The organism is Cumulibacter soli (assembly GCF_004382795.1).
Taxonomy (GTDB): Bacteria; Actinomycetota; Actinomycetes; order Mycobacteriales; family Antricoccaceae; genus Cumulibacter; species Cumulibacter soli.
The window spans coordinates 173,015-287,486 of sequence record NZ_SMSG01000003.1 but is presented as its reverse complement, the minus strand read 5'-3'; the positions used below and the strand labels follow the sequence as shown (position 1 = coordinate 287,486).

General features: G+C 64.4%; 113 protein-coding genes and 1 riboswitch (2 of these 114 cut by a window edge). Of the genes, 29 read left to right on the top strand and 84 right to left on the bottom strand.

The features are described from left to right. The 3 genes from E1H16_RS08130 to E1H16_RS08120 all read right to left on the bottom strand — a co-directional run. Positions 1-1,126, bottom strand: the 5' portion of a protein-coding gene (locus tag E1H16_RS08130) for a DEAD/DEAH box helicase (RefSeq protein ID WP_134323197.1). It extends 608 nt beyond the left edge of the window; only the first 1,126 of its 1,734 coding nucleotides appear in the window; its start codon is at positions 1,124-1,126; its stop codon lies beyond the left edge, outside the window. A 123-nt stretch (positions 1,127-1,249) separates the two neighbouring features. Continuing rightward, complete coding sequence (locus tag E1H16_RS08125; RefSeq protein WP_134323196.1) at positions 1,250-1,486, bottom strand: DUF3039 domain-containing protein; 237 nt, start codon at positions 1,484-1,486, stop codon at positions 1,250-1,252. Beyond that, complete coding sequence (locus E1H16_RS08120) at positions 1,473-1,889, bottom strand: DUF3099 domain-containing protein (RefSeq protein WP_134323195.1); 417 nt, start codon at positions 1,887-1,889, stop codon at positions 1,473-1,475. Before E1H16_RS08120 ends, E1H16_RS08125 begins: the two co-directional genes overlap by 14 nt. Positions 1,890-1,915: 26 nt before the next feature. Between E1H16_RS08120 and E1H16_RS08115 the strand changes: the two genes are divergently transcribed. Both E1H16_RS08115 and sigB read left to right on the top strand, forming a co-directional pair. Further along, entirely contained in the window at positions 1,916-3,001 is a 1,086-nt protein-coding gene (locus tag E1H16_RS08115) for a methyltransferase (RefSeq protein ID WP_134323194.1), read from the top strand. Between the two features lie 139 nt (positions 3,002-3,140). After that, positions 3,141-4,124 (top strand): RNA polymerase sigma factor SigB, encoded by a 984-nt coding sequence (gene sigB / locus E1H16_RS08110; RefSeq protein WP_134323193.1) that lies wholly within the window; start codon positions 3,141-3,143, stop codon positions 4,122-4,124. Positions 4,125-4,336: 212 nt separating this feature from the next. On the opposite strand, the gene E1H16_RS08105 is transcribed toward sigB, so the two are convergent. The 3 genes from E1H16_RS08105 to E1H16_RS08095 are packed head-to-tail and all read right to left on the bottom strand — an operon-like array spanning position 4,337 to position 8,993. Next, positions 4,337-6,850 carry a bifunctional acetate--CoA ligase family protein/GNAT family N-acetyltransferase gene (locus E1H16_RS08105; protein ID WP_243837787.1) on the bottom strand — a complete coding sequence of 838 codons (2,514 nt, stop codon included), beginning with the start codon at positions 6,848-6,850 and terminating at the stop codon, positions 4,337-4,339. Positions 6,851-6,889: 39 nt separating this feature from the next. Next, positions 6,890-8,101 carry an acetoin utilization protein AcuC gene (locus tag E1H16_RS08100; protein ID WP_134323192.1) on the bottom strand — a complete coding sequence of 404 codons (1,212 nt, stop codon included), beginning with the start codon at positions 8,099-8,101 and terminating at the stop codon, positions 6,890-6,892. A gap of 13 nt (positions 8,102-8,114) precedes the next feature. Further along, entirely contained in the window at positions 8,115-8,993 is an 879-nt protein-coding gene (locus E1H16_RS08095; RefSeq protein WP_134323191.1) for a sulfurtransferase, read from the bottom strand. 70 nt (positions 8,994-9,063) lie between these two features. Here E1H16_RS08095 and E1H16_RS18910 point away from each other — a divergent pair, with 70 nt between their 5' ends. Next, on the top strand, positions 9,064-9,738 hold the full coding sequence (locus E1H16_RS18910; RefSeq protein ID WP_134323190.1) for an iron-dependent transcriptional repressor DtxR: 675 nt from the start codon (positions 9,064-9,066) through the stop codon (positions 9,736-9,738). Here the strand turns inward: E1H16_RS18910 and E1H16_RS08085 are convergent. Then, positions 9,735-10,826 carry a DUF4192 domain-containing protein gene (locus tag E1H16_RS08085; protein ID WP_134323189.1) on the bottom strand — a complete coding sequence of 364 codons (1,092 nt, stop codon included), beginning with the start codon at positions 10,824-10,826 and terminating at the stop codon, positions 9,735-9,737. The genes E1H16_RS18910 and E1H16_RS08085 overlap by 4 nt on opposite strands. A 235-nt stretch (positions 10,827-11,061) precedes the next feature. Here E1H16_RS08085 and E1H16_RS08080 point away from each other — a divergent pair, with 235 nt between their 5' ends. Next, positions 11,062-11,811, top strand: a complete 750-nt coding sequence (locus E1H16_RS08080; protein ID WP_134323188.1) for a spermidine synthase — start codon at positions 11,062-11,064, stop codon at positions 11,809-11,811. Between the two features lie 44 nt (positions 11,812-11,855). Continuing rightward, complete coding sequence (locus E1H16_RS08075) at positions 11,856-12,308, top strand: SRPBCC family protein (protein ID WP_134323187.1); 453 nt, start codon at positions 11,856-11,858, stop codon at positions 12,306-12,308. 68 nt (positions 12,309-12,376) lie between these two features. On the opposite strand, the gene E1H16_RS08070 is transcribed toward E1H16_RS08075, so the two are convergent. From E1H16_RS08070 to E1H16_RS08060, 3 genes are all read right to left on the bottom strand, one after another. Then, on the bottom strand, positions 12,377-15,229 hold the full coding sequence (locus tag E1H16_RS08070) for a vitamin B12-dependent ribonucleotide reductase (protein WP_134323186.1): 2,853 nt from the start codon (positions 15,227-15,229) through the stop codon (positions 12,377-12,379). An 89-nt stretch (positions 15,230-15,318) separates the two neighbouring features. Further along, entirely contained in the window at positions 15,319-15,804 is a 486-nt protein-coding gene (gene nrdR / locus E1H16_RS08065; RefSeq protein ID WP_134323529.1) for a transcriptional regulator NrdR, read from the bottom strand. Positions 15,805-16,023: 219 nt separating this feature from the next. Then, positions 16,024-16,626 carry a hypothetical protein gene (locus tag E1H16_RS08060; protein WP_134323185.1) on the bottom strand — a complete coding sequence of 201 codons (603 nt, stop codon included), beginning with the start codon at positions 16,624-16,626 and terminating at the stop codon, positions 16,024-16,026. A 306-nt stretch (positions 16,627-16,932) separates the two neighbouring features. Between E1H16_RS08060 and lexA the strand changes: the two genes are divergently transcribed. After that, positions 16,933-17,634, top strand: a complete 702-nt coding sequence (gene lexA, locus E1H16_RS08055) for a transcriptional repressor LexA (protein ID WP_134323184.1) — start codon at positions 16,933-16,935, stop codon at positions 17,632-17,634. 3 nt (positions 17,635-17,637) lie between these two features. On the opposite strand, the gene E1H16_RS08050 is transcribed toward lexA, so the two are convergent. Genes E1H16_RS08050 through E1H16_RS08030 form a run of 5 tightly spaced genes read right to left on the bottom strand, consistent with a single transcriptional unit; the run spans position 17,638 to position 22,201 of the window. Next, entirely contained in the window at positions 17,638-18,405 is a 768-nt protein-coding gene (locus E1H16_RS08050) for a phosphatase PAP2 family protein (protein ID WP_134323183.1), read from the bottom strand. A 9-nt stretch (positions 18,406-18,414) separates the two neighbouring features. Next, on the bottom strand, positions 18,415-19,806 hold the full coding sequence (gene hflX / locus E1H16_RS08045) for a GTPase HflX (RefSeq protein ID WP_134323182.1): 1,392 nt from the start codon (positions 19,804-19,806) through the stop codon (positions 18,415-18,417). Between the two features lie 58 nt (positions 19,807-19,864). Continuing rightward, on the bottom strand, positions 19,865-20,686 hold the full coding sequence (gene dapF, locus E1H16_RS08040) for a diaminopimelate epimerase (RefSeq protein WP_134323527.1): 822 nt from the start codon (positions 20,684-20,686) through the stop codon (positions 19,865-19,867). A gap of 5 nt (positions 20,687-20,691) precedes the next feature. After that, a complete protein-coding gene (gene miaA / locus E1H16_RS08035; protein WP_166741670.1) occupies positions 20,692-21,603 on the bottom strand; it encodes a tRNA (adenosine(37)-N6)-dimethylallyltransferase MiaA in 912 nt (303 codons plus the stop codon). Further along, positions 21,596-22,201, bottom strand: coding sequence for a class III extradiol ring-cleavage dioxygenase family protein (locus E1H16_RS08030; RefSeq protein WP_134323180.1), 606 nt, complete (start codon positions 22,199-22,201; stop codon positions 21,596-21,598). The genes miaA and E1H16_RS08030 overlap by 8 nt, the downstream gene beginning before the upstream one ends. A gap of 207 nt (positions 22,202-22,408) precedes the next feature. Between E1H16_RS08030 and E1H16_RS08025 the strand changes: the two genes are divergently transcribed. After that, positions 22,409-23,623, top strand: coding sequence for a DUF349 domain-containing protein (locus E1H16_RS08025; RefSeq protein ID WP_166741669.1), 1,215 nt, complete (start codon positions 22,409-22,411; stop codon positions 23,621-23,623). 120 nt (positions 23,624-23,743) lie between these two features. On the opposite strand, the gene miaB is transcribed toward E1H16_RS08025, so the two are convergent. Beyond that, positions 23,744-25,204: a tRNA (N6-isopentenyl adenosine(37)-C2)-methylthiotransferase MiaB gene (gene miaB / locus E1H16_RS08020; RefSeq protein ID WP_134323178.1), complete on the bottom strand. Its 1,461-nt coding sequence runs from the start codon at positions 25,202-25,204 to the stop codon at positions 23,744-23,746. A gap of 259 nt (positions 25,205-25,463) precedes the next feature. Between miaB and E1H16_RS08015 the strand changes: the two genes are divergently transcribed. Beyond that, positions 25,464-26,207, top strand: a complete 744-nt coding sequence (locus E1H16_RS08015) for a transporter substrate-binding domain-containing protein (RefSeq protein ID WP_134323177.1) — start codon at positions 25,464-25,466, stop codon at positions 26,205-26,207. A 10-nt stretch (positions 26,208-26,217) separates the two neighbouring features. Here the strand turns inward: E1H16_RS08015 and rny are convergent, their stop codons facing one another. From rny to E1H16_RS07985, 6 genes are all read right to left on the bottom strand, one after another. Next, complete coding sequence (gene rny / locus E1H16_RS08010; RefSeq protein ID WP_134323176.1) at positions 26,218-28,236, bottom strand: ribonuclease Y; 2,019 nt, start codon at positions 28,234-28,236, stop codon at positions 26,218-26,220. A gap of 229 nt (positions 28,237-28,465) precedes the next feature. Then, the gene (locus E1H16_RS08005; RefSeq protein WP_134323175.1) at positions 28,466-28,972 is read right to left on the bottom strand and encodes a regulatory protein RecX; all 507 of its coding nucleotides are present in this window, start codon (positions 28,970-28,972) and stop codon (positions 28,466-28,468) included. Positions 28,973-28,975: 3 nt separating this feature from the next. After that, positions 28,976-30,025: a recombinase RecA gene (gene recA, locus E1H16_RS08000; protein ID WP_134323174.1), complete on the bottom strand. Its 1,050-nt coding sequence runs from the start codon at positions 30,023-30,025 to the stop codon at positions 28,976-28,978. Between the two features lie 216 nt (positions 30,026-30,241). Further along, positions 30,242-30,436 (bottom strand): DUF3046 domain-containing protein, encoded by a 195-nt coding sequence (locus tag E1H16_RS07995; RefSeq protein WP_134323173.1) that lies wholly within the window; start codon positions 30,434-30,436, stop codon positions 30,242-30,244. Between the two features lie 142 nt (positions 30,437-30,578). Further along, positions 30,579-31,724 carry an acyl-CoA dehydrogenase family protein gene (locus E1H16_RS07990; protein ID WP_134323172.1) on the bottom strand — a complete coding sequence of 382 codons (1,146 nt, stop codon included), beginning with the start codon at positions 31,722-31,724 and terminating at the stop codon, positions 30,579-30,581. After that, on the bottom strand, positions 31,721-32,590 hold the full coding sequence (locus E1H16_RS07985) for an LppM family (lipo)protein (protein WP_166741668.1): 870 nt from the start codon (positions 32,588-32,590) through the stop codon (positions 31,721-31,723). Before E1H16_RS07985 ends, E1H16_RS07990 begins: the two co-directional genes overlap by 4 nt. Positions 32,591-32,652: 62 nt before the next feature. Between E1H16_RS07985 and E1H16_RS07980 the strand changes: the two genes are divergently transcribed. Continuing rightward, positions 32,653-37,131, top strand: a complete 4,479-nt coding sequence (locus tag E1H16_RS07980; protein WP_134323170.1) for an ATP-dependent helicase — start codon at positions 32,653-32,655, stop codon at positions 37,129-37,131. 10 nt (positions 37,132-37,141) lie between these two features. Here the strand turns inward: E1H16_RS07980 and E1H16_RS07975 are convergent, their stop codons facing one another. The 15 genes from E1H16_RS07975 to thyX form a co-directional block, all read right to left on the bottom strand. Then, positions 37,142-38,590: a glycine hydroxymethyltransferase gene (locus E1H16_RS07975; protein WP_134323169.1), complete on the bottom strand. Its 1,449-nt coding sequence runs from the start codon at positions 38,588-38,590 to the stop codon at positions 37,142-37,144. 17 nt (positions 38,591-38,607) lie between these two features. After that, on the bottom strand, positions 38,608-39,813 hold the full coding sequence (gene pspM, locus E1H16_RS07970) for a phage shock envelope stress response protein PspM (RefSeq protein ID WP_134323168.1): 1,206 nt from the start codon (positions 39,811-39,813) through the stop codon (positions 38,608-38,610). 119 nt (positions 39,814-39,932) lie between these two features. Then, positions 39,933-40,757, bottom strand: a complete 825-nt coding sequence (locus tag E1H16_RS07965) for a PspA/IM30 family protein (protein ID WP_134323167.1) — start codon at positions 40,755-40,757, stop codon at positions 39,933-39,935. A 93-nt stretch (positions 40,758-40,850) separates the two neighbouring features. Next, on the bottom strand, positions 40,851-41,657 hold the full coding sequence (locus tag E1H16_RS07960; protein WP_134323166.1) for a hypothetical protein: 807 nt from the start codon (positions 41,655-41,657) through the stop codon (positions 40,851-40,853). Positions 41,658-41,669: 12 nt separating this feature from the next. Beyond that, positions 41,670-41,990 carry a helix-turn-helix domain-containing protein gene (locus E1H16_RS18755; protein WP_279586363.1) on the bottom strand — a complete coding sequence of 107 codons (321 nt, stop codon included), beginning with the start codon at positions 41,988-41,990 and terminating at the stop codon, positions 41,670-41,672. Between the two features lie 104 nt (positions 41,991-42,094). After that, positions 42,095-42,610 carry a CinA family protein gene (locus tag E1H16_RS07950; protein ID WP_134323164.1) on the bottom strand — a complete coding sequence of 172 codons (516 nt, stop codon included), beginning with the start codon at positions 42,608-42,610 and terminating at the stop codon, positions 42,095-42,097. Then, positions 42,603-43,214, bottom strand: a complete 612-nt coding sequence (gene pgsA, locus E1H16_RS07945; protein WP_134323163.1) for a CDP-diacylglycerol--glycerol-3-phosphate 3-phosphatidyltransferase — start codon at positions 43,212-43,214, stop codon at positions 42,603-42,605. The genes E1H16_RS07950 and pgsA overlap by 8 nt, the downstream gene beginning before the upstream one ends. Then, positions 43,214-44,656, bottom strand: coding sequence for a 30S ribosomal protein S12 methylthiotransferase RimO (rimO, locus tag E1H16_RS07940; RefSeq protein ID WP_243837786.1), 1,443 nt, complete (start codon positions 44,654-44,656; stop codon positions 43,214-43,216). The genes pgsA and rimO overlap by 1 nt, the downstream gene beginning before the upstream one ends. Positions 44,657-44,684: 28 nt before the next feature. Then, positions 44,685-47,462, bottom strand: coding sequence for a DNA translocase FtsK (locus E1H16_RS07935; protein WP_166741667.1), 2,778 nt, complete (start codon positions 47,460-47,462; stop codon positions 44,685-44,687). Between the two features lie 73 nt (positions 47,463-47,535). Beyond that, positions 47,536-48,393 carry an ABC transporter permease gene (locus E1H16_RS07930; protein ID WP_134323162.1) on the bottom strand — a complete coding sequence of 286 codons (858 nt, stop codon included), beginning with the start codon at positions 48,391-48,393 and terminating at the stop codon, positions 47,536-47,538. Continuing rightward, positions 48,390-49,382 (bottom strand): ATP-binding cassette domain-containing protein, encoded by a 993-nt coding sequence (locus tag E1H16_RS07925; protein ID WP_134323161.1) that lies wholly within the window; start codon positions 49,380-49,382, stop codon positions 48,390-48,392. The genes E1H16_RS07930 and E1H16_RS07925 overlap by 4 nt, the downstream gene beginning before the upstream one ends. Before the next feature lie 84 nt (positions 49,383-49,466). Next, complete coding sequence (locus tag E1H16_RS07920) at positions 49,467-51,158, bottom strand: ribonuclease J (RefSeq protein ID WP_208378925.1); 1,692 nt, start codon at positions 51,156-51,158, stop codon at positions 49,467-49,469. Next, positions 51,155-52,069: a 4-hydroxy-tetrahydrodipicolinate synthase gene (gene dapA, locus E1H16_RS07915; protein WP_134323160.1), complete on the bottom strand. Its 915-nt coding sequence runs from the start codon at positions 52,067-52,069 to the stop codon at positions 51,155-51,157. The genes E1H16_RS07920 and dapA overlap by 4 nt, the downstream gene beginning before the upstream one ends. A 48-nt stretch (positions 52,070-52,117) precedes the next feature. Continuing rightward, the gene (locus E1H16_RS07910; protein WP_243837785.1) at positions 52,118-52,759 is read right to left on the bottom strand and encodes a TIGR03085 family metal-binding protein; all 642 of its coding nucleotides are present in this window, start codon (positions 52,757-52,759) and stop codon (positions 52,118-52,120) included. A gap of 3 nt (positions 52,760-52,762) precedes the next feature. Then, a complete protein-coding gene (gene thyX, locus E1H16_RS07905) occupies positions 52,763-53,509 on the bottom strand; it encodes an FAD-dependent thymidylate synthase (RefSeq protein ID WP_134323159.1) in 747 nt (248 codons plus the stop codon). A 115-nt stretch (positions 53,510-53,624) separates the two neighbouring features. Between thyX and E1H16_RS07900 the strand changes: the two genes are divergently transcribed. Next, positions 53,625-55,325 (top strand): fumarate hydratase, encoded by a 1,701-nt coding sequence (locus E1H16_RS07900; RefSeq protein ID WP_134323158.1) that lies wholly within the window; start codon positions 53,625-53,627, stop codon positions 55,323-55,325. A 20-nt stretch (positions 55,326-55,345) separates the two neighbouring features. On the opposite strand, the gene E1H16_RS07895 is transcribed toward E1H16_RS07900, so the two are convergent. After that, entirely contained in the window at positions 55,346-56,542 is a 1,197-nt protein-coding gene (locus E1H16_RS07895) for a winged helix-turn-helix domain-containing protein (protein WP_243837784.1), read from the bottom strand. Positions 56,543-56,610: 68 nt separating this feature from the next. On the opposite strand from E1H16_RS07895, the gene E1H16_RS07890 reads away from it, so the two are divergent. Further along, complete coding sequence (locus tag E1H16_RS07890) at positions 56,611-57,177, top strand: GNAT family N-acetyltransferase (protein ID WP_134323156.1); 567 nt, start codon at positions 56,611-56,613, stop codon at positions 57,175-57,177. Continuing rightward, the gene (locus tag E1H16_RS07885; RefSeq protein ID WP_134323155.1) at positions 57,170-57,865 is read left to right on the top strand and encodes a lysophospholipid acyltransferase family protein; all 696 of its coding nucleotides are present in this window, start codon (positions 57,170-57,172) and stop codon (positions 57,863-57,865) included. Before E1H16_RS07890 ends, E1H16_RS07885 begins: the two co-directional genes overlap by 8 nt. A 33-nt stretch (positions 57,866-57,898) precedes the next feature. Here E1H16_RS07885 and dapB read toward each other — a convergent pair whose 3' ends face one another. The 5 genes from dapB to E1H16_RS18590 form a co-directional block, all read right to left on the bottom strand. Beyond that, a complete protein-coding gene (gene dapB, locus E1H16_RS07880; protein ID WP_134323154.1) occupies positions 57,899-58,639 on the bottom strand; it encodes a 4-hydroxy-tetrahydrodipicolinate reductase in 741 nt (246 codons plus the stop codon). A 28-nt stretch (positions 58,640-58,667) separates the two neighbouring features. Beyond that, on the bottom strand, positions 58,668-59,987 hold the full coding sequence (locus E1H16_RS07875) for a M16 family metallopeptidase (protein WP_134323153.1): 1,320 nt from the start codon (positions 59,985-59,987) through the stop codon (positions 58,668-58,670). A gap of 9 nt (positions 59,988-59,996) precedes the next feature. Continuing rightward, a complete protein-coding gene (locus E1H16_RS07870; protein WP_243837783.1) occupies positions 59,997-62,231 on the bottom strand; it encodes a polyribonucleotide nucleotidyltransferase in 2,235 nt (744 codons plus the stop codon). Positions 62,232-62,520: 289 nt separating this feature from the next. Then, complete coding sequence (gene rpsO, locus E1H16_RS07865) at positions 62,521-62,790, bottom strand: 30S ribosomal protein S15 (RefSeq protein ID WP_134323151.1); 270 nt, start codon at positions 62,788-62,790, stop codon at positions 62,521-62,523. A 42-nt stretch (positions 62,791-62,832) separates the two neighbouring features. Beyond that, the gene (locus tag E1H16_RS18590) at positions 62,833-62,982 is read right to left on the bottom strand and encodes a hypothetical protein (protein ID WP_208378924.1); all 150 of its coding nucleotides are present in this window, start codon (positions 62,980-62,982) and stop codon (positions 62,833-62,835) included. A 232-nt stretch (positions 62,983-63,214) separates the two neighbouring features. Between E1H16_RS18590 and E1H16_RS07860 the strand changes: the two genes are divergently transcribed. Then, positions 63,215-63,595, top strand: a complete 381-nt coding sequence (locus tag E1H16_RS07860) for a hypothetical protein (protein ID WP_134323150.1) — start codon at positions 63,215-63,217, stop codon at positions 63,593-63,595. A gap of 44 nt (positions 63,596-63,639) precedes the next feature. On the opposite strand, the gene E1H16_RS07855 is transcribed toward E1H16_RS07860, so the two are convergent. From E1H16_RS07855 to E1H16_RS07840, 4 genes are read right to left on the bottom strand one after another with little or no spacing between them, the layout of a single operon-like run. Then, positions 63,640-64,743 carry a hypothetical protein gene (locus E1H16_RS07855; protein ID WP_134323149.1) on the bottom strand — a complete coding sequence of 368 codons (1,104 nt, stop codon included), beginning with the start codon at positions 64,741-64,743 and terminating at the stop codon, positions 63,640-63,642. Positions 64,744-64,775: 32 nt separating this feature from the next. Beyond that, entirely contained in the window at positions 64,776-65,519 is a 744-nt protein-coding gene (locus E1H16_RS07850) for an alpha/beta hydrolase family protein (protein ID WP_134323148.1), read from the bottom strand. After that, entirely contained in the window at positions 65,516-66,457 is a 942-nt protein-coding gene (locus E1H16_RS07845) for a bifunctional riboflavin kinase/FAD synthetase (RefSeq protein WP_243837781.1), read from the bottom strand. The genes E1H16_RS07850 and E1H16_RS07845 overlap by 4 nt, the downstream gene beginning before the upstream one ends. After that, positions 66,457-67,590 carry a branched-chain amino acid aminotransferase gene (locus E1H16_RS07840; RefSeq protein WP_134323147.1) on the bottom strand — a complete coding sequence of 378 codons (1,134 nt, stop codon included), beginning with the start codon at positions 67,588-67,590 and terminating at the stop codon, positions 66,457-66,459. Before E1H16_RS07840 ends, E1H16_RS07845 begins: the two co-directional genes overlap by 1 nt. A 103-nt stretch (positions 67,591-67,693) precedes the next feature. Here E1H16_RS07840 and E1H16_RS07835 point away from each other — a divergent pair, with 103 nt between their 5' ends. Then, on the top strand, positions 67,694-68,683 hold the full coding sequence (locus E1H16_RS07835; protein ID WP_134323146.1) for a class I adenylate-forming enzyme family protein: 990 nt from the start codon (positions 67,694-67,696) through the stop codon (positions 68,681-68,683). Next, positions 68,680-69,798, top strand: a complete 1,119-nt coding sequence (locus tag E1H16_RS07830) for a thiolase family protein (RefSeq protein WP_134323145.1) — start codon at positions 68,680-68,682, stop codon at positions 69,796-69,798. The genes E1H16_RS07835 and E1H16_RS07830 overlap by 4 nt, the downstream gene beginning before the upstream one ends. A 1-nt stretch (position 69,799) precedes the next feature. On the opposite strand, the gene truB is transcribed toward E1H16_RS07830, so the two are convergent. Together truB and E1H16_RS07820 are read right to left on the bottom strand one after the other, a co-directional pair. Continuing rightward, positions 69,800-70,693: a tRNA pseudouridine(55) synthase TruB gene (gene truB, locus E1H16_RS07825; protein ID WP_208378923.1), complete on the bottom strand. Its 894-nt coding sequence runs from the start codon at positions 70,691-70,693 to the stop codon at positions 69,800-69,802. Then, the gene (locus tag E1H16_RS07820) at positions 70,693-71,661 is read right to left on the bottom strand and encodes a patatin-like phospholipase family protein (protein WP_134323144.1); all 969 of its coding nucleotides are present in this window, start codon (positions 71,659-71,661) and stop codon (positions 70,693-70,695) included. Before E1H16_RS07820 ends, truB begins: the two co-directional genes overlap by 1 nt. Positions 71,662-71,761: 100 nt before the next feature. Between E1H16_RS07820 and E1H16_RS07815 the strand changes: the two genes are divergently transcribed. Further along, positions 71,762-72,061, top strand: a complete 300-nt coding sequence (locus E1H16_RS07815) for a helix-turn-helix domain-containing protein (RefSeq protein WP_134323143.1) — start codon at positions 71,762-71,764, stop codon at positions 72,059-72,061. Positions 72,062-72,069: 8 nt separating this feature from the next. Here E1H16_RS07815 and E1H16_RS07810 read toward each other — a convergent pair whose 3' ends face one another. Beyond that, positions 72,070-72,666 carry a ClpP family protease gene (locus E1H16_RS07810; RefSeq protein WP_134323142.1) on the bottom strand — a complete coding sequence of 199 codons (597 nt, stop codon included), beginning with the start codon at positions 72,664-72,666 and terminating at the stop codon, positions 72,070-72,072. Next, entirely contained in the window at positions 72,663-73,277 is a 615-nt protein-coding gene (locus tag E1H16_RS07805; RefSeq protein WP_134323141.1) for a ClpP family protease, read from the bottom strand. Before E1H16_RS07805 ends, E1H16_RS07810 begins: the two co-directional genes overlap by 4 nt. A 133-nt stretch (positions 73,278-73,410) precedes the next feature. Between E1H16_RS07805 and E1H16_RS07800 the strand changes: the two genes are divergently transcribed. The 3 genes from E1H16_RS07800 to E1H16_RS07790 all read left to right on the top strand — a co-directional run bounded on the left by E1H16_RS07800 (position 73,411) and on the right by E1H16_RS07790 (position 76,381). Further along, positions 73,411-74,217, top strand: a complete 807-nt coding sequence (locus E1H16_RS07800; RefSeq protein ID WP_134323140.1) for a thymidylate synthase — start codon at positions 73,411-73,413, stop codon at positions 74,215-74,217. After that, entirely contained in the window at positions 74,214-74,708 is a 495-nt protein-coding gene (locus tag E1H16_RS07795) for a dihydrofolate reductase (RefSeq protein WP_134323139.1), read from the top strand. Before E1H16_RS07800 ends, E1H16_RS07795 begins: the two co-directional genes overlap by 4 nt. Positions 74,709-74,890: 182 nt before the next feature. After that, the gene (locus E1H16_RS07790) at positions 74,891-76,381 is read left to right on the top strand and encodes a catalase (RefSeq protein ID WP_134323138.1); all 1,491 of its coding nucleotides are present in this window, start codon (positions 74,891-74,893) and stop codon (positions 76,379-76,381) included. A gap of 67 nt (positions 76,382-76,448) precedes the next feature. Here E1H16_RS07790 and E1H16_RS07785 read toward each other — a convergent pair whose 3' ends face one another. The 3 genes from E1H16_RS07785 to E1H16_RS07775 form a co-directional block, all read right to left on the bottom strand. Continuing rightward, positions 76,449-76,835 carry an ankyrin repeat domain-containing protein gene (locus tag E1H16_RS07785; protein WP_243837779.1) on the bottom strand — a complete coding sequence of 129 codons (387 nt, stop codon included), beginning with the start codon at positions 76,833-76,835 and terminating at the stop codon, positions 76,449-76,451. Beyond that, a complete protein-coding gene (locus E1H16_RS07780) occupies positions 76,828-77,190 on the bottom strand; it encodes a 5-carboxymethyl-2-hydroxymuconate Delta-isomerase (protein ID WP_134323136.1) in 363 nt (120 codons plus the stop codon). Before E1H16_RS07780 ends, E1H16_RS07785 begins: the two co-directional genes overlap by 8 nt. Before the next feature lie 63 nt (positions 77,191-77,253). Beyond that, a complete protein-coding gene (locus tag E1H16_RS07775) occupies positions 77,254-78,564 on the bottom strand; it encodes an MATE family efflux transporter (protein WP_134323135.1) in 1,311 nt (436 codons plus the stop codon). Between the two features lie 87 nt (positions 78,565-78,651). Here E1H16_RS07775 and E1H16_RS07770 point away from each other — a divergent pair, with 87 nt between their 5' ends. Continuing rightward, a complete protein-coding gene (locus E1H16_RS07770; protein ID WP_134323134.1) occupies positions 78,652-80,373 on the top strand; it encodes a serine/threonine-protein kinase in 1,722 nt (573 codons plus the stop codon). A gap of 21 nt (positions 80,374-80,394) precedes the next feature. Here the strand turns inward: E1H16_RS07770 and E1H16_RS07765 are convergent, their stop codons facing one another. The 6 genes from E1H16_RS07765 to rimP all read right to left on the bottom strand — a co-directional run bounded on the left by E1H16_RS07765 (position 80,395) and on the right by rimP (position 86,852). Next, entirely contained in the window at positions 80,395-81,420 is a 1,026-nt protein-coding gene (locus E1H16_RS07765; protein ID WP_134323133.1) for a TRM11 family SAM-dependent methyltransferase, read from the bottom strand. Further along, positions 81,417-81,863: a 30S ribosome-binding factor RbfA gene (rbfA, locus tag E1H16_RS07760; RefSeq protein ID WP_134323132.1), complete on the bottom strand. Its 447-nt coding sequence runs from the start codon at positions 81,861-81,863 to the stop codon at positions 81,417-81,419. Before rbfA ends, E1H16_RS07765 begins: the two co-directional genes overlap by 4 nt. Positions 81,864-81,981: 118 nt before the next feature. Next, complete coding sequence (gene infB, locus E1H16_RS07755) at positions 81,982-84,744, bottom strand: translation initiation factor IF-2 (RefSeq protein ID WP_134323131.1); 2,763 nt, start codon at positions 84,742-84,744, stop codon at positions 81,982-81,984. A 141-nt stretch (positions 84,745-84,885) separates the two neighbouring features. Then, positions 84,886-85,164 (bottom strand): YlxR family protein, encoded by a 279-nt coding sequence (locus tag E1H16_RS07750; RefSeq protein WP_134323130.1) that lies wholly within the window; start codon positions 85,162-85,164, stop codon positions 84,886-84,888. Between the two features lie 135 nt (positions 85,165-85,299). Further along, positions 85,300-86,340, bottom strand: coding sequence for a transcription termination factor NusA (nusA, locus tag E1H16_RS07745; RefSeq protein ID WP_134323129.1), 1,041 nt, complete (start codon positions 86,338-86,340; stop codon positions 85,300-85,302). Next, the gene (gene rimP / locus E1H16_RS07740; protein ID WP_134323128.1) at positions 86,340-86,852 is read right to left on the bottom strand and encodes a ribosome maturation factor RimP; all 513 of its coding nucleotides are present in this window, start codon (positions 86,850-86,852) and stop codon (positions 86,340-86,342) included. The genes nusA and rimP overlap by 1 nt, the downstream gene beginning before the upstream one ends. 115 nt (positions 86,853-86,967) lie before the next feature. Here rimP and E1H16_RS07735 point away from each other — a divergent pair, with 115 nt between their 5' ends. Genes E1H16_RS07735 through E1H16_RS07720 form a run of 4 tightly spaced genes read left to right on the top strand, consistent with a single transcriptional unit; the run spans position 86,968 to position 89,423 of the window. Next, positions 86,968-87,438: a hypothetical protein gene (locus tag E1H16_RS07735; RefSeq protein WP_134323127.1), complete on the top strand. Its 471-nt coding sequence runs from the start codon at positions 86,968-86,970 to the stop codon at positions 87,436-87,438. Continuing rightward, positions 87,431-87,871 (top strand): ferritin-like domain-containing protein, encoded by a 441-nt coding sequence (locus tag E1H16_RS07730; protein ID WP_134323126.1) that lies wholly within the window; start codon positions 87,431-87,433, stop codon positions 87,869-87,871. Before E1H16_RS07735 ends, E1H16_RS07730 begins: the two co-directional genes overlap by 8 nt. Then, on the top strand, positions 87,868-88,512 hold the full coding sequence (locus tag E1H16_RS07725) for an acVLRF1 family peptidyl-tRNA hydrolase (protein WP_134323125.1): 645 nt from the start codon (positions 87,868-87,870) through the stop codon (positions 88,510-88,512). The genes E1H16_RS07730 and E1H16_RS07725 overlap by 4 nt, the downstream gene beginning before the upstream one ends. Further along, a complete protein-coding gene (locus tag E1H16_RS07720; RefSeq protein ID WP_134323124.1) occupies positions 88,509-89,423 on the top strand; it encodes a sucrase ferredoxin in 915 nt (304 codons plus the stop codon). Before E1H16_RS07725 ends, E1H16_RS07720 begins: the two co-directional genes overlap by 4 nt. Positions 89,424-89,433: 10 nt before the next feature. Here E1H16_RS07720 and E1H16_RS07715 read toward each other — a convergent pair whose 3' ends face one another. Genes E1H16_RS07715 through dxr form a run of 4 tightly spaced genes read right to left on the bottom strand, consistent with a single transcriptional unit; the run spans position 89,434 to position 94,007 of the window. Next, the gene (locus E1H16_RS07715; protein WP_208378922.1) at positions 89,434-90,261 is read right to left on the bottom strand and encodes a GNAT family N-acetyltransferase; all 828 of its coding nucleotides are present in this window, start codon (positions 90,259-90,261) and stop codon (positions 89,434-89,436) included. Between the two features lie 14 nt (positions 90,262-90,275). Next, the gene (gene ispG, locus E1H16_RS07710; protein ID WP_134323123.1) at positions 90,276-91,424 is read right to left on the bottom strand and encodes a flavodoxin-dependent (E)-4-hydroxy-3-methylbut-2-enyl-diphosphate synthase; all 1,149 of its coding nucleotides are present in this window, start codon (positions 91,422-91,424) and stop codon (positions 90,276-90,278) included. A 40-nt stretch (positions 91,425-91,464) separates the two neighbouring features. After that, the gene (locus E1H16_RS07705) at positions 91,465-92,790 is read right to left on the bottom strand and encodes a M50 family metallopeptidase (RefSeq protein WP_243837777.1); all 1,326 of its coding nucleotides are present in this window, start codon (positions 92,788-92,790) and stop codon (positions 91,465-91,467) included. Next, the gene (gene dxr / locus E1H16_RS07700; RefSeq protein WP_134323122.1) at positions 92,787-94,007 is read right to left on the bottom strand and encodes a 1-deoxy-D-xylulose-5-phosphate reductoisomerase; all 1,221 of its coding nucleotides are present in this window, start codon (positions 94,005-94,007) and stop codon (positions 92,787-92,789) included. Before dxr ends, E1H16_RS07705 begins: the two co-directional genes overlap by 4 nt. Before the next feature lie 115 nt (positions 94,008-94,122). Here dxr and E1H16_RS07695 point away from each other — a divergent pair, with 115 nt between their 5' ends. Next, the gene (locus E1H16_RS07695) at positions 94,123-94,425 is read left to right on the top strand and encodes a DUF2631 domain-containing protein (protein WP_166741666.1); all 303 of its coding nucleotides are present in this window, start codon (positions 94,123-94,125) and stop codon (positions 94,423-94,425) included. Between the two features lie 131 nt (positions 94,426-94,556). On the opposite strand, the gene E1H16_RS07690 is transcribed toward E1H16_RS07695, so the two are convergent. The 3 genes from E1H16_RS07690 to E1H16_RS07680 are packed head-to-tail and all read right to left on the bottom strand — an operon-like array spanning position 94,557 to position 97,305. Continuing rightward, positions 94,557-95,099, bottom strand: coding sequence for a hypothetical protein (locus tag E1H16_RS07690; protein ID WP_134323120.1), 543 nt, complete (start codon positions 95,097-95,099; stop codon positions 94,557-94,559). Between the two features lies 1 nt (position 95,100). Next, entirely contained in the window at positions 95,101-96,219 is a 1,119-nt protein-coding gene (rlmN, locus tag E1H16_RS07685) for a dual-specificity RNA methyltransferase RlmN (RefSeq protein WP_134323119.1), read from the bottom strand. Between the two features lie 60 nt (positions 96,220-96,279). After that, a complete protein-coding gene (locus tag E1H16_RS07680; RefSeq protein WP_134323118.1) occupies positions 96,280-97,305 on the bottom strand; it encodes an alpha/beta fold hydrolase in 1,026 nt (341 codons plus the stop codon). Between the two features lie 77 nt (positions 97,306-97,382). On the opposite strand from E1H16_RS07680, the gene E1H16_RS07675 reads away from it, so the two are divergent. Further along, positions 97,383-98,036 (top strand): TrmH family RNA methyltransferase, encoded by a 654-nt coding sequence (locus E1H16_RS07675; protein ID WP_208378921.1) that lies wholly within the window; start codon positions 97,383-97,385, stop codon positions 98,034-98,036. Here the strand turns inward: E1H16_RS07675 and E1H16_RS07670 are convergent. From E1H16_RS07670 to rpsB, 5 genes are all read right to left on the bottom strand, one after another. Next, positions 98,033-98,899: a phosphatidate cytidylyltransferase gene (locus E1H16_RS07670; RefSeq protein WP_134323116.1), complete on the bottom strand. Its 867-nt coding sequence runs from the start codon at positions 98,897-98,899 to the stop codon at positions 98,033-98,035. The two genes, E1H16_RS07675 and E1H16_RS07670, sit on opposite strands and share 4 nt — an antisense overlap. A 14-nt stretch (positions 98,900-98,913) precedes the next feature. Beyond that, positions 98,914-99,471, bottom strand: coding sequence for a ribosome recycling factor (gene frr / locus E1H16_RS07665; protein WP_134323115.1), 558 nt, complete (start codon positions 99,469-99,471; stop codon positions 98,914-98,916). Between the two features lie 9 nt (positions 99,472-99,480). Next, a complete protein-coding gene (gene pyrH / locus E1H16_RS07660) occupies positions 99,481-100,206 on the bottom strand; it encodes a UMP kinase (RefSeq protein WP_134323114.1) in 726 nt (241 codons plus the stop codon). 140 nt (positions 100,207-100,346) lie between these two features. Further along, a complete protein-coding gene (tsf, locus tag E1H16_RS07655) occupies positions 100,347-101,180 on the bottom strand; it encodes a translation elongation factor Ts (RefSeq protein WP_243837776.1) in 834 nt (277 codons plus the stop codon). Between the two features lie 52 nt (positions 101,181-101,232). After that, entirely contained in the window at positions 101,233-102,132 is a 900-nt protein-coding gene (gene rpsB / locus E1H16_RS07650; RefSeq protein WP_134323113.1) for a 30S ribosomal protein S2, read from the bottom strand. A 413-nt stretch (positions 102,133-102,545) separates the two neighbouring features. On the opposite strand from rpsB, the gene E1H16_RS18750 reads away from it, so the two are divergent. Both E1H16_RS18750 and metB read left to right on the top strand, forming a co-directional pair. Next, complete coding sequence (locus E1H16_RS18750; RefSeq protein WP_243837774.1) at positions 102,546-103,547, top strand: M23 family metallopeptidase; 1,002 nt, start codon at positions 102,546-102,548, stop codon at positions 103,545-103,547. A gap of 129 nt (positions 103,548-103,676) precedes the next feature. Beyond that, a riboswitch (SAM riboswitch) is annotated at positions 103,677-103,797 on the top strand. A gap of 77 nt (positions 103,798-103,874) precedes the next feature. After that, positions 103,875-105,065, top strand: coding sequence for a cystathionine gamma-synthase (gene metB, locus E1H16_RS07640; protein ID WP_134323112.1), 1,191 nt, complete (start codon positions 103,875-103,877; stop codon positions 105,063-105,065). Between the two features lie 88 nt (positions 105,066-105,153). Here metB and E1H16_RS07635 read toward each other — a convergent pair whose 3' ends face one another. The 12 genes from E1H16_RS07635 to rpsP form a co-directional block, all read right to left on the bottom strand. Next, the gene (locus E1H16_RS07635; RefSeq protein ID WP_134323111.1) at positions 105,154-106,041 is read right to left on the bottom strand and encodes a tyrosine recombinase XerC; all 888 of its coding nucleotides are present in this window, start codon (positions 106,039-106,041) and stop codon (positions 105,154-105,156) included. A 102-nt stretch (positions 106,042-106,143) separates the two neighbouring features. Next, a complete protein-coding gene (dprA, locus tag E1H16_RS07630) occupies positions 106,144-107,301 on the bottom strand; it encodes a DNA-processing protein DprA (protein ID WP_134323110.1) in 1,158 nt (385 codons plus the stop codon). Continuing rightward, positions 107,298-108,848, bottom strand: a complete 1,551-nt coding sequence (locus tag E1H16_RS07625) for a YifB family Mg chelatase-like AAA ATPase (protein WP_134323109.1) — start codon at positions 108,846-108,848, stop codon at positions 107,298-107,300. The genes dprA and E1H16_RS07625 overlap by 4 nt, the downstream gene beginning before the upstream one ends. Beyond that, positions 108,845-109,204 carry a YraN family protein gene (locus tag E1H16_RS07620; protein ID WP_134323108.1) on the bottom strand — a complete coding sequence of 120 codons (360 nt, stop codon included), beginning with the start codon at positions 109,202-109,204 and terminating at the stop codon, positions 108,845-108,847. The genes E1H16_RS07625 and E1H16_RS07620 overlap by 4 nt, the downstream gene beginning before the upstream one ends. A 125-nt stretch (positions 109,205-109,329) precedes the next feature. Next, positions 109,330-109,632, bottom strand: coding sequence for a DUF2469 domain-containing protein (locus E1H16_RS07615; RefSeq protein WP_134323107.1), 303 nt, complete (start codon positions 109,630-109,632; stop codon positions 109,330-109,332). Then, positions 109,629-110,327 carry a ribonuclease HII gene (locus E1H16_RS07610; protein WP_208378920.1) on the bottom strand — a complete coding sequence of 233 codons (699 nt, stop codon included), beginning with the start codon at positions 110,325-110,327 and terminating at the stop codon, positions 109,629-109,631. Before E1H16_RS07610 ends, E1H16_RS07615 begins: the two co-directional genes overlap by 4 nt. Positions 110,328-110,331: 4 nt before the next feature. After that, on the bottom strand, positions 110,332-111,348 hold the full coding sequence (gene lepB / locus E1H16_RS07605; RefSeq protein ID WP_243837773.1) for a signal peptidase I: 1,017 nt from the start codon (positions 111,346-111,348) through the stop codon (positions 110,332-110,334). Positions 111,349-111,462: 114 nt separating this feature from the next. After that, on the bottom strand, positions 111,463-111,810 hold the full coding sequence (gene rplS / locus E1H16_RS07600) for a 50S ribosomal protein L19 (protein ID WP_134323106.1): 348 nt from the start codon (positions 111,808-111,810) through the stop codon (positions 111,463-111,465). 185 nt (positions 111,811-111,995) lie between these two features. Then, on the bottom strand, positions 111,996-112,742 hold the full coding sequence (trmD, locus tag E1H16_RS07595) for a tRNA (guanosine(37)-N1)-methyltransferase TrmD (RefSeq protein WP_134323105.1): 747 nt from the start codon (positions 112,740-112,742) through the stop codon (positions 111,996-111,998). After that, positions 112,739-113,254 carry a ribosome maturation factor RimM gene (gene rimM / locus E1H16_RS07590; protein WP_134323104.1) on the bottom strand — a complete coding sequence of 172 codons (516 nt, stop codon included), beginning with the start codon at positions 113,252-113,254 and terminating at the stop codon, positions 112,739-112,741. Before rimM ends, trmD begins: the two co-directional genes overlap by 4 nt. Before the next feature lie 119 nt (positions 113,255-113,373). Then, complete coding sequence (locus E1H16_RS07585) at positions 113,374-113,607, bottom strand: RNA-binding protein (protein ID WP_134323103.1); 234 nt, start codon at positions 113,605-113,607, stop codon at positions 113,374-113,376. Then, the gene (rpsP, locus tag E1H16_RS07580; RefSeq protein WP_134323102.1) at positions 113,607-114,059 is read right to left on the bottom strand and encodes a 30S ribosomal protein S16; all 453 of its coding nucleotides are present in this window, start codon (positions 114,057-114,059) and stop codon (positions 113,607-113,609) included. The genes E1H16_RS07585 and rpsP overlap by 1 nt, the downstream gene beginning before the upstream one ends. Positions 114,060-114,296: 237 nt before the next feature. Here rpsP and E1H16_RS07575 point away from each other — a divergent pair, with 237 nt between their 5' ends. Next, positions 114,297-114,472, top strand: partial view of an NAD-dependent succinate-semialdehyde dehydrogenase gene (locus E1H16_RS07575; protein WP_134323101.1) — the beginning only. It continues 1,294 nt past the right edge of the window; 176 of the gene's 1,470 nt are visible here — the first part of the coding sequence; it begins with the start codon at positions 114,297-114,299; the stop codon falls past the right edge of the window.

Here is a 114,472-nt window from a genome sequence, read left to right as displayed (position 1 = left end):
TTACACGGCCAACCGCCTGCGCAAAGAACATCGCCGTGCTCGTGTTCGTCGCGTACACCAGCACGCCCAATCGCGGCACATCGACGCCTTCGCTGACCATCCGGACCGCCACGATCCATTCGTCGCGGGACTGGGTGAACTGGGCGATCTGGGCCGAGGATCCGCTCTCGTCCGAGAGCACCAACGTGGGTCGCACGCCGGTCATATGTTCCAGAAGTTCGGCGTACGCGCGGGCATCCTGTTGGTCGCTGGCTATCACGAGACCACCGGCATCCGGGGCGCTGGATTCACGCAACTGCCGTAACCGGCCGTGGGCTGCCTTCAGCACCGCCGGGATCCAGTCACCTTCGGGATCGAGCGCGGTACGCCAGGCGCGCTGAGTGTGCTCCTTGAGCGCTACCTCGCCCAGACGCATCGTCATCTCGTCACCGGCCCGGGTTCGCCAGCGCGCTTCGCCGCTATACGACATGAACAGCACCGGGCGTACCACTCGGTCGGTGAGCGCATCGCCGTAGCCGTACGAGAAGTCGGCCACGGATTTCTTCATACCGCCGGCGATCGTCTCGTACGTCACGAAGGGAATGGGCGTGTCGTCGGAGCGGAACGGTGTTCCGGTCAACATCAGCCGCCGCGTCGCATGGCTGAACGCGGCACGGATGGCCGAGCCCCAGGACTTTGCATCGCCCGCGTGATGCACTTCGTCGAGAATGACCAGGGTTTCGCGACTCTTGGTACGGGTCGCGAACGTGTCGATCGCTCCGGCGACACCGGCGTACGTCGCCGCGACACCGGCGTAGTCGCTAGAGGTCCGACCGGCACTGCCACTGAACTTCGGGTCAATCCGGATACCGATCCGCTCGGCGGCCTTTGCCCACTGCACTTTCAGATGTTCGGTGGGCGCAATCACGATGACCTGGCTAATCGTGCCGACATCCAACAATTCACGGGCGACCCGCAAAGCGAAAGTGGTCTTACCTGCCCCTGGCGTGGCCACCAGCATGAAGTCCTCGGAACGAGTCATCAGGTATCGGTTCAGCGCTTTGCGCTGCCATCCGCGCAGTGGGGTGTCCGAGGTAGGCGGTCGGTATCCGCCGTTCGCGCCCTGCTGTCCCTCGACTGCCCGCATCGCGCCCCTATCGTTCTGATTGCCTGACTCTTGGTCGGTTGCCAACCTAGCGCCTCGCGGCGCACATGAACGCGACCTCCACGACAGGTGTCGGGAGGCCGCGCGTGAGAACAGTCTCGGTCGCTACTTCTTGCCTTTCGGAAGGCTGTTGTAGATCTCTTTGCAGTCTTTACACACCGGAGAGCCGGGCTTCGGCGTCTTCGTCACCGGGAACGTCTCACCGCACAAAGCAACCACCATGTTGCCCATAACCGCACTCTCGGCGATCTGGTTCTTGCGGACGTAATGAAATACCTCATCGTCCTTCGAGGTGTCGGCGTCCTTGAGTTCCGGGCGCTCCAGAAGGTCACTGCTGCTCATGCTTGCCTCGCTCGTCCTCGGGGCGCATCCGCGCGCCTTGCTCATCGATGATGACCGACTCGGCCACGATCGTCGGTTCCCCATTATCGCCGCTAGATGATTCCAGCGCCCGCTCCCGCTGCCCGACAGGCGTCACACCTCGGTAGTACTTCGACGATTTCGGAGGGCCATCGTTTGCCATGACCACGGCGATCCATGGCAATACCGCGCTGAGTAAGCCGATTACGATAGCCGCGATCATGCTGTAGCGGGCCACCGCGGCAGCGACAATCAGCAGCACCACGCGCGCTGCCATCGTCAAGATATAGCGTCGCTGCCGTGAGCGAAACTCCACCTCACGGCTGATCGGCGCCCCCGTAACGAGGTGCGGTCGAGTACGTTTCCGCACGCTGTCTCCTGACATGGGCTAGGGGTCCTAGTCTAAAACACATGCAGCGTCTGGCGATCCTTGAACCCCTCGACCCCATCGCCGCCGAAGCTCGCCGCGACATCGGGTCCGCACTCGGGGCCGCACTACATTCCGCGACCACGGACCCTGCGGCGATGCGTCCGCTGTGGAGCGTTTTCTCCCGTGGTGAACCAGTGCCTGCCGCGCAGTTGCGGCAGGTCCTCGGCGAGGATGTGGTGACACACGCCGTGCGCACAGAACTCTTGATCGCTGTCGACGTCGGCGAGGACGAGCCGTGGTTGCGCGGATCGGTATGCATCGTCGCCGCGGAGGTCGGCGGCGAATTGCGGTGGGTCGCCAGCGACTTCGGCTGGTACGACGATGACCCTGACGCCGTCAGCGGTCCCGGCGAGGCCTCGGCGACCCTGCTGGCCGCAATTCCGGAGGGTAACTATCGCCGCGTTCTGGAAGTAGGCAGCGGCGCCGGCGCCGTGATCACCCACCTCGCCTCACTCCACGACGCAGACTGTGTCGCATCGGATATCAACCCACGAGCGCTCGCGTTCACCGAACTGACTGCCGCGCTCAATGCTCAACCTGGGGTGCAGACGCTCGCTAGTGACTTCGCCGACCAGATCCACGAGAGGTTCGACCTCGTCGTGTGCAATCCGCCCTTCATTCTGGGGCGACCCAGCGGGCACACCATCTTTCGCGACAGTGCCGACGGAACTGGTCACGCCACCCTAGGCACCGATTTCGCCGCGCTACTGCGTCCCGGTGGACTCGCGGTGTATCTGACGAACTGGGAGTACTCCACCGGTGGCGATGATCCGCTCGAACGCCTCGCGACAGGGTTCGCAGATATCGAGAACTGCTCGGTGTTGCTCCTTGAACGTGCCGTCGTACCGGTACGGCAATACGTGGAGTTGTGGTCCGAGGATCCAGTGGAGCAACGCGACTGGATCAACGGGTTCAGCGAACGCGGTATCGCACACATCGGCACCGGAATTGTCGCCGTACACCGCAATGACGGCGCCGAGCAGGCTGTATCGATGGCGCGCTATAACACCGGCCGACGTCAGGATGTGCGCGTAGTCATCCGGGACTGGGTCGGTACGCACATTTAACACTCGCACTTAACAAAGGTGATCCACACCCTGGATTACTCAACGGCGGAACAAAAATCGCCCTGGCGCGTTGCACTAGTACAACCGTTTTGCGACGCGATCCCTGTCGCGAGCGGTCGGCGCGATCGGAAGGTGCTGAATGTCTGTTACCACGACGAACCCCAATAAAGACAACACCGAGACGGACCTCGACCAGTCTCACGAAACGCTGGCGTCAACCGACCTGGTGCGCGTGTACCTGACCTCTATCGGCAAGGTGAAGTTACTCACCGCCGAACAGGAGGTCGACCTGGCCCGACGGATCGAAGCCGGGCTGTACGCCGAGCAACTGCTCGCCGATCGCCGTCGCCGCTTCGGTGAAAAGAAGCGAAGAGCATTACAAGAGGTCGCCCGCGACGGGCAGGCCGCCAAGGCCCACCTGCTCGAGGCCAACCTACGGCTCGTAGTTTCGGTCGCCAAGCGCTACACCGGACACGGATTGTCGTTCCTGGATCTCATTCAGGAAGGAAACCTCGGCCTGGTCCGCGCTGTTGAGAAGTTCGACTACGCCAAGGGGTTCAAGTTCTCCACGTACGCCACCTGGTGGATTCGCCAGGCAATCTCTCGTGCGATGGCCGATTCGGGACGCTCGATCCGTCTGCCCGTGCACTTGGCCGAGCAGGTCAACCGGGTCATCCGTACCCGCCGCCGGATGCATCAGGAACTTGGCCAGGATCCCACTATCGAGGCAATCGCCGAAGAGTTGGACCTCACGCCGGAGAAGGTCACCCAACTCCTGGAGCACAGCCGGGACGTGATGAGCCTGGATCAGACCGTGGGCACCGATGAGGATGCGGCACTCGGAGATTTCATCGAGGACACCGATTCCCCCGACGCCGAAGACGTGGTCAGCTTCGACATGATGCGCCAGGACGTGCGCAAGGTCGTTGCCGGGCTCGATGATCGCGAGAAGGCATTAGTCTCGCGGCGTTTCGGACTCGACGGGCAGAAGCCGTACACGTTGGAGCAGATCGGTAAGGAATTCGGAATGTCCCGCGAGCGTGTGCGCCAGATCGAACGCCAGACGATGGCCAAGTTGCGCACGCCAGAACGCTCCGGTGGGTTGCGCGAATACCTCTCCTAATCACGCCTCTGCGCTGAAAGCGGACCGCCGAGTTACCCGCTCGGCGGTCCCTTTTTTGCTGTCGGCGATCCCGTTCTTTGCTGCGCGGCTACCGAATCAGATCGCCGGCGCCACGCGGCATGGCCCCAGATTTCTTCGCTGCGCGACTACCGAATCAGATCGCCGGCGCCACGCGGCATGGCCCCAGATTTCTTTGCTGCGCGACTACCGAATCAGATCGCCGGCGCCAGGCGGCGTGGCCCCAGGTTCACCGGCGGTCCTACATTCACGCTGGCCCGCGTCACGATCACGCCGCGCGGTGTGGCGATCACCGGCTCCAAGGTGAGGCTGCGCACCTCCGGGTTGTGCTCGGAGAGGGTCGCGATACGGGCTATCAGATCGTGTAGCGCCGACAGATTCACCGGCTCACCCCCGCGGTATCCACACAACAAGGGGAATGCTCGGGGAGCACGGATCAGTTCGTCGATATCGATATCGGCCAGCGGCAGCGCACGGTACGCGACATCCTCGAATACCTCTAACGCCAGGCCGCTGAGTCCGAAACTCAATAGGGCGCCGAACGAGGGGTCATCGGCAAGACCGATCGATACCGCCACACCATCCGACGGCGAGGCGTCATCCACCTGACCGTAGGTCACGCCGTACGCCGCCAACAGTTCCTGAGTTTCCGCATCGGTCAGTTGCCGGCCCTGTGGCTCAACTTCCAGCACGCGGTAGATCGTGGTGGCGGCGGAATTCGCATCGATACCCTCCGGATCGGGAAAGTCTCCAGTCGGCTTCTGCCGCCAGGCGTGATAGGCGGTAGCCCTGGCGAGCGCCAGCACCCCTCGTTCCGGAGTTTCGTACGCCGGCACGGATCCGCGCTCGACGACTCCGTCCGGGCCGATCCACTGAAGACCCTTGGGGATGCCGCTCATTCCTTGGAAGGTCGTCACGACCGGCTTAGACCCGTCGCGGCTCACACGCGCCAGTGCCTCGGCGTACGGGCGTGCGTCGGTCACCACCGGCGGTACGAACACGGCGACCAGGGAATCCACCCGATCGTCGGCGCTCGCCCGCCGCAGCTCGGCCTCGAACGCATCGACGCCGCCCTCTGGCCCAATGTCCACCGGGTACCCGTCAGCTATATCGAGACCGTTCGCCAGGCACGCATCCTGGACCAGCACGCCCAATGCCGACGAGTTACCCACGACGGCCACGCGGTTGCCCTGCGGTAAGGGCTGGTGGGCGAACAACATGGCCAGGTCAAAGCTTTGCATCAGGGTTTCGACCCGTAACACGCCCGAGGACTCGAACAACGCCTGCACAAGATGGTCCGCAATCGGGTGAGTGTGCTGCAGGCCGGCCTTCACACCGGAGTGACGCCCCGACTTCACCGCCACGATCGGCTTGATCCGTCCGATCTCGCGGGTGAGTCGGGCAAACTTGCGCGGGTTACCGAACGTCTCGAGGTTGAGCAAAATGACTTCGGTGTCGTCGTCGGTAGCCCAGTACTGTAGCAGGTCGTTACCCGAGACGTCCGCGCGGTTACCTGCCGACACGAACGTGGACATGCCCAGGCCTCGACGGGCGGCATCCGCGAGAATCGCGACGCCCAGCGCACCGGACTGGCAGAAGAAGCCGACGCGGCCACGCGGCGGCACGAAGGGAGAGATGGTCGCGTTCAGGTGGACGTCCGGGCGAGTGTTCACCACGCCCAGGCAGTTCGGACCGACGACTCGCATGCCATACGCGCGCGCGGTTTCGACCAATTTTTGCTGTTCGGTTCGGCCATGCTCATCACGTTCACTGAACCCGCCCGAGATCACGACCAGGCCGCGGACCTTCTTCCGACCGCATTCCTCGACGACCCCTTCGACCTGGCTCGCGGGGACCGCGAGCAGCGCCAGGTCGATGTCGTTCGGGATATCGAGCACCGATCGATAGGCTGGAACGCCGACGACATGCGCTGCCGACGGGTTCACCGGGTAGATCGGACCATCTAGACCGAAATCAAGCACGTTGCGCATCACGCTGTACCCGAGTTTCGACTTGTCATTCGAGGCGCCGATCACGGCGACCGACTTCGCGGTCAGCAGGCGCTCCAGCGAGCGGGCCTCCGCCCGCTGCTCGCGTGAATACATCACCGCCTGGGTAGTTTCGGTCGGCTGGATCGGGAACTCGAGTTGGACCACACCTTCCTCGTAGGAGCGGCTTGGCGAGTACCCGGCATCGATAAACGTGCGCACCATCCGCCCGTTCTCGGCCAGCACTTCAGCGGCGAACCGCTTGATGCCGTTCTCTCGGGCTGCGGCCGCGAGATGTTCCAGCAGCATCGGACCGAGGCCGCGGCCCTGATGTGCATCCTCAACCAGGAAAGCGACCTCGGCGGTGTCGCTATCGGGATAACGGTCGTAGCGTCCTACCGCGATCAGGTCGTCACCGACGATCACGATCAGCGCGACTCGGTCGTGATAGTCGACTTTGGTAAACCGGGCGAGGTCGCGGTCCGGAATCCGCGGATACGGCCCGAAGAAGCGCAGGTAGCGGGTTCGATCGGATGTGCGCGCGTGCATCCGAACCAGGTCATCGGCATCCGCGGGAGTGATCGGCCGAACATGCACGGTTCCGCCGTCGGAGGCGATCACATCGGCTTCCCAGTGCCTCGGGTAGTCGAATTCCCCTGCGAGGTTCGGGTCATGCAATCCGTGCGGCGCCGTCATGTCTTCTGGTTCGATGCTGCTCATCACTGCCTCACCGGTGCGTTGTGGTCGACCTAGTTCCGCCTAGTCTCTCGGATCCGCGGGATCCAAGCCAACTAGCGGATAGATTGCGTGGCGAGTGGCCATGATGGCCCGGTCCAACGGCGCATCCGACATACCCCCTTGCCACTGATCGAAATCGATCGGTGCTCCTTCGCCCATCAGCAAGGGGGCGGTGGCGAACCCGCTACGCGGATCAATGAATCCAGGCAAAGTCGTCTCGGCGAGAATGTCGCGCCACCGTTGCGGGACCGGCGTGTTCGCGGGGATAGGTCTTCCGGAGGCCTCGGCGATCAGGTGGGTCCAGGACCGCGGTACAGCGCGTACCAGTCCGTATCCGCCACCACCGGTCGCCACCCATTTGCCGCCGCACAACTCATGTGCGAGCTCATGCAGCCGAGCATAGATAGATGCCTGCCCATCGACGGTGAGCGATAGATCCGCCAGTGGATCTTCATGGTGGGTATCGCAGCCGCACTGGGTCACCAGGATCTCCGGGCGAAACTGTCGCAGCACATTCGGGACCACAGCTTCGAACGCCGTACGCCATTCACGATCGCTCGACCCAGGCGGCAGCGCTAGATTCACCGCCGACCCGGCGGCGTCGTCGCGGCCGACTTCGCTCGCGAAGCCGGTATGTGGCCACAGCGATAACGGCGACTCATGAATGCTCAGGGTCATCACGCGCGGATCGTCGTAGAACGACGCCTGCACGCCGTCCCCGTGATGCACATCCACATCGACGTAGGCGACGCGCTGCGCCCCATGGTCCAGTAGCCAGGAAATCGCGACCGAAACATCGTTGAAGACACAGAAACCAGACGCGTGCGACGGCATGGCATGATGCATTCCCCCGCCGATATTCACCGCGTGTTGTTTGGCTCCCGTCCAGACGAGTTCGGCAGCAAGCCGAGTTCCGCCGGCGATCATCGCTGCGGCTTCGTACATTCCCCAAAAGATCGGGTTGTCGTCCGTGCCGAGCCCGTGCCCGATCCCCCATGGTTGGATCGGCGCCTCCCGCACCGCGGCTAGATACCGGTCCGTGTGCACCCGACGCAACTGCTCCTCGGTCGCGGCGGTCGGTGCGTGCAGCGATAAGTTCGGCACGTCGAGCACACCGAGCGTTTCGGCAAGTTTCATGGTCAGGTCGACCCGTACGGGGTGCATCGGATGATCGCCACCGTGGTCATACTTCAGATACTCATCGGTCCAGATGACCGCCACCGAATCGCTCATGGCCCGAACGCTACTACTCGCTGGCCTCGGCGCTGATGCTGCGGTTTGGATCCGAGATCCAATCGCTCCAGGAGCCGGGGTACAGCACTGCGGTCAACCCTGCCGTCTGCAACCCGGCGACGACGTGCGCCGCCGTTACCCCCGAACCGCAATACGCCACAAGCGGAACCGCGTCGAGCTCAGATAACCCAGTCACTTCGGCGAGTCGGGCACGAATCTCCGCTGGCGGTAGGTAGCGGTCGTCGCGATCGACCAGCGCTGAACTCGGCAGGTTCCGCGCACCCGGGATGTGCCCAGCTACTGGATCGATTGGCTCCACCTCGCCGCGGAATCTCTCCGGGGCCCTCGCGTCCAGCAGCAGTCCGCCACCAGCGAGATGACGCGCCACGTCTTCGGCATCGATGGTCGGTAGCGACCCCGGCCTAACCGTGACGTCGCCAGCAGGCACGCGCACTGCCGGGCCCGTTTCTGAGACGTGTTCCTCGGCGATCCACGAGGAGAGTCCTCCGTCGAGAATGCGCACATCCGCGATGCCGGCCCACCGCAGCAACCACCACGCACGCGCTGCGCTGTATCCGAGGCCCCCGTCATAAACGACGACGCGTTGGCCATCGCGCACACCGCGCGCCCGCAGATCCTCCTGAAGCAGATCAGGATCCGGCAATGGGTGACGGCCCCCAGGTCCGACGGCAGGACCGGCCAGCATCGTGTCGAGGTCGCAGAACTGTGCTCGGGGCACGTGTCCGCTGCGGAACGCACGCAGACCGAATCCCGGATCCTGTAAGGCCCATTGCGCATCCAGGATGGCCGGTGGGTTCACCGACCGCGTCGCAACGTCAAGTTCATCGACTGAGATGAGCACCGCACTAGGGGCCATGTTCTGGCTCGTCATGTCTTCAGCGTACGACGCCTTTCGATCTCGCAACCGGATAGAATGAGAGCAACGACTTGGGGAGCATTGCGTGAACGAGTTGATCGACACCACTGAGATGTACCTGCGCACCATCTTTGAGCTTGAGGAAGAGGGTGCTGTGCCGATGCGGGCACGCATCGTCGATCGCTTGCATCAAAGCGGTCCGACGGTCAGCCAGACGGTGGCGCGGATGCAACGTGACGGACTGGTGAACGTCTTGGACGATCGCCAGTTGGAGTTGACCGAGCAGGGTCGCAAACTCGCGATCTCGGTCATGCGAAAGCACCGCCTCGCCGAACTCCTGCTGGTGCAGGTGCTCGGTCTGGAGTGGGACAAGGTGCATGCCGAGGCCTGTCGCTGGGAGCACGTCATCTCGACGGACGTCGAGAAGCGGATCGTTGATCTGGTCGGTGACCCCAGCTTCTCCCCCTACGGCAATCCCGTTCCCGGACTTGCCGATCTCGATGTCGGCGCGAGCTCCCCTGCCGCGACCGCGGTGATTCCGCTTTCGCGCGCGGTTAGCGACGGAGTGCAGAAGCTGAAGATCGCACGAATCACAGAAGGTCTGCAGGCCGAGGACGGTTTGTTAGAGAGCCTCTCGGAGGCGGGAATTCGCTCGGGCGTCGAGGTTACTGTCGAGCGCGATGACGACCAACTCGTCATCAATGGCGCACAGTTCCCCCGGGTTGTCGCGGAGCACCTGCTGGTCGCGCCGACCGACTAGTCCACGCCACCCAGCTCGCGTGCACTCGGCGGATCCGGGTCGAACGTGGATGCCAAGATCGACCGAAGTTGCTGAGGCGGCAGTCCGGCGCGCAACGAGGCGTCGATCATCTGCGCCAGTGAATACTCGGGTTCATGACGCAGCGCTACATCAAACGCGCAACCGGCTAGCGCTCCGTCACCGCCGAGGTAGGCACACACACCAGCCATCGTGGCGACCGGAGCGATATAGCCAGTCGGCGCCAGTTGGCTGACTCGACACCATAAGTCTTCATGCCGCCACCCTGGCTCCTGCGCGACCAGAGTGATGACGATGTCGCGCGCGGAGACATCCCGCATCGCAAGAGCACATACGGCGGCGTCGTACGGTTCGAGTGCCGCTGGGCTGCACCCATTCTCACGAGCCGTCCCGTGGCGATCCAGGATGTCGGTGACCATCGCGACCAGTTCGATTCGCGAGTGCGGGACGAGTTGCAAGGCGTCGGTGTGTTTACGAGTGCGCGCCCGCGCGTCACCGGCGGCGGGGGCGAGGCGCGCCGCCACCTCCCCGCGGTTACGCAGCAGTCGTCGTCCGCTCATCACGTGCGCCACCGCGATCGCCGGGGTTGGTCCACCTTCCGCTCGAGGCATCCCCGGTTGATCTGGCCAGACGAATTCGACGGGAACGCCGTACGCCGAGAACTCCGCGCAGAGAATCGGTTCCAGGTCCCGTACCGTCTCATAGGCGCGCAGCGCCGAACGGTGCACAGCCGCATGCTCCTTCGGATCGGCTGATTGCTCGTATTCGTCGCAGTACGCAAGTACCAGGCGATGTGGCGCCCCACGACGCGTCACCTCGACGAGGTGACTCACCACGGTGCGTGCTTGAGCGACGGTGCACGGCGCGTCGATACGTACCGTCATCACGACCGTTCCATCGCGCTGTAGTCCGATCGCCACCAGCGACCGCTCGGGACGGAACCCCAGCAGATATGGAATCGAGGCGCGCAGCTCGGTCAACCCCCTTACCGCGACCGGCTCGCTGGCAAAGACGTGAGGTATCTCGTGGGGGTCATAATCGGCTAGTTCATCGGGTTCGAAGGCGGTCATGCCAGTCAGCGTGCCTCGCGTATCCTGGGACGGAAAGCACGCCGCTTCAGGCGTGGAAACACACCGCAGCTGTGGATAGCACCCAGCGGCTGTCCGAGTTTGTCAGTCGAGGTATTGCGTGTCCGGCCGTTCCACGCACCGCCCGTTGGTGTGGTTGCCCGCCGATCGAGCCCGAGCGCTGCGTTTCGTAGCGGCATCACCATCGCCCGGCCAATTCAGTACCGACCATGCAGATGTGCGCATCACGATGGACGCAGATCGCTCGAACGGCTGGATGATCGAACTCGACGGCGTGCTCGCGTCCTACGTAGCCCTCGATGACCCGACGCATCTTGAGTTCGAATACACGCGCTGGATCGCCGACATGCTCGACGAAGTCCGCCCCGATGAGCACTTGGAGTTTGTTCACCTCGGTGGCGCCGCGTGCTCACTGCCGGTGTACCTGGCGACCCGACGCCCCGGATCTCGACAATTGATTATCGATTTCGATGCTGCATTGATTGACCTGATGCGTACGCAGTTCGGAATACGATCATCACGGCGATTCGCCCTGCGCACCGCTGATGCACTCGAGGGCCTACGAGCTCTGCCCACAGCGTCCGCTGATGTGATCGTGCGCGACGCTTTCAATGCCGACCAGACGCCGCAGCACCTTCGAGGCGCCGAGTTTGCCCGCGAGGTTGCGCGCGTCATGCGACCGTCGGGAATCTATCTAGCCAACATTGGCGATGGTCCTGGGCTGCCGATGACGCGGGAGCTCCTCAGACATTCACGCGAGGCGCTCGCATTGCGACCGACTGAGCGGCACAACGGGCACATGGCGATCATCAGCGATCCGAGCGTGATGCGCGGTCGCCGCAAAGGCAACGTTGTCGCCGCACTTAGTCGATCGCCGCTCCCCATGCACGGATGGCAGCAGGCTGTCCGGCGGGCAAATTTGCCCGCGCGTGTGACACACGGAGAACGGCTGTGGGCCTACCTCTAATTCAAGGTTAATAATGGTGCGACGACATCAAGGAGACAGGACACATGGCTGGGCCCGACGACAAATTCACAGTCACCCGCACCATCAATGCCCCTCGCGAAGCCGTGTGGAGGGCTTGGACCAACGCGCGTTCGTTGCACACCTGGATGCATCCTCGGGGTGTATTCACGCCGTTGGAATCGATCAAGTCAGATTTTCGTACCGGCGGCGCCTATGCCTACACGCTCGTCGTGCCGACCCGGGGGACGTTTCCCACGGCGGGAACTTTCCTGGACATCCAGGAGCCGCGGCGACTTCAGTTCAGCTGGGGCAACCCAGAAGACTCCGAGAAGAATTTCCCAGTGGTAACCGTAGAACTCGAGGCGAACGGAGACTCCACAGAACTCACCTTCACCCTCGAAGGTGTCCGTGACGATCGCGGCCAAGAGCGCAGCCTTTACGAACTGTGGAACGACGCGCTAGATGAACTAGAACGGTTCGTTAAACAGTCGTCATAATCGATTGCCGAGCCTACGAGGCCCCGATTCCAGATACCACTGGAATCGGGGCCTCGTATCACTCCAACCTAGCTGCACCCGGAGGTGCTGCCACATCCTTCACACACGTAGCAGGAACCTGCAGGCCGCATCTTCGTGCCACAGGACATGCACAGTGGCGCATCCGCACCCTTGCCCTGCAGCAGTAGATCCATGAGCTCTGCAGACGAATGTGCTTCGTCAACCGTTGCGGACTCAGCAGCCTGCTCGACGCGTGGCGCCTCGACCGCTACCGAGGTCGACATCGATGAAATCTCAGATGCCTCATCGTCGGTAGCAGTCTGCACGACGGGTGACGAGTAGCTCGCTTCCACCTGCGCAGCGCGCTCGGCAGCGGAGAAAATGCCCAACTCCTCACGCTTCTCAGTCGGCAAGTAGTCCAACGCAAGACGCCGGAAAACGTAGTCGACCACCGAGGCCGCGATGCGGATGTCCGGATCGTCGGTCATACCTGCGGGCTCGAAACGCATGTTCGTGAACTTCCGAACAAACGTTTCCAGCGGAACGCCGTACTGCAGCGCAATCGAGACCGCTACGGAGAAAGCGTCCATGATCCCGGACAGCGTCGACCCCTGCTTACCGAGGTTCAGGAACACTTCGCCGAGTTCGCTGTCCTCCGGGTACGACCCGGCCGTCAGATAGCCCTCGGCGCCGGCGACGCTGAAGGAGGTCGTCACACTCGGCCGCTGCTTCGGCATGCGCTTGCGCACCGGGCGCTGCTCGACGGTAACTGCCTCGCTGTCGGCGGCGGCATCATCGGACTTCTTCGTGGACAGTGGCTGACCGACCTTGCAGTTGTCACGGTAGATCGCCAGCGCCTTCAGACCGAGACGCCAACCCTGGTAGTAGATATCCTCGATCTCCTCGACCGTCGCCGATTCCGGCATGTTCACGGTCTTGGAAATGGCCCCCGAAATGAAGGCCTGGGTCGCGGCCATCATCCGCACGTGGCCCATCGGCGAAATCGCCCGCTCACCGACCGCGCAATCGAACACCTCGTAGTGCTCCGGCTTCAATCCGGGCGCGTCGATCACGTGGCCGCGTTCGGCGATGTACTCAACGATCGCTTCGGACTGTTCCTGCTGGTACCCGAGCGTCGCCAGCGCCATCGGCACGGTCTGGTTCACGATCTGCATCGAGCCACCACCGACCAACTTCTTGAACTTCAACAACGAGAAGTCCGGTTCGATGCCGGTGGTGTCACAATCCATCATGAATCCGATGGTGCCGGTGGGCGCGATAACCGAGGCCTGCGCATTGCGCCAGCCGTTCTCCTTGCCCAACTCCAAGCACAGTTGCCACTGGCGCTCGGCCTCACGCGTCACCGCGGTGTCGGCGGCGTGCATAGGCCGCATCGCGTCGTTGGCGGCCGCATGCTTACGCATTACGCGGGCGTGGGCATCGGCGTTGCGTGCGTACCCTTCGTACGGCCCAACGATCCCGGCCAATTCGGCCGAGCGGCGGTAGGCCGTACCCGTCATCAGGGACGTGATCGACGCCGCCAGCGCGCGGCCACCATCACTGTCGTAGCCAAGGCCATTGCTCATCAGCAAGGCGCCCAGGTTGGCGTACCCGATACCGAGCTGGCGATATGCCCGCGTGGTGACCCCGATCGGCTCAGTCGGGAAGTCCGCGAAGCAAATGGAAATGTCCATCGCGGTGATGATCAACTCGACGGCCTTGACGAACTTCGCGGAATCAAAGCTGCCGTCGCTTTCGCGGAACTTCATCAAGTTCAGCGACGCCAAGTTGCAGGACGAGTTATCCAGAGACATGTATTCCGAGCACGGGTTCGAGGCCGTGATGCGGCCCGACTCGGGATTGGTGTGCCAGTCGTTAATAGTGGTGTCGTACTGAATGCCGGGATCAGCACAGGCCCACGCCGCTTCGCTCATCTTGCGGAACAGAGACTTGGCGTCAACGGTCTCGATGACCTCACCTGTCTGCCGGGCGCGCAGTCCGAACTCGGTGCCGGCCTCGTATGCCTTCATGAACTCGTCGTTCACGCGCACCGAGTTATTCGCGTTCTGGTACTGCACCGACACGATGTCCTTGCCACCGAGGTCCATATCGAACCCCGCGTCACGCAGCGCACGGATCTTGCGCTCCTCGTTCATCTTCGTATCGATGAACTCCTCGACGTCTGGATGGTCAACGTCGAGCACGACCATCTTGGCCGCGCGACGGGTCGCGCCGCCGGACTTGATCGTGCCAGCGCTCGCATCGGCACCACGCATGAACGACACCGGTCCGGATGCCTCTCCACCGGAGGACAACAGTTCCTTGCTGGATCGGATCCGCGACAGGTTCAGACCAGCGCCGGAACCCCCCTTGAAGATGAGTCCTTCTTCGCGGTACCAGTTCAAGATCGAGTCCATCGTGTCGTCGACGGACAGGATGAAGCACGCCGACACCTGCTGCGGAGCAGCCGTACCAACGTTGAACCACACCGGCGAGTTGAAGGAAAACACTTGGTGCAACAACATCCAGGTGAGTTCCTCACCGAAGATCTGCGCGTCAGCGGGGCTCGCGAAGTAGCCGTTGAGCTCGCCAGCCTCGCGGTACTTATTGACTACCCGGTCAATAAGCTGACGCAAGCTGTGTTCCCGGCTATCGGTACCGACCGCGCCACGAAAGTACTTCGTGGTGACGATGTTCGTCGCGTTGATGCTCCACGATTCGGGGAACTCCACACCGCGCTGTTCGAAGTTGATCGAGCCGTCGCGCCAGTTGGTCATCACTACGTCACGGCGCTGCCAGACGACCTCATCGTAAGGGTGCACCCCCTCGGTGGTGTAGACCCGCTCGACGCGTAGACCGTCGTGCGGATAACGCGGCTCACTAGGCTCCGTGCTGCGGATGGGCTGGGCGATGTCGGTCATGATGGCCGGTGTCCTCTCTCGCGCTGTGACTGTCAGTGCGCCGTGCTGATGACGTTGATGGGATAGAAGTGGGTCGGATGACGCGTTACTCACGAAGAGATATCTAGGTTTTGTGACGGATCGGGCTCGGTGGCCTCGGCGCGCAGCAACTCAATCTCGCGCTCGAAGTCGGCGACGGATTCAAAAGATCGATAGACGCTGGCGAACCGCAGGTACGCCACCGGATCAAGCTCGCGTAGGGGGCGCAGAATCGCGAGACCCACCTCGTGGCTCGGTATCTCAGCGGCACCGCTCGATCGCACGGTCTCCTCCACTTGCTGCGCAAGTAGGGCCAAGGCGTCTTCGCTCACCGGACGACCCTGGCATGCCCGCCGGACACCTCGTACGACCTTGTCACGGCTGAACGGTTCGCTCACGCCACTACGCTTCGTGACCGCCAATACGGTCTCTTCGACAGTGGTGAATCGCCGACTGCATTCCTGACAGGAACGTCGACGGCGAATGGACTGACCATCGTCGACCTCGCGAGAGTCAACAACTCTCGATTCGGAGCACCTGCAGTATGGGCAGCGCATGTTGTCCTCCGCCGAGTACGAGCGTCTTGTGGATTCCTTGGGCATAACCCACCGTCCGCCTGTGGACAGCCGGTGGATGACCTGTGAGCATCTCGTGCACAACCTGTGGACGAACCACAAGCGTGTAACTACTAGATGTTGTGGTCAAGACTAGGACGGATCACAATGCGCCGCAACCAGAAACGCGGGGGAATTTCGACGGATGCGCGGACGGCGATGTCAGGAGCCAGGAACGACCAACACATCGCCGGCCTGCACGGCGTCATCGATAGCCAGTCCGTTCGCCGCGCGGATCGACTCGGCGACGTCGCCCACGTCACGGCCGTCAGCTACGCGCTCGGCGACCAACTCGATCGTCTCTCCACTGCGGGCGACGACCTGCGTGGATTCGGCAGGGCGCGGCTGCTCGGACAGACCGAGCGTCAACGCCGAGCACCCTGCGACCACGCCGACCAATAGACCGACGACCGTCACTCGCCCGCGCAGGGTCAGACTCAGTCGGCGCGGGCGATTACTGACTCCGCGCACCGGCGCAGCGACTACCGCGCGCCGCTCACTCACCGGATCCACCATGCTCCGAGCGCGCCGATCTGCGCGCCGCGGCGGCTCGGACACGACCGCCGGCACGATCGGATCCAACTGCTCACCGATCAGCCGCCGTACGGGGACCTGCTCGCGAGCACGCTCCTCGAACATGCCCAGGTCCGCGCGCGCATCACGCAACGCGGACGCACCAATAGTCGGTTGCGACGGCTGCTGGCGCCGGCCGCTCGGACCATCTATCTGGGGCCGACCGAACGGCGTAATCGTCAGGGGCTTCACGCGGCGCGTCGAAGTACGCGAGGGCGTTGCAGTCGAAGTAATCATGAGCCAAAGCCTCACTTATGCCACCGACAAGTTTTTGATGCGAATCTCGTCGGGACGTCCACGGGAAGACCAACCGAGGTTGGGCCGAACTGTTGTTCGATCGAACGTCTGTATCATTAGGCCTCGACCTAATGGCGATGTCAAGACATTTCGGCGTGTCTACTCGAACAAATGTTTGAACTGTGATCAAGTAGTTGGCAGAATGTGAATCGAGACGCCGAGTATTACGGCGCGACTACGACCGCTCGACGAGGAGCCCCCATGGCCGACAAGAAGGATGCGACGGAAGAGCCCAGTGACGGCGACGCCACCGTGCACCATCTCCCCTCCCGCCCTGATGAGGCGTCGCTCACCCCACGTCAGCACCACATCATGGAGGTCATTCGTACAGCGATCACTAACCAGGGATACCCGCCCAGCGTCCGGGAGATCGGCGAAGCCGTCGGGCTCGCCTCGCCGTCGTCGGTAGCGCATCAGTTGCGGCAGTTGCAGGCCAAGGGCTTCCTGCGACGTGATGCGAATCGCCCCCGCGCGGTCGATGTACGACCTGCGGAAGAACAGCATCCGGACGCTGAGCATGCATTGCCCGCCGCGACCTACGTTCCGGTCGTCGGACGGATCGCCGCCGGTGGCCCGATCCTCGCCGAGCAAGCCGTCGAGGATATTTTTCCGCTCCCCAAGGAACTCGTGGGCGAAGGCACCTTGTTCCTCCTACGAGTTACGGGAGATTCGATGGTGGATGCCGCGATTTGCGACGGAGACTGGGTAGTCGTGCGCCAACAGCCCGTGGCCGATCAAGGCGAAATCGTCGCTGCGATGATCGACGGAGAAGCCACAGTCAAGACATATCGGCAGCGCGACGGGCACATCTGGTTGATTCCGCATAACCCGGCGTACGAACCGATTGATGGCGACAACGCGACGATCCTCGGTCGAGTCGTATCGGTCCTGCGACGTATTTGACCCTCAGCGCTCGGCGCGCGGGCTGCGCCGCGGCACGCTCATCGCCGCGGTCGCCCGTTCGCCGAGCGGACTCGCCCAGAACCAACGGACGAACCACAGCAGAATAATGCCCGCGCAGGTTCCGCCGATCACATCTGAGACCCAGTGGTAGCCCATGATGAGCACCGCGATGGCGCACACGATGGGCGCAACGACCGCGTAGATAGCGATGACGCGCCGCACGGTATCGTTCGCGATGTATTCCATGGCGATCCATGCGCCCACCCCCACCAATACGGTCGCATTCACTTGGTGACCTGATGGGAATGCGCCACCCGGCGCCGGCGAGGCGTGCAGGTAGTCGCCGCCCGGATCTGTCGGAAAGCTGCGATCAAGCCAGGCTTTAATCGGATACACCGTGAGGTACATGAGCGCCGATGCGCTGAGCACTTGCACGAACGGCGCGTAGGTGCGGCGCTGCGCGAAGATCACGCCGCACATCACCAGGATCAGTACGAGGTTCGGTCCCCGCCCACCGGTCTGGCTCAGTACCCACCCGAATGCGTTCAGGAACCCGTGATCTTGCATGCCCCACGACAGCAGCCAGTCGCTACTCGTCGCGTCAAACTGACGCAGTAATCCGTCGAAACGCACATCGAGTAGGACGAGTAGCAAGATGGCTGCCGCGACGAGGGCGTGCCAGGCCCGCGGGCGATACGCTGCGCGTGGGCTCGGCCACGCACCGTCCGTATTTCCGCACGGCGGCGCCGGGCGGACTGTTGGTGCACTCACCAGGCCAGACTACGGGGCGCTGCGCGCGTAGGCTTCAACGGCCGATGCGACGCCCGGATAGGCCTTCCCGGTAATGGCGGTGCCGTCGGCGAGGTACTCGATCGTGTCGATATCCGCCCGATTGTGCAGCATTGTCACCAAGTCGCCCCGGTCGTACGGCACCAGGACATCGATGGTGACTGCCGGTCGTGGGAGCGCGCTGTCGATGGTGGCGCGCAGTTCCGCGATCCCATCGCCGGTACGCGCGGATACCGCGACGGCTCCCGGTAGGTTGCTCAACAACACGTCTAGGTCGTTCGGGTCGGCGGCATCAGCCTTGTTGACGACCAGCAACTCCGGAACGTCACCGGCATCAATGTCGGCGAATACCTCACGCACTGCGCTGATTTGCCCCATGGGATCCGGGTGCGCGCCGTCAACGACATGCAGTACGAGGTCGGCATCCTCGACTTCTTCCAGCGTTGAGCGGAACGCTTCGACCAATTGATGCGGTAGCGCGCGGACGAACCCGACGGTGTCGGAGATGGTGTACGCGCGCCCATCAGCGGTTTCGGCACGACGTACCGTCGGATCAAGTGTCGCGAACAATGCATCTTCGACCAACACGCCGGCGCCGGTCAATCGATTAATCAGCGTCGACTTGCCGGCGTTAGTGTATCCAGCGATGACCACGGAGGGCGTTTCGCGCCGTCGACGTGACGAGCGCTTCGTGGTGCGGCCGACCTTCATCGCCGCAATCTCACGACGAAGTTTGGCGATACGCGAATTGATCCGTCGACGATCAAGCTCAATCTTCGTCTCACCTGGGCCGCGCGATCCGATGCCGTCGCCACCGGCGACCCGACCGCCGGCCTGCCGCGACATCGAGTCGCCCCAGCCGCGAAGTCGCGGCAACAGGTACTGCAACTGCGCAAGTTCGACCTGCGCTTTACCTTCGCGGCTCTTAGCGTGCTGCGCGAAGATATCCAGAATGAGTGCCGTGCGGTCAATGACCTTAACCTTGACAACGTCCTCGAGTGCACGCCGTTGCGATGGCTGAAGTTCGCTATCAGCGACCACTGTGTCGGCTCCCGTAGACGCGACGATGGCGGCTAACTCCTTGGCTTTGCCCGAGCCGATGTACGTCGCGGGGTCGGGTTTCGTACGTCGCTGTAGGAGGCCGTCGAGCACCTCGGATCCTGCCGTCTCGGCAAGCGCGGCGAGTTCACGCAACGAATTCTCCGCGTCGCGCTGCGTCCCGAACTGGACCCCAACGAGGACTACGCGTTCCAGTCGGAGTTGTCGGTTCTCGACTTCGGTGACGTCTTGAAGTTCCGTGGACAGCCCCACCACGCGCCGCAGCGCGTGTCGATCGGCGAGGTCGAACTGTCCAGGATCATGGTCTGGTAAAGGAATCGTCATACTCGATCCATCGTCCCACTAATGGGACCGCAACGCACGTGAGTTTTCCGCTGCAGCGCTACACGATGAGTTCGCCGCGCGCGACGATCACAGCCGGCCCGCTGAGCAGGACCCGCTGCGCAGTCACGTCCGTGTACAGACGCCCACCGGGAACGTCGATGACGACGGTCCCCTCCTGGCGATCGGTGCGCGCCAGTGCAGCGACTGCCACCGCGCAGATTCCGGTACCGCAGGATCGCGTCTCACCGACGCCGCGTTCGTGTACGCGCATCCGCACATGAATGTCTACGCCGTCAATCGGCGCAGCGTCCTGGTAAAACTCCTGATTGACGCCCTCTGCGAAGAGGGTGCGGTCATATTCGGGCTCGGCGCACAGATCGAGATCGTCGACCTCAAGCCCAGCCGGAGAAAGATCGATCGCCAGGTGCGGATTTCCCATAGAGACTCCGAGTCCGGTAAGACGTCGGCCCTGCAGAGTTGTCGCGCTGACCCCGAGCACCTCGGGCGGGCCCATGTCGACGGTGATGGACCCATCGGCGTTGAACGCCGCGTACTTGATGCCCGCGCGGGTGGACACATCCAGGCCGGCGGTGGAGGCTAGTCCACGCTCCTGCAGGTAACGCGCGAACACTCGCACGCCGTTACCGCACATTTCGACGATCGACCCGTCAGAGTTGCGATAGTCCATGAACCATTCGGCACCTTTGTCGGCCTCGGGCACGTGCACGCTTCGTACCACCCGCAATATGCCGTCGGCGCCTAGACCGCGATGCCGATCAGCGATCTGTTGTACCTGATGAACAGTCGGATCGAATTGTCCGTCCGGATCGAACAGGATGACGAAGTCATTCTCGGTGCCATGGCCTTTGGCGAACTCCATTGTGCTCACCGCTCAATCGTACGCATCACGTCATCAAGGAGCGTTGCGCTAGCGGGATCGAGCCAACGGATGCGTGGGTCCCGCCCGAACCACGAACGCTGTCGTCGCGCAAACCGCCGCGTAGCGGTCGCGATGTTGGTGCGCGCCTGCCGCTCGTCCACGTCGCCCCGCAGCAGTGCCAGCACCTGCGGATATCCCAACGCGCGCGATGCGGTGCGCGAGTGTTCCAACTGATCACGCAGTTCGCTGACTTCCTTGACGAACCCCTGCTCGAACATGAGGTCGACACGCGCCTCGATCCGCTCAGCAAGCACCTCGGGCGGCCAGTCCAGACCGACCTGCACGGCAGGTAAAACCTGCGTGGGCTGCTGCGGTAACGAAGCACTGAATGGCTCGCCGGTCAGTTCAATCACTTCCAGCGCGCGCACGATACGTCGCCCGTTGGTCGGCAAAATGCGCTCGGCGGCGGCCGGATCCAATGCCTGCAGCCGTTGGTGTAGTTCAGCCGGACCACTCGCGTCGAGTGCTGCCTCCAGTCGGGCCCGGATCAACGGATCGGTCCCGGGAAAACGCAGGTCGTCCAGGGTCGCGGTGATGTAAAGTCCCGATCCGCCCACCAGGATGGCGCGGCGTCCGCGCGCATGGACCGAAGCGATCGTCTCGCGCGCCAACCGCTGATACTCCGCGACCGTGACCGAATGGGTCACCGGCCACACGTCAAACAGGTGGTGACGAATACCGCGCCGTTCATCCGGAGGAAGCTTCGCAGTTCCGATATCCATTCCCACGTACACCTGCATCGAGTCAGCGTTGATGATCTCGGCATGCTCCGGCCCACCGAGTCGATCGGCAATGTCCAGCGCGAGCCCAGTCTTCCCCGAGGCAGTCGGGCCGAGTACGACGATGACGTCAGGCATGGGTCCACCAGCGCGCAAGGATATTAGCCACGCCGAAGGGTGCCTCATAGGAATCGACGCGACCGGACACGGGATGCTTCCACCTGGCCACCAGCCGTGCGGCAACTGCCAGCGGTCGGGCCAGATCGTCAAGTAGTTCATCGGCGAGATCCACATCGGCGGTGCCCAGCGCGGCCGCGTCCGCGTTCGCGATCAACCCTGCCAACGCATCGTCATGCGGCACAGCTCGCTCGTCGATATAGCCGGGCGCGCCATCGCGTCGTCGAGCCGAACCGCCTCCGCACACCAGGATGAAGTTCGCATCGAAGTCGGGCTCGTTCATGAACGTCTGCTGCGACGAGATCTCTATTCCGTGCGCCGGATGTCCGTCCAGCAGATAGGAAGCCACTAACAAGCCCGGCGTCTGAGGTACGAGCTCAGGACCCCGCGGTCCCCCAGCACCGAGCTGGCCGCGATACGACAGGCCGTACGCGGCTGCGTTCAGAGCGGCGCCGTCGGGCACGCGGCCGTTCGCCCCGCTGGTCAACACCGTCACCGGTTCACCGGGCTCGCACAGCCAGTCGACTGCACGTCGGGCGGCCGATCGTAACTGCTCCACGCGCTGATCGCCGTCACGCCCGGTGGCACCGGGTAACAGGATGGGTGGGCAGGGACAGATGACCAGCCGTTGAGGGGTTCGCGCGCGCACGTGGCCGAGGCTACCGCGATGCACGGGTTACCCCGTCTGCGCGTACGAACAACGTCGTCTGTGAGGATGTCACAATCACATGTGAACGAATGTGGCGACGAACCGGAGGTTCATACCATGGCAGCGAGCAACGAGTGGGGCCGCGTCGATGATGACGGGGCTGTCTGGGTGCGCGCAGCTGGAGCCGACCGCTCCATCGGCTCGTGGCAGGCGGGAACCCCGGAAGAAGGTCTCGCGCACTTCGTACGTCGTTTCGACGACCTCGCCACCGAAGTTAGCCTGCTTGAATCGCGCCTCAACGCACCGACCTCGGATGCGACCGCGATGGCAGCATCCGCGGAGTCGCTGAAGGCGTCGCTTCCCGAAGCGCACGTCATCGGTGACCTCGCGGCGCTGGACAAGCGCCTGGACGCCGTCATCGCCAAGACGGCGACGAAGAAAGAAGAAGCGCAGGCTGCGAAGTCACGTGTACGCGCTGAAGCGATCGCCGCCAAGGAAGCCCTCGTCACTGAGGCCGAAAAACTGGCGTCGTCGACCCAGTGGAAGGCCGCCGGGGATCGGCTGCGCTCCATCGTCGACGATTGGAAAGCCATCAAAGGCATCGATCGAAAGACCGATGACGCGCTGTGGAAGCGCTTCAAAGAGGCGCGCGATTCATTCAGTAAGGCGCGTGGAGCGCACTTTGCCGCGCTGGACAAGCAGCGCGAGGGCGCGAAGGTCATCAAGGAACGCATCGTCGCCGACGCCCAGGCGTTGTCGTCCTCGACCGATTGGGGTCCGACCGCGTCGCGGATGAAGTCGCTGATGAGTGAGTGGAAGGCCGCGGGCCGTGCTACCCGCGATTCCGAGGACCGTCTCTGGAACGAGTTCCGCGCCGCGCAGGACACGTTCTTCGCTGCCCGGTCAGCCGTACTCGATGAACGCGACGCATCGTACGTCGACAACCAGAAGGCCAAGGAATCGCTGCTCGCCGAACTCGGCCCCAAGATCACACCGGAAACCGACCTATCGGCCGCGAAGGCGACGCTCCGGCAGTTACAGGAACGTTGGGAGGACATCGGCCATGTCCCCCGCGAGGCGATGCGGCCGCTAGAGGATCGACTGCGCGCGCTAGAACGCTCCGTTCGAGACGTGGAAGACGCCGAGTGGAAGCGCACGGCGGCGCAGTCGAACCCGCTGCTCCTGAGCATGCGTGAGGGCGTCGACAAGGCGCAAAAGCAGTTGGACAAGGCCAATGCCAGCGGAAACGCGAAGAAGATCGCCGACGCGCAGGCGAATCTCGCCGCGAAACAAGAATGGCTCGCCGAAGCCGAGAAGTCTGTTACGTCCTGAGCGGAATGTCGAGGGCCGCTCGTTCTGAGACCCCTGATCATCGCGGAGTTCGCTGCGGCAACCGCGACCGACGCTCGGCAATGTCGGAAACACTTGGCATACCGAGGAAGCGGGACTGAACTAGCCGCGCCTGATGCTCGGCATACCCAACAGAACCCCCGGCGACTGAGGCGCGGTAGCTGACTCGCTGAGGTCGCCGGCGCGGGTACGACGGTGCGTGAGCAAGTCGGTATCGGCGTTCAGGTGATGCGGCGCGGCGTACGTGATCGTCGTGGTAACCACGTCACCGGGACGCACGGCTGCCTGCACCGCTGGTCCGGACGGCGTGAAATGCACCAGGCGTCCGTCACGGGCACGCCCACTCATTCGGTTCGTGTCCGCGTCCTTGCGACCCTCGCCGACCGCCACGAGCAGTTCGACCTCACGTCCCACGAGTTTCTTGTTCTCGTCCCAGCTGATCTGGTTCTGTAACTCGACGAGTCGCTCGTACCGCCGCTGCACGACCTCCTTGGGCACCTGCTGTTCCATCGTCGCTGCCGGCGTTCCGGGGCGTGGCGAGTACTGGAAGGTGAAGGCGCTGGAGAAGCGCGCGCGCCGCACGACCTCGAGCGTCTGCTCGAACTCCTCCTCGGTCTCGCCGGGGAACCCCACGATGATGTCCGTGGTGATCGCTGCATCCGGCATTGCCGCGCGCACCCGATCGAGGATCGCCAGGTACCTATCCGGACGATACGAGCGCCGCATTCGCTTGAGCACCGAGGCGGAGCCGGACTGCAACGGCATGTGCAATTGATGGCACACGTTCGGGGTTTGGGCCATCGCGTCGATCACCTCGTCGGTGAAGTCTCGCGGGTGCGGAGAGGTGAACCGCACGCGTTCCAAACCCTCGATGTCACCGCAGGCCCGCAGTAAGTTCGCGAACGCGGACCGATCTGCAAATTCAACGCCGTAGGCATTCACGTTCTGGCCGAGCAGCGTCACCTCCAGCGCCCCGTCGCTGACGAGCGCAGACACCTCGGCGAGGATCTCACCCGGGCGGCGGTCCTTCTCACGCCCGCGTAATGCGGGCACGATGCAGAACGTGCAGGTGTTATTGCAGCCCACCGAGATCGACACCCAGCCGGCGTACGTCGATTCGCGTTTCGCGGGAAGAGTCGAGGGAAACTGTTCGAGCGATTCGAGGATCTCGACCTCGGCCTGCTTATTGTGTCGGGAACGCTCCAGCAGCGCCGGCAGCGATCCGACGTTGTGCGTGCCGAAAACGACGTCGACGTACGGCGCCTTCTGCACGATCGCGTGCTTGTCCTTCTGCGCGAGGCAACCGCCGACTGCGATCTGCAGATCCGGATTCGCGCGTTTCACTGGCGCCAGGTGTGACAGGTTGCCGTACAGCTTGTTGTCTGCGTTCTCGCGCACCGCGCAGGTATTGAATACGACGATATCGGCCTGCTCACCGTCGAGTGCGGCGATGTAACCGTTGGCTTCCAGGACGCCGGCGAGTCGCTCTGAATCGTGGGCGTTCATCTGGCAGCCGTACGTCTTGATTTCGTACGTGCGCTGCTGAGTGTCGATGGAGGTCATAGCCCATCCAGGTTACGCGTCCGAGTGCCATCGCACGCCGATAGGCCGGGTGATCTTGCCCGGGCAGCGGGTTCCCTCGGTTCGATGAGACTCGGCGGCTGGCGATATTATCGGCGCGCTGCTGGATTCACCTGGAGGACACGTGCGGCGAGCATGGATAGGCACAGCCGCCCTGGGGCTATTGCTGGCTGCGGGGTGCTCTGGTTCGACTCCGAGCGATCGTGGGGACGAGCAGGTTTCCTACGCTGCGGACACCACCATGGCAGAACTCGCCCAGGCTGGATCGATTCGCATCGGGGTCAAGACTGATGTGCCTGATCTGGGCTACCGCACCTCCGGCGCCGCCGACCCGATTGGATTTGACGTCGAGATCGCCAAGCTGGTCGCCGCAGAGCTCGGAATCACCGAGGAGAACATCGACTGGGTCTCAATGACCACTTCTGGCCGCGTCGAGTCGCTACTGGAGGACGACGTCGACCTGGTAATCGCCTCGTTCAGCATTACCCCACAGCGTTCGGACAAAGTCGGTCAGGCCGGCCCCTATTACCTCACGGGACAGCAGTTGATGATCCGGAACGACGAGGACGACATCCTCGACGTCGACGATATGGCTGGCAAGTCTGTGTGTTCGGTCGAAGGCTCGACGTCGAATGAGGCCATCGTCGCCAAGGGCGCGAACACGGTGGAGTACGACTCGTACGCGCTGTGCATCGAAGCATTGCTCGATGGTGACCTGGACGCGGTGTCTACCGACGGCGCGATTCTCGCCGGGTTCATCAAGATGTATCCCGACGAGCTTCGGATCACCGGCCTACCGTTCACTTCCGAACGCTACGGAATTGGCTACAAACTCGGCGACCAAGCGATGTGCAACTTCTTGCGTGAAGTCCTGCTGCAGTCGTACGACGACGGCAGCTGGAAGGCCGCGTACGAATCAACACTCGGCGCTGACGGTATTGAGGCGCCGATTCCGCCAATGCCGGACGAGTGTCCGCCGAACTGAGCCGGTCACCTCACCGCGCAATCTCGCTCGCGCGTGACTCGCGTACGACGGTGACGCGGATTTGCCCCGGATAGGTGAGCTCAGATTCGATCTGCGCCGCGACGTCCTTCGCGATCCGGTACGCGCCGCCATCGTCGACCTCAGTGGGTCGCACCATGATGCGCACCTCTCGGCCGGCCTGCATTGCGAAGACCCGTTCGACGCCGTCTTGGCTTGAGGCGATCGACTCGATGCGCTCGAGCCGCTCGACGTACGCTTCGACCGACTCGCGCCGCGCCCCGGGGCGACCGCCCGAGCACGCATCGCATGCCTGCGTCAGCACCGCCTCAATCGTTTGTGGCGCAACCTCATCGTGGTGTGCCTCAATTGCGTGGGCGACCTCCTCGGACTCGCCGTACTTGCGGGCGAGCTCAGCTCCGATGATCGCGTGCGAGCCTTCGCGCTCGTGCGTCACGGCCTTGCCGATGTCGTGCAGGAACGCCCCACGCTTCACCAGCTCCGCGGGAACGCCGAGTTCGGCAGCCATCGCCGAGGCAATGTGCGCACACTCGATGAGGTGCAGCAGCACGTTCTGCCCATAGGAGGTGCGGAACCGCAACCGCCCCAGCAGATGTTTGAGTTCTGGGTGAAGATCGTCGATGCCAACGTCGAGGAGCGCATCCTCGGCGGCGCGAGCGCAGATCTCGTCGACCTCCACGCGGCTGCGCTCGTACGCCTCTTCGATCCGGTGCGGGTGAATCCGACCGTCGGAGACGAGTTTCTCCAGCGTGAGCCTGCCGATCTCTCGGCGCACCGGATCGAAGCACGATAGCAACACTGCCTCGGGGGTGTCATCGATGATGAGGTTGACACCGGTCAGGGTCTCAAACGCACGGATATTGCGTCCTTCACGACCGATGATCCGCCCCTTCATGTCGTCGTTCGGCAGATGCATAACCGCGACCACGCTTTCGGCGGTCTGCTCACTGGCAACTCGAGCGATCGAGTCAGCGACAATCTTCTTCGCGCGGGCGGTCGCTTCCTGGATCGCCTCTTGTTCAATCCGTCGCCCGATCAACGCTCCCTCGCGTCTCGCCGCGGACTCCTGCGTGGCTAGCAATTCGTCCTTTGCCTCCGGCGCAGTCATACCGGCGACACGCTCAAGTTCAGCCATCGCTGCGGCTTCGCGTCCGGCGAGATCCTCCTCGCGTTCGACAGCTTCCGCAGCCTCTTCCCGTAACGCGATGCTCTGTTGGTCGAGCCGTTGCGCTTCGGCTTCAAGCCGGTTCTCGCGCTCCGTCAGCCGATCATCGCGCCGCTGCGCCTCTGCCAGTACGGTTCGAGATCGCTCAAGAATCCGTTCGGCATCACGCTCCGCATCACTGCGGGCGGCCAGCATCATCTCACTGATCTCCAACTCCGCGTCCCGACGCGCGGTGGCCAGGTCAGCGTTTATCCGCGCCCGGATTCCCTGCGCAGCGACCCGTGTGGCCTTGGCGTCGGCAAGCGCAGCCCGTCGGGTCGCCTCGATCTCCTCCTCGAGTTCGTCGCGAATCTCTTCCCGAAGCTCCTCAGCGAGTTCGTCGCGAATACGTTCACGAGCTACGACGTCGAACTCCGCGCTGACCTGACGCCGGGCAGCCAGGCGTGCCTCGACCAAGGCAGCAGCTTTGGCCTCGTTTCGACCCGCGCGCTTACCTTGTGCGTACCCGGAGGCCCGACCCTCTTCCAACGCGGCAAGGCGCGCTTCGGCTACCCGTTCCTGCAGCACCTCGTCATCGACACCGACCCGCTCATTGTTGGTGGCCGGACCTGCCACGGCGGCGGATCCGTCCGGCTCTGCGGCGCGAGCAGGGTCACTCGCAGGACCGCTCACGTCTGTGCGGTCGGCTCCGACGTTGGCGGGCGACGGGGTGGGCTGTGAGTCCGCGGTCGCGGATCGCGTCGTTGACGTGGCAACTAGCCGCCGGACGAACGCCACCCCGATCGCGAGCAGTACGAGCACTACGACGAGCACAACGATCAACACGATGTCGAGCACGGGCGGCATGCCAGGAATCCTTTCGGCCAAGCCGCACCGAAGGCAGGACGACGAACACTGCCCGGAACTTCCGGGCGCCGCACGTGGCGGCGTATGGCCGGCCGCTCACGGTCGTCGGGCCGGTTCTGCACGTGAGTTGAAGCATGACCGAGAATTGCTGCACAGTGTGTTAAGTCCCGCTCGTCGGTGAGACGCGCGGTGAAGATGTTTCTCTTGCGAGGTTATGCCGCCGGTCCAACTAGCGGCAACCGGGCTCCACCGGCAACTCCTCGAGGATCTCACTCACTAGCGACCAGGACCGCGATGAGGAGTAGCCCTTGCGTGCCAGGACGCCGCAGAGCCGCCGCGCAACCTTGTCGCGATCGGCACGCTCACGTGGCAACGTCGCGGGCGCCTTGCGGCGCAGCAGTGCGCGAGCCCGGTCGTCCTCGTCGTCTGTCGCGAGATCCTGCAGAGCCTCCTCGATCAGGGGCTCGAGTACGCCTTTGCGTCGCAGTTCTGCCCGCAGGGCCGGTGCCGTGAGCGTCTTGTTCACAGATCTGCTCCGTACCCAAGACTGCGCAAACTCTGCATCGTTGACGTACCCGGCGCGAACCAGCCGCTCGAGGACAGCGTCAATCACGCCGTCCTCGTAGCCTCGTTCGGCCAGCTTGGCTCGTAGATCCTGCTCGGTGCGTGCGGCTGAGGTCAGGCGGCGCAGGCAGTACGTAAACGCCAACTCCTCCGCACGCTGCAGATCAGCCATGCGCTAGAAATCGACGGGTGCCGGCGCGATCTCGTCAGCGGCCTCTTCTGCCGCGCCCTCGATGAGGCCCAACTTCTCCCGTAGTCGGCGGTCAATCTCGTCGGTGAGTTCGGGATTGTCACGCATGAACCGGCGGACGTTCTCCTTACCCTGACCTAGCTGGTCCCCGTCATACGTGTACCAAGCACCGGCCTTACGAATCAACCCGTGTTCGACCCCAAGATCGATCAGCGAACCTTCCCGGCTGATCCCCTGTCCGTACACGATGTCGAACTCGGCTTGTTTGAACGGCGCGGCGACCTTGTTCTTCACAATCTTCACCCGCGTACGGTTCGCGACCGCATCGCCACCGTCCTTCAACGTCTCAATCCGGCGTACGTCGAGGCGAACCGATGCGTAGAACTTCAGCGCACGACCACCCGTGGTCGTCTCCGGTGACCCGAACATCACGCCGATCTTCTCGCGCAGCTGATTGATGAAGATCGCAGTGGTACCCGAGTGGGACAGCGCACCGGTGATTTTACGCAGCGCTTGGCTCATCAACCGCGCCTGCAAACCGACGTGGCTATCGCCCATCTCGCCTTCAATCTCGGCTCGGGGAACCAACGCCGCCACCGAGTCGACGACCAACACATCGATAGAGCCGGAGCGAATCAACACATCAGCGATTTCCAGAGCCTGCTCACCGGTGTCCGGCTGGGACACCAACAGCGCGTCGGTATCGACCCCTAACGCCTTCGCGTACACCGGATCCAGCGCGTGCTCTGCATCGATGAACGCAGCGATACCGCCCGCCTTCTGCGCGTTTGCTACGGCGTGTAACGCGACAGTGGTCTTACCCGACGATTCGGGCCCATAGACCTCGATCACTCGCCCACGGGGTAGTCCGCCAATGCCGAGAGCCGCGTCAAGGGCGAGCGACCCTGTGGAAATGGCGGCGACCGGCGCGCGCTGATCGTCCCCCAATCGCATGATCGAGCCCTTACCGAATGACTTTTCGATCTGCGCGAGAGCGTTATCGAGCGCCTGCTCGCGATCCATTGCTGCTGCCATTGCTCCGCCTTAGTGTCCGTGCCCGGTTGTGACTCACCCGGGTGCCTCTGATGTATCCGTCTGCGCGATGTTCAACTTTGTGCGCTGACCACGCTACGGAGTTGTTCCGACAAATTCTGTTGAGACAGGCCCGCGGTGGAAAACCACCTCGTCTGTGGATAACAGCGTATACGTACAACTGTACGACGTACATCTGTACTATCGCGACACGCCGAATCAACTGAGCGAATACGGGACGTCGAACGTTTCGCACACGGCGCGCCATATTTCTTTCGTGTCGACGCCGTCGGCGATCGCTTGCTCGACGGTGCGGCCACCCAGGGCCGACATCACATGGTCTTGCGCCACTGAACTGACATAAGCCGGCCCGAAATGAGCAGTCATCCGCTCCCAGAAGTCGGTCAGCCGCACGCGCTCCCCCAAGTCGTCGGTACCTCAGATGCCCAGTATCGCAGCACTGCTGGCCGGAAAACGCAGCGAAACGGGGCGGAACCACGATCGGTCGGGACCCAACCTTCTTGCCAGGTCCCGACCGATCGCGCTGAGCACTGCTCTACAGGCCCATCGACCGCCCAACGATCTCGCGCATGATCTCGTTGGTTCCGCCGTAAATTGACTGAACACGCCCGTCACGGAAGAACCGTGCGATCGGGTACTCGTTCATATAGCCGTATCCGCCATGCAGCTGCAGGCAGCGATCAGCAATCTGGTTCTGCAAGGTCGAGAACCACATCTTCGCACCGGCCGCCTCGACGGCGGTGAGTTCGCCGGCGTTGTGGGCAGTGATCATCGCGCTCAGGTGCGAACGCGCGACCTGGGCCTGCACATTCATCTCTGCAAGTTCAAAGCGCGAGTTCTGGAAGTTGCCGATCGGCTGACCGAAGGCTTGCCGGTTCTTCACGTAATCGAGCGTCTGCGCCAACATGCCGTCGATCGCGCCCATGGAGGCAACACAGATGGTCAGCCGCTCCTGTGGCAGGTTGTTCATCAGGTGGTAGAAACCGCGACCACGCTCACCAAGCAGGTTTTCCTTCGGCACGCGAACATTGTCGAAGAACAGTTCGGCGGTGTCTTGCGATTTCAGCCCGATCTTGTCCAGGTTGCGACCGCGCTCGAACCCCTCGGTGCCACGCTCTACTACGATGAGGCTCAGCGACTTCGATCCGGGCTTGTCTTCCTCCGTGCGCGCCACGACGATCACCAGGTCCGAGAGGATTCCGTTGGTGATGAACATCTTCGAACCGTTGATGACAAAGCTGTCACCGTCCTCGCGCGCAGTGGTGCGTACCGCTTGCAGATCCGAGCCGGTACCCGGCTCGGTCATCGCGATCGCGGTCACCAGATCGCCGCTGCAGAACCCGGGCAACCAACGCTGCTTCTGCTCGTCAGTGGCAAGTTCGTTCAGGTACGGCGCTACGACATCGTTATGCAGGGTGACACCGAATCCGGGTGTCGATAGCCGGTTGCTCTCCTCACCGATAATGGCGTTGAACCGGTAGTCGGCCATACCGCCGCCGCCGTACTGCTCATCGACGTCCATGCCCAGCAGGCCCGCGCGTCCGGCCTCCCGCCACACCTCCCGATCGATCTGGCCGTCGGCCTCCCACTGGTCGTAGTTCGGGTACACATGCTTGGCGTAGAACGCCTGCACCGACTCGCGAAACGCCTCGTGCTCGGCTTCGTACAGCGTGTCCTTCATTCCGGTTCCTTCCATAGCGGTCGCGGCGGCGGCCACCCACCCAGGTTCGACTGATGTTCCGGGCGCACTCTAGACGCCCGCACGCCAGGGTTGGCAACCGGATCGGGTCGGGCGCCGTCGGCGCGGATTTCCGATGATGGTGTAACAGTTCCTGCGCTGCGGATACGACGCGCCAGCAGCCATCCGGCGACAGCGACGAGCACCGCTCCCCCGCCAAAAACGGCAGCCCAATACGGATCGATTGATCGGGTGCCGCCCTGCGTCGCGCCGTCCGCGCATGGCGAGTGCACGCTCGCGGTCAGGGTGTTGACCTCGAACGGGGTCAGGTCCCAGGTGAGCGTCCCGCCGGACTCGACCCCATTGGTGTCAATAACCGATCCGGGGACCGTCAACGACACGGTCAACTCCGCGGTCTTCGAGATGTATTCCGCACCTTGGGTATCCAGACCGTCGTAACTGAGATCGACGCTCATCGAGACCTCCAGCATGTCACCGTCTCGGCTCAGCACTAACTCCCCGCCGTGCTCGCCGAGCGGCGCAAATGCAGCGACATCGTCGAAGCTGGCATGCGTAAAAGTGACTTTGTAGCCAGCTTCATGAGCGTGCGTAAACGAAGCCACGACGATGTCCTCACTCGCGCTTTGCGGGGGCTGTAGCGCAGCGTCGGCAGGGATGGCGGGCGCCTGTGATGCGCTGACCGGGTCGGGCGCTCGCGCGGCGATGATGATAATGCCGGAGACGGCGTCATCGCGATGGATCGTCAATGCTTCGGTATAGCGCAAGCAACCGGACAAGGTGACCATCACGACCGCGACGAACACTACGGCGAGCCGGGCGAGCGGCCGCGCGGTAGATCGGGATGGCATACCCAAATCCTGCCACGTCACATCGGTGTTTCGTGTCGGCGACAGGGTGCAAGATGGGTGCCATGTCGACATCCGGTAGCGCAGCGCCCTCAGCCGCGGCTCTCGAGGGGTTCAACGCAGCTACGCGAGCGTGGTTCACCGACTCATTCGACGCACCGACCGCTGCGCAGGCCGGTGCATGGCGATCCATCGCCAGTGGAGCGCACACGTTAGTCGTCGCCCCGACCGGTTCCGGAAAGACGCTCGCTGCATTCCTGTCCGCGCTCGACGATGTGCTGACGTCACCGGCACCTGCCGATCCCGCACATCGCTGCCGTGTGCTCTACATCTCGCCGCTCAAGGCGCTCGCCGCCGATGTGGAACGCAATCTGAACGCACCGCTGATCGGTATCTCGCATGCGGCGTCCCGGCTCGGCGCGGACGTCAACCCCGTTGAGGTCAGCACGCGGACCGGTGACACGCCAGCGGGCGAACGTCGCGCCTTCGCCCGACGTCCCGGTGACATCCTGATCACCACGCCAGAATCATTGTTCCTGCTACTGACCAGTCAGGCGCGACGCGCACTGAGCGGAGTGCACACCGTGATCGTGGACGAGATCCACGCGCTCGCCGGCACCAAACGAGGCGCGCACCTGGCTGTCTCACTCGAACGGCTCGACGAACTGCTCCAGAATCCGGCGCAGCGGATCGGGCTTTCGGCAACGGTGACACCGACGGACGAGGTCGCCGCGTTCCTGGCCGGCTCGCATCACCCGGCCACGGTGGTGCAGCCCGCGGCAAACAAGACGCTCGACCTCAAGGTCGTCGTGCCGGTGGAAGACATGTCCGATCTGTCGTCCGAAACCGACGACTCGGGAACGTTGCGGCGCTCGATTTGGCCCGCGGTCGAAGAGTCTGTGCACGCGCTAATCGAAGAGCACCAATCGACCATCGTCTTTACCAATGGACGGCGAGCAGCCGAACGTCTCACCTCGAAACTCAACGAGCGAGCCGCGGGCGTGCCTGAGGTCGCGGCGCAGCCAGCGGAGATCATCGCGCAAAGCGGTGTCTCCTCCGCCGTCGAGCACGTGATCGCGCGCGCACACCACGGATCGGTCAGTCGCGAACAACGCCAACTCGCCGAAGAGGGCCTCAAGGACGGAAGCCTGCCTGCGGTCGTCGCCACTAGCAGCCTTGAGCTCGGCATCGATATGGGCGCGGTGGACCTCGTCGTCCAGGTAGAAGCACCGCCATCGGTCGCGTCCGGACTGCAACGCGTGGGGCGTGCCGGGCACCAGGTCGGCGCACCAAGTTCCGGCGTGTTCTTTCCCAAACATCGCGGTGACCTCGTGACGACCGCGGTCGTCGTCCAACGCATGTACGACGGCGATATCGAGCCGCTTCGGATGCCGAGCAACCCGCTGGATGTCCTCGCCCAACAGATCGTGGCGATTCTCGCCGGCGCCGAGTACCGAGTGAGCGACCTATATGACCTGATACGCCGCGCCGCGCCGTACCGAGCGTTGCCAGAGTCCGCCTTTCTGGCCGTACTCGACATGCTCGCGGGGCGTTACCCGAGCGAGCAGTTCGCCTCGCTGCGGCCGCGAATTGTGTGGGACCGCAACGGCGACCTCGTCCGCGGACGACCGGGCGCGCAACGACTCGCGGTTATTTCCGGCGGGACGATCCCCGACCGGGGCATGTTCGGTGTCTTCCTAGCCGGTGATGAACGTGGCGGACGACGGGTCGGCGAACTCGACGAAGAGATGGTTTATGAATCGCGAGTCGGCGACGTCTTTCTCTTGGGCACGTCGAGCTGGCGCATCGTCGAGATCACGCATGACCAGGTCCGGGTAGTACCGGCGGGCGGCGCACCCGGCCGGATGCCTTTCTGGCGCGGAGAACAACAAGGCAGGCCCCTGCCATTAGGGCGCGCGATCGGTGCGTTTCTACGGGACATCGATGCCGGGCGGACGCCGAGCGCCATGGGCTACCTGGATGAGTCTGCTCGCCGCAACCTCAGCGAGTACCTCGCCGCTCAACGGGCGGCTACCGGCGTCGTACCGCATGATCGGCGCGTGCTGATCGAGCGGTTCCGCGACGAACTCGGCGACTGGCGCATCGTGGTGCATTCGCCGTTCGGTGATCAAGTCAACGCGCCATGGGCGCTGGTGATCGGCGCACGGTTGGAGCGCGAATACGGCTCGGCTGCACATGCCATGCACGCCGACGATGGAATCGTGCTGCGCATACCGGACACGACTGGTGAACCCCCGGACGTCGACATCGTGGCCATTGACCCGGCGGACGCCGAACGACTGGTCACCGAACAGTTGATGTCGTCGTCGTTGTTCGCGAGTCGATTTCGCGAGTGCGCCGCGCGGGCATTGCTGTTGCCCCCGCGCGACCCATCCAAGCGATCACCGCTGTGGCAGCAACGGCAACGAGCGGCGCAATTATTGGCGATCGCCGCAGGATACGACGACTTTCCCATCATCCTCGAGACGTTGCGGGAGTGCCTGCAGGATGTCTACGACGTTCCCGGGTTCATCGAGGTACTCGCCGCGATCGAACAGCGCACGATCACGCTGCACGAAGTGGAAACGACGTCGGCGTCACCGTTCGCCCAATCGTTGCTGTTCGGATATATCGCTGCATTCATGTACCAGGAGGATGTTCCGCTGGCCGAGCGTCGCTCCGGTGCCCTCTCACTCGACCTGTCGCTCTTGCGCGAACTGCTAGGCAACCTCGAGTTGCGCGAGCTGCTCGATGCCGAAGCGATCGCCGAGATCAATGCCAGACTGCAGTATTTGACGCCGGAAAGAGCAGTCACCTCGGCCGAGCGGCTCGCCGATGCGTTACGCGAACTCGGCGATCTTTCGGCTGCCGAAATCGAGCAGCGCGGTGCACAGACGGCCTGGGCCACCGAACTTCTCGCCGAGCGGCGTGCCCTGCTGCTGCGCATCGGCGGTGTGCAGCGATACGTCGCGATCGAAGACGCCGGCCGATTCAAGGATGCTCTGGGCATCGCGCTGCCGGTAGGTGTGCCGGAGGCGTTCACCACACCGACGGCGCACCCGCTGCAAGAGCTCATCGCTCGGTACGCCCGTACCCACGGGCCGTTCGAACTCAGCGTCCTGGCCGCTCGGTTCGGTGTCGGCACGGAACCTGCTCGCCGCGCCCTCGCATCCCTCGAGGCCGCCGGGCAGGTCACGCGCGGCGAGCTCAGCCCCGGCGAGAGCGGCGTGCAATGGTGCGATTCCGATGTATTGCGTCGCATCCGGCGGCGCTCGTTGGCGCGATCACGCGCCGAAGTCGAACCGGTCGGACAGGGTGCCTACGCGCGGTTCTTGCTCTCCTGGCACGGTGTCGGCACGCGTACGCACCGCGGAATTGACGGCGTATACGCCGTCATTGAGCAGTTGGCAGGGTGTGCGCTCGGCGCGACTGGTGTTGAATCGCTGGTCCTCGGCAACCGCATCACCGACTACTCGCCCGACCAACTCGACTCGTTAATGGCGGCCGGCGAGGTCGTCTGGGTTGGCGCAGCTGCCGCAGGAACGACGGACGGTTACGTGCGGCTGATGCCGGCAGATCTACTGGACCTACTGCCCGAGGCGCCACCGGTCGAGAACTCGCTCGAACTAGCCATATTGCAGGCAGTGCAGTCGCGGCAAGCGTCCTTCTTCCGGGACATCTTGACCGACCTGCGAGAACGCGGCTATCAGGAGCCCGAGGCCGATATCGTCGATGCGCTGTGGCGCCTCGTGTGGGCCGGTCACCTCACCAATGACACTTTCGCGCCGTTACGCGCTCGCTTGCAACCGACACGACGCACGACCGCTACCCCGAGCCGTCGCTCGCGCCTCGGGCGTGCGCGTGCTCGCGTCGCGTCGTTGACTCCGCCGTCGGTCAGCGGTCGCTGGTCCGTCGTTCCGCGACCGGCCGAGGCAGTAGATGCGCGACTGCTCAGCGACGTCCTGGTGGAGCGCTACGGCATCCTGACCCGCGGGCCTGTGCAGTCCGAAGGGGTAGTCGGTGGATTCGCTGCGCTGTATCCGGTGCTCGCTGCGTACGAGGACGCCGGACGGTTGCGGCGCGGATACTTCGTCGACGGCCTTGGAGCCGCTCAGTTTGCTACCGCCGGCGCCGTGGATCGGCTACGCGCGCAGCCGGAGGATCACGCCGCAGTCGTGCTCGCCGCTACCGATCCGGCCAACGCGTACGGCGCGGCTCTCGAATGGCCAGCCCCTCAGGGGATCGATGGTGCTCACCACCACCGACCGGGACGTAAACCCGGCGCATTAATCGTTCTGGTTGGTGGCGCACCCGTGCTGTACCTCGAGCGCGGCGGCAAGACATTACTTAGCTTCACCGATGACGACAACGCCTTGACGTGTGCGGCGCAGGCACTGGGCGCAGCCGTCACCGAGGGCAGCGTCGGCGCGCTGCACGTACAGCGCGCCGACGGTGATGACATCGACAGCCACGGGCCACTGGCACAGGCGTTACGTACGGCCGGGTTTCGACTCACGCCCCGCGGTCTGCGACTACGCGTATGAGCGAGGCAGCCTAGAGTTCGAGCCCCGGATAGAGCGGGTGCGCATCGAGCATCTCCGCCGCCGCCGACTTGGTCCGATCGGCGATACCCTCAGCGAGGCTGTACGACGCCTTGGACGGCGCACCAGCTTTCGTGGTCCCCGGCTCGGTGTTCTTCAGCACGTTCACTACCAGATCGGCGACAACGTCGAAGTTGTCGGCGGTGAATCCGCGGCTGGTCAGCGCGGGCGTACCGAACCGAATACCCGAGGTGTACCAGGCACCGTTCGGGTCGGCCGGGACCGAGTTGCGGTTCGTCACGACGCCGGCATCGAGCAGCGCCGACTCAGCTTGACGTCCGGTCAAACCGAACGAAGACACGTCCAGCAGCACCAGGTGATTGTCCGTACCGTCGGTGACCAGCTTCGCGCCGCGCCGCATCAGACCATCAGCAAATGCCTTGGCGTTATCGGCGACCTGCTGGGCGTATGCACCGAACGCGGGCTGGCGCGCCTCGGCCAACGCGACTGCCTTCGCAGCCATTACATGTGAAAGCGGGCCGCCGAGCACCATGGGGCAGCCGCGATCGACCGATGAGGCGAACTCCTCCTGCGCGAGCACTACACCGCCGCGCGGACCACGCAGCGACTTATGGGTGGTCGTCGTCGTGACGTGCGCGAACGGGACGGGGTTTTCATCACCGGTGAAGACCTTGCCAGCGACCAGGCCGGCGAAGTGGGCCATATCGACCATCAAGGTCGCGCCGACCTCGTCGGCGATTTCGCGCATCTTGGCGAAGTTGACGCGTCGCGGGTACGCCGAGTATCCGGCAACCATGATCAGCGGCTTGAACTCGCGCGCGGCCGCAGCGACCTGGTCGTAGTCCAGCAGCCCGCTGGCTGGGTCGGTGCCGTACTGACGTTGGTAGAACATCTTCCCCGAGATGTTCGGCCGGAAACCGTGAGTCAGGTGACCTCCGGCGTCCAGCGACATACCGAGCAGCCGCTGGTTACCGAGTTCGGCCCGCAGCGTTTCCCAGTCAGCCTCGGTGAGTTCGTTGACGTTCTTCGCGCCCAGCTTCTCCAGGCCTGGCCCCTCGATACGCTGGGCCAAAATTGCCCAGTACGCAACGAGGTTTGCATCGATGCCGGAGTGCGGCTGCACGTACGCGTACGGCGCACCAAACAACTCACGAGCATGTTCCGCGGCCACCTGCTCCACCGTGTCGACGTTCTGGCAACCGGCGTAGAACCGGTGCCCTACGGTGCCCTCGGCGTACTTGTCGCTCATCCACGTACCCATCGTCATGAGCACCGGCAGCGAGGCGTAATTCTCGCTGGCAATCAGTTTCAGTGAGGCCCGCTGGTCGTCGAGCTCTTGGCGAGTCGCATCGGCGATCCGTGGCTCGATTCCGGCGATCACATCGAGGGCATTGCGGTAGATCTCAGAAGCTCGGGCGTTCGTAACGTGCGCGTCGGTCATGGCGGTAAGGATATCGCTCAGTCAGCGAGGCCCCGCTGCCGGTTCTGCGTACGTCCGGCTCGCGGCGCAGACGGTCGCGACCGCGGCGAAGATGGCGGTTGTGATCTCGTCGGAGTCGAGTGCGGTTCGTCCCAGGAGCGCTGCATCGGAATGTCGTAATTGACTTGGCGCAACCCCTCGGCGAGCCCCTGCAAGCGGTCCGCCGCATCGCTCATCGAATGACTGGTGGGGTCACTCCACCCTGCCCCACTCATCTCACCCAAGACAGTCGCTGCAGCCTCAACGAGTTTCTGATGTGCGTCCACTCCGTCCTCGTACTGTGCCACCGCGCGCGCCAGTGCAGCATCGAGCGAGCGCGGATCGCCCGCGGCGCCCTGGGCTCGTTCAAGTTTGATCACCCGTTCGGCGTACGCCGACAACGCCTCTTCGCTCTCGCGCGCTAGTTCGCCCAACTCGGGCGCTATAGCTTCGACGTCCGGGAGCAATTCAGCCAGCGCCTTCTTCTGCGCAACGAGCCGCCGCGTCGGCTCGTACGCGAGCGAGGCACGGTCCGGTAGTGGTATCGAGTACGCCGAAGCGCCGCGCAGCGACACCGCCTGGGCCGATGCGGCACCGAGACGCTGCGCCTCCTCATCGGCCAATTTCTGGTAGCGGCGACCTCGCCGCGCCAATGCAAACGCACCGGCACCGACACCTGCCGTAACGACGCCGGAGGACACGGCCGCTGGTGGCTTGTCCGCGACCGCGGCACTCGCGGTGCCAGCGAGTCCGCCGAGCGACAACACGCCCAGGGTTACCGCACCGGCCTTGTTCCGGCGCGCGCTACCTTGCGCCTTACGCATCGGCGCCTCGAGGCGCTTGCGCTCACGCTCAGCCGCGTGCTCTTGCAGCATTTCCTTGTAATCTCTGGCCTGGCTGGTGGACATCCGGATTCCGGTCGCCATCAACTGCTTGAGTTCGCCGGCCAGCGACGCCACCGACTGCGACGAGGTGCGCGACGGTTGGTCAGGCTGAGCTCGGGTGCTCCCGGAGCCCGTGACGTCGTCCTCAGCGAAGTTCCGGCTGGTATCGGACGGCCCCGAAGAAGAGTCGTCCCGAGACGCCTGCGATTGCCGCGGCGGTGGGTACGAATCGTTCACCTTGCGTACCCGGTCGGCGATCTGCTGTACGACCGTGGCCGCAAGGTCACTCCACAGGTTGTCATTCTTGCGTGGGGAGGTCATGCCCATTCCTCGTCGTCGTAACGCGTCGCGCCGTGCTCGCGCCCTTCTATTAGACCCGAAAGCGGCGGTCTCGCGGTGGATTCCACCGCGAGACCGCCGCTACTGAACGGGATCGGAATCTACTGAGCCGTACCGTCAGCCTGACGCTGCGGAGTGGTCGGCTGCGCGGGGGCCGGTGTCGCCGTGGGCGCCGCCGAGCCGCTGGTGGAGCCGCCGAGTTTGTTGCCGCCCATGCTCGCGCGCAACTGGTCGAGGCGGGCATGTCCTGCCATGTCCAGCGTCGAACGCTCCACTTCAAGTGCCCGACCCTCGGCCGAGTTCTCGTGCAGTTCGGTCGATCCGAGCGCATTCGCGTACCGACGCTCGATCTTGTCGCGAACCTCGTCCAACGACGGGACGTTGCCCGGTGCGGACAACTCGCTCATCCGGTTCAGCGAAGCCGAGACCTGCTCCTGCATCTTCGCCTGCTCCAGCTGGCTCAACAGCTTCGTCCGCTCGGCAAGCTTGGTCTTTAGTCGATGCTGGTTCTGATCGACGGCTTCCTTGGCCTTCTGCGCGGCAACCAGAGACTGGTCGTGCATCTGCTTGAGGTCTTCCATCTGCTGCTCGGCAGCCACCAGCTTCGTCGCGAACGTCTGGGCCGTCTCCTCGTACTTCTGCGCTTCGGCCTCGTTGCCTTCGGCACGGGCTTTGTCCGCGAGAGTGAGTGCCTGGCGAGCGTTCGCCTGCGCCTTCTCGACCTCGTTCATCTGGCGGTTAAGCTTCATCTCCAGCTGCCGTTGGTTGCCGATGACGGCCGCGGCCTGCTGTGACAACTCCTGGTGCTGTTTCTGCGCATCCTCGATTGCCTGCTGAATCTGGATCTTCGGATCAGCCATCTCATCGACCTTGGCGCCGAACGCGGCCATGAGGTACTTCCAAAACTTCACGAATGGGTTGGCCATTGCGGCGCATCCTCCCGGTCGATGTGTGTCTGCGGTCGATTATGTGCGGAACGTAGTGCGACTGAACTCGATGTTATCGCGGGACCGTACCAATTATTCCGGTTGTGTCGGCGTGATCTGCGCCGAGTACTGGCGGGATTCGGAGATACCGGCCTGCAGACCGGCGAGCTGGTCGCTCAGACTCTGCAGGTGCTCGTCGCTGCCGATCGGCGACCCTGTCACGGTCGCGGCCGATGATGCCGCGGTTTCGCCCATGTGAGCCGATACGCCTTCTAAGCCACGCACCAAGGCTTCCATCCGAGCGATGAGGCCAGCTTCGGTCTGTTGCAAGCGGCTCCGTGTGTCCTGTTGGTCTGCCACCGCGTCGATGGCGTCCTGGCGATCCGCGGTGATGGCGAGTGTCGCGTCGGCGTCGGCGAGCGTCTTCTCCAACTGAGCGTGATCAGCGTTCAAATCACTGCCCGTGCCACGGAGCAGGCTCGCCTGTACCAGTGCCGCTTGCTGCGCCAGATCATCCAGCACCGGCAACGACAACTTCGCCTCGAAGAGCACGTTCTCCAACTGTCCGGCGATAATCGGCGACTCACAGTTCGCTACCAGTTGTTGCATGCTCGCGACAGTCCGATGCCCGCGCTGCTGCCACGCCTCGATAGCCGAGCCACGACGCACCCTCGCGACGGCAGCCGAATCACTGCCGGCCCCTACCGCTGGACGTGCCGACCGAGCACCTCTGCGTGGTAGGGCGCGCACTCCGAGGGTGGCAGCGTAGGCCAACACACCGATCCCGAGCGCAGCCAGTAACGCCGCTGTCACACCAGGGATTAAGAAGAAGGCCCCGACGGTGACAACGAAACCGACGACCAATGCCAGTGGATCAAGAAACGTGGATCGTGGGCTCATTGAAGCGACCGGCTAGACCGGGACGACCTCGCGATCGTCCTGCTCGAATACCAGGCGTACCTCGGCGGCGGCCGACGTTTCTTTGCCCGATTCGATGAACGCCGCATGGCGGAGGTCGGTGGACGCATCGTCCAGCAAATCTGCGAGCTCCAACTCAAGCGCATCGCAGATGCAGGCGAGCAATTCGGACGAGGCTTCCTTACGGCCACGTTCGATTTCCGAGAGATATCCCAGGCTCACCCGTGCGGACGCCGACACGTCGCGCAGCGAGCGCTTCTGATCCTCGCGGTGCGCGCGCAGATTGCTTCCGATGACTTCGCGGAGAAGCAGCAACTGGACCTCCTGTAGGGCGGGGCACCTCCCGGTTAACGCGCGGCATCGGGATGTGCTCACTAAGAACCCTACCCTGACGCACCCAACAACCGGTTGGTACTGATTCAACGCAACACCGGACCGTGATGTTCCCGGAGTCGTCGCAGCAACAACCGCAGCGCACCGGCCACAGCCTGATCGCGGATTTCCCCGCGATCGCCATGACATCGCAGGAGTTCGATGACGGTGCTGCCTGCACCGTGTACGGCGACGTACACAGTGCCCGGAGGGTGACCGTCTTGCGAACCTGGGCCGGCAACGCCGGTCAAGCCCACGCCCCAGTCGCTGCCGGTGCGCTGCATGGCGCCGGCTCCCAGGTAGCGCGCCGTTGGTTCGCTGACCGGGCCGTATTGGCTCAATACATCCTCGGGAACACCGGCGAGCGACGCTTTCAAAGCGGTGGCATAGACGATGAGACCGCCACGCACGACGGCGCTGGCTCCCGGAATCGTCGTCAGGGCTGCGGCACACAGACCTGCCGTCAGCGACTCAGCGGTACCCACGCTCTGGGCGCAATCGCGCAGCGCCGCGATCGTTTCGGCTGCAATGGCCTGTGTCGAAGGAGTCAGTAACTCACTCATGGGCGGTACCTGCGCGGGCTGCCGGCGCCCCTTTGACCAGCCGTATCGCGCGCTGGACATAGTCCAAAGCGGTCACCACCGTCAGCAGAATCGCCACGCCCATCAACCACCACCGTACGGTTCCCACGACTCCGTCGATCGGCAGGATATATAGCCAGATCGCCAACGATTGCGCGAAGGTCTTGGCCTTGCCTCCGCGACTCGCGGGGATCACGCCGAACCTGATCACGAGGAACCGCAGCACGGTGATGCCTAGTTCGCGCGCGAGGATCACGATGCTGACCCACCAGGGCAACAAGTCGAGAATCGACAGTCCGATCAGTGCCGCACCCATGAGCGCCTTGTCAGCGATCGGATCGGCCATCTTGCCGAAGTCGGTGACGAGGCCGTGTTTGCGCGCGAGGTCACCATCGAGTTTGTCGGTGGCGACCGCGATCGCGAACACGCCTGCTGCGATCCAGCGCCACCCGATTGAGGTCCCGCCGTCCTGCAGCATCGCAGTGATGAATACGGGTACCAGCAGGATCCGGATCACGGTGAGGAGGTTCGCGATGTTGTACACGCTGACGCGGCGCGCCGGCGCGCCCGGCGAGAGTTGTTCCATCACACGTCCTGGGCGAACTCGCCGATCAAGTCGACGCCTTCGGACGCGATAGCCCTCACCGGCACAAGGTCACCAACAGTGATCGCGCGGTCTCCGGGCTCCGGTACCAACACCGTCCCATCAACCTCCGGCCCCTGATGGTCGGCGCGCCCTTCGGCTCCGTCTTCGTTGATTTCTTCGATCAGCACCGTCATCCGATCGCCGACACGGTCCTCAGCGCGTTGCGCAGTGAGTTCGTCCACCAATGCGCTGATGTGCTCAACCCGGTCCGCGATTTCCGCCTCATCCACATGGCCGTCGAGTGTGACCGCCGCCGTTCCCTCTTCGTCGGAGTATCCGAACACCCCGACGGCATCGAGGCGCGCCTCGGTGAGAAAACGTTCGAGTTCGGCGACGTCCTCCTGGGTCTCCCCGGGGAAGCCCACAATGACGTTCGTGCGCACACCCACTTCGGGAGCCAGCCTTCTCGCCTGCTCGAGTAGCTCGAGGAAGGCATCGGTAGAGCCGAACCGCTTCATTCGTCGCAACACACTAGCCGACGAGTGCTGAAAAGACAGGTCCAGGTACGGCGCGAGCCCTGGCGTGCCCAGCAGCACGTCTAATAGGCCGGGACGCATCTCAGCGGGCTGCAAGTATGCGACGCGAACCCGCTCGAGCCCCTCGGTCTGCGCTAGCCGCGGCAGAAACGATTCCAGCAACCGCACATCGCCAAGATCCTTGCCGTACGACGTGGAGTTCTCGCTGACCAGGACGATCTCCTTCACCCCATCGTCAGCGAGCCACTGGGCTTCGTTCAGCACGTCCTCGGGGTTTCTGGAAATAAATGAGCCGCGGAACGACGGAATCGCACAGAATGTGCACCGCCGGTCACACCCGGAGGCGAGTTTGAGCGACGCGGTTGGGCCACCGACCAAGCGGCTACGCAGCACACGCGGCCCGCTTTTGGGTCGTCCCCGCAGGTCCTCGACTGGCGACTGTGTGCCACGATCACCATGGCCGGGGGTTGCGACGTGGACCGATGGTCGCTCGATCGGCGAGATCGGCAGCAGCGTGCGACGATCGGTCGGCGTGTGCGGCACCAACGACCGGCCGGCCAGCACATCATCGAGCCGGGCGGAAATATCGGCGTAGTCGTCGAACGACAGCACAGCGTCTGCTTCGGGAAGGCTCTCGGCCAGTTGCTTGCCGTATCGCTGTGCCAGACAGCCGACAGCCACGACCTTGGAACCGGAGTCTGCGGCGGCGAGAACGGCGTCGATCGAGTCCTTCTTCGCGGCGTCGATGAATCCACAGGTATTGACCACAACGACGTCCGCATCATCGGACGTCAACGACCATCCATGCTCGTTGAGACGTCCGGCTAACTCCTCCGAATCGACGTCGTTGCGGGCACAGCCCATCGTGACGACGTTGACTCGTCGCTGCCCACTCGTATCGCTCACGGACCTAGGTTAACCGCAGCTGTGTGCGCTATCCGTCGGACTCACCGCGCAGCGTCGCGAGTACCGCCGGGAGGTCGTCCGGTTTGGCCAAGACCTCGCGAGGTTTCGAACCTTCAGAGGGGCCTACGACGCCGCGCGTCTCGAGGATGTCCATCAGTCGACCGGCCTTCGCGAAGCCCACCCGCAACTTCCGCTGCAGCATCGAAGTCGAACCCAGCTGGCTGGTGATGATGAGTTCGGCTGCCTCGCACGCGATGTCCAGATCGCCGCCGATATCGCCGTCGATTTCCTTCTTCTCCGTGGCCGCAGCGGTAAGTACCTCTTCGCGATACTCGGGTTCGCGCTGTTCCTTGACCAACGCGACGACCTTCTCGATCTCCGCATCGTCGACGTACGCCCCTTGCAGCCGGATGGTGCTACTAGCGCCGGGACCGAGGTAGAGCCCGTCACCCTTTCCGGTGAGTTTCTCGGCACCGTTCTGATCCAGAATGACCCGCGAGTCGGTGCCTGAGGACGTCGTGAACGCCAGCCGCGACGGCACGTTGGTCTTGATCAGACCGGTGACGACGTCCGTCGACGGTCGCTGCGTGGCGAGCACCAAATGGATTCCGGCGGCGCGCGCCTTGGCGGTGATACGAACGATCGCGTCCTCGACGTCGCGGGGGGCGACCATCATCAAATCCGCCAACTCATCAACGATAGCGACGATGTAGGGATACGGCTTGTACTCGCGTTCGCTCCCTGGCGGGGTGGCGATCTCGCCGCTGCGCACCTTGCGATTGAAGTCATCGATGTGCCGCACGCGGGTGGCTTGCATGTCCTGGTAGCGCTGCTCCATCTCCTCGACCAGCCAGACGAGGGCGGTGGCTGCTTTCTTCGGGTCGGTGATGATCGGCGTGACGAGGTGTGGGATCCCCTCGTACGGCGTCATCTCGACCATCTTCGGGTCCACCAGGATGAGTCGTACGTCGTCCGGTGTGGCACGCATGAGCAACGACACGAGCATCGAGTTGATCGCTGAGGACTTACCGCCACCGGTCGCACCGGCGACGAGCAAGTGCGGAGTCTTGGCGATGTTCTCGGTGACGAACTTGCCCTCGACATCCTTGCCGAGCGCAACCAGTAGCGGGTGCTTGTCCTCGACGGTGTTCGCATCGCGAAGCACATCACCGAGGATCACGTACTCGCGGTCGGAGTTAGGTACTTCGATGCCCACGGCCGAGCGGCCTGGAATCGGCGCCAGGATACGGATCGCGGAGTTAGCCACGGCGTACGCGATGTTGTCCTGCAGTTGTTTGACCTTGCTGACCTTCACCGACGGCCCAAGCTCGACCTCGTAGCGAGTGACGGTGGGTCCTCGGGTGAATCCGACCACATCGGCATCCACCCCGAACTGCTCGAAAACGTCACCGATCGCGGCGATCGCATCGTCGTTGGCCTGGGTGTGCGTCTTGTGCTCGGCCCCAACGCTCAGGTTCGCCAGCGAGGGCAGCACGTATTCGGCGCCATCGTCGCCGACGGTGCGTTTCACGATCGCCGCGGCCTTCGCATCGAGGGCTGCCTTGGACGGCGGTCCCTGCACGAATTCCGGATTCGCCGACGTTGCGGCCTCGGCGCCCTTCTTCGGTTGCGGCAATACCGGGCTCAGCGCCTCATCGCCCTCCGGATCCAGCGCGGACTCCGCGGGCAGTTCGGTCGTCGCCACCTCGGGTGCCGCGTTCTTCGTCAGACCGAACTTGCGTCCCGACGTCCGTGGGGCGCGCTTACGCACTTCGGGTTCCGGTTGGGTCTCGGGCTCAGCTGTCGGCTCGGCGAGGTCCTCATCGGTGACCGAGCGCTTGGCCGATTGCCGCCGACGCGCCGGGCGGCGCAATCGCACGCTCGCCGCCTCGTCCGGGTCCATCTCATCGGGCGATGCCGCGTGGCCGCGAGGAACGGGCTCAGCTTGAACATCGTCAGCCTCGAGCGGTTGGCCCAGCAGCCACGCCCGCAGCTCGTGAAGCCGCTCCGGCACCATCCGAACCGGGGTGCCGGTGACGACCAGCAGCCCGAAAATCACCACAGCGCCCAGTACGAGCACGCCGAGCGCCACCAGGGCACCGCCGCCGTCGAACGGTCGAGCTGCAACCGACCCGAGCACTCCCCCAGCGCGTTCAATGTCGTCGGTGGCGGTCGGTGAACCGAACCCGAGATGAAACAGGCCCACGACGCCGATCAACACGCAGATCCAGCCGATCGCCAAGCGCCCGAATGCCTCGGGATCGCCCGCGGATCGGAACAGCCGCAGCGCAATGGCCACCAGCACGATCGGCAGGAAGGCAGCCACGCCCCCAAGAGCCCACAACTGGGCGTTCGCGACTCCGCGGCCTAAGGCGCCGCCAGTTTCCATCCACACGCCGAGTGCAGATACCGCCGCGACGACGATCAACAGTAGGCCGATGGCATCGCGGTGTTGCGCTCGTCCCTTGGAGAGTTCGCGCGCGAGCGCGTCATCTGCTATCTCAGCCGCAGACTTGCCACGAGAGCTTTCCTCCAGCGAGGAGTCCGGCAATATCGCCGGATGTGCACCGACCCGGAAGAGTCCCGCCACTGCCTGAGCGATGGCGTTCCAGACAAACAAGAGCGATCGGAAGAATCCGATCACCAACTTCGGAAAGCCACCGATCTCGGTCGCGCGGGCTGATTCAGGGGAAGAGCCGCCACCAGCAGGCTTACGGGTCGTCCGGGGCCGGCTCGTTCCCGAGCCGGCCCGCGCATTCGATCGCCGCGTGGGCTTGCTAGCAGGGGCCTGACGGGCTGCTGCCATGCCCACCACCCTAGTGCACCACCCGACCATCCCGTCACATTTGCCCCATTGGCCCCAGGTGTCGCAGGTGTGATTAGTCCGTCGTACGCCGGCGATAGGCGCGCAGAGCCAGCGGAGCGATGACCAACGAGATCAGCACGGACCAGCCGATGCTGACCCAGATTGAATGCTGCAACGGCCAGGCCGCCGTACTCGGTGTTGCGGTCCCGCCGAGATTGCCCCACAACTCGCGCAGTGATTGCACCAGCGCCGAGATCGGATTCCACTCAGCGATGACCTGCAGCACGCGTGGCATGTTCTCCGTCGGGGCGAAGGTGTTCGCCAGGAAGGTGATCGGGAAAATCGTCGTAAACATGACGCCGTTCACACCCTCCAACGTACGGATCGCCGACCCGACGAGGATCCCGATCCAGATCATCGCGAAACCGAACAGCAGTAACAGGGCGAAAGCCAGTGCGGCGCGCCCGACGTCGGTTCGGATCCGCCAACCGATCAACAGCCCGGTGACGGCCATGACCACCACGCCGATGCTCGAGTGGATGAGGCTCGACACGCTACGCGACACCAGGACGGCACTACTGCTCATGGGCAATGAACGAAACCGGTCGATGATGCCCTTCTGCAAATCGTTGGTGAGGCCGATCGCCACGACGAACGCCGCGAACGTCATCGTCTGCGCCATGATTCCGGGGAGCAACCATTCGCGATAGCCAGCGGCACTGCCGGTCTGGATCGAACCGCCAAACACGAATGCGAACAGCAGCACGAACATGATCGGCTGGATGGTCACGTCCGACAGCATCTCGGGCTGGCGCTTGATGTGGATCAGGTTCCGCCGTACCAGAGTTTGGATCTGGCGCGGGTATGACGCTCGTTGCGGGCTCTGTACGGGCGTCTCTTGTGGCGGATTCTTTACTGGCGTCGTGGTCATCCTCGCGCCCCTTCGGAAATAGCGGCGGCCGGTTCGTCGGCGCTCGGTTCGGTCTCGGCGCGGTGTCCGGTCAGTTTGAGGAAGACGTCGTCCAGGCTCGGCCGCTGCAGACCAATGTCGTCGAGCGGCATCCCGCTGCGCTCGAACAGCGAAACGAGTTGAGTCATCGCCCCCAACCCCTCCGCCGGGGCTGTGATCTGACGAGCATCCGCGTCCACCTGCACGTCCTGGACCACCTGGCGAACGATTTCTGCCGCTTCCTGAAGACGATCGGCATGCGACACCGTCACAACCAGTCGCGCCGCGCCGGACTGATCCTTCAGTTGCAACGCAGTGCCCTGCGCGATGATTGCGCCCTTATCGATCACGATGATGTTGTCGGCGAGTTGGTCAGCCTCTTCGAGGTACTGAGTGGTCAGCAGCAGCGTCGTGCCGCCCCGGACGAGCCCACGAAGCACGTCCCATAGTTCGTTGCGGCTGCGTGGATCCAGCCCCGTTGTCGGTTCGTCGAGGAACAGCACCGGCGGCGCCGCGATCAGGCTCACCGCGAGGTCGATACGACGGCGCATACCGCCCGAGTAGTCCTTGACCACCTTGTCCGCCGCGTCCGTGAGGGAGAACTGTTCGAGTAACTGATCGGACAACGCGCGCACCTGCTTCGGCGCGAGACCATAAAGTTCGCCGATGAGGCGCAAATTCTCTCGACCGGTCAGCAGTTCATCGACTGACGCGGCCTGACCGGTCAGACCCATCGCACCGCGCACCTTATCGGGCTGCGTGCGGACGTCGTACCCAGCGACCCGAGCGACTCCTTCGGTGGGCTCAGACAAGGTCGTCATCATCCGGACGATCGTTGTCTTCCCGGCGCCGTTAGGACCGAGCAGACCGAGGACGGACCCTTTCGGCACGGCGAAACTGACATCATTGACGGCGGTGAAGTCGCCGAATTTCTTGATTAGGCCGACTGCTTCAATGGCAGGCTGATTCATACCTACCGAGGGTAGTAGCCGGACGCGACATCTTTTTTCCCGCGACTGCCAATCGCTTGCCAGGCACCCCTGGAGAGGCACCGCTCAGAGGTCAATGACGCTCGGCAGGATCATCGGACGACGGCGGTGAGTATCACTGACCCAGCGACCCATGACGCGGCGCATCGCTTGAGCGAGCTTGTGCGAGTCAGTGACGCCCTCCTCAAGCTGGCGCTGAATTTCCTTGTCCACCAACGGCTCAACGGCAGCGATAATCTCGGGGTTGTCGGCGAACCCGCGAGCGTGTGCGTGCGCTGCGCGCACGATCATCCGCGAGGAGGTCGAGACCACGATCGTGCAGGCCAGGAATCCCTCCTCACCGAGGATCAGCCGGTCCTTCAACGTGCTCTCGTCGACCCCGGCCCGGTTACCGTCCACATAGACCATGCCGCAGTCAATATGCCCGACGACCTGGACCTGACCATCGATCAGGTCGACGACGTCACCGTCGCTGGTCATCACGATCTGCTCATCGCTGAGGCCGGTCTTGCGTGCCAGCGCCGCATGTGCGCGCAGGTGCCGCCACTCGCCGTGTACCGGCATCAGATTGCTCGGCTTCGCGGTGTTCAACAGATACAGCAACTCACCTGCCGCGGCGTGTCCAGACACATGGACCAGCGCGTTGTCCTTACTGATGACCTGCGCACCCAACTGGGCCAACGCGTTGATGACTTTGTTCACCGCGGTCTCGTTACCCGGGACGAGCGACGAGGCGAGCAATACGGTGTCGCCCTCCTCAATCGTGATGTGCCGGTGGTTCCCTGTCGCCATCCGCGACAGGGCGGAGAGCGGCTCCCCCTGCGATCCGGTGGAAATGATCACGACCTGCGACGGGTGCATTCGCGCGGCCTGATCAATGGACACGGTCAGGCCGGGCGGAATATTCAGGTAGCCGAGGTCCCCAGCAACACCCATGTTCCGTACCATCGACCGCCCGACAAATGCGATCTTGCGGTTGTTCTTGTGTGCAGCATCGATAACCTGCTGAATCCGGTGCACGTGGGATGCGAACGACGCGACGATAATGCGCTGCTCTGCCTCGCGGATCACCGACTCGATCACCGGCCCGAGCTTTTCCTCGGAAGTGACGAAACCCGGCACTTCAGCGTTGGTCGAGTCGGCCATCAGCAGGTCGATGCCTTCAAACCCAAGCCGCGCAAATCCAGCCAGATCAGTGATCCGGCCATCGAGCGGCACCTGATCCATCTTGAAGTCACCCGTGTGCAGCACGAGCCCGGCCTGGGTACGGATTGCTACAGCCATCGCGTCCGGGATGGAGTGGTTCACCGCAAAGAACTCCAACTCGAAGGGGCCAAGCGTGACGCGCTCACCCTCGGCGACGTCCTGCAACGTTGCCTTGATCCGGTGCTCGCGTAATTTGGCGCCGACGAAGGCATTCGTTAACCTCGAGCCGTACACCGGAATATCGGAACGCTCCCGGAGCAGGTAGGGCACTGCGCCGATGTGATCCTCGTGACCGTGCGTGAGGACAATCGCCTCTATGTCGTCCAGCCGATCCTGGTACTGGGACCAGTCCGGCAAGATGACGTCGACGCCGGGTTGATCGTTCTCGGGGAAAAGAACGCCGCAATCGACCACGAGCAGCCGGCCCTCATGCTCGAAGACCGCCATATTTCGACCGATCTCACCGAGCCCGCCGAGCGGAACTATTCGCATACCGTGCGCCGGCAGCGACGGTAGGTCGGTGAGCGTTCCGGCGTTCTTGCGGCGGCTCATACAGTGACCTTCTTACCCGCCGCGATAAGCGTCTCGCGCAGGAATCCCAGCTCGCCTTCGGAGGCCTCCAACAGCGGCAACCGAAGGTGACGCGAACGAATCACGCCCATCAATTGCATCGCGGCCTTCGACTGGATCGCCCCTTGGGACATCGCACTCATAATGAGCTTCACGGCCGGGATAAGGGACGCGTTGATCGCGCGTGCCTCGCCCAGGTCACCGCGGTCGACCGCCGCGATCATCCGGACGTACTCCGGTCCAAAGGCGTGGCCGACAACGGAAATCAGACCCACCGCACCGCTAGCCAACCAGGCCAGGTTCAGCGCATCCTCACCGGAGTAGTAGACGAGGTTCGTCGTCGCCATAACCTCAGCTGCAGAGAAAAAGTCGCCCTTGGCGTCTTTGACGCCGACGATCCGGTCATGCTCACCCAGCCGCTGCAGCGTCGCCGGGTGGATCGGGACCCCTGCTCGTCCGGGAATGTCGTACAGCACGTTCGGCAGCTCGGTCGCGTCCGCCACTGCAGTGAAGTGTGCGACGAGGCCCTCTTGCGGCGGCTTGTTGTAGTACGGCGTGACAACCAGTAACGCGTCCGCACCGGCCTGTTCGGCAGCCTTGGCCAGGTGCACGGTGTGGTCGGTGATGTTGGTGCCAACCCCGGCAACGATGCATGCTCGATCGCCGACCGCATCAATCACCGTACGCAGGATCTGCGTCTTCTCCGCATCCGTGGTCGTAGGTGCTTCACCCGTCGTACCCGATACGACAAGCCCGTCGTGTCCGTCATCCACCAGTCGTACCGCGAGCGCGGCGAGATCGTCGTGATCGATCTGACCGTCCGCGGTCATCGGGGTGGCCATCGCGGTCAGCATTCGACCGATGGGCGCGGCCGCGCCGTTGGGTGAAGTCATTCCTCAAATCTACCGTTCTCTCGTTGACGAGTCGCGTTGCCGTGCCACTCAGAAGCCGCGGTGAGCCGCACGCACCGCGGCGACGTCCGATTCGCTGCCGATCAGCTCTACGCGAGCGTGCTTTTCGCGGCCGAAGCACCACAACGTGAGTTCGTCGGGACTACCTACCACGGTCACGCCACCAACTGATTCGCGTGAGCGTGCAACGAATGGCTGGCCCGTGCCAGGGTCGAGGCGCACGGTAACGGGACTGGAGCGCAGCAGCAGCCTGCCCACCTTCATGAGGGAGCCCTCGAGCGCACGGTAACGCTCACCGTCGCCCTCGCGCGGCTGCCAATCGGGCTGCGCGCGGCGGACGTCCTCGTGATGCACGTACATCTCGGTGAGGTTGGCGCGCGCATCGACTCCGGGCAGCGCAAATGGCGAGAAGCGTGGCGGCCCGGTGCGCAGCATCGCGACCAGGTCCTCCCACTCGTGTGCGCCGATACGGGCTTGTACGCGTGCGGTGTGCCGTCGCAATGGCGCCAGCAGAATCCCGACTGCGGCGTCGGGACGACGCTCGCGCAGCGCCAGATGCGCAGCCAGTTCGCGGGTCGCCCACCCCTCGCACAGCGTGGGGGCGTCCGGACCGAGCGCCTCTAGCAGGTCGCACAACGCTTCGCGCTCGCTGCGGGCTACCGACATCGTCATCGCTTACGCCTCCGTCACGAGCGCGCTGGAAGCCATCCGACGGCCATCGGGTAGATCCGTCACCACGAAGTCCGCGAACGCGTTCGGTTCACTGCCCCGCAGCCGTTCCAGACAGGTGATCACCAACTCACGCAGTTCATCGTCGGAGGCATCGCTCCCGTGCGCGGCGATGACCTGCCGCCATGCGCGCAGATTTCCAGTCACGACAATCTCGGTGCCCCTTGCCCCTGGCAATAGGGTCTGCGCCGCTTGCCGTGCGCGTTTGCTTCGGGCCGCGCCCTCGGTGCCAGATAGCCGCTGCTCGATTCCGGTCATCAGTTCGTCGTACGCCTGCCGGGTCTTGCCCGCGGCCGCGGAGAACAGGTCGGCGAGGTCCTCGTCGGAGGCGACGGGATCAGGCACGACAAACGACGGATCAGCGATGACGTGCCGCTGCGACAGTTGGCTGTAGGACAGATGCCGGTGGCGCACCAACTCATGCGTCACCGATCGCGACACGCCGCGGATGTATAACGTCGCCGTGGCGTGCTCCAAGACCGCGAGGTGACCGACCTCAATGACGTGACGCAGGTATCCCGCATTGGTGGCAGTACGTCGGTTCGGCTTATCCCAGGAGCGGTAACAGGCGCGCCCGGCGAACTCAGCTAACGCCTGTCCCCCGCCAGCATCGGTCTCGAACGGCACATCTGCCGGCGGGATAAAACTGCTTGTCGCGATCACATCGACCTGCGGTGTTGTCTGCTCACCCATGGTCACCCAACCTACCGCCTGGGTGTGACGCGTCGGCCTCGGCGCGCGGTGACACAATGCCTCGGGCGCCGCTCGAGCTGGCCAGCACGGCGCGAACACCATGACAGGAGCTGCAATGACCGACTTCGCATACGAGGACATGCTTCCGCTGGGGGAAGATTCCACCCCCTACCGACTGCTGACGACCGAAGGAGTGCGCACCCTGGAGGGACCGGACGGCAAGCAGTTCCTGCAGGTTGATCCGGCGGCTCTAGAGCTACTGTCTGCGACCGCGATGCACGACATCGCGCACTACTTGCGTCCGGCTCATCTGCAGCAACTGCGCAACATCCTCGATGATGAGGAGGCTAGTAACAACGACAAGTTCGTGGCCCTCGACCTGCTGAAGAATGCGAACATCGCATCCGGCGGGGTGCTGCCGATGTGCCAAGACACCGGCACCGCGATCGTGATGGGCAAACGCGGACAGCGGGTGCTCACCGAAGGCATCGACGAGAAGGCGCTGAGCAAGGGCGTGTACGACGCGTATACGAAGCTGAACCTGCGTTACTCGCAAATGGCGCCGCTGACGATGTGGGACGAGAAAAATACCGGCTCCAATCTGCCGGCACAGGTCGAGTTGTACGCCGACACGCTTCCCGGTCATGAGATGTCGTACAAGTTTCTTTTCATGGCCAAAGGCGGCGGGTCCGCGAACAAGTCGTACCTGTTCCAGGAGACCAAGGCGATCCTTAACCCCGACGCGATGATGACGTTCTTGGACGAGAAGATCCGCTCGCTGGGCACCGCGGCCTGCCCGCCGTACCACCTCGCGATCGTCATCGGCGGTACCTCTGCGGAGTTTGCTTTGAAGACCGCGAAGTACGCCTCGGCGAAGTACCTTGATTCACTTCCGACCTCCGGTTCGGCGACGGCGCACGGATTCCGCGACGTCGAGTTGGAGGAACAGGTCCTGGAGTTGACCCGCCGTAGCGGGATCGGCGCACAGTTCGGCGGTAAGTACTTCTGCCACGACGTGCGTGTGGTGCGCCTCCCACGGCACGGCGCGTCCCTTCCGGTCGCGATCGCGGTCTCGTGCTCGGCCGATCGCCAGTGCCTTGGCAAGATCACCGCCGATGGTGTGTTTATCGAGCAGTTGGAGACTGAACCGGCCCGCTTCCTACCCGAGACCGTGACCGCTGATCTCGACGAGGAGGCCACCGGTCTTCAGTCGACTGGTCAGAACGTCGTGGTGAAGATCGACCTGTCGCGGCCGATGGACGAGATCCGCGCCGAGTTGACCAAGCACCCGGTCAAGACGCGACTGTCGCTGACCGGGACACTCGTGGTCGCTCGCGACATCGCGCACGCCAAAATCAAGGAACGCCTGGACGCCGGCGAGGACATGCCGCAGTACCTGAAGGATCACCCCGTCTACTACGCGGGCCCGGCGAAGACGCCCGAGGGAATGGCCTCAGGTTCGTTCGGACCGACGACCGCCGGGAGGATGGACTCCTATGTCGAGCAGTTCCAGGGTGCCGGCGGCTCCATGGTCATGCTCGCCAAGGGCAATCGCTCACAGCAGGTCACCGACGCGTGCGGTACGCACGGCGGCTTCTACCTCGGCTCGATTGGTGGGCCTGCCGCGCGCCTGGCACAGGACTGCATCAAATCTGTTGAGGTGCTCGAATACCCCGAACTCGGGATGGAAGCGATCTGGAAAATCGAGGTCGAGGACTTTCCCGCGTTCATCGTGGTCGACGACAAGGGCAATGACTTCTTCGCGTCGGTGACCAAGCCCATCGCGCTGACGATCCAGAAGCGCCCAGGTCTCTAGGAAGTGTTGCGGCGTGCCGCTCAGCCGACGCACCGCAACTGCGCCGATAAGTCTCCGACGTCGGCGATGCGCACGTCTACGAGGTCGAGCCAGTGCGCCATCTTCACCAGGTCCTCGCTAAGTCGCTGCGCGACGTAGCGAATATCGAGCGTGCCGATGTGGTGCGCCGCTTGCACGAGCAACGACCGCTGCGCTCGGTCGGCTTTGAGGTCGACCAGCGCCGCCAATTGTTCGTCGAGCAGGTATGGCAGCACGTAATAGCCACGCACCCGTTTGGGTTTGGGCACGTAGATTTCGATGCGGTAGTGGGTGTCCCAGAGTCGTTGGGTGCGATCGCGCTCCCACACCAGTGGATCGAACGGCGCCAATAGCGCTGATCGCGGCACGTGCCGCGGAATCCGGGCGTCTCGATGCAGGAACCACTGGCCTTCGACACCGTGCAGGCGAACCCGCTGAAGCGCTCCGGACTCGACCAGTTCATCCAACAAGCGCTCGGTATGGCGGCCGGTGATCCGGAAATAGTCACGCAGGTGCTGCGCAGTCGCGACACCGTGCGCGCGGGCGGCAACCTCCAGCAACTCGCGCTGCGCGTCGTCGCAGGTGGGTGTCGGTAGATCAAGAATCTCACGCGGAATTACCCGCTCTGTCAGGTCATAGACGCGTTCGAACTGTGTGTTGCGGCGTACAGAGGCCAACTCACCGGTGCGGAAGAGCCATTCGATAGCGGCCTTCGCATCGTGCCATGACCACATCTCACCGCGTACTTTCCCCGTCCGCTGCGGATCGACCTGCGAACTGGTGAGCGGGCCACGCTCGGCGATGAGCTGCCGTACGTCGTCGACGTACGCGGGATTCTCGCGCACCAGTCGGTCAATGAATCCCCACGTCTTGGTGCGGTGCTCGGCCATCCGCCAGCGCAGCAGCGGATGGTGCTGCACCGGCGAGTACGACGCCATATGCCCCCAATACTCGAACACTCGCCGCCGTGGATGCTCCATCGCGTCAAAGGCGGCCCGATCGTAGGGCCCCAGCCGCGAGAAGGCCGGCAGATAGTGGGCGCGAGTGAGCACGTTGACCGAGTCGACCTGCACGATCGCGGTTCGCTCGTACAGCCGGGCGAACTGGCGCGGGCCTGGCGAAGGCGCGGTTGACCTGTCGGCGAAACCCTGGGCAGCTAACGCTATACGCCGCGCGGCCGGGACACTGATCTGTCTCACGAGAGTCAACCTAGGCGACGGCGTGCGTCGCACCGTACTCGCCCGGCAAAGCGCACTAAGGTGGTCACGTGGCCGAAGGACATGTCAGAGACGCGCAGCCGACCGACGCCGACGAGATCGGGCGCATTCAATCGGCGACCTGGCACCAGGCGTACGAGCGTCAGCTACCGGCCTCGGCGCTGGACGCGATGACTCCGCAGGCAGCAGCCGAGTCGTGGCGTTCAGCGATCAGCGCGCCACCGGATGCCGGACACCGACTCATGGTCGCGCTCGAGGCGGGCCCGACGGTGACAACGCGCGTCGGATTCGTCGCTATCGCTCCCACCGACAGCGACGAAGAAGATATCGCGGCACCGACGGTCGAGATCGTGACGATATTGGTCGAACCTCGCTGGGGACGCCGCGGTCACGGCGCCCGGCTCTTGGCGTCCGCGGTCGACACCGCGCGGGCAGGTGGCGCCGAACAGATGATCTGCTGGGTACTCGCCGGCGATAAGGCCACCGAAGCGTTCTTACGCTCGGCGGGCTGGGAGCGCGACGGCTGGCGACGCACGTTCGACGCCGGCGAGCGGGAAATCGCGCAGCACCGCCTACATACCGACATCAGTCACATCTCGGCAGGCCAGCATGGCTGATAAGCACGTACGCACTGACTGGTTTCTGCGGAATATCGCGATTGGTCCGGCGTTCCGCGGACTGTCACGCCTGAAGATTGACGGCAAGGAACACATACCGCCGGAGGGTGCGGTGATCGTGGCGGCCAATCACCTGTCCTCGATGGACGCGGTGATCGTGCCGTTGGCGATGGGGCGTCCCACGACGTTTCTGGCGAAGGCGGAGTATTTTTCCGGCTCGGGCATCAAGGGCCGTCTCACCGCGGAGTTCATGGAGCGCGTGGGCACGATCCCGGTCGATCGCGCGAAAGGACGCGCGGCGCTGATGTCCTTGGATGCCGCGCAGCAGGCGCTCGAAGACGGGCGGGCGTTTGCGATGCATCCCGAGGGCACGCGCTCGCCTGACGGCCGCCTCTACCGCGGCAAAACCGGCGTGGCTCGGCTGTCACTGGTGACCGGTGCACCTGTGCTGCCGTGCGGGATCATCGGCTCACACAAGTTATTGCCGCCCGGTAGCCGCCGGATCCGTCCGGCGAAGGTGCTGGTGCGGTTCGGCCCGCTCGTGCAGCCCACCGGGTATCGCAGCGGACCCATGGCCATCCGCAGTCGCGATATGACCGTCGACATCATGCGCGCGATTGAGTCGCTGTCCGGTCAGGAGTACGTCGATCAGTTCTCCCCCGGCCCGAAGTCCACCTCCCAGGACTAGCGGCGATCCGTACGCGGCGCCCTCGCCATCGACCTAGAGGCCCATGAAGGATTCGATCCCAACGGTGAGACCGGGGTGGGCAGCGACTTCTCGGACACCGAGCACTACACCAGGAACGAACGACGTACGGTCCATCGAGTCGTGACGCACGGTGAGCACCTCGCCCTGCGTGCCGAGAATGACTTCCTGGTGAGCGATCATTCCGCGCATCCGCACCGAATGGACGGGTACGCCATCGACGTCAGCTCCGCGGGCACCGGCCAAGCCGGTCGACGTGGCATCGGGCATCGCGCCCAGCCCGGCCTCCGAACGCGCCGCCGCGATCAGCGCAGCCGTACGTGCGGCGGTGCCTGATGGGGCGTCGGCCTTCGTCGGATGATGCAACTCGATGATCTCGGCGGTCTCGTAGAACTTGGCCGCGAGCTGCGAGAAGTGCATCATCAATACCGCGCCGATCGCGAAGTTGGGAGCGATCAGCACCCCCACCTCGGGCTTCGCCTCCAGCCAATTGCGAACCTGTGCCAGACGTTCTTCGGTGAACCCCGTTGTTCCGACGACACAGTGAATGCCCGCGGCGATGCAGTGCTCCAACGTGCCCATCACCGCATCTGGGTGGGTGAAGTCAACGATCACCTCGGTGTTGGCCTGCTCCAGGCCAGTGATGTCGTCGCCCAGATCGATCCTGCTGACCAACTCCAAGTCGTCCGCCGCATCGACCCCGAGGCAGATCTGTTCGCCGACTTTGCCTGCCGCGCCCACTACGCCTACTCGCATGTCACGTTCCTCCACGTCATTGTGATTACTACATGACTTCGTCGAAGCTGCCGTATCGGAACGGACCGACGACAGCCAGCGATGCCGGTCGCGCCAATAAGTCGGCGGCGAGCTGTGCGACGTCCTGGACGCTCACTGCGGCAATGCGCTCGAGCATCCAGGGAACGTCTTTGTGGTCGCCGTAGGCCAGTTCGCTGCTGCCGAGCCGGTTCATTCGTGCACCGCTGTCCTGCAGTCCAAGAACGATGTTGCCACGCAGTTGGCCTTTGGCGCGCGCCACCTCTTCGGCGCTCATCCCATGAGCAGCTACCTGTGCGAACGAGCGCTGCAGAATCGACACGACCCGCTTCGCATTCGCAGGCGCCGTACCGGCGTACACCCCGAAACAGCCCTCATCGGCATACATCGATGAGAACGAATAAACCGAATACGCCAACGCCTGACGTTCTCGAATTTCTTGGAACAAGCGGGAGCTCATCCCGCCACCCAGCGCAGTCTCCAGCACACCCAAGGCGAATCGACGTTCATCGAACCTATCGATTCCGGGTACGCCGTAGATCAGATGCGCCTGCTCGCTGCGCCGATTGACCACCCGCGCCTGCGACCGCGCCGGCGAACGGCGAGCACGTCGAGCCGGACGAGATGACGGCGCTGCGGCAACCGGCCGGTGACCGTCGAAGGCGCTGCGGACCCGACGCACCACCGCGGCGTGATCGACCTGCCCGGCCACGGCGACCACCATGTTCTCGGGCCGGTAGTGCCTGCGATACAGCGAACGGATCCGCTCCGAATCGATATCGCGCAACTGGTCGTGCGTGCCGATCACAGATCTGGCGTACGGCGAGTTGCCGTGCACGATTTCGCCGAATACGTCGTGCACCAGATCAGACCCGTCGTCGTCACGCATCGCAAGCTCTTCGAGGACGACGCTGCGTTCAGTCTCGACATCCTCAGTTCGCATACTCGGTTGCAGCACGATGTCGCTGACGACATCGATGGCTAACGGTAGGTCGCTGCCGATGACCGTCGCGTAAAAACAGGTGTGTTCCTTGCCGGTGAAGGCATTCATCTCACCACCGACGGCATCGATGGCGGCCGAGATCTCCAGTGCGGTGCGTCGCTGCGTGCCCTTGAACAGCAGGTGCTCCAAATAATGAGCCGCACCGGCCTCGCGCGGTGACTCATTCACCGAACCGACGTTCACCCAGATGCCGAGGGAGGCCGACATGCAGCCTGGAATGTGCTCCGAAACGACACGCAGCCCGCCGGGGAGCACGGTCCTGCGGACCGTGCTTCCCTCTGGCGAGCTGTAGATCGTGCGCGTGGATGCGCGGGTCAGTCCAACCACGAGGCGGGATTAGCCCTCGGTTGCCTCGGCGGCGGCCTCGGCCTTCTCCTCGGCCACGACCGGGATCAGGCTGATCTTGCCGCGCTGGTCGATGTCGACGATCTCGACCTGAATCTTGTCGCCGACGTTAACGACGTCCTCGACCTTGCCGATGCGCTTGCCGTTACCCAACTTCGAAATGTGCACGAGGCCGTCCTTGCCCGGCAGCAGTGATACGAAGGCGCCGAACGGCGCCGCCTTCACTACCGTGCCGAGGAACCGCTCGCCGATCTTCGGCAGCTGCGGGTTGGCAATCGCGTTGATCCGATCGATCGCTTCCTGCGCGGATTCACCGTTATCGGCGCCGACGTAGATCGTCCCGTCGTCTTCGATAGTGATCTTCGCGCCGGTCTCGTCCTGGATGGTGTTGATCATCTGACCCTTGGGTCCGATGACCGCGCCGATCTTGTCTACCGGGATCTTCACCGACGTCACCCGCGGTGCGTACTTGCTCATCTCATCCGGAGCGTCGATGGCTTCACCCATGACGTCGAGGATGTGCAGGCGTGCGTCGCGTGCCTGCGACAGCGCGGCAGCGAGAACCTCGGACGGGATTCCATCCAACTTGGTGTCCAACTGGATCGCGGTGACGAACTCACGGGTGCCGGCGACCTTGAAGTCCATATCACCGAACGCGTCCTCCGCGCCCAAGATGTCCGTCAACGCGGCGTACGACGGCTTCCCGTCAACGACGTCCGAGATCAACCCCATCGCGATACCGGCGACCGGCGCCTTCAATGGCACGCCCGCGTTCAGCAGCGCCATCGTCGACGCGCAGACCGAACCCATCGACGTTGAGCCGTTGGAGCCCAGCGCCTCGGATACCTGACGAATCGCGTACGGGAACTCCTCGCGGTTCGGCAGTACCGGCAGCAAGGCACGCTCAGCGAGCGCGCCGTGGCCGATCTCGCGACGCTTCGGCGAGCCGACGCGGCCCGTCTCACCAGTGGAGTACGGCGGGAAGTTGTAGTTGTGCATGTAGCGCTTACTGGTTTCCGGCGACAGCGTGTCGAGCTTTTGCTCCATCGCCAGCATGTCCAGCGTGGTGATACCCAGGATCTGAGTCTCGCCGCGCTCAAACAGCGCCGAACCGTGCACGCGTGGAACGACGGCGACCTCGGCGGCCAGCGACCGGATGTCGGTCAGACCGCGACCGTCAATGCGCGCACCGTCGGTAAGCACGCGGGCACGTACGAACTTCTTCGTCAACGCGCGAACGGCAGCGGAGATCTCGGCACCTCGACCGTCGAACTGCTCGGCGAGATCTGCCTTCGCAGCGTCCTTGATCTCGTCCAGGCGCGCCTCGCGCTCCTGCTTTCCGGCGATCGTCAGCGCGTCCTTGAGGTCAGCAGAGACCTTGGCCTCGACGGCGTCGTACACGTCGTCCTCGAAGTCGACGAAGACCGGGAACTCGGCAGTCTCCTTACCAGCGACGTCCGCCAACTCGGACTGTGCGCGGCACAGTTCGGCGATGTGCGGCTTAGCGGCCTCCAGGCCCTGCGCGACAACCTCTTCGGTCGGCGCAGTCGCGCCACCGGCGACGAGTTCGATGGTGGCCTCGGTGGCCTCGGCCTCGACCATCATGATCGCGACGTCCTGCTTACCGTCGGCCTCGACCACGCGCCCAGCGACGACCATGTCGAACACGGCACGTTCGGACTGCTCAACCGTCGGGAACGCGACCCACTGATTGTCGATCAGCGCGACGCGTACGCCGCCGATCGGGCCCGAGAAAGGCAGCCCGGCCAGCTGGGTGGACATCGATGCGGCGTTGATCGCAACAACGTCGTAAAACTCGTCGGGATCCAGCGCCATGACCGTGACGACGACCTGGACCTCGTTGCGCAGACCCTTGACGAAGGTCGGACGCAGCGGGCGGTCAATCAGACGGCAGGTCAGAATCGCGCCCTCGGACGGGCGACCTTCGCGACGGAAGAACGAGCCGGGGATGCGCCCCGCGGCATACATCCGCTCCTCGACATCCACTGTGAGCGGAAAGAAATCGATGAAGTCACGCGGCTTCTTCTGCGCGTTGGTCGCCGAGAGCAACATGGTGTCATCATCGAGGTATACGACGGCCGAACCGCCGGATTGACGGGCCAAGCGGCCGGTTTCGAAACGAATCTCGCGCTTTCCGAAGCTGCCGTTGTCGATGACAGCGACCGACTCCTGGGCGTCCAGTTCGTCATTGATGGGTTCAGACAATGTGTGTCCTCTTTTCATTGGCGCGCGCACGCCAGCGCCATAACGGCTGCTGTGAAGAGGCCGAGCCGGTCATCGATCGAAGTCATCGGCGTCTGCGGGAGATCCGCAGCTCCGGTGACCACCACCGAGGGCCAGCATCAGCGCGGGCAGGCCTGTGGGCCGACGCGCACGCAGGATATGCCGTGAGCGTATCTCACAGCACGCGGTCGTGGAGGTCACGCCGCTCATAGGCGGCGAAACCTCGATGAGGGAGTGGCCACAATGGCCACTCCCTCATCGATGGGAAAAACTAGCGACGCAGACCAAGCTTCGCAACCAACTCGCGGTAACCGTCGAGATCGCTCTTCTGCAGGTAAGCCAGCAGGCGACGGCGACGGCCGACCAGCAGCAACAGGCCACGGCGGCTGTGGTGATCATGCTTGTGCTGCTTCAGGTGCTCGGTGAGCGTCTTGATGCGGTCCGACAACATCGCGATCTGAACCTGCGGCGATCCGGTGTCCGACTCACTGGTCTTGTGCTCGCCGATGATTTCGGACTTCTTCTCCTTGGACAGTGCCATCCGGATCTCCTCATAATCTGATCGCGCGTTCCCCGGTCTTCGTCACGGGGAAATGTCGTTGCCACGCGTGGTCGCGTTTGGACCGTCGTTCATCGTATCAGCCTGATCGCCGCCCGCAGCGAGGGCTGCCTCACGTTGAGGGCGCAGCCGCTGCGCGAAATAGTCAGCGCCAGCCAGGAACCAGGTGGCCATGTACGCGGTCGATATCGGTATGAGTTCCCCCCAGCCGAAGCCCGCACCGCCGTTCATCCCAGCGGAGCGCGGAGAGGACGGGCCGCAAGATCAAGCCCCGCCCGCACCAACGGACACATCTCTGATGTACACCGTGGTCGCGCCTGCCGCACCGCCACGACCGTCAGGACCGCCCCCGTGGGCGCCACCGCCAGGTCGAGGCCCGCTTCCCTATCCACCCCGACGCCGTACCGTGCTGATCAACCCTCAGGTCTCCCGGGTACTGATAGCGGGCCTGGCTTTAGTCTGCCTGGTGCTCGGCATCACATTGGATGGGCCAGTCGGCATCGGCTGGGACGCCTTCCTCGCCTGGTCGATCTTCGCGTCGGCGGCCGCCGTCGCCGTCCTTGCCGGCGCCGCAAGCGAACATCGAACTTGGTCGTGGGGTCTGCAGTTCTACGGGGTTATCGGCTTATTGATCTTCTGGCTGATCGCTGCGCGGCCGATAGCCGCCAGCAACGTCGGGTTCTTGATGACGTTCGGCACCGCACTCGCCGTACTCGCTGCCGTGCGTAATCCATTCCGTCCGCCGTGGCGCGCGGTGTTCGGCGCTCGCCAGCCGCGTCGGCGGTAGCACCGCTACGCCGGTGCGGACTGCCTCCTCAATGGACTGCCTGCTCAGCGGATGCCGAGAATATCGCCCACGGGGAACCATCCGACGGAGCCGTCGTAGCGTTGTACGCACACCGACGGCGCCATCCCCGCATTACCCATCGCTACCTCCAAGGCAACGGCCTCTGCCCACGGCGCCTTGTTCCGGTAGACGACTGCGCGACCGGTGTAAAAGTCGCCCCGTGACCAGCGTGGATTGGCCGGCGCCATCGGCGTGGGATACGAGTCGGGATGAAACTCCGCCGGCGGTACGTGCGTCGGCAGCGCACCGCCACCGGTGAGGGCACAGATCTCCTGTTGCAGCGCCGACATCGACTCCGGCAGTCCGGTTGCCGCCGGCGCGTACGGCGGTAGCGAGGGAACCTCGGGAAGTTCAGCGGCCGACCAAAGCCGCGATGTCACCGAGCCAGTGATGGTTCGTAGGCCTTCGGCTATGACGAATGGATCGTGCTCGGCTGGTCCCCAGGAGGAACGCCAACCGGCCGCGAACTCGACACCCATATTCGAGCGCCAGAACTCGTCGTACGACGCGAGCAACTCCTGTAGTCGCCCACGCTCGGGAACGCGCTGCAGGAGGATGTCGTACGGCAGTGGATTTGCGGGGTCACTGGCGCCGTATAGTTGCGCGTGCCGCGCGGCGGGATTCAGGTCGGCGTGCGTCAACAATTGACGAGTGAACTGGTCGTAGATGTCGAGGTAATCGTGCAGCGGCCGAAGCAGGCTTAATTCGGCGTTGATCCAGCCTTGTGCCCAGCGGGCGTTGATCGGCTCGATGACTTCCAACAGTTGTCGAGCGCGGTCCTCCCACTGCTTGTAGTTCTCGCCCTCGGGCGACTGCAGCCACATCTTGAACTGATAGAACCGCTCAGGAGACAGCTGCGCGTACGCCGTCTCGTACGCCGAGACCAGCGTCGGGGTTGGCGATAACGCAGCAATATGCGGAAACGCCGCGAACGCCTCGGCATAGCGAGCATTCGCGACAGGATCAGGAACGACGGTCTCGATCGGCGCGTAACTGCGAGGCGGCGGCGCCGCCGGCGACATGGGCACGGGCGGTGGGAATCCGCCGCCCGCGTTCGGTGTCGGCCCGTACGCCCCAGATGGGTTCATCGGGGGGAATCCGTTGGGGTAACCCGGTTGGTTCACTGCTGCTCCCGCACGCTCATCATCCACGCCTCGGTGCGCTCCATGATGTGTCCCCATTGCTCGTCGCTAGGCACATGACGCATCCCGGAGACCTCGACGTATGTGCCGTTCGAGACGGCACCGCTGATCTCTTCTGCCTGGCTCGACGGGACCATACCGTCCTCAGTTCCGCCGAAGGCCAATATCGGGGTTCGGATGCGGTGCGCCACGTGTACCGGGGAACGCACCTGCCAGCCGTCGGGAGTGAGGATGTCGTCGTAGTAGGTCCGCATTCGGCGGGCGAGCGTGTCACGGTACAGCGTGGCGATGTTCATCGGCGAGTTCACGGTTATCGCGCCAGTAACCTGCGGGGCGACGGACAGCCCACGGGCCATCCATAGTCCGCCGGCCGAGTAACCGAACAGCCATACCTCCGAGCATCCCCGCGCCTCGAGAACCGCGAGCACGGCAGCGAGGTCGATCTCCCCACATAGCCCGTAGTCGTTCGGGTCGCCGGTGGATCCGGGCCAGCCGCGACTGGCCACGGACACCGCGTGCCAACCGCGAGCATGGAAGTCTCGGGCACGGTCGGCGTGAAAGCGCGCATCTTGACCATGACCGTGCGCAAATACGATCGCCGGAGCGCGGTGCGGCTGCCACCATGCGAACCCGCCGAGCACGGCTTCGTGCGCGACCGCCTCGAACGGTACGGCGTCCTCGAGTTCGGGTAGGTCGGCTGCGGGGTCGAGCGCGACAGTCATGCGGGCCGATCCAGGATGGTGCGGGTCGCGACGACATCCCTTTCGATCTCGGTGATCAGTTCCTCACTGGAGGAGAACTTCACCATCGGGCGAATGCGTTCGATGAAGTCGACCTGCACCTGTTCGCCGTACAGGTCGCCCTCGAAGTCCAGCAGGTAAGACTCGACGCGTCGCTCGGTCCCGGAGTAGGTCGGGTTGGTGCCGACCGAGATCGACGCTGCGCGCGGCTCACCGCGCACCGTCATCCAGCCCGCGTATACACCGTCGGCCGGGATCGCCGAATACATCGGCGGGCGAAGGTTGGCCGTCGGGAACCCGAGACCCCGTCCTCTCATATCACCGCGTACGACCAAGCCTTCGATTCGATGCGGGCGGCCTAACGCGGCGCTCGCTCGGCGCATATCGCCGGCGTCCACACACGAGCGGATAAATGTCGAGGAGATGGTGTGCGGCCCCTCGTTGACCAGTGGCAACACTTCGGTCTCGAAACCGAAGGTGCTACCGAACTCGGCCAGCGTCTCGACAGTGCCGGCAGCCTTGTTTCCGAAGGTGAAGTTCTCCCCCACGATCACCTTCGCCGGATGCAGTCGAGCGATCAGCGCTTCGTGCACGAACTCTTGCGGGCTGAGCCGGGCGAAGTCTCGGGTGAAGGGCACGACGCACAGTGCATCGACACCGCATTGTTCGATCAGTTCGGCCTTGCGGCGCAACGGCGTCAGGATGGGCGGGTGCGATCCGGGTTTGAGAACCTCACGGGGATGCGGGTCAAAGGTGAGCACGAGCGCGGGTAGGCCCCGCTCGACTGATTGGCGAACCGTTTCACCGATCAGCGTCTGGTGTCCCAGGTGCACCCCGTCGTACTGTCCGATCGACATCACGCACCGGCCCCAGTCGGCCGGTGCATTGTCGACTCCGCGCCAGCGCAACATCTTCGACATCACCCAATCGTGTGGATCCAGCCGTGCCTGTCCTCGGTAGAGCCGTGCTGTACGCCGAGCAGGTGGTCGCGCAGTCGCATCGTCACCGCACCGGGCTCGGTGCCGATAACGAAATCCCCGGTGCGCGCCTTGCAGGTATAAACCGGCGTAATGACGGCCGCCGTACCGCACGCGAACGTCTCGGTCATCGAACCACTGGCGACGTCAGCGCGCCACTGCTCGAGTGACAACTTTCGTTCGGTCGCGGTGATGCCGAGATCAGCCGCGGCCTGCAGCAGCGAGCGCCGGGTGATCCCTGGCAGCAACGAGCCGCTCAAGTCCGGCGTGACGATCTCGACGTTGTCGGGGTCGGCGCCGTACACGAAGAAGAGGTTCATCCCACCCATCTCTTCGACGTACTTGCGTTCCACGCCGTCCAACCACACGACCTGATCGCAGCCCTCGTCCGCGGCCTGCGCCTGAGCCAGCAGCGACGCGGCGTAGTTACCACCACATTTGGCTTCGCCGGTACCACCGGGCACCGCCCGGACGTAGTCCTCACTGGCGTACACACTCACGCCGCTGACTCCCCCACCGAAGTAGCCGGCAGCCGGCGAAGCGATCACACAGAAGACGTATTCCTTGCTCGGTCGGACACCGAGGAATGGCTCGCTGGCGAACATGAACGGACGCAGATAGAGGCTCATCTCCGAACCGTTCGGCACCCAGTCCCGATCAACCTTGACCAGTGCGTCGCAGGCCGCGACGAACGCCTCGGGCGGCAACTCCGGCATCGCCAAGCGACGCGCTGAAGTGTTGAATCGCTCGGCGTTGGCATCCGGGCGGAACGACACGATCGATCCATCGGGACGCTGGTATGCCTTCAGCCCCTCGAAGATCTCTTGCGCGTAGTGCAACACGGCCGCGGCCGGATCAAGGCTGAACGGCTGGTAGGCCTGTAGACGGGCATCGTGCCAGCCGGCATCCTCGCTCCAGTGCACGACGACCATGTGGTCGGTGAACTTCTGACCGAATGCAGGATCGGCGAGAATCGCCGCCCGCTGCTCGGGTGTGGCCGGCTGCGCATTAGGCACTACCTGCAGTTCCAGCCCCGCGCAGAGGTGGCTTGGCAAATCGACAGGTAGTTGAGACATGGGCGGCCTTTCTCCCAAGTGTGATGTGACGCGACTCCCCGATCCTAGGGCACCAGAGCATCTAGGCATGATGGGCGTCTGATAACCGCAGTAAGGTCGCACTGTGACCTCCCCTCCGGACCCAGATCTGGTCCACCCCGAGCGCACCGGCGATCCCGTCAGCGCCGTGCTGCGTGCTCATCGCAGCGGCCACCGATTAGCGCTGGCGACCTCGGGGACCACAGGCACAGCACGGGTGGTGGTACGCACCACCGAGTCGTGGTTCTGCTCGTTCGAGGCGTACAGCGAACTTTCCGGCGTCGAGCACAGCGCGCGGGTGTGGGTGCCGGGTCCGTTGCACAGCACGATGAACCTCTTTGCCTCCGTGCATGCACGGGCCGTGGGCGCGCAGCTGGTCGACTCCGTGGCGCAAGCCACGCACGCCTGTCTGACGCCCGCGCAACTGCACCAGTTCACCGATAGGTTGCGCGGCATTCGCATCACGATAGCCGGCGATGCTCTGACGTCGAGGTTGCGGCAGTACGCCGAGGAGCGCGGCATCGCCGTCGCGCACTATTACGGAGCCGCTGAACTGTCGTTCGTGGCTGCCGGGGCGGACGCCACGGACCTACGCCCGTTCCCGGGGGCGCAGGTCGAATGCCGCGACGGCGAAATCTGGGTGCGTTCGCCCTACGTCGCCGAGGGATACCAGCACGGGGCCGGAAGCCTGCGCGCTGATCAGGACGGCTTCTTCACGGTTGGCGATCGTGGGTCATGGGACGGTAACCGACTACGGGTGCAGGGGCGCGCCGATGTGATCGTGACGGCGGGAGCCACCGTGGTCCTCGCGGAGGTCGAAGCTGTATTGAGCGCGGTGGCGAGCGCACCGCTGGCCCTGATCGGCGTGCCACATCCGCGCCTCGGGTCCGTGCTGATGGCAGTGCTCACGTCATCGGCAGACCGTGAACCTCTGGCGCGGCACGCACGTGCAGTGCTGCGCGCAAGCCATCGTCCTCGTCGCTGGCTGGTGCGCGAATCGCTACCGATGACTGAGGCAGGCAAAGTTGATCGTCTGGCCTTGCGCCGCGAATGCGCCCAGCAGGTAGGCGCATGACTGATCAACCGGTAATCGTGGGCGCGTACCGCACGCCGATCGGGACCGCTGGGCGCGCACTGGCCACCGTCGATGCGCCATCGCTCGCCGCCCCACTGCTGCGCCACCTTGCGGCCGGCATCGACCGGGAGGTTGCTGAAGTGGTGCTGGGTAACTGCATGGGTCCCGGCGGCAATGTCGCGCGCGTCGCGACCCTGGCTGCCGGGCTGGACGACGCGGTGCCGGCGCTCAGTGTTGATCGTCAATGCGCCAGCGGATTGGCTGCGATCGAGGTCGGCGCGCGGCTCGTCACCGATGGGCATTGGCCGGTGCTCGCCGGTGGGGTGGAGAGTGCGTCGACCGCACCGTGGCGTTATTGGCCGCCCGTGGGCGAGAACGCACCGGTGCGGTACCAACGAGCCCCTTTCGCTCCGCGAGCGGACCTCGACCCCGACATGGGTGTGGCCGCGGATCTGTTGGCAGAGCAACACGGAGTGAGTCGCCAGCGGCAGGACGAACTGGCCGCGCGCTCACACCAGCGAGCCTGGCGCTCGCAGCGCGACGGTGTCTTCGCCGAGGAGATCATTGCCGTCGGCGACCTGTGCGTCGATCAGCGTCCGCGGCCGTCAATGACCGCCGCTCGGCTGTCGCGGCTACCGGCTGCCTTTCGAGAAAACGGCACCGTTACGGCAGGTAATTCGTGCGGCATCAACGATGGCGCCGCAGTGGTCGCACTTGCTCCGGAAGCGTCAGGCTTGCCTGGAATGCGTGTGCTCGGCGCCGCGTCGGTCGGTGTTGACCCTCGCCGTCCCGGTATCGGTCTGGTGCCCGCCGTCGAGCTCGCGCTGCGACGCGCCCGCCTGGCCATGGCGGATATCGACGTACTCGAGGTGAACGAAGCATTCGCAGGTCAAGTGTTGGCGTGCTACGACGCGCTCGAGGTGCCCGAGGAATTCGCTTGCGCCGAGGGTGGCGCCCTGGCGCTGGGACATCCCTGGGGTGCCAGTGGCGCAGTCCTCATGGTGCGACTGTTCAGCCAGCTGGTGCGCTCCGATTCCGGCCGCTACGGCCTGGCCGCGGTCGCCGCTGGCGGCGGGCAAGGCACGGCCATCGTCCTCGAACGCGTCAACGGGTGATTCAGGCCGGAGCGAACACGACTTTCGCTCGTCCATGGCCGTCAACCAACGCGATAGCCCGCCCCTGCGGATCGATCGCGCCGACGATTTCTTCGGGATCACCGACGGCGTCGATCCGGCGCCCGAAGCTGAGTTCACGAGCCTCGTCACCGCTAAGCTCGCGAATCCGGAAGGTACGGCGTACGGCGTCATCCAGCGGTACGGCGACGGCACCTGCCCCCGACTCCACGCGGTGGGCGAGTTCGTCCACGGTGAGCGCGACCGCCTCGTCGATCGCGCCGATGGCGGTGCGGCGCAGCGCTGTGAGGTGCCCGCCGACGCCGAGTGCGCTACCCACGTCCCGAGCAATGGCGCGAATATATGTTCCGGCGCTGCACCGTACGACGATGTCGATGTCGGCACGCCGGCCGCGGGCAATCCCGGTGATGTCGATAGAAGCTATCCGCACCTCGCGCGCAGCCAGCTCAACCTGCTCACCGGCGCGTACCAGGTCGTAGGCGCGTCGGCCCTGGACTTTGATCGCCGACACTGCCGAGGGCACCTGTGAGATGAGCCCGACCTGGGCTTCGAACGCATCACGGATCTGATTTTCGGTAATCGCAGATGCGTCGATCGCGTCGGTAAGTTCACCGTCTCGGTCATCAGTGGTGGTGCGCTCGCCCAGACGGACCGTGGCGCAGTACGTCTTGTCGTGTCCCATCACGTATCCGAGCAGTTTGGTAGCTCGTCCGATTCCCAGCACGAGCACTCCGGTGGCCATCGGGTCCAGGGTCCCGGCATGTCCGACTTTTCGGGTGCCGGCGATACGTCGTACTCGAGCGACAACGTCGTGCGACGTCATGCCGGCTGACTTGTCGATGACGACCAGCCCACCGGTCGCGATATCGGCAACCATTAATTCTCCGTTTCGGTCGGCGCCGTCAGCGCACGATAGAGCGCCGCCTGGGCGGTCACGTAGCCGAGCGCGGCGTCGCGTTCCAGTTTGGGCACGTCGCGGGTCAAACTGCGCACACCGGTCGAGACCGGGTTTGCCAGCGCGTAGCACCGCGCGTCGCTGCCGGTCATGGCGGTGATTTCTCGCGCGTAGTGCAGGCGCCCTTGCGCCATTCCACCGAGTCCGCTGACGATGCCGTTGAGTGCGCGTCGTTCCATCGCGGCATACCGGCCGTCTTCGTGACGCAACAGCGCTTCCTCGCTCCAGCTCACCAACGCCAGCACGTGCGTAGCGCCGTCACGGATGGCCCGCATTGCGGGCAACGGTTCACTCACCGAGCCATCAACGTATCGATGTCCGTCAATTTCTACTGGTCCGCCGGCGAAGCCGGGAACGGCGGAGGTCGCTTTGAACGCCTGCTCCCAGCGCTCACGAGTAGACAGTTTGCGCAATGCCACGGGCTGCATCGTGTCGGCGTCCGTGACAATGATCTGCATCGGGGTGCGATGTGCCAGAACCTCATCCCAGTCAATGGGCTTGCGGTGCTCGAGGATGTCACCAATGAGATGGTCGAGGGAGACCACTGGAGAGCGTCGCCAGAGCCGTCGAATATTGATGAATTCCGCTGCAGACATGTCTTCGGTGAAGACTCGGCTGGCGGCGTGCCCACGACCATGAATCATCGCCGCCGCGATGAAAGCCCCCGACGACGACCCGTACGCGACGTCGAAACAACCAGTCAGCCCGGCCTCCTCGAGCGCGAGCACCATTCCCCCGGTCGACCCGCCGCGCATTCCGCCGCCGCCGACCACGATCGCCACCTTGTGCCCATCGCCGTGCGCACCGGCGCTGCCGCCTTTGTCGCGGCGCTCGAGTAACACCCGAAGAACATCGAGGTCTCTGGGTAGGTTCAACGGTTCAGCAGCCATACTCCGATTGTTTCGCACCAGCGCTCGTTTCAGCGGGCGCGCGGTCTGGGGCGCAGGTGAGTTGTACCCCACTCGCCGCCAACACGCCTACGCTGAGCAGATGTCGAACGTCCTGTATTTCCCTGAACGTCGTGACGGTGCCGATCCCGAACCGCTGTGGCGCGAGTCGGTCGGCGCCGAACTACGTGCACAGCGCCACGGACGAGGCGAACGGATCACCGATGTCGCGCGCCGAGCAGGTATAGCGCCGCAGTATTTGTCCGAGGTCGAACGGGGCCGCAAGGATCCGTCCTCGGAGGTCCTCGCGGCGGTGGCCGGAGCTCTTGAGGTGCGCCTGGCCGACCTCACTGCGCGCGCCGCGCAGCGTCTCGGTTCGGCACCGACCTGCCTCGCCGCGTAACGAGCGCCCTACGGCTCGGGACGGGCGAACATGATGTCGTCGACAACGCCGTAATTCACCGCGTCGGGCGCCGACAACACCAGTTCGCGTTCGGTGTCGCTGCGCACCTGCTGCGGCGTGCGACCGGTGTGCTGTGCGAGGAGTCCTTCCAGCAGCGAGCGCACCCGCTCGACCTCCTCGGCCTCCAGAATTAGGTCCGGGATGCTTCCGCGCCCCTCGGCCGCCGGAGCGTGAATGACTACCCGGGCGTGCGGCAGGCTCGCCCGCCGACCAGGCGCACCGCCGGCCAGTAGCACGGCAGCCGTCGCAGCAGCTTGCCCGACACAAGTGGTGTGCACCTGTGGTCGAATGAACTGCATCGCGTCGTAGATCGCCAGCATCGCGGGAATCGACCCGCCGGGTGAGTTGATGTAGAGATCCACGTGCTGGTCGGGGCTTTCTGACTCTAGATGGATCAATTGCGCGATGACCGCGTTGGCGACGCCATCGTCGATAGCCGTTCCGAGGTAGATGATTCGGTCGGCCAGCAGCCGACTGTAGATGTCCGTCGTCCGTTCGCCGGCGGCGCTGGCAGTGGTGACGTACGGGATTGTGTAACTGCTCATGTCGGCGCCACCATTCCGCTGCGACGTCGTGACGGCAGCACCTCGCCCAGATGGTCGATGATGTGATCGACGAACCCGTATCGCAACGCCTCCGTGGCGCCGAACCAACGATCACGTCGCGAATCGCGCTCGATTACCTCGACCTCCCGGCCGGTGTCCTCGGCAATTAACGACAGCACTGTGTCCCGGGTGTCACGCAGATCCTCGGCCTGAATCGCGATGTCCATCGCCGTACCGCCGATACCGGCCGACCCCTGATGGAGCAGCACCTTGGCGTGCGGCATCATGTAGCGCTTCCCGCGGGCGCCGGCGCTGAGCAGGAACTGCCCGGCGCTGTAGGCCATACCGAGGTTGATGGTGGCCACGTCGTTGCTGATCGCGTGCATCGTGTCGCGAATCGCCAACATGCCGGGGACCGATCCGCCGGGTGAGTTGATCAGCAGCCTGATATCGGCGGACGGATCGTCCGCCGATAGCAGTATCAGCCCGTGCACGATTCGGTTGCTGTTCCAGTCTTCCAGCGGTTCACCGAGCACGAGGGTGCGCACGTCGAACAGCGCCTGATACATCGCGTCGTCGAGCCCCGACGCGGGGCGTTGTTGTTCACTCATACCGCCCAGCCTCTACGCCCTGAGGTGCTGATCGCTGCTCGTGCTGCTGTGCGCAGCGCTGCTATCAGCAGAGTGACGCAACGCGACTGCGCCACTCCTGAACCGCACACCGTGTGGGCTTAGGCTGTTACCCATGCAGACGCAGATACCCACGCCGTACGAAGACCTGCTCCGGCTCGTCCTCGAGACCGGTACGCCCAAAACAGATCGCACCGGCACCGGCACTCGATCAGTCTTCGGCCACCAACTGCGTTACGACCTGCGTGACGGGTTTCCGCTGCTGACCACCAAACGAGTCCACTTCAAATCCGTCGCGCTCGAGTTGCTGTGGTTCCTGCGCGGTGATTCGAACGTGCGGTGGTTACAGGATCGCGGCGTGAGTATCTGGGACGAATGGGCCGACGAGAACGGCGATCTCGGACCGGTGTACGGCGTGCAGTGGCGCTCCTGGCCTACACCGAACGGCGGGCACATCGATCAGATCGAGAAGGTCGTCAGTCAACTCACCGCCAACCCGGACTCACGACGGCACATCGTCACGGCATGGAATCCTGCCGAAGTCGATCAGATGGCGCTGCCGCCATGCCACGCGCTGTTCCAGTTGTACGTCGCCGAGGGCCGACTCTCCTGCCAGTTGTATCAACGCTCAGCGGACCTCTTCCTGGGCGTGCCGTTCAACATCGCCTCTTACGCGCTGTTGACGCATATGCTCGCAGCCCAAACGGGCCTCGACGTCGGAGAGTTCGTCTGGACCGGCGGCGATTGCCACATCTACGACAACCACGTCGACCAGGTCCGCGAGCAACTCACCCGAGCCCCGCGCCCCTACCCCACGCTCATCCTCGGCAATGCGCCGTCGATCTTTGAATACCAGTACGAGGACATCCAGGTCGTCGGGTACGACCCGCACCCGGCGATCTCGGCGCCGATCGCGGTATGAGCATCGGACTGATCTGGGCGCAAGCACACGATCGCGTCATCGGGCGTGCAGGTTCGATCCCGTGGCACGTTCCCGAAGACCTGCGTCACTTCAAAGACATCACGGCCGCAGCGCGCGTCGTGATGGGCCGGCGCACCTGGGACTCGCTGCCGGAGCGCTTCCGACCGTTGCCTGGGCGCGACAATGTCGTCATCACGCGACAGCCCACCTGGCGGGGCGCTGGCGCGCGCGTCGTGCACTCGCTCGATCACGCGCTCGCCGAGGCAGACGGTGACGTCTGGGTCATCGGCGGTGCCGAGGTGTACCAAGACGCGCTCAGGGTGGCCGACATCCTGGAGGTCACCGAACTTGATCTCGACATCTCCGGAGACACCCGCGCACCGGTGATCACCTCGGACTGGGTGCTGAGCGCGCAGTCGCCGGATGCCGGTTGGCACCGGTCCTCCAGCGGCCTCGAATACCGGTTCTTGACCTATCGCCGCGCGGCGTGAGGGATTGACTTCTCGGCGTAATCCGCACGATTCAGCTCCCGTGCACCTCGACTTACTTGAACTTGTCTGCCCGCATTGAAAGAGTTGCTCATATATTTGGCCACATAACGGGTAGTGGTGACCGCCACAGCAACACGTGCGCGGTCCCGGCCCGACAGACTGCATCGAGATCGGAGCTTCAGATGAGCGTTGAAGGACCCCGTCAGGACGCCGGAAACACCAATCCACTGACCGCAGCGGGCGGTGCACCGGTATGGGACGGTCAGAACAGCCTGACAGCAGGACCGCGGGGGCCGATGCTGCTGCAGGACGCATGGTTCTTGGAAAAGATGGCGCACTTCGATCGCGAGGTCATTCCGGAGCGCCGCATGCATGCGAAGGGCTCCGGCGCGTTCGGTACGTTCACGGTGACCAACGACATCACCAAGTACTCCTCCGCGAAGATCTTCTCCGAAGTCGGCAAGCAGACCGAGATGTTCGCGCGATTTTCCACCGTCGCCGGTGAGCGCGGCGCCGCAGACGCCGAGCGTGATATCCGCGGCTTCGCGGTGAAGTTCTACACCGAAGAGGGCAACTGGGACCTGGTGGGTAACAACACGCCGGTGTTCTTCTTCCGCGATCCGCTGATCTTCCCGGATCTCAACCACGCCGTGAAGCGCGACCCGAAGACCAACCTGCGCAGCGCTGAAAACAACTGGGATTTCTGGACGAACCTGCCAGAGGCGCTACACCAGGTCACGATCGTGATGTCCGACCGCGGCATCCCAGCGAGCTATCGGAACATGCACGGTTTCGGTTCGCACACGTACTCCTTCACCAACGACAGCGGCGAACGGTTCTGGGTCAAGTTCCACCACCGCACCCAGCAGGGCATCAAGAACCTCACTGATGCCGAAGCTGCCGAAATCGTCGGCGCGGATCGCGAGAGCCACCAGCGCGACCTGTTCGATGCGATCGAACGCGGCGACTTCCCGAAGTGGAAATTGTGCGTGCAGATCATGCCGGAAGCGGACGCGCTCAAGGTTCCGTATCACCCGTTCGACCTCACCAAGGTGTGGCCCAAGGGCGACTACCCGCTGATCGAGGTCGGCGAATGGGAACTCAACCGCAACCCGGAGAACTACTTCGCTGACGTCGAGCAGGCCGCGTTCAACCCCGCGCAGGTCGTACCTGGAATCAGTTACTCCCCCGACCGGATGTTGCAGGGGCGCCTGTTCTCCTACGGCGACACGCAGCGTTACCGGCTCGGTGTCAACCACCATCAGATCCCGGTGAACGCCGCACGTGGCGCCACCGCAGTCAACAGCATGCACCGTGATGGCGCGATGCGGGTCGACGGTAACCAGGGCGCGACGCCGAGCATCACGCCGAACTCGTACGGCCGCTGGGTCGACCAGACCCAGTACCGCGAGCCGAAGTGGCAGATCGAGCCGTGGGCCGACCGGTTCGACCACCGCGCCGACGATCAGGACTACTTCAGCCAGCCCGGCGTGCTGTTCCGCGACAAGATGTCTGCCGAGCAGAAGCAGGCGCTCTTTGAGAACACCGCTCGCGCGATCAGCGGCGCATCGCGCGAGACGATCGAGCGCCACATCGCAAACTGCACCAAGGCTGACCCGGCGTACGGCGAGGGTGTCCGTAAGGCAATCGAGGCGTTAGAGGCCGCAAGCTAACACCGTCACGACGTAGGGGGCTTTTCGCGTACTGTCGCGAAAAGCCCCCTCACGTTTCAGTGACCGACTATTCGAGCAGATGCGAGCGCCCAAACAGTTCTGCTGCCTGACGCGCCGTCGGCGATCCCGCATCCAAGTCGGCGCCGGCGGCCACCAAGTGTCGCGCGACGTCATCCTCGCCTTTGAACAACGCTCCAGCGAGCGGGCACTGATCGCGGTTATTGCGCAGATCGACGTCCGCGCCCCGAGCGATCAGCATCGCGACCGTATCGGCTCGACCGTGATACGACGCCAGCATCAACAAGGTGTTCGCATCGGAATCCGTGACGTCGACGGGCAACCCGTGATCGAGGAACTCGGCGAGCTCGTCACCTCGCCCTTCTCGGGCGAGGTCCATTGCGATCTGGATAACCCGCTTCGTCTGTTCCGGCGTCAACCCGGGATGGTCAGGCACGATCGACGACGACCTTGGTGTAGCTCTCGCTGAGATCAACCACATCTGCGGTGATCTGCACCTGAACATCGCGTGGGTAATGTCCGCCGTTCTTCAGCGCATCGCAGACCAACGCCGCCAACGAGGATTTGAACTCGATCGTGCGGCCGGGCAGTACTCGGATCTGCACGTCGACGAAACCACGACCTTGGCGTACCTGGCCGACCTCGAACACGTCCGCGCGATACGCACGCGCTTTGATTGTCTCCTCGGCGAACTCGCCGGTGCCGACCAGCGCATCGATGAGGAGATCGATGGCCAACCCGGCGTCGAACCCCGGCAGGTTCGATGAGTGGGTGATCCGCAGATGTGGCATGTCTACCTCCGGAAGTGTGTGCCTGTCTGCGAAGAATAGGCAACGCGGACCGGAGTTGCCACCTCACGCCGCGCTTGCGCTCATCCATCGATCGCTGCGCACCCGCCAACCGCCTAGTACGAGCCGTACTACCAGTGAGATTGTCAGCCCGAACCAGATACCACCGATCCCCCATCCGGCTTGATAGGCCAACCAGGCTAGGGGCGCATACACGCCAGCGTGCGCGACTATCGTGATCGTGCGCAGGATCGCGACGTCGTTCGCGCCCATCAGTACGCCGTCCAGCGCAAACAGCACTCCGGCGACCAGTTGCATACCCGCTAGCCACCACCACATCACGGCGGCCTCGGCGAGGACGTCCGGTGCGGACGCGAACAGGGATGGCGCGAACGGGCGCACGAGCACCAGTACCGCCGCGAAGACCATGCCAGCGACGAGACCTACCCGGGCGCACAGCGCAGCCGTCGCCCGCGCCCGCACCCTGTCCCGGCGGCCCAGCGCCTCGCCGACCAGCGACTGGGCCGCGATCGCGACAGCGTCAAGGGCAAGCGCGGTCAGCATGAACAGTTGTAGTCCGATCTGATGCGCGCCCAGCACCTCTGGGCCCATCCGCGAACACAGCGCGGCCGCGAGCACGAATGATCCCTGCAGCGCGAGCGTTCGCACGAATAGATCCCGCCCGGTACGCAACTGGCCGATCATCACGCTTCGTTGCGGACGCAGACTGACCCGCTCGCGCAACAAGGCGCGCAGAAACAGGCCGCCGGTGATCCACTGCGCGACCACGTTGGCGACCGCCGAGCCCATCAGACCCCAACCGAGCCCGGTGACCATGATCGGCAGCAGAATCAGGCACAGCCCGAAGCCGACGGTGACGTAGATGGTGGGCTCGCGCGTGCGTTGTAGGCCGCGCATCCAGCCGTTGCCGGCCAATGCCAGCAGGATGCCCGGGGCGCCAAGAATCGCGATCCGCAGCCACCCGACGGCGTCGTCCAAGGCTGGGGAATCCGAGCCTCCGATCACCCGCGCGATCGGGTACGCCAGCAATTCGACCGCGATCACGATCACGGCGCCGATGATCAGAGCGAGGATGCTGGCGTTCACGCCTTCCCGGACGGCGCCGGCATGGTCGCCTTCGCCGTATCGGCGCGCGGCTCGCGCGGTCGTGCCATACGCGAGGAAATTCAACTGGCCGGACACCTGCGACAGAACGGTCCCGCCGATGGCCAAACCAGCCAGCGGCAGCGTGCCGAGGTGGCCGATCATCGCGGTATCGAGCAATACGTACAGCGGCTCGGCGGCCAGCACTACGAGCGCCGGTAACGCCAACCCCAACACTTTGCGGACACTAGGCGGCGCCGGCTCGTCGAGCATGCGCACAGTCTGGCACGGGCCATCACGCACACGCGCGCCACAGTGCGTTTCGGCTGCCCGGCGCTGCGGCACAGTAATCTGGGAGGTATGTCCGCGACCGACCGTACCGATCTGTGGCTGCCTACCGCAGTCACCAGTGACGAGTACGTCGGTCCGTATCGGTTGATCCGTAAAGCCGGGTCCGGGGGCATGGGCGTGGTGTACCTCGCGGTGGACAAAGACGAACGTCCGGTTGCCGTCAAGGTGCTGCGCGATCATGTGGCCGACGATGCGGACGCCCGGGCGCGGCTACGCCGCGAACTGATGACGATGCGCCGGGTGCGAGATCGCTACATCGCCGACGTCGTGGACGCCGATCTTGAGGCCGAACGACCGTACATCGTCAGTGAGTTCGTCGACGGCCCGCAACTTGATGACTACGTCGCCGAGGTCGGACCGCTCGGTCGCGACGGCCTCATCACCCTCGGTCGTGGACTACTGAACGCGCTGGATGCGATCCACGACGTCGGCGTCGTCCACCGCGACCTCAAACCGGGTAATGTGCTGCTGGAAGGTCACCGTCCAGTGGTGATCGACTTCGGCATCGCCCAACTCGCTGACGAGACCCGGTTGACGATGACCGGCTTGTTCGTCGGCACCCCGGGCTACGTGTCGCCGGAGACGATATCCGGAGATCCGGCAACACCGGCGACGGACTGGTGGTCATGGGCGGCAGTGCTCGCATATGCCGCGACCGGCTCTTCACCCGCCGGAAAGGGCCCGGTCGAAGTGGTCCTCGATCGGATCCGCCGAGGCGAATTGCGCCTGGACACTGTCGACGCCGATCTGCGGCCGCTGCTGTCGGATTGTCTGGCGATCAGTCCGTCCGAGCGCCCGGGGAGTGCCGAAATTCGGGCCCGTTTCGAAACGTATGCCAGCGGCGGGTCAACCGGTCCCGCGCGGGTGCGTTCCTCCCCAGTCGCGACGCCCGCACCAATCGACGCCGGCCCCGGGATCAGCGCGCCGCGCTCTTCGGCACCTGACGGCTCCCAACCCTCCACCGCGGTGTTGAACGATCCGGCAGCCCGGCAGAGCCGTGCGTCGGCTCCAGAACCACCGCCGGCGATCCGTCGCTCCGACGAACCGCACGATCCAAATCCAACGACGACGCCGGATGACGCCCAGAAGCGCAGGGATCCGCGACGACGGACTTCGCGCGCCCAGGCGCGTGACGCCGCCGCTGTCCGGACCCGACGTAGTCCGGGTCTGGCCACGTTCTGCTTCGGCGCGCTGTTGACGGCCGCCGCGATGTCCATGCCCGTCGCGACAGGCATTCTGCTGGTGTTGTTGTTAACCGCTGCGCGAACGGTGGACGAGTTTGTCGAGCGGGTGCGCTGGCGCGAGGAGATGGGCAGCAGCCATCGACGAGCCAGCGTGTTACAGGCATTCAGTACGCCATGGGGCGCGATGAAAGCGCTGGTCGTCAGTCTGGGTTCGCTGATCTTGCCGACTGCGATCGGCACCGGTGTCGCGTACGTGAGTGGGCTACTGATTCCGGATGTATTTGCCGTGGGCAGTCACGTCGGCAATATCTCAACCGGCCTCGGCGCGATCGCGGCGCTCATCATGTTGTGGTACGGGCCCGGCAGCCGAGCAACGAAATCGTCGGTACACCGCTGCTTACGGGCTATCGTCACGACGCAGCAATCAGTGTTCGCGCTCACTGCCGTACTGCTCGTCGCGACCGCAGCAATCGCGGTGGTGGTCTACCGCTACCCCGTACTGGATTGGTTCCCGCTGCCGATCGACCCCACGCGTGGGGGCTGGTGAGGCAGGCTCCACCATCGCGACTTAGCGCGGGCGGACCGCGACGACGAGGTCCCTATGGATCGAGGCATCGACTCGGTGTGCGAACGCCTCGCCATAGTCGGCCACCTGCAATCCGGCGCTGCGGTACACATCCTCTACGACGGCCCGTTTCAACGTGTGCGTGTTGAATGACAGCCCGATCGCCGCACCGGGCCGTAACAACGCCGCCCACGTCGGCAGCGCCGAAGCGAGGAGGTCATCAGCGCGTCGGTCGAGATCGTGCCCTCGATGCGACCCGTGCGTCACGCCGTACGGCAGGTCGCCGACGATCGCGTCCACCGATGCCTCCCGTACGTACTGAGAGGCGGCGGTGGTATCGGCCACGATAACCGCCAGGTGCTGCCCTGCCCCTTGCTTCTGGGCCGCCCGGTCGGCGTACAACTCGACGTCCAACCGCTCAGCGACGGTGCGCTTGTTGCGACGCACGGGCGCGAACGTGTGCTTGTGCGGCAGCCGGTGGGTGCGCGCCCAGGTTTTCAGAAACGTCGAGTAGGCCTCGACGTCCTTGCGGTCGACATCCACGCCGATGGCGTCCAGCCCGCGCAATGTCGCGATGCTCAGCGTCGTGCCGCGCCCACAGACCGGGTCGAGCACCCGGCCACGACCAGCCGTCAGCAACTGCTGGCGACTGCCTGCGGCCAACGTGATGTTCAGCAGCAGAGTGGTGAACTGTTCATTCGTCTTACCGGTGTACTTGGGAATGCTGATCAGATCGTCATGAAAGTGCGCCCACGCCGGCAACGCGACGGGGCGCAGCAACTCACCCTCACGGGCGAACAGGGCGTACGGCGCGGAGGACACCGCGACCAAGCTCGCGACGGCGCCCTCCTGATGATCGGCGTCGAAGCCGATGTAATCGACACCGCTGATCTGCTCGACGGCGACGCCGCCGATTGCCACGCCGCGCGCAGCGCAGATGATCTCCAACTCGGCTGCCAGCAGCCGCGGTGCATCTAGTTGATAAACCCGGTTCGCGGACGGCGCAACCAGCAGCGCGTAACGGCTCACGAAACGCCGTCGCCATCCTCATCGTCCTCGGCACGCCGGTACGGATCCGACTCGCCCGCGAACGATTTACCCTCGCGTGAGCGAGCAAGTTCGGAATCTGCCGCGCGTGCCTTCGCCAACAAGTCGTCGATCGTCGCCGCGTGCTCCGGGATCTCATCAGCGACGAACGTGAGCGATGGCGTGTATCGCACTCCCGTTCGTTTACCGACCGTGCTGCGTAGCACGCCCTTGGCAGATTCCAAGGCCGCGGCCGAGGCTGCTTTCTCCTCGGCGGTGCCGTACACGGTGTAGAACACCGTCGCCTCACGCAGGTCGGACGTCAACTTGCTGCTGGTGATCGTCACCATCCCGAGTCGGGGATCCTTCACCTGCCGCTCAAGCGTGTCGGCGACGATCTCTCGAATGCGCACCGCCAGTCGGCGGGCGCGAGCCTCATCAGCCATGTCTCCTCCTCGTGAGGTCGATCTGGGTCAATTCTCTCGCACTGACATTGTTCGAAACGCACAACGGTGGCCGAACCGGAACCCATCCGGCCGGCCACCGTCGGCTAGTCGCTACGCGCTAAGCGCGCGGCTTCTCGCGCATCTCGAACGTCTCGATGAGATCGCCTTCCTTGATGTCGTTGTAGGAACCGAGGCTGATACCGCACTCGAAACCCTCCCGCACCTCGGTGGCGTCGTCCTTCTCCCGGCGCAACGACGCGATCGTCAGGTTGTCCGCCGCGACAGCGCCATCGCGCACGAGCCGCGCCTTGGCGTTGCGACGGATCAGGCCCGACTGCACCATGCAGCCGGCGATGTTGCCCCACTTGCTCGAGCGGAACACCGCACGGATCTCGGCGGTACCGAGCGCGATCTCTTCGTACTCCGGCTTGAGCATGCCCTTGAGCGCGTTCTCGACGTCCTCGATCGCCTGGTAGATGATCGAGTAGAAGCGAACGTCGACGCCCTCGCGGTTCGCTCGCTCGGTGGCCTTGCCCTGGGTGCGCACGTTGAAGCCAAGCACGACCGCGTCGGACGCCGTCGCCAGGTCGATGTCCGACTCGGTGACTGCTCCCACGCCCCGGTGGATAATCCGCAACGAGACCTCATCGCCGACCTCGATCTTCAACAGGGCGTCTTCCAGCGCCTCCACGGTGCCGGAGTTGTCACCCTTGATGATCAGGTTGAGATTCTCGACCTTGCCCTCTTCGAGGGCCTTGTTGAGGTCTTCCAGCGAGATGCGACGACGCGACTTCGCCAACTGCGCGTTGCGTTCGCGCGCCTGACGACGTTCGGCGATCTGGCGAGCAACCCGATCCTCATCGACGACCAGGAACGTGTCACCGGCGCCAGGTACGGAGGTGAAGCCGAACACCTGCACGGGCGTAGAGGGGCCCGCCTCGGTGAGGTTCTCCCCCGAATCGCCGACCATCGCACGTACGCGTCCGTGCGCGTCACCGGCGACGATCGAATCGCCGACCCGCAACGTACCGCGCTGCACAATAACCGTGGCCACCGAACCGCGACCGCGGTCCAGGTGCGCCTCGATCGCCACGCCCTGGGCCGACATCGCCGCGTCGGCTTCGAGTTGCAGAGACGCGTCCGCTGTCAGCAACACTGCCTCCAGCAGGGAATCAAGGCCCTGCCGGCGCAACGCCGAGATCTCTACGAACATCGTGTCGCCGCCGTACTCCTCGGCGACCAGGCCGTACTCAGTGAGCTGCGAGCGGATGCGTTCCGGGTTCGCGCCCTCCTTGTCGACCTTGTTGATCGCGACAACGATCGGGACCGACGCCGCCTGGGCGTGGTTGATCGCCTCAACCGTCTGCGGCATTACACCGTCGTCAGCAGCCACCACCAAGATGACGATGTCCGTCGTCTTGGCGCCACGGGCACGCATCGCGGTGAATGCCTCGTGACCGGGGGTGTCGATGAACGTCAAGGCACGCTCGGCGCCCTCATGTTCGGTCGTGATCTGGTAGGCACCAATGTGCTGCGTGATGCCGCCCGACTCGCCGCCCGCGACATCTGCCTGACGCAAGGCGTCCAGCAGCTTGGTCTTGCCGTGGTCGACGTGACCCATAACGGTGACGACCGGCGGACGCGCCACCAGGTTCTCCGCATCGGCGTCGGCGCCAAAGGTGATGTCGAAATCGTCGAGCAGCTCGCGGTCTTCGTCTTCCGGCGACACGACCTCGATCTTGAAGTTCAGCTCGGCTCCGAGCAGTTCGAGGGTGTCGTCGTTAACTGACTGAGTCGCCGTGACCATTTCACCGAGGTGGAACAACGCGGTCACCAACGATGCTGGGGAGGCGTTGATCTTCTCGGCCAGGTCCGTCAGCGATGCGCCACGCGACAGCCGCACTGTGGAGCCGTCACCGCGAGGAACCTGCACGCCACCGATGGACGGCGCATCCATCTGATCAAACTCTTGCCGCCGCTGCTTCTTGCTCTTACGCCCACGGACCGGGCCGCGCGCACCCGGCTTACCGAACGCGCCCGCGGTACCGCCGCGACCGCGACCGCCGCCGGGGCGACCTCCGCCGCCACCGGGACGGAATCCGCCGCCGCCACCACCGCCACCGGGACGGAATCCACCGCCACCGCCGCCGGGACGACCGCCGCCGCCACCACCGGGCCGAGCGCCGCCACCGCCGCCGGGCCGGCTCAGGCCGGGCGCAGGGCGCGACGGCATCGAACCGGGGCTAGGACGCGGACCACCAGCGCCTGGGCGTGGGCCGCCCGGGCCTGGACGCGGACCACCAGGTCGTGGACCACCAGGACCGGGGCGGGGACCGCCGGCACCCGGGCGTGGGCCGCCCGGGCCTGGACGCGGACCACCGGGTCGCGGAGCGCCAGGCCGCGGCGCGTTCGGCACGCTTCCCGGGCTCGGTCGCGGTGCTGGCGGGCGCGGTGTCGGCGGTCGCGACGCGGCCTGGCCGACCCCGAACGGGTTGTTCCCTCCGGCCGGACGCGGACGCGGTGCGGGTGCCGAAGCCGGCTTCTCCTCTACCGGCGGCGCCTGTTCCGCGGGCGGGGCCTGCGCAGCGGCGGCGGGAGCCGGGCTCGGCGCCGGACCGGGCTTCGGTCCAGGCTTGGGCACGATCGACGTCGGCACCGGACCGGACACCTCAACCTTGGGTGCCGACTTCGGGGCCGGACGCGAACCGCTCGGCTTATCGCCACCGGCCATCTGTTCTTTGAGTTTGCGCGCTACGGGCGCTTCCACGGTGGAGCTCGCACTCTTGACGAACTCCCCCATCTCGCTGAGTTTCGCGAGAACTTGCTTGCTCGTTACACCGAGCTCTTTAGCCAGCTCGTGTACTCGGGCCTTGCCTGCCACGGGTCTCCTAGTCTTTGAAGCCGCAGCAGACGTTCCGCTACGACCTCGTGTTTTTCCAGTGAAGAACAGTCATCGCTGCATCTTCATCGGGCTGCCTGATTCATCGGGATGCCTTGTTCATCGGGATCCATACCAATCGGGTCACGGGTTGTGGACATTGAGTTGGCCCGCATCGGTGACGTACTGCTCAAGTTCTGCGATATCCAGGGGTCCGGAAACCCGCAGGGCTCGAGTGAACGCGCGCCGGCGCTTCGCCGCCTCGAGGCAGGCCTCGCTCGGATGCAGGTGCGCCCCACGTCCAGCGATGCGGCGCCGTCGATCAATCCGGAGTGTTCCGGGATGATCAGCGTCAACCACGCAGCGGATCAACTCAGTGGCGTCGGCTCGCCCGCGGCACCCGACGCACATGCGGAGATTCATGGACAGCCACTCCTCACCCACCGTGCGCGGGTCGTGCGGACACGACGCCGTCGACCAGCATACCGCGACGGGATACGGGACGCATCGTGACATGCCGGATGCGCGCTACCGTGCCCGCATCGGTGGGCGTGGTGGTTACGGGTGTGCACGACCTTGCTGATCGCCTGCGGGTGGCACGGCGTCGAGGTGCGCCGAATCTGTCTCGGCGTCCGATCGGATATCGATGCGCCACCCGGTCAAGCGAGCTGCGAGGCGCGCGTTCTGCCCCTCGCGGCCAATCGCCAGCGACAGCTGGAAGTCGGGTACGACGACGCGCGCGGCGCGAGCGAACCGGTCGGTCACCGTCACACTGATTACCTGCGCAGGCGACAACGCCGAAGCGACGAACTCTTCGGGCACGTCCGAGTAGTCGACGATGTCGATCTTTTCGCCTTGTAGCTCGCTCATCACGTTACGTACTCGAGCACCCATCTCTCCGATGCAGGCACCCTTCGCGCTGACGTCTGGCGAATTCGACCGGACGGCGATCTTGCTACGGTGGCCGGCCTCGCGAGCCACCGAAACGATGTCCACCGTGCCGTCAGAGATCTCAGGAACCTCAAGCGCGAAGAGTTTACGGACCAAATTCGGGTGGCTGCGGCTCACCGTCACCTGCGGCCCACGCTGCCCACGCACGACGGAGACAATCAGCACCTTGATCCGACTGGCGTGCGTGTAGCGCTCACCGGGAACCTGCTCGCTGGCTGGCATCGCAGCCTCGAGTTTCGACGTGAGCCGCACGGCAACGACACCACGTTCGTTGCGCATCGCGTCGGCTTCGATGACACCGCCGACGAGATCGCCCTCGCGGCCTTCAAATTCTCCGTAGGTGTTGTCGTGCTCGGCCTCGCGTAGCCGCTGCAGGATGACCTGCTTTGCGGTCATCGCGGCAATCCGTCCGAAGTCTTCTGGGGTGTCGTCCCACTCACGCGTTACCGTGCCTTCGGCGTCGACCTCCTGCGCCAGGACCTGGACCAGGCCGCTCTTGCGGTCGATCTCGACCCGTGCACGTGGCGCGTGGCCTTCGGTGTGCCGATACGCCGACAGCAGCGCGGTCTGGATTGCGTCGATGACCGTATCCAGCGAGATATCTTTTTCGCGTTCGATCGTGCGCAACGCCGCGATATCTACGTTCATCAGGGATGCTCCTTGCCGCTTTCGGACTTGTTGAACTCGACCTGCACACGCGCCGGCGAGATAGTCTCGCGGCTGAACTGCTCATCCCTGCCATCGAGGCGGATCGTCACCGAATCGCCGTCGACTGCGGCAACTCGTCCGGTCGTCGATCGCCCGTTGTGTTGCCACTGCACCAATCGCCCGATCGCGCGACGCCAGTGCCGAACTTCGGTCAGTGGCCGATCGACCCCCGGGGAGGTGACCTCGAGAGTGTACGGGGATGCACCGAACCCGTCATCGCCGGCATCCAACTGTTCGGAGACCCGCCGGCTGATTGCTGCTATATCGTCGAGATTCACGCCCGCATCGCTGTCCACGATGACCCGCAAAACGCTGCGGCGCCCAGCCTGTGACAGCGTGAGCGCTTCGAGATCAAACCCGGCGTCCTGGACAACGGGGCGCAGCGTGGTCTCCAGTTCGCGCTGGCGCCGCTCGTGTCCGCCAGCGGCGGCACCAGGGGGTCGTCTGGTCATCGGACGTACTCCTTCACCGTGCTGTGGATGCACCTGCAGGTCGGGCAATTGTGGGTATGAGCCTACGGGAGAGCCACCGTCCGGCGCCACGCAGTCGGGTGGCAGACTGGACAGGGTGCCTATCTCCGCGCAGTCCCCGTTGAGCCGACGCCAGGTACTCCTTGCGTCGGGTGGGCTCGCATTGGCTCTGGCTGGCTGCACCACGCGGGCGCCGCAGGAACCGGAGCCGGCGCCTCCCGATCCCCTGGCAGAGTTAATAGATGATCATCTCGAGTTAGCTGCCGGGTACGAAGCCGCCATCGCGTCGGCGCCCTCCGACGCCCTCACCGGCTTAGCCCAGAACGTGCAGGAACAGATCTCAGCGCTAGCCGGCGCACTTGCCCTGCGCGCTGGCGACGTGCCGAGCCCCACCCCGCCCTCCGACACCGCCGATCCGGCTGCGGCGCTCGGCACCGTCATCGACCTCGAGCAAACACTCGTCACAAAATGCGGTGAGCTCGCACTCACGCAGCCCGCACAGCGAGCCCCACTACTTGCCGCGCTATCTGCAAGTCACCAAGAGGCGGTGGAGGTTCTCGATGACTGAGCAACAAGTCCAGGCCCTACAACAAGTGTTGGCGAATCAGCACGCCGCGATCTGGGCGTACGGCGAGATCGGCGCTACCGTTTCCCAGGAGTACCTGAAGCCAATCACCAGCCGCGACAACGCACAACGCGCGATGCGCACCAAGATCGAGGATCTATTGCGCGCTCTGAATGGTGAACCCGTCCCGGCTCAGGCCGGCTACCGTGTGCCGGGACTGCTCAGCGACGACGAATCGGCCTTGGCGTTCGCGGCGGACGTGGAGGAATCACTGACTCAGCAGTGGCGGTTCTGCATCGGCACCGATGGTGAGCCCGACGCGACGTTCCGGCAACTGTGCCTCGACGGCATGCTCGATACCGCGTCTGCGGCCGGGCGCTGGCGTCGAGAACTCGACCCGGAAGCATTGCCGCCTTCGCTCCCAGGTATGGCGTGAGCACGCAGGTCAACGTTCCCCCGCAGCGTCTGCAACGCTGGTTCGACGGGTTCGCGGCGCGCAACGGCGCCATCTGTTCGATCACCGCAGAGCCGGAGGGAACCGTCGTGGCCACGGTGCGCGGCGCTCGGGCTGTATTACCTATTGAGCTCCCGGGCATCACTGACCTACCGGCGCTCATCGCAGCCCTACTACCGGCCGGAACCGGCGTAGTCGCGTTGGTACGACGCGGCGGCTACAGCATCGCGCGCGTCGAGTACGACGGCGCACACCACCGCGTGACAGCATCGAAGACCGGCAGCCGTTATGTACAAGGTCGGACCGCTGCCGGCGGGCAGAGTCAGCAGCGCTTTGCCCGGCGCCGCGCCAATCAAGCCGCCGCGTTAGCCACGGCCGCAGCCGGCGCTGCCCGCACTGTCCTCGGCGACGTCCCCGGTGCCGTGGACCTGCTAGTTACCGGTGGCGACCTGGAGTTGGTGCGCGCGGTGTGCACCGCGCAGCCTCTGAGGAGCCTGTCAGCGGCCCGCACTATCGCCGTGGAGGTGGGCGAACCGCGGCGCCGGACCATCGACGACGCGCTGACCTCAGCGCGGTCCGTACGTATCCTCGTCACGAATGCCCCGGCGCAGGAGGGCCCGTGAGCCAAGTAGAAGCCGCCCAACGCTGTAGCGTGCGCTCGCTGATGAGCGGGGAGCCAATGGCCGGTAGCGCCGGCAGCACCGAGGTGGGGTACCTGCTGGTCGAAGAGCCCGGCGCTTGGCCGCACAAGGCACTCGGACCCAGCACACTCGGCGGAATAGGGCCCGCACTTGAGTCGGCGGCCGCACATGTAGGGCTCAAGACGCTCGTCTTTCGTCAACCTGGACGTCGTGAGCGGGCTCCGTTGCAGCGCCGGGTATTCGTTGCGACGCTCGCGCGGCAGCATCGTGCCGTCGTCACGTTCACCGTGCGCAACCTCGCGGAGGTGCTCGATTCGGACCTCGCCGCGGCGGCGCACCAACCGCTGGCCGTACATCCGGACGCCGAATCGGTCACCGAGCAGCTGCTGTTCGTATGTGCGCACGCCAAGCGGGATCAGTGCTGCGCGATTTACGGAGTGCCGATTGCCGGCGCCTTAGCCGCGCGATACCCGCAGCGCGTGTACGAATGCAGTCACCTCGGCGGGCACCGATTCGCCGCAACCGCGCTCGCGCTGCCCAGTGGCGCCGTGTACGGGCGACTGACCGAGGAGTCTGCGGAACGCGCGTACGACGCCGAGCGGCACGCGAAAGTGATCGCTGAAGATCTACGCGGCCTCAGTTCCCTACCTGCGGCAGCGCAAATGGTGGACGCCGAGTTGCGCCTGCGGCTCGGCCTGACTGGCATCGACGACGTGCGCATGCTCAGTTACCAGCAGATCAACGAAGGGCACGTGATTCGGATGACCGTCGCAGGATCGGTGTGGCAGGGGCTGGTCGAGTCGCGCAAGACCGTCGCGAAGCCGCCGTCCTGCGGTAAACCTGCGGATCGATCAACGGCGTACGCGATCACCAAGTTGGCTCGCGAACGCTAGAGGTTGCGCACTAGAAAAGCACAACCATTTGTGCGCCTAACACCTCGAAGCCACACCGCAGGTATGAGCGCACAGCGGCGATATTGAAATCGTTGACGGCCAGCGAGACCGTGGTCATTCCCGCGCTGCGCGCCAAGCGCAATACGGCGGCCGTCGCGGCGGATCCAATTCCCTCACCACGTCGATCCGGGTGTACCCATACGCCCTGCAATTGCGCGCATCCGCCACTGACCGCACCCAACTCGGCCTTGAAGATCACTCGCCCGTCTTCGACCCGCACGAACGCGAAGCCGTCGCGAATCAACTGCGCGATCCGGTAGCGGTATGACGATCCGCCGTCATGCGCGATCGGCGATGCCCCGATCTCCTCGGTATACATCTCGACCGAGGCCGTGAAAAACTCCTCCAGGTCCTCAGCCTGGGCATGACGCACCATCGGGTCCGGCGCGATCGGCGCATCCTGGCGCGTCACCATCACAAACTGCCGCTGCCGTACGGCGCGGGCCGGACCCCAACGCGGTTCCAGCATACGCCACAGATCAGCGGTGGCCGGCAGTCGACCCACAATCGACGAACACCGCCGCCCCTGGCGTAACGCCAGATCGGCGAACGCGCGGGCGGCGTCAGCGTCCATATTGACCGGCAAAAGGTTCGCACCGGAAAAGCACAGCGAGTCACCGTGCAGCCACACGTTGCCCGAACGCAACCCGCGCTCGACGCCGGAGCGACTCAACCACGACGAAACCGGCACCGATTCGACCGGGTCCATCGCCAGTAACGCGAGTACCTGCTCGCGGTCGGCCACCCCCGCCGCTCGAGCGCGGCTCACCAGGCTCACAGCGCGGGTCCTCGCTAAGAAACGCTGACGGATGGCTCGCCCGCTGCATCGACGCCCATCTCGTCGGCAAGCCGCATCGCTTCGTCGATCAAGGTCTCCACGATCTGCGACTCGGGAACCGTCTTGATTACCTCGCCCTTAACGAAGATCTGCCCCTTGCCATTGCCAGAGGCAACGCCGAGGTCGGCCTCGCGCGCCTCACCCGGGCCGTTCACGACGCATCCCATGACGGCCACACGCAATGGAACTTTGAGCCCCTCCAGGCCGGCGGTGACCTGCTCAGCGAGCGTGTAGACGTCAACCTGAGCGCGGCCGCAGGACGGGCACGAGACGATCTCCAGACCACGCTGGCGGAGGTTCAGCGATTCCAGGATTTGTAGCCCGACTTTGACCTCTTCAACCGGCGGCGCAGACAGCGACACCCGGATCGTGTCCCCGATCCCCTTGCTCAGCAGCGCGCCGAACGCCACAGCGGATTTGATTGTGCCCTGGAATGCCGGTCCGGCCTCGGTGACCCCGAGGTGCAGCGGATAGTCGCACTGCTCGGCCAGCAACTCGTATGCACGCACCATCACGACGGGGTCATGATGCTTCACCGAGATCTTGATGTCGCGGAAGTCGTGCTCCTCGAACAACGAGCATTCCCACAGCGCAGACTCCACCAGCGCCTCGGGAGTCGCCTTGCCGTACTTGGCCAGAAGCCGTTTGTCCAACGAGCCGGCGTTCACTCCGATGCGGATCGGTGTGCCGGCCGCACTGGCGGCGCGAGCGATCTCGGCGACCTTGTCGTCGAAAGCCTTGATGTTGCCCGGATTCACCCGAACGGCGGCGCAGCCGGCATCGATCGCGGCGAACACATACTTCGGCTGGAAATGGATGTCGGCGATGACGGGGATCTGCGACTTCTTCGCGATCGCCGGCAGGGCGTCCGCATCGTCCTGACTCGGCACTGCCACTCGCACGATCTGGCACCCTGACGCGGTCAACTCGGCAATCTGCTGCAGCGTCGCATTTACGTCCGCGGTCAGTGTCGTGGTCATCGACTGCACGGATACCGGTGCGTCGCCACCGACCAGCACGCCGCCGACGTTCAACTGGCGGGTCGCCCGGCGGGGGGCTAGTACCGGCGGTGGAAGCTGCGGCATACCGAGGGAGACGCTCATGCAGACAATGCTATCCGTGAACCCCGGTGCCGTGGCGCGCCTATTGCATCAGCGTGATCGGGTTAATCACGTCCGCCACCACCAGCAACAGCGAAAACAGGACGAATACACCTGCGACCACGTAGGCGACTGGCATCGCCGCCGCAATGTCGATCGGTCCAGGCGGCGTCTTGCCTCGAATCCGGTAGACCGCGTTGCGCAGACCCTCGTACAGCGCTCCGGCGATATGGCCACCGTCCAGCGGATACAGCGGGATCAAGTTGAACAGGAACAACATCATGTTCAGGCTCGCCAGCAGCGACAGGAAGTAGGCGATTCGCTCGGTTGCCGGCGACGGCATCGACAGAATCTCGCCGGAGATGCGGCCGACTCCGACGAGTCCCACCGGTCCTTCCGGATCGCGCTCGCCGCCGGCAAACGTAGCGTCGATCAGCGCCGGCACCCGCTGCGGTAATTCGATGATGCGCTCGACGGCAAGGCCGGCGAAATCCCATACGTGCCCGGGGACCTCCGTGATGGACAGGGTCGTCATTGGTTGGCTTGGCGCTAGCCCGACATACCCGACCTCGACGGTCTCGTTCGGGTCCTCGTCCGAGGGCATCTCGTTGCGCATCGGGACGAGTGACAACTGCAGGTGTTCACCGCCACGGTCGACCGTAAATGTCATCTGCTCACCAGGCGACACGCGGATCTCCTCGCGAACGGTCTCCCAGTCCTCGACTGGCTCACCGTTCATCGCCACGATCGTGTCGCCGACCTCGAATCCCGCTTCCGCGGCCGGGCTGGCGGCAGGCAGTGCGCATGCTGTGTCCCCGCTCTCGCACACGATCCCGTCAGCGTCGACCGGCTTCGTGCAGTCGTCGGCGTTGGTCGTGGACGGGAGCACGCATTCGTTGACCGTCTGCACGGTCAGTGATGGCGTGTGCACGCCGAGCGTGGTGAGGATGATGGTGAACAGCACCAGCGCAAAGATGAGGTTCTGTAGCGGCCCAGCGAACATAGTGATGGCCCGCTGCCACCACGGTTTGGTGTAGAACGCGCGGGTTTCGTCACCAGGCTTCAGGTCGGCGGCTGATTGCTCACGTACCTCGGCGATCAATCCTGAGAACGGCCCCTTACGGGGTTTGCGCGCCGGCTTCGGCGGGATCATGCCGATGATCCGGATGTAGCCGCCGAGCGGAATCCACTTGATCCCGTGTTCCGTCTCGCCAATCTGCCGCGAGAACGCTGTCGGCCCGAAGCCCACCATGAACTGGCTGACGCGCATATCAAAACGTCGCGCCGCAGCGAAATGGCCGAGCTCATGCCACCAGATTGAGAAAAGCAGTCCGATGACGAATAGCAGAATGCCTAACGCGGTCATCATGACTGAGCGGCTCCGCTGTTCGGCCAGTCCGCGATGAGGTCGTCGGCGGTGCTCCTGGCCACGCGCTCAAACTCCAAAATCTGCTCCAGGCTGGTGCCGGGACGCTCCAAGTCGTGATTCGCCCCTAAGCGACGCACGCTCGCCTCGACGATATCCACGACGTCCAGGAACCCGATCCGGCCATCGATGAACGCAGCCTGCGCCTGCTCGTTCGCGGCGTTGTACGCCGCCGGCGCCACCCCGCCGGCGCCCGCGACCTCCCGCGCCAAGCGCACTGCGGGGAAGGCATCGTCGTCCAGCGGCTCGAACACCCAGCTGCGGGCACTCGACCAGTCGAACGACGGCTGGGCGCCGCTCACCCGGTCTGGCCAGCCGAGGGCGAGCGCGATCGGCATCCGCATATCGGGTGGGGACGCCTGCGCGATGGTCGATCCGTCGGCGTACTCGACCATCGAGTGGACCTCCGAACTCGGGTGCACCACGACGACGATGTCGTCGGGCGGGACATCGAACAACAAGTGCGCCTCGATGAGTTCCAGCCCCTTATTGATCAGGTTCGCGCTATTGAGGGTGACCGACGTCCCCATGGACCACGTGGGATGCGCCAGTGCGTCCGCGAGGGTGACGTCGCGCAGGTCCGCACGGTTCCGCCCGCGGAACGGACCACCGCTGGCAGTGAGGATGAATCGTGACACTTCCTCGCGCCGTCCGGCCCGCAGACATTGAGCCATCGCCGAATGCTCCGAATCGACCGGGACGAGCTGACCCGGCGCAGCCATGTGCGCCACCCACGTGCCCCCGGCGATCAGCGACTCCTTGTTCGCCAGGGCCAGCCTCGTGCCGGCCCGCAAGCACGCCACGGTGGCCGCAAGTCCGATAGATCCGTCGACGCCATTCAGCACGACGTCCACCGGCAGCGCGGCCAGTTCGGTGGTGGCGGTCGGCCCAGCGAGCACCTTCGGAATCTCCCGTATTCCGCGACGGGCTGCCTCAGCGCGTAGATGCAAGATGACGTCCTCGGCTGCGGTGGCTCGGGCGACGCCCACGGTGTCGACGCCGAGCTCGAAGGCCTGTTGCGCCAGCAACGCCGCGTGGTTGCCGGCTGCGCTGATCGCCCGCACCGCGAACCTGCTCCGGTTACGGCGTACGACGTCGACTGCTTGGGTACCGATCGAACCGGTTGAACCGAGGATGACGAGGCTACGCTGGGAGTTCACCGCTCAATTGTCCTTGATCGTTGGCTCGACCGCTCCGGCACACACCTGCTGCACGCGAAGCCAGGAGCTAATGAAATGATGACGTTTAAGGTACTGCGCATTCCTGGGAGGCACCGTGGCAAGCATCCGCAAAGCGGACCACGATTCGATTACGCATGGTTCGGCTCATCCTGCATCGGCGTCGACAGAGGTCGAGCTCGCGGACGATGACCCGCGCATCTGGGGATGGCACCACTCCGGTAATGGCCGCGGCCTGCGGATAGGCGGCTTCATCGCCGCCATCGTCGTGGCGTTGATGGCCATCGGCAACCACGAGGGCAAGGTCGAAGACCTCTGGCTGTGGATAATCGCGGCGGTCATGCTAGCGATCGTGCTGATCAGCGCCGCCAACCAGCGAAAGTCGACCTGGCGCAAATAGCCCCAGCTACGCCTGGGTCCTAATACAACGACTGGGTTCTCATTCAACACAGAGTCCGCTTCGCGATGGCGAAGCGGACTCTGTGTTGTGTGGGACGCGGGTATTGGTGCGCCGCGTAGGCTGATGCGGCGCTACCGCGCCCGGCGCGCCAGCGCGATTAGCTCGAGCGCCTCGGCGACAGCGACCTGCCGATAACCGCCGTGCTCCTCGGTGAAGCTCAGCCCCAGAATCTGCTCCGGGCTTGGCGCCTGCGACGTATTCAACGATGCGCGCAGGTTGTCCATCGCGTCGTTGACCTCATCCGCGGCGAATCCCAGCACCGAACGGCTGACTCGCGGGAAGCGGTCATCGAAATGTTGCGGAGCGGCCATTTCCTGCACGGAGCCCTCACGGCCAGGATTGGCGATGTCTTCCTCGCGCACAGTTGATTCCAGCTCCTGGATGCGCTTGCGCATGTCCTTAAGCCACTCGTCCACGCTCGGCTCGTCGTACGCCGCAGCACCTCGTGCCTCATCGAAGAGCGGCATCGCCAGTTCGTGTGAAGACATCCCGTCGGGCGAACGGTCCGTGTTGACCCGCTCCAGTACCCGCTCGACAAAGGCGTCGACCGCGGCGCGCTCATATCCCTTACGCCCGCGCTTTGCCGCGCCGAATTCCGGGGTTGGTACTACCAAATCAGTTCTCCTCCAAGGCTGCCAACTGTCCGCAGGCGCCGTCGATTTCCTGCCCGCGGGTGTCGCGGACGGTCGTCGTGACGCCACCTGCGATCAGGCGGCGTACGAACTCTCGCTCCACCGGCTTCGGACTGGCATCCCATTCCGAACCAGGGGTCGGGTTGAGCGGAATCAGGTTCACGTGCACCCACGGGAAGTCGCCTCGCTGCCGCAACCGCTTGGCCAGCAGGTCAGCACGCCATGGCTGGTCGTTCACATCCCTGATCAACGCGTACTCGATGGATACTCGCCGACGTGTCTGCTTTGCGTAAGCCCACGCGGCGTCCAGTACCTCATCGACCTTGAACCGGTTGTTGATCGGCACCAGGGTGTCGCGCAGTTCATCGTCGGGGGTGTGCAAGGACACGGCCAGGCGCACGTGCATGTTCTCGGCGGTAAGACGCTCGATGCCCGGGACCAAACCGACGGTGGAAACGGTGACGCCTCGCTGGCTGATGCCCAGGCCGCTAGGTGCCGGGTCGGTGATCCGACGTACCGCGGCGATCACCCGATTGTAGTTCGCTAGCGGCTCGCCCATCCCCATGAACACGATGTTCGACAGGCGTCCCGGGCCGCCGGCCATTGCCCCGTCGCGCATTGTGCGCGCGGCGACCACGACCTGATCGACAATCTCGGCGGTCGACAAGTTACGGGTGAGACCCTGCTGCCCGGTCGCGCAGAATGGGCAGGCCATCCCGCATCCGGCCTGACTGGAGATACACAGCGTGGTGCGCTCGGGGTAACGCATCAGCACTGATTCCACCAGCGCCCCATCGAACAGCCGCCACAGCGTCTTGAGCGTCATACCGTCATCGCAGGTCTGCTCGCGCACATGGTTCAGCAGCGTGGGGAACAACTCGTCAGCGAGCGCGGCGCGATCGGCCGCGCTCAGATCACTCATCTGCGCCGGGTCGTTAACGAACCGACCGAAGTAATGATTCGAGAGCTGGTTGGCCCGAAATGCGGGCACGCCGAGGTCAGCCATCGCGGCGCGGCGGCCGGACAGGTCCAGGTCCGCGAGATGCCGAGGTGGCTTCTTCACGCCCCGCGGCGGGCTGAAGACGAGCGGTAGAGCAGTCATAGGCTCTCGATCATCCCACGATTCGGCGCGCCGCCACCGGCCCAAGGAGTGTGAGAGGGCCTACCGTGTGCCGGGCCACCAATCGCCGACCTTGCTCACCAGCCACGATGCGAGGGCCGCATTGACGGCCGCTGGGTTCTCCTGTGCGATCCAGTGGCCGCTGTCGATGATGTGCTCGGTCAGGTCGGTACAAGCTCCACGCATCGGGTCGGCCAGTTGACTGTGCACGGTCTGGCAGGTCTGGTCGTAGTGGCCGTGCAGAAACAGCACCGGCATGTCCAAGCTCGCGGACCCCTCTTGCGAGTACTCCTGGTTGACCTCGTCGTTGACGTACCACGAGTTGGGTCCACGGAAGCCGTTGCGCTCAAGCGCGCCGACATATCGCTGCAGATCGTCTTCGGATAGCACGGCGTCGTCACGCGGGATATCCGGCGCGGTCGGTCCGCGGAAGAATCCGCCGTCGCGGCGGGTACTCGCGGTGCCGGCCGGGCGGCTGATGTGTTCAGGCTTGCCATGGCGGAAGATGCATTTCACGGTGGCTGTGACGTCTCGTTCGAAGTCGCGTTGCGCCTGGTCGAACGACTCTTGGTAGAAGAGGAAGTAGTCCCACTGCCCCACCGGATACTCGTCCTCGGGGTATATGTCTCGATCAATCAAGCCATACAGGTTGACTTTCGCGAAGCCCCCGGGCTGGAAAGGTACGGACAACGAAGCGACCGCACGGGTGCGCTCGGGATGGTGCGTGGCGATGTTCCACACCACCGGCGAGCCCCAGTCGTGACCGATCCAGACGGCGCGCTGCGCACCCAAGTGGTCGAGCAGTTCGATCATGTCAGCGACGATCTCTCGCTGCGTGTAGTCATCGGTGTTCGGGGGCACGCTCGAATTGCCATAACCACGCATATCTGGCGCGACCACATGGAACCCCAAGCCGGCGAATACCGGCAACACATGCCGCCACGAGTAGGACAACTCTGGCCAGCCGTGGCAGAACACCAGCAACGGGCCGTCCTGCGGTCCCGCCTGCAAATACGCGGTGGTGTGTCGCTCGGATGAGTAACTGCGTTCGGTGATCGGGAAGTCCATTCCTGGACTATGACAGAGCGCATGGTTGCCGTCATCCCCCTCTCAGTCAGCGGACGTCGCAGCGATACTGTCTGTGCGTGGACGAGCAACAGTACGACGAGGGCGCGTCACCGTCGTACGCTCCGCCGGTGGGGGTCGGTCCACACCCGCTGCCATGGCCCGAGGACGATCGCCTGGATCAGCAGTTGCTCGCCGATGGCGACCGGCGCAACGTCATCGATAGATATCGGTACTGGTCCATGGCGGCGATCATCGCCGACCTGGATACCCGGCGACATAACTTTCACGTGGCGATCGAGAACCTGCATCACGATATGAACATCGGCACGATCGTCCGGACCGCAAACGCATTCCTCGCCGCCGAGGTGCACATTGTCGGACGCCGACGATGGAATCGCCGCGGCGCGATGGTGACCGATCGATACCAGCACGTGCGGTATCACGCCGATCCAGTAGAACTGGCCGACTATGCCGACAGTCGTCAGCTAGCACTCATCGGAATCGACAACCTTCCTGGCTCATCACCGATCGAGACCGCGGCGCTCCCGCGTGACTGCGTGCTCGTGTTCGGTCAGGAGAGCGTAGGGCTCAGTGACACGATGGCCGAACGCTGCCGCTCAGTTCACTCGATCAGCCAATTCGGTTCGACCCGCTCGATCAACGCCGGAGTCGCGGCCGGAATCGCTATGCACGCATGGATTCGGCAGTACGCATCGCCCGGCGGGAACTAACCGACGAAAAGCGTCAGCAGCATCCACGCCAGCGGGGCGCTGAACAGCAGGCTGTCGAGTCGATCCATCACCCCGCCGTGCCCGGGCAGCAGGTTACTCATGTCCTTGATACCCAGGTCGCGCTTAATCATCGACTCGGCAAGATCGCCCACAGTCGCAATCATCGCGATAGCCAGTCCGAACAAGGCGCCGTGCCACCACTGCCCGTCAAGGGCGAGCGTGAACATCAGGACGCTGGCGATCGCCGCCGCGAGGAGCGATCCACCGAATCCTTCCCAAGATTTCTTAGGTGAGATCGTCGGCGCCATCGGATGCTTACCGATCAGCACGCCTGCGGTATAGCCACCGGTGTCATTGCAGACGACAGCCAGTGCCCAGGTGATCACCCACACTGCCCCGCTCTCGCGATTCGCCATCATCACGGCGAACCCGGCCAGGAACGGTACGTACAAGATGACTAGGGCGGACGCCGCGGTCGAGGACACGAACCCCTCGACATCACCGGTCATCCGCCACCCGGTCGCGACCAGGAACGTCAGCAGCGTCGCGACCGCGAGACCGTCAAGTCCGTAGAACCAGGCAGAAGCGCCCATCGCGGCGCCACCGACTACCAGCGGCCACCAGGCAACCAAGAATCCCCGCGAGCGCAGCGCCGTACTGATCTCGTAGCAGGCAATGCCGACCACGAGAAGTACCAAGGCGCCGAAGGCCGGCCGGTACACGAACAGGGTGAGCAGCACAACGGCGCCGATGCCCACACCGACACCGATCGCCGCTGGCAGGTCGCGGCCGGCCTTACCGGCCGGCGGCGCCGCGCGATCGCTGTCGGGGCTTGGGCTCCCGGTCGCTGGCTGCTTGCTCATCGGATACTCGTGGCCTAGACCTCGAGCAACTCCGCTTCCTTGCGGGCGACGACCTCATCGACCTGCTCAACATACTTACCGGTCAACGAGTCCAGTTCCTTCTCGGCGCGATCGACCTCGTCCTCGCCGGCATCGCCGTCTTTTTTGATCTTCTCCAGGACATCCTTGGCGGCCCGGCGCACGTTGCGGATCGACACCTTGGCGTCTTCGCCCTTGCCGCGCGCGACCTTGCCCATCTCCTTGCGGCGCTCCTCAGTGAGCTGCGGCAGCACGACTCGGATCAATTGGCCGTCGTTGCCCGGGTTGACGCCGAGATCAGAGTCGCGGATCGCCTTCTCGATAGCGCCGAGCTGCGAGACGTCGTATGGCTTAATGGTGGCCATCCGCGCTTCCGGGATGGTGATGCTGGCCATCTGGTTCAGCGGCGTGGGCGCACCGTAATAGTCGATCGTCAGGCCTTCGAACATCGCCGGGGTGGCCCGTCCAGTGCGGATCGTGGTCATGTCCTGCTTGGCGACGTTGACCGCCTTTTCCATTTTTTCCTCGGCCTCGAGGAGCGTCTCGTCAATCATTCTGTTCTCCTAACGGTTCACGGTCGCGTTGCTGATGATGGTGCCGATGTGTTCGCCGGCGGCAGCGCGACCGATGTTGCCGTCCTCGAGCATGTTGAAGACGACGATCGGCATGTCATTGTCCATGCACAGGCTAATCGCAGTGCTGTCTGCCACAGCCAAGTGATTGGTGAGGACCTCGTCGTACGTGAGACGGTCGTACTTGGTCGCGCTCGGGTCGGTGCGCGGGTCAGCGTTATAGACACCGTCCACGCCGTTCTTGGCCATCAGCAATACATCGCACCCGATTTCCAAGGCGCGTTGTGCCGCGACCGTATCGGTAGAGAAGTACGGCATCCCGGCACCGGCGCCGAAGATCACCACGCGACCCTTCTCCAGGTGACGGATCGCGCGCAGCGGGATGTAGGACTCGGCCACCTGCCCCATGGTGATCGCGGTCTGCACTCGGGTCGCTACGCCTTCCTTCTCCAGGAAGTCCTGCAGCGCAAGGCAGTTGAGCACGGTGCCCAACATTCCCATGTAGTCGGCGCGAGCGCGATCCATGCCGGCTTGCGACAACTGCGCACCGCGGAAGAAGTTGCCGCCACCGGTGACCACTGCCACCTGCGTCCCGGATGCGACCACCTCACGGATTTGCCCGGCGATGCTCTTGACTACCTCGGTGTCGACGCCGACAGTTCCGCCGCCGAAGGTCTCACCGGAAAGCTTGAGAAGGATTCGTTTGTTGGCACTCATCAGAATTGACGCTCCTGAGCGATCGCATGTCGGGCTACGGGCAGGACCGTACCGCGGCAGGGCGGTGATCCGATCCAGAAAAAGGGGCCGCCACGCCGGATCACGGCAGTGACGGCCCCCTCTCGGTGTCGAACTGGCTCTTAGAGCTCCTCGCCGACCTCGATACGGGCGAAGCGGGTGACCGCAACGCCGGCCGCGTCGAGCACGGCCTTCACGTTCTTCTTCGGGTCCTGCACCGAGGGCTGCTCGTTCAGGGTGAAGTCCTTGAAGTAAGCGTTGACCTTGCCCTCGGTGATCTTCACGATCGCCTGCTCGGGCTTACCCTCGCCACGCGCGGTTTCCTCGGCCAAACGGCGCTCGTTCTCCACGATGTCGGCCGGGACCTCATCACGGGTGACGTACCGCGGACGCATAGCAGCGATCTGCATACCAGCGCTGCGAGCGGCTTCGGCGTCGTCGCCGGTGTACTCGACGAGGACCGCGACCTGCGGGGGCAGGTCCGCCGAACGACGGTGCAGGTACGCGGTGGTCTGACCGTCGAAGCGTACGACGCGGCGCAACTCAAGGCGCTCGCCGATCTTCGCCGACAGTTCCTGGATCGCGGCTTCGACGGTGATTCCGTCGAGGTCCGTGGCCAGAGCGGCCTCCAGCGAGTCGACCTTTGCCGCGGCAAGGGCGCCGACGACCTTGTCGCCGAGCGCGATGAAGTCGGCGTTCTTGGCGACGAAGTCGGTTTCGCAGAGCAACTCGATCACGACGCCGTCCTTGACGGTGGCCAGACCATTGGCCGAGGTACGCGCGGCACGCTTGCCGACGTCCTTGGCGCCCTTGATACGGAGCAGTTCGACGGCCTTGTCGAAGTCGCCATCAGCCTCAGCGAGCGCCTTCTTGCAGTCGAGCATGCCGGAGCCGGTGGTTTCGCGCAGCTTCTTGACGTCAGCGGCTGAGAAGTTAGCCATGAGTGGTTGTCCCATCTATCCGCTTCTGGCGGATGTAGATCAGATGCTGGTGTAGTCGGTGGACGCGTTACTTGGCTTCGGGGGTCTGCGCCGTCGCAGCTTCCGTAGCCGCAGCATCGCTCGTAGCCGGCGCATCGGCGGCCGGTGCGGGCGCTTCGGCGGCCGGGGCCGCAGCAGCGTCGGTCTTTCCACCTTCGAGAATTTCGCGCTCCCACTCGGCGAGAGGCTCGTCAGCGGCAACGTCGTCGCGGTTCGGCTTGTCGTCACTCTTGCCCGCCGAGGCGCGCTGAATGAGGCCCTCGGCGACGCCGTCGGCAATCACGCGAGTAAGCAGGTTCGCCGAACGGATGGCGTCGTCGTTACCCGGGATCGGGTAGTCGGTCTCATCCGGATCGCAGTTCGTGTCGAGGATGGCGACGATCGGGATGTTCAACTTCTTGGCCTCGCCGACCGCGATCTGCTCCTTCTTCGTATCGACGATCCAGATCGCCGACGGCACGCGAGCCATATCGCGGATTCCACCGAGGGTCTTCGACAGCTTCTCGCGCTCGCGATCGAGGATCAGCTGTTCCTTCTTGGTCATCACGGTCTCGCCGCCGGTCTCGGCGATCTGCTCGAGCTCCTTGAGGCGCTGCAGACGCTTGTGGACGGTGCCGAAGTTGGTGAGCATGCCGCCGAGCCAACGGTGGTTGACGTACGGCATGTTGACGCGGGTCGCCTCCTTGGCGATGGCTTCCTGCGCCTGACGCTTGGTGCCGACGAAAAGGATCGTGCCGCCGTGCGCGACGGTCTCCTTGACGAACTCGAAGGCCTTGTCGATGTACGACAAGGTCTGCTGCAGGTCGATGATGTAGATGCCGTTGCGCTCGGTGAGGATGAAGCGCTTCATCTTCGGGTTCCACCGACGGGTCTGGTGCCCGAAGTGCACGCCGCTGTCGAGCAGCTGACGCATAGTGACGACGGCCATGGCCGTTCTCCTTGTCCTGATCGGCCGGCTAGACGCACCGGCGCGATCCTCTATGGTTGTCGGCGCCGCCGGTCGGCAGCGCCCCTGGCGCCCCGACTCGACCGGCGTGAACACCGGACCGTAGAAGAGTCGACCCGCAAGGCGGGTCTGGACGCGCGAAGTCGGCCCGTCGGCAGGAGCCGAACGAACCGCTCCCTAAATAGTACGGGATGCCGCCATCGGACGGCGCGCCGGATGAGTGTGGCGCCGCGCGCATCTCTCGCACGCCGTGCGCTCGAACGGTGCCGGCGCGGATGGTGCCGGCGCGGAGGGTACCGGTCTCCACACCACCTGACGCTGTGTGAACGAGTGCCTGTCTCCGGGCGGACACGGTATCCACAGTCCGGCGTGTCTTCACAGCACGACCTTCGCCTATGTCTCAGGCGTATCAGCGATGGTTCGCTCAGCCGATGATTTACCCGTTACGCGCCCTCCAGAGAGTGCTCGCCGTGTTGACGATTGGCACCATCGCGCTGTGCGCTACGCCGGCACGCGGCGCACCTGGCTTCGATTGGCCACTGTCGCCGGCCCCCGACGTCACCGAAGCCTTTGACCTTCCACCACAGCCGTGGCTGCCGGGTCATCGCGGCGTAGATCTTGCTGCGTCGGCCGACCAGGCCGTACGTGCCGCCGCCGACGGCGTCGTGGCATTCGCCGGCACGGTAGCGGGCAGAGGGGTGATCTCGATCGACCACGCAACAGTACGAACGACGTACGAACCGGTCGAGGCGACCGTGTCTGCCGGCGACGTGGTGCTACGCGGACAGGTCATCGGGACGGTGATCGCGGGCCATCCGGATTGCGCGGTCGCGGTGTGCCTGCACTGGGGAGTCCGGCTCGGCGAGCAGTACGTCGATCCGCTGACGCTGCTGACTCCACACGCCGTGCGCTTGCTCCCGCTCACCGGCGAGGAGTCATCGTCCGGTTTACCCGCCCCGAGCGCGCAGGTGGGCGCATATCCACACGGCTCTGGCAATACGACCGTCCATCCCGCGCCTGGTGGGGTCTTCACCTCGGGCGTCGGCCCGCGTTGGGGAACTTTCCACTACGGCATCGACCTTGCCGCGGAGATCGGCACACCGGTGTATTCGGCCACCAGCGGCGTCGTCATCGCCGCCGGCACAGCGAGCGGTTTCGGCCAATGGGTAGTCATTGATCCCGGCGCCGACGGTTGGTACCTCATCTACGGTCACGTCGATCAGTACCTCGTCGCCGCTGGCCAGCAGGTGACGGCCGGTCAGCAGATCGCCACAGTCGGAAACCGCGGCCAATCCACCGGACCACATCTGCACTTCGAAATCCGTAAGGGGCTCTACGGCAGCCAACGTCTCGATCCACAGAAATGGCTCAGCGAGCGCGGTATCGATATCGAGTAAGCGCGGTATCGACATCCACTAGCGGACTTGCCATGTGGGCCTGATCCCGGCGTCCCTCGGTGTGATCCCCCCGACGATCGACAGTGCAGCGTGGCGCTGCGCGCGCTGCTCGCGTAGCCTCAACTGCTGAAACCATCACGACCGGCTGAGGGACAGGCCCTTTGAAGCCGGGGCAACCACCATCGATCGCAAACCGATGGCCGGTGCCAAGTCCTGCGGTGGCCAATGATGGCCGGCCGGAAGATGGATTTCGGCTCAGAGCCGATCCTGCACCTGGTCGAACGAACCGCATGGCGTCGTGCCGTTCGATTCGAAAGGTGCCACACCATGAGCAACACCCCCCTCTCAAAGGTGACGCAGTCCGTACGCAGCGGGCTGGAGTCCGACACTCAGCACGGCGCGGTCATTCCGCCGCTGCATCTATCGAGCAACTTCACCTTCGAGTCATTCGCGCAACCGCGTACCTACGACTACACACGCAGCGGTAACCCGACGCGCGACCTGCTGGGCAACGCAATCGCCGAGCTCGAAGGTGCGCACGGCGGCATCATCGCCGCGACCGGGATGGGCGCAATCACCGTCGTCGTACACGCGTTGCTGTCTCCGGGCGAGAAGATCGTTGTCCCACATGACTGCTACGGCGGCACCTGGCGGCTGTTCGATTCGTACCACCAGAAGGGCTCGTTCGAGGTTCTGACCGTCGACTTCAACGACACCGCCGCGCTCGATAGCGCACTGGCGCAGTCACCGAAGGTCGTCTGGATCGAGACGCCCTCCAACCCGCTGCTGCGCATCACCGACGTCGCGGACACCGCACGTCGCGCCCACGCGGTCGGCGCGACGGTGGTCGCCGACAACACGTTCCTGTCGCCGTTGTTGCAGCAGCCGATCGCGCTGGGTTGCGACGTGGTCGTGCACTCCACCACCAAATACCTCAATGGCCACAGCGATGTCGTCGGCGGCGCGATCCTTTCAGCCACAGCCGAACTGCAGGAGCAGATGGCCTACTGGTCCAATACCATCGGCCTGACTGCGAGCCCGTTCGACTGCTATCAGACGCTGCGCGGGCTGCGTACGCTCGCCCCACGGATGCGCGCCCACCAGGAGGGTGCCGATCGTGTTGTTGAGGCACTCAACGCGCATGCGGCGGTGAGCAAGGTGAATTTCCCCGGCCTGGCCGATCACCCCGGTCATGAGCTGGCGGCGCGTCAGCAGAGCGGTTTCGGCGCGATGCTGTCCTTCGAGTTGGCCGGCGGCGAGCCAGCGGTGCGCGCGTTCCTGGACGGACTGGAACTCTTCAGCCTGGCCGAATCGCTCGGTGGCGTGGAATCTCTCGTCGCGCACCCCGCCACGATGACGCACGCATCGATGACCGCCGAGGCGCGCGCGGTCGCCGGAATTTCCGACGGCCTGATCCGGGTATCCGTCGGTATCGAGGATCCCGACGATTTGATCGCTGACCTGTCCGCTGGTCTGGCTCGCGCCCAGCAGGCGGCTCCGGCGGCCGTCCCCGCATAACCGGTCATAGCCGCGCTCGGGTGTCGGCGGCCGATGAAAGGGCGCTTCAGCGAATTCGCTGAAGCGCCCTTTCGTATTGGCTAGACGGTCAGGAGCGCGGGTGAGCCTGATCGAATGCCGAGCGCAGTCGCTCAACCGATACGTGCGTGTAGATCTGCGTCGTCGCCAAAGATGCGTGCCCGAGCAATTCCTGGACCGAACGCAGATCGGCACCACCCTCCAGGAGGTGTGTGGCCGCGCTGTGCCGCAGCCCGTGCGGGCCGATGTCCGGCGCACCGTCGACGCCTTGCGCGGCGCGATGCACGATCCGGCGTACTTCACGTGAGTCGATACGTCCACCACGCGCCCCCAGCAGAAGCGCGCGCCCACTTCGCGCCGACACCAACTCGCCTCGACCTTCAGCGAGGTAGGCCCGTAGCGCACGCTGCGCCGGCGTACCGATGGGAACGCTGCGTTCCTTGTTGCCCTTGCCGATCACCCGCAACAACGAGCGCGACTCGTCGAAGGAGTCCACGTCCAGACCGACGAGTTCGCCCACCCGGACACCGCCGGCGTACAACAACTCCAGAATCGCTCGATCGCGCAACGCGATCGCACCGTCGCCCTCGACACCGTCAACGAGATCGGCTGCCTGTTCCTGGTTCAACACCTCCGGCAACCGTCGGTGCGTGCCCGCCGATGCCAGTCGCGGTCCCGGGTCGACCTCGATCAGCCCGCGGCCGGCGGCGTACGCCGTAAACGCACGCGCGCTAGCAGCGCGACGAGACAACGTGCTGCGTGCGGCGCCCAGCGTGCGGGACTTAGCGAGCCACGAACGTAGGACGCCGAGGTCGAGGCGATTCATGTCCTCGCCGCCCATCAGCGCGAGGTGCTCCAACAGGCTGCGGGCGTCACTGACGTATGCCTTCACGGTGTGCGCCGACAGCGAGCGTTCCAGGCGTAGCATTCGCTCGAACGCCGCCAGCGCTTCAGTCATGGGCTCGGGTAGACCGCTACTCACCCCATCACCGTGCCTGCGGCCGGAGCACTCGGGCAACCTGCCGCGCCGGGCGGGAACCACTTCGTTATATCGGCAGCATCAGGGCGATGTCGCCACGCGGCATTTGCGCCACCTTCCTTCGTATTGCTCAACGAGTTCGGAAAGCTCGAGCATCGTCAATGCGCGCAGGGTATCCGGAACGCTGGCTCCGGCCACGACTGCGATGGAGTCGGTAGCCGCCGGTCTACGCGTCGGCACCGCCTCTAGAACTCGGCGGTGTAGCGGGTCCAGATCATCACCCGGCCGAAGCGGTCCGCGCTCGAGCGGCAGCATATCCACACCGCTGACCCCGGTTGCCTCCATTACGTGCTCTGCACTGCCGACCGCGAGCGCAGCTTCCTCGCGCAGCATATGCAGGCACCCGTCGGACATTGCGGAGGTGACCGGGCCGGGCACAGCCATCACGACCTTGCCCAATTCCCGCGCCCGGGCGGCCGTTGACCGAGCGCCCGAGCGTAGCGCGGCCTCGACGACCACGGTGCCTGAACTCAACGCCGCGATGAGACGGTTGCGCACCAAGAAACGGTGGCGCATTGGCGCGGCTCCCGGCGCCCATTCCGAGAGCAGCAGCCCGTCCACGGTGATGTGCTCGAGCAGGTTCGCGTTGGATTTCGGGTAGAACCGATCGATACCGCACGCGAGCGCGGCGATCGTGACGCCGTTAGCTGCCAGGGCCGCGGCGTGTGCCGCGCGATCGATACCGAACGCTCCCCCGCTGATCACAGTGACGTCGCGACCAGCGAGCCCGTACGCGATCTGCTCACACACGCTGGTTCCGTACGCGGTGGCCGCACGAGCGCCGACCAGGGCAACGGACCGATCAATGAGTGCCGACAGCCGTCCGCCACCGCGGGCCCAGATGGACAGTGGGGGTACGCAGCCGTCAGCGCCGGCTGCCGAGGCGATGCTCATCAACCGGACGCCGTCTGCCGGCCACTCGGCGTCACCGGGAATGATCAAGCGTGCACCCACCCGGTGTGCGGCGTCCAGGTCGCGCTGGCAGTGGTCCTCCCCCGCTCGGGCACCGCACAAACGCTGTAGCCGACGAGGGGCCTGGCCGGCCGCAAGCTGGGCGGCCACCTCGACGGCGCCTTGTGATTCGACGTATGCCCACAACGCGTACTCGCCCGGCTCACATGCGCGACTGAGCCAGGCCCGCGCGGCACGCTCGCTGCCATCGCCGACGTATCCGCTCATGCGGCCATCCCGAATGCGCGCTGACGGAACGCGAGCGCCTCCACAAGATCGTCCAAGGCCGGTGCGGTCCGGGCGCCGAGGTCTGCGAGCGTCCAGGCCACGCGCAGCACTCGCTCGTACCCGCGTCCGGTGAGCCTGCCCGAGTCATACGCCTTCGCCAACACCGCGCGGCTCTGATCCGCCGGCTGCCACCGAGCGCGCAGTTCCTTCGACCCGACGGCGCTGTTGAGCGCGCCATCACTCCACCGTGCCGCAGCGCGTTCCCTCGCCGCCAGTACCCGCTGCGCCACTACAGCACTTGGTTCTTCGTTGGTGCCGTGATCCAACAGCGCTCCGCGTAACGGGGGTTGCACGTCGACCACGAGGTCAACGCGGTCCAGTAGCGGCCCGGACAGTCGCGCCTGATATCGGCGACGGGTGATACTCGAGCACACACAGCCACCCGATCCACCGGCCCTCGAGCATGGGCACGGATTAGCTGCAAGCACGAGCTGAAACTGCGCCGGGAAAGTGCAGACACCGCTGGCGCGGTGAATAGTCACCGCTCCCGACTCGATCGGCTGACGTAACTGGTCGAGTACGGAGCGATCAAATTCTGCCGCCTCGTCCAAGAACAACACGCCGCGGTGTGCCCGACTCACTGCGCCAGGACGCACGACGGGTGATCCTCCGCCAATCAGCGCGACCGCCGTCGCGCCATGATGCGGCGCTTCGAAAGGAGGCCAACTCTGCAACGGACGTTCGGGGTCGATCATGCCGCAGACCGAGCGGATGCTCGTGACGGTGAAGGCATCCTCATCGCTGAGCGCGGGAAGTATCCCCGGTAGTCGTTTGGCCAACATCGTCTTGCCCGCCCCCGGCGGGCCACCGAACATGAGGTGGTGTCCCCCTGCGGCGGCGATCTCCAATGCGCGTCGCCCAACGGGTTGTCCTTTGACATCGGCGAGATCGGGCTGAGCGCGTGGCGCGCTGACCGGGCGCTGACGCACGCGCTGTACGCCGTTCTCCTCGCCGCGTAGCAACCGGAAGAGGTCCTCGAGCGTCGGGGCGCACATCACCTCGATATCGACCGCTGATCCCAGCGAGATCGATGCCTCCGCCAGATTTGCCGCCGGCAGCACAATTCGTCGCGCGCCGGAGGCTGCTGCCGCTATGAGTGCGGGCAGCGCGCCACGCACCGGATGAAGTGCACCGTTGAGGCCGAGTTCGCCGAAGAAGACCGTGCCGGCGACTCGATCAGCGTCGATAACCTGGTCGTATGCCAGCATGGCGATGGCCATCGGTAGGTCGAATCCGGTGCCCTGTTTTCGTACATCCGCCGGCGTGAGGTTGAAGAGGATCTTTCGCGACGACCAGGTGTAGCCATCGAGACTGTCGAGCGCGGCGCGCATCCGCGAGAAGGACTCCCGTACCGAGGCGTCCGGCAGACCGAGGATTTTCGAGTCGGCCGGTGATCCGTCCGCCACGCTGCACTCGACGGTGACCGGCACGCCACTCACACCGGTAATCGTCATGCCGAGCACGCTTGCCACATGCGGGGTATTCATCCGAACGCTCCGCGAATGTGTTTGATGTCCGGTGTGTGGCCGTACGGCGCAATAATCGCGACGACGTCGTACCGCACTCGCGTGGTGCCCACCCGATGCGTGCGGCGGTAGATGGATGCAAGTCGATAGATTCGTTCGATCTTCGCCGGGGTCAACGCCTCGATCGGTTCACCGAACCGTGTCGATGAGCGGGTCTTGACCTCGCAAATGACGAGGGTGCGCCCCTCGGTCGCAACAATGTCTATCTCGCCGGCATCGCAACGCCAGTTGCGTTCGACAATGCGTAACCCAGCCCGTTCCAACTCGTCCGCGGCGAGATCCTCGCCCAGTCTGCCGAGGTCGTCCTTGAGCGCCATGCCATCCCCTCATCCGTGTGAGAGGTGAGCCTGCCTGCCCCACGCGCACGCCGCGAGTGGACCGACGGTGCGGTGGAAACACGCCGAGGGTGTGGACAACTCACCCGAACAAGGCGCCCAGACGGCTACGGCACCTCGAGATCGGGCTTGTCCAACTCCTCGACGTTGACGTCTTTGAAGGTGACGACGCGGACGTTCTTGACGAACCGCGCGGGTCGGTGGATGTCCCACACCCATGCGTCCTGCAACTGCAGTTCGAAGTACACCTCACCGCTGGCGTTACGCACCTGCAGATCCACCGAATTCGCCAGATAGAACCGACGTTCGGTCTCTACCACATAGCTGAACTGACGGGCGATGTCCTTGTATTCGCGGTACAGCTGCAGTTCGAGTTCGGTCTCATATCGCTCGAGATCCTCTGCGCTCATCGGCTCGCCCCCTTCGTTTGTGCCGAGTCAACCACACGGTGACTGCGGACGTTCTGATACGACATGCGGTGCTGCGGGCAGGGCCCGTTCGCCGCGAGTGCGCTTTGGTGCGCCGCGGTGCTGTATCCCTTGTGTACGTCGAATCCGTACTGCGGATACTGCTCAGCGAGGGCACACATCAGTCGGTCACGGGTGACCTTGGCCAAGATGCTGGCCGCAGCAATCGACGAAGAAACCCGATCGCCCTTCCACACCGCCAGCGCCGGCACGCCAAGACCATCGACCGGAAATCCGTCGGTCAGGGTATACGCCGGCGCGACCTGCAGCGATCGCACGGCACGGCGCATCGCCTGCAGATTAGCTACGTGCAGCCCCATGGCATCGATCATCGCCGCGTCGATGCTGACCACCCGCCAGGCGACAGCTTTATCCACGATCTCGTCGTACAACCGCTCGCGCCGCGCCGCGGTCAGCAGCTTCGAGTCGGTGAGCCCATCAATCTTGCCGCGACGTCCGGCCGGCAGGATGCATGCCGCCGCTGTCAACGGTCCAGCGCAGGCGCCGCGGCCGGCCTCATCGGCGCCGGCGACGACGCCGAATCCTGCCCGAGCGAGAGTCGTCTCGAATGGGACGAACTCCGCATCAGTGCCGCGCATGATGAAACGCGGCGCCTGCAGGTCTGCGATCTGATACATCCCGCTACCTGCCGATTCGGCGTACGCCGCGCGCGCCGGCGATCGGCGCCACCAGCAGTAGCGCGAGCACCGGTGGATCCAGCAACGCGGACGCCGGTGGTGCCATCTCGATCGAGGCCGCGGACGCCGCCTGCGCGGTTTGCGGATTCTGTGAACTGAGCCAGGTAAACCGGTCGAAGGGCCACAGGATCAGGAACGCCCGCCCGATGACCGAGTCAACGGCAACGGTGCCCTGGTGCTGATCATCCATATGCGCGCGCGAATCAGCCGACGCGTTGCGGTGATCGCCCATCACGAACATCCGCCCCTCCGGCACCGTGATCGGGCCAAAAGGCTGCGCCATACTCGGGTCGGTCGGATCCTGGCCGTCCAAGTATATGTATGGCTCCTCTAACGGCTGCCCATCCACCAGGACGCGGTTCTGCGCATCACAACACTCGATAGTTTGTCCCTCGGTGGCGACGACTCGTTTGACCAAGTCCCGCGCGGCCGGAGGCGCGGCGCCGACGAGACGTTTGACCCACAACCAGGACTGACCGATCGGATCGTCGGGTTCGTCTACCGTGACCTCGGGCTCCCACGACGTGGGTGCCTCGAAGACGACGATGTCGCCTGGCTCCGGATCGCTGAACCAGTAGCTCATCCGATTGACCAGGATGCGATCACCGGTACAACCAGGGCATCCGTGCAGGGTCTGTTCCATAGATCCGGACGGAATCCAGAAGGCCTGTACGACGAAAGAACGCAGTAACACCGCGATGATGAACGCGACGCCGAGCATGATCGGCAACTCGCGTAGCCACTGGGCCCAGCCGCTACGTTGATTGCGCTTGTGCCGTCGCCGCTCGCGCCGGGTCATCGGCGTCGCGGCGGGTTCATCATCAGTGCCGTCGGTCGATGCCGCGGGGTCATGCGCTCGCTCAGCGCGAACCGAGTCGTCCTCGTCGGTCGAAGCGGTTCCGTCCTGCGCCGGTCTCGACTCGGCCTCATCGTCGGCGCCGGTCGGTTCGTTCATGGTCATCAGGTTCAGCCTATTCCAGCCTTTGCGCGGCACAGGTGAGGCCGTGCCGAGCAGCGGCACCAATGACGAACGCGGGAGCGGCCGAAGCCACTCCCGCGTTCATCTGAGCTCCGCTTACTTGAAGCGACGCTCCTTGATCTTGGCTGCCTTGCCGCGCAGGTTGCGCAAGTAGTACAGCTTCGCACGACGCACATCGCCGCGGGTCATGACCTCAATGGCCTCGATGACCGGGGTGTGCACCGGGAACGTGCGCTCTACGCCGACGCCCGAGGAGACCTTGCGGACGGTGAACGTCTCGCGGGCGCCTTCGCCGTGGCGGCGGATCACGACGCCGGTGAAGTCCTGGATACGCGAGCGAGTTCCCTCGATAACCTTGACGCGCACCTTAAGGGTGTCGCCAGCACGGAACTCGGGGATGTCGTCGCGGAGTAGCTCGCGGTCGATATCGTCGAGGACGTTCATAGTCGTGTCGCTTCCTTCGTCTACCTGTACATGGTGTGACCGCACCACGATGGCACGAGCACGAAGTCTCAAGTGGTCACCTGCCGCGGCGCAGAACGCAACTCCGGCTAAATGGCAACCTGTCTAGTGTGCCTTATCGGCCTGTTGAATCCAACACCGGGGTGCGCGCGGCATGGTGACGTTGACTACGCTTCCGCATTCTCAACGCTCGCCAGGACCGCCCGATCGTGCTGATCGAGCAGGTTCTCGTCGTACGCGGCCAACAGGTCCGGCCGTCGCAGTGCAGTGCGTCGCAACGATTCGTCGCGGCGCCACCGCTCGATCGCGGCGTGGTTACCCGAACGCAACACCTCGGGCACGCTCAACCCGCGCCACTGCTCGGGTCGGGTGTACGACGGGCCCTCGAGCAGCCCATCAGAGTGTGAGTCGAACCGCGCGGAGTCGCGATTGCCCAGGACACCGGGAATCAAGCGGGCGATCGCCTCCACCATGACCAGGACAGCGACTTCCCCACCCGCGAGCACGTAGTCGCCGATGGAAACCTCAAGGACACGTACTCGGCGGGCGGCGTCCTGCGCGACCCGCTGGTCGATGCCTTCGTAGCGACCGCACGCGAAGACGAGATGCTCCGCCCCTGCCAGTTCGGCGGCAAGTTCCTGGTTGAACAGTTGACCCGCCGGCGTCGGCACGATCAGGGTCGAATCGGCCCGCAGCACCTCATCCAAGGCATCCCCCCACACCGTGGGGGTCATGACCATCCCGGGCCCGCCGCCATACGGAGCGTCGTCGACGCTGTGGTGCACATCGGAGGTCCAGTCCCGCAGGTTGTGCACACCGAGCGTGATGTCGCCGCGCTCGATTGCCTTACCGACCAGGGACTGATGCAGCGGGGCTAAATACTCACTAAAGACGGTGAGGACGTCGATGTTCATAGTTCGAGCAGTCCGTCCGGCGGGGTAATCGTCATCGTCCGCGCCGCACGATCTATCCGCGGGACAATGCTGCGCACAAACGGAATGAGAACTTCGCGACGCGAGTCAGAACGACGTACGGCCAAGGTGTCGCCGCCCGCACCGTGAATGACTTGCTCGACGGTGCCGACCTCATCGCCATCCTCGCCCAGGACACGCATTCCCTCGAGTTCGTGGTCGTAGAAATCGTCGTCGCTGTCGAGATCAGGAAGGTCGTCGGAATCGATCACCAGCATGATGCCGCGCAACTGTTCAGCGGCAGTGCGGTCGGTGTAACCGTCGAAAGCGAGCACCAACTTGTTTCCACCGATATAGCGCGCGGAGCCGACCGTCAGTGGACCACGCTCAACTGGGTCGGTGCGCAGGACGGCACCGGGGGCGAAGCGCTCGTCCGGGTCGTCGGTGCGAATTCCGATCGTCACTTCACCACGGAGCCCGTGCGCCTTACCGATTCGCCCGATGACGAGTTCCATCGCGATCTCCTGTCGATTGCTCGGTCACCGATGACCGAGCAAATGCACTGTGGGCAAGCTTCCGAGTGAATCGGAGCCTGCCCACAGCGTAGTGATGCCTCTTCGTATTGGCGTCTCGGCTACTCGTCGACGTCGACGACGTCGACGCGGATACCTTTACCGCCGACCGCCGAGACGACCTGGCGCAATGCCTTGGCCGTGCGACCGCTTCTACCGATCACCTTGCCGAGATCTTCAGGGTTGACCCGGATCTCCAGCACCCGCCCGCGACGGGTGGTGACCATGTCGACCTGAACGTCGTCAGGGTTGGCGACGATGCCGCGCACCAGATGCGAGAGGGCCTCTTCCAGCACTACTTGGCGTCCTCGGCCGGCGCGTCAGCCGAGGGCTCCGCAGCCTTTGGCTCGTCCTTGATGGCCTTCTTCTTCGGCGTGGTCGCCGCGCCCTTACCGGACTCGGCCTCGGCCATGGCGCCAGCGAGCGCCGCCTCGTACTTGGCCTTCTTGTCTTCCTTCGGCGCGCGAACCTTCATCGGCTCGGGAGCAGGCTCGCCCTTGAACTTCTGCCAGTCACCGGTGACCTTGAGGATCGCCGCTACGGCCTCGGTCGGCTGCGCGCCGACGCCCAGCCAGTACTGCGCGCGCTCGGAGTCGACCTCGATGAACGAGGGCTCTTCCTTGGGGTGGTACTTGCCGATCGTCTCGATCGAACGGCCGTTGCGCTTGGTGCGCGCGTCGGCGACGACGATGCGGTAGTACGGTGCGCGGACCTTGCCCAGGCGCATGAGCTTGATCTTGGTTGCCACGTGTTTTAGTGCTCCATCTTGGTATTGGGTCGGGCGTTACGACGCACGCGTGGGGTTGCGTGCGGGCGAAGCCCGGGTGAGTCCACGGCGCAAAGTCAGGTAGAGGGCCCGATGCATCCGTAGAAATCAACCTGTTCATTCTGCCAGACGATCGCGGAATCCGGGAGTCAGGCGGTGCCGGAACGTGCCCAACAGCACAGCGTGCACGGACGGTGATGCGATGGAAGAGTGGCGGGTATGGCTGAGCAGATGAAGCACATCAACGACACGACTTTGATCAAGACCGAAGCCTACATCGGCGGTAAGTGGGTGCACGGCAGCGATAAGGCGACCTTCGAGGTGCGTAATCCGTCGACCGGCAAGGTGCTGGTGAACGTCGCCGACCTCACCGCGGCTCAGACGGAGAAAGCGAT

Coding starts and splice junctions, on each gene's coding strand:
- E1H16_RS07980 (WP_134323170.1), top strand. CDS start 32,653: ATGTCGACATCCGGTAGCGCAGCGCCCTCAGCCGCGGCTCTCGAGGGG.
- E1H16_RS08005 (WP_134323175.1), bottom strand. CDS start 28,972: ATGGCTGATCTGCAGCGTGCGGAGGAGTTGGCGTTTACGTACTGCCTG.
- pgsA (WP_134323163.1), bottom strand. CDS start 43,214: ATGGAACAACTCTCGCCGGGCGCGCCGGCGCGCCGCGTCAGCGTGTAC.
- E1H16_RS08125 (WP_134323196.1), bottom strand. CDS start 1,486: ATGAGCAGCAGTGACCTTCTGGAGCGCCCGGAACTCAAGGACGCCGAC.
- pyrH (WP_134323114.1), bottom strand. CDS start 100,206: ATGAGTGCCAACAAACGAATCCTTCTCAAGCTTTCCGGTGAGACCTTC.
- thyX (WP_134323159.1), bottom strand. CDS start 53,509: ATGGGTGAGCAGACAACACCGCAGGTCGATGTGATCGCGACAAGCAGT.
- lexA (WP_134323184.1), top strand. CDS start 16,933: ATGGCCGACAAGAAGGATGCGACGGAAGAGCCCAGTGACGGCGACGCC.
- E1H16_RS18750 (WP_243837774.1), top strand. CDS start 102,546: ATGTCTCAGGCGTATCAGCGATGGTTCGCTCAGCCGATGATTTACCCG.
- E1H16_RS07810 (WP_134323142.1), bottom strand. CDS start 72,666: ATGAGCAGTTACACAATCCCGTACGTCACCACTGCCAGCGCCGCCGGC.
- E1H16_RS08070 (WP_134323186.1), bottom strand. CDS start 15,229: ATGACCGACATCGCCCAGCCCATCCGCAGCACGGAGCCTAGTGAGCCG.
- E1H16_RS08120 (WP_134323195.1), bottom strand. CDS start 1,889: ATGTCAGGAGACAGCGTGCGGAAACGTACTCGACCGCACCTCGTTACG.
- E1H16_RS07625 (WP_134323109.1), bottom strand. CDS start 108,848: ATGAATACCCCGCATGTGGCAAGCGTGCTCGGCATGACGATTACCGGT.
- rimP (WP_134323128.1), bottom strand. CDS start 86,852: ATGACCAGACGACCCCCTGGTGCCGCCGCTGGCGGACACGAGCGGCGC.
- E1H16_RS07680 (WP_134323118.1), bottom strand. CDS start 97,305: ATGGACTTCCCGATCACCGAACGCAGTTACTCATCCGAGCGACACACC.
- recA (WP_134323174.1), bottom strand. CDS start 30,025: ATGGCAGCAGCAATGGATCGCGAGCAGGCGCTCGATAACGCTCTCGCG.
- E1H16_RS07770 (WP_134323134.1), top strand. CDS start 78,652: ATGTCCGCGACCGACCGTACCGATCTGTGGCTGCCTACCGCAGTCACC.
- metB (WP_134323112.1), top strand. CDS start 103,875: ATGAGCAACACCCCCCTCTCAAAGGTGACGCAGTCCGTACGCAGCGGG.
- E1H16_RS07885 (WP_134323155.1), top strand. CDS start 57,170: ATGGCTGATAAGCACGTACGCACTGACTGGTTTCTGCGGAATATCGCG.
- hflX (WP_134323182.1), bottom strand. CDS start 19,806: ATGACGATTCCTTTACCAGACCATGATCCTGGACAGTTCGACCTCGCC.
- E1H16_RS07775 (WP_134323135.1), bottom strand. CDS start 78,564: ATGCTCGACGAGCCGGCGCCGCCTAGTGTCCGCAAAGTGTTGGGGTTG.
- E1H16_RS07925 (WP_134323161.1), bottom strand. CDS start 49,382: ATGAATCAGCCTGCCATTGAAGCAGTCGGCCTAATCAAGAAATTCGGC.
- sigB (WP_134323193.1), top strand. CDS start 3,141: ATGTCTGTTACCACGACGAACCCCAATAAAGACAACACCGAGACGGAC.
- E1H16_RS07900 (WP_134323158.1), top strand. CDS start 53,625: ATGACCGACTTCGCATACGAGGACATGCTTCCGCTGGGGGAAGATTCC.
- dprA (WP_134323110.1), bottom strand. CDS start 107,301: ATGAGCGGATACGTCGGCGATGGCAGCGAGCGTGCCGCGCGGGCCTGG.
- E1H16_RS08075 (WP_134323187.1), top strand. CDS start 11,856: ATGGCTGGGCCCGACGACAAATTCACAGTCACCCGCACCATCAATGCC.
- ispG (WP_134323123.1), bottom strand. CDS start 91,424: ATGAGCGTCTCCCTCGGTATGCCGCAGCTTCCACCGCCGGTACTAGCC.
- dapB (WP_134323154.1), bottom strand. CDS start 58,639: ATGCGAGTAGGCGTAGTGGGCGCGGCAGGCAAAGTCGGCGAACAGATC.
- rpsO (WP_134323151.1), bottom strand. CDS start 62,790: ATGGCACTGTCCAAGGAGAAGAAGTCCGAAATCATCGGCGAGCACAAG.
- E1H16_RS08015 (WP_134323177.1), top strand. CDS start 25,464: ATGGCAGAACTCGCCCAGGCTGGATCGATTCGCATCGGGGTCAAGACT.
- E1H16_RS07795 (WP_134323139.1), top strand. CDS start 74,214: ATGAGCATCGGACTGATCTGGGCGCAAGCACACGATCGCGTCATCGGG.
- E1H16_RS07635 (WP_134323111.1), bottom strand. CDS start 106,041: ATGACTGAAGCGCTGGCGGCGTTCGAGCGAATGCTACGCCTGGAACGC.
- E1H16_RS07805 (WP_134323141.1), bottom strand. CDS start 73,277: ATGAGTGAACAACAACGCCCCGCGTCGGGGCTCGACGACGCGATGTAT.
- lepB (WP_243837773.1), bottom strand. CDS start 111,348: ATGACCATGAACGAACCGACCGGCGCCGACGATGAGGCCGAGTCGAGA.
- rpsB (WP_134323113.1), bottom strand. CDS start 102,132: ATGGCCGTCGTCACTATGCGTCAGCTGCTCGACAGCGGCGTGCACTTC.
- E1H16_RS07730 (WP_134323126.1), top strand. CDS start 87,431: ATGACTGAGCAACAAGTCCAGGCCCTACAACAAGTGTTGGCGAATCAG.
- frr (WP_134323115.1), bottom strand. CDS start 99,471: ATGATTGACGAGACGCTCCTCGAGGCCGAGGAAAAAATGGAAAAGGCG.
- E1H16_RS07840 (WP_134323147.1), bottom strand. CDS start 67,590: ATGTCTCAACTACCTGTCGATTTGCCAAGCCACCTCTGCGCGGGGCTG.
- E1H16_RS07670 (WP_134323116.1), bottom strand. CDS start 98,899: ATGAGCAAGCAGCCAGCGACCGGGAGCCCAAGCCCCGACAGCGATCGC.
- E1H16_RS07930 (WP_134323162.1), bottom strand. CDS start 48,393: ATGACCACGACGCCAGTAAAGAATCCGCCACAAGAGACGCCCGTACAG.
- E1H16_RS07960 (WP_134323166.1), bottom strand. CDS start 41,657: ATGAGCCCACGATCCACGTTTCTTGATCCACTGGCATTGGTCGTCGGT.
- E1H16_RS07820 (WP_134323144.1), bottom strand. CDS start 71,661: ATGGCTGCTGAACCGTTGAACCTACCCAGAGACCTCGATGTTCTTCGG.
- E1H16_RS08095 (WP_134323191.1), bottom strand. CDS start 8,993: ATGACGAGCCAGAACATGGCCCCTAGTGCGGTGCTCATCTCAGTCGAT.
- E1H16_RS07780 (WP_134323136.1), bottom strand. CDS start 77,190: ATGCCACATCTGCGGATCACCCACTCATCGAACCTGCCGGGGTTCGAC.
- rplS (WP_134323106.1), bottom strand. CDS start 111,810: ATGAACGTCCTCGACGATATCGACCGCGAGCTACTCCGCGACGACATC.
- E1H16_RS07800 (WP_134323140.1), top strand. CDS start 73,411: ATGCAGACGCAGATACCCACGCCGTACGAAGACCTGCTCCGGCTCGTC.
- E1H16_RS07920 (WP_208378925.1), bottom strand. CDS start 51,158: ATGAGCCGCCGCAAGAACGCCGGAACGCTCACCGACCTACCGTCGCTG.
- E1H16_RS07790 (WP_134323138.1), top strand. CDS start 74,891: ATGAGCGTTGAAGGACCCCGTCAGGACGCCGGAAACACCAATCCACTG.
- E1H16_RS08115 (WP_134323194.1), top strand. CDS start 1,916: ATGCAGCGTCTGGCGATCCTTGAACCCCTCGACCCCATCGCCGCCGAA.
- trmD (WP_134323105.1), bottom strand. CDS start 112,742: ATGAACATCGACGTCCTCACCGTCTTTAGTGAGTATTTAGCCCCGCTG.
- E1H16_RS07985 (WP_166741668.1), bottom strand. CDS start 32,590: ATGCCATCCCGATCTACCGCGCGGCCGCTCGCCCGGCTCGCCGTAGTG.
- rbfA (WP_134323132.1), bottom strand. CDS start 81,863: ATGGCTGATGAGGCTCGCGCCCGCCGACTGGCGGTGCGCATTCGAGAG.
- tsf (WP_243837776.1), bottom strand. CDS start 101,180: ATGGGACAACCACTCATGGCTAACTTCTCAGCCGCTGACGTCAAGAAG.
- dapF (WP_134323527.1), bottom strand. CDS start 20,686: ATGGAGTTCGCCAAAGGCCATGGCACCGAGAATGACTTCGTCATCCTG.
- E1H16_RS07850 (WP_134323148.1), bottom strand. CDS start 65,519: ATGACTGTCGCGCTCGACCCCGCAGCCGACCTACCCGAACTCGAGGAC.
- E1H16_RS07830 (WP_134323145.1), top strand. CDS start 68,680: ATGACTGATCAACCGGTAATCGTGGGCGCGTACCGCACGCCGATCGGG.
- nusA (WP_134323129.1), bottom strand. CDS start 86,340: ATGAACGTAGATATCGCGGCGTTGCGCACGATCGAACGCGAAAAAGAT.
- miaA (WP_166741670.1), bottom strand. CDS start 21,603: ATGCCTGACGTCATCGTCGTACTCGGCCCGACTGCCTCGGGGAAGACT.
- E1H16_RS18590 (WP_208378924.1), bottom strand. CDS start 62,982: ATGGCCACCTGGTTCCTGGCTGGCGCTGACTATTTCGCGCAGCGGCTG.
- E1H16_RS08025 (WP_166741669.1), top strand. CDS start 22,409: ATGGCAGCGAGCAACGAGTGGGGCCGCGTCGATGATGACGGGGCTGTC.
- truB (WP_208378923.1), bottom strand. CDS start 70,693: ATGGTTGCCGATATCGCGACCGGTGGGCTGGTCGTCATCGACAAGTCA.
- E1H16_RS07855 (WP_134323149.1), bottom strand. CDS start 64,743: ATGAACCCATCTGGGGCGTACGGGCCGACACCGAACGCGGGCGGCGGA.
- rlmN (WP_134323119.1), bottom strand. CDS start 96,219: ATGACTGCTCTACCGCTCGTCTTCAGCCCGCCGCGGGGCGTGAAGAAG.
- E1H16_RS07705 (WP_243837777.1), bottom strand. CDS start 92,790: ATGATGACCGCGTTAGGCATTCTGCTATTCGTCATCGGACTGCTTTTC.
- E1H16_RS07910 (WP_243837785.1), bottom strand. CDS start 52,759: ATGACGATGTCGGTAGCCCGCAGCGAGCGCGAAGCGTTGTGCGACCTG.
- miaB (WP_134323178.1), bottom strand. CDS start 25,204: ATGACCTCCATCGACACTCAGCAGCGCACGTACGAAATCAAGACGTAC.
- nrdR (WP_134323529.1), bottom strand. CDS start 15,804: ATGCGCTGCCCATACTGCAGGTGCTCCGAATCGAGAGTTGTTGACTCT.
- pspM (WP_134323168.1), bottom strand. CDS start 39,813: ATGACCTCCCCACGCAAGAATGACAACCTGTGGAGTGACCTTGCGGCC.
- E1H16_RS07750 (WP_134323130.1), bottom strand. CDS start 85,164: ATGAATCTCCGCATGTGCGTCGGGTGCCGCGGGCGAGCCGACGCCACT.
- E1H16_RS07815 (WP_134323143.1), top strand. CDS start 71,762: ATGTCGAACGTCCTGTATTTCCCTGAACGTCGTGACGGTGCCGATCCC.
- E1H16_RS07615 (WP_134323107.1), bottom strand. CDS start 109,632: ATGAGCGCAGAGGATCTCGAGCGATATGAGACCGAACTCGAACTGCAG.
- E1H16_RS08105 (WP_243837787.1), bottom strand. CDS start 6,850: ATGAGCAGCATCGAACCAGAAGACATGACGGCGCCGCACGGATTGCAT.
- rny (WP_134323176.1), bottom strand. CDS start 28,236: ATGCCGCCCGTGCTCGACATCGTGTTGATCGTTGTGCTCGTCGTAGTG.
- dapA (WP_134323160.1), bottom strand. CDS start 52,069: ATGACTTCACCCAACGGCGCGGCCGCGCCCATCGGTCGAATGCTGACC.
- E1H16_RS07975 (WP_134323169.1), bottom strand. CDS start 38,590: ATGACCGACGCGCACGTTACGAACGCCCGAGCTTCTGAGATCTACCGC.
- E1H16_RS07845 (WP_243837781.1), bottom strand. CDS start 66,457: ATGTCGAAGATGTTGCGCTGGCGCGGAGTCGACAATGCACCGGCCGAC.
- E1H16_RS08100 (WP_134323192.1), bottom strand. CDS start 8,101: ATGAGCGATTCGGTGGCGGTCATCTGGACCGATGAGTATCTGAAGTAT.
- E1H16_RS07610 (WP_208378920.1), bottom strand. CDS start 110,327: ATGTATCAGATCGCAGACCTGCAGGCGCCGCGTTTCATCATGCGCGGC.
- E1H16_RS07990 (WP_134323172.1), bottom strand. CDS start 31,724: ATGAAGGACACGCTGTACGAAGCCGAGCACGAGGCGTTTCGCGAGTCG.
- rimM (WP_134323104.1), bottom strand. CDS start 113,254: ATGGAACTCGTCATCGGGCGAATCGGTAAGGCGCACGGGCTCCGTGGT.
- E1H16_RS07935 (WP_166741667.1), bottom strand. CDS start 47,462: ATGGCAGCAGCCCGTCAGGCCCCTGCTAGCAAGCCCACGCGGCGATCG.
- E1H16_RS07965 (WP_134323167.1), bottom strand. CDS start 40,757: ATGGCCAACCCATTCGTGAAGTTTTGGAAGTACCTCATGGCCGCGTTC.
- E1H16_RS07950 (WP_134323164.1), bottom strand. CDS start 42,610: ATGAGTGAGTTACTGACTCCTTCGACACAGGCCATTGCAGCCGAAACG.
- E1H16_RS07620 (WP_134323108.1), bottom strand. CDS start 109,204: ATGGCGCTCAAGGACGACCTCGGCAGACTGGGCGAGGATCTCGCCGCG.
- E1H16_RS08085 (WP_134323189.1), bottom strand. CDS start 10,826: ATGACCGCCTTCGAACCCGATGAACTAGCCGATTATGACCCCCACGAG.